The following is a 110,826-nucleotide window of genomic DNA, read 5'->3' as shown; positions in this document are numbered from 1 at the left end:
GTCGGCGGCTTTCTCGGCATTGGCGCCAAGCCGGTGGCCGTTCCCGCAAGCCAGTTGGAATTCATGCGCGATGAAGACGGCGACGTTCACGCGGTGACGAACTGGACCAAGGATCAGCTCAAGAGCATGCCCGAGCATCACGATGCATGATTTCAAGGACTTCACCTTGAACGGGAGCGGCCACTCGGCCGCTCTCTCTTAGGCGCAACAGGGTGGACAGACGATGCGGCGCGAAACCGGAGCCTGCTTCTGCGGAGGGATCGCCGCAGCCCTGGACGGAGAGCCTTTCTGGATATGCTACGATCACGACGACGATTGCCGCCGGGCCATCGGAAGTCCGCTGACGATCTGGGTTGGTTACCGGCCGAAGCAATTTCAGCTCCTTAGAGGGACGCCGAAGGCCTTTTCCCAAACGCCAGGCGTCACCCGCACGTTCTGCCCAGACTGTGGAAGCTCGATAGGCTATAGCGACGAAGGCCTGCCGGACGAGTTCTATGTGACGATCGGCTTCTTTGACAACCCTGAAGGGTTTCGGCCGCAAGCCCATGCCTATTGGGACCTGAGGCTGCCGTGGATCGAGTTTGATGACAGCCTGCCACGCATCGACCGATATTCAAGGAAGCGCGACCCGAAGTTCGGCAACCCGCGCGACCGGTAGTCGCGGTGCGTGACGCCAGGATATCGGCGGAACCTGACGATCGCTAACGGGTTATTCGGGCAGACCTGTCGGGTGCGACCATGCCATCGACCGTGATCCGAAATGCGCAATACGATCCCGCCACCAGGATCCTGTCGGTCTGGTTTGTGCCGAGCGGCAGACGCTACGAATATGAGGATGTTGCACCGGCAACTTATGCCGCTTTCACCAAAGCTTCCTCAAAAGGCCGCTTCTTCAATGAGTTCATCCGCGACCGCCATCGGTACCGCCGCGTGGCGTGACAAGTTTGGACATGAGCAGGCGATGCACGGAACCTGACCGGCATCGTCTCGTTGACGTCTCGTCGTCGAAGCAAGCCAGGCAACGACAGTGTTCATCTGGACATGCTCAGGTGTTCGCACCGGCAAAGATCGATCGGAAAAGGCTTCAAGGGAGTTCAAGAGCCATGACGGCCAAGAAGCAGAAGACCGAAAGCAAGGACAAGAAGGCATTGCGCTTGGCAGAGACCACCGACGTCTCACCCAAGCAGGCCAAGGAGCTCATGCAAAAGCATGGCAAGGACAACCCCAAGGTCGAGAAGGAAGCCAGAAACTTCAAGGCGGAAGGATAGGATCCGCATGAGGCGACCTGTATGGCCCCTGCAGGTGATCGGCCAGGCAATTCGGGATTAAGGGGGTGCCCCGGCCTTTTCGGCCGCGAGCGCAAAAGGAAAGCGCAGCACCAGGTTGCGGTTCTCGTCAAAAATCTCGAAGGTCAATCCGGTACGCAGCGGCCTGCCATGCAGCAGCTCTTCGGCAAGGATTTCCTTCGCCGACGCCATCGCGTTTTCCTCAGCGCTCGCGAGATCAGAAAATTCCTGGCCCTCGGGATCCTCCTGCAAGCTTCCGCTCTCATCTCGAAGGTCGAAAAAGTACCTGGACATGCCGACTGAACTCCTGCTCATCGCGACGGTAGCATCGGAAGCGCCAGCCTCAGACTTCAGTGCCTGATGTCCCCGGATTGTCGAAGAGCACAGCGAGGCCATGCTCGATGGCGCAGGCCGCTATCAGATCATCGAAGGCCTTTCCGGAAAGCGGGCAACTTGGCATCACCTCTCGAATTGCGGTCCCGGCCTTGGCGGTAGAGATCACATCGTGGCGTTTCTTGCGTGTCTCGACATATTGCTCGACCAGGATTTTCAGGCGCCTCACCGCAACGTCGTCCGTAAACATGGATTCCTCAGCCAATGCCTGAAGTAAGGCTGTCGGCCTGATCATCGGCCGACGATCTCGGGGTTAGCCGGGATTGCTCGCACAATATTTCTATGGGCAGTTGGTTCCCCCGACCGCTTGCTTGGTAATTTTCGTACAGGGAATACCCTTGCCCGCGCTTTCATCGGGCCGAATCGACAGCCGATTTTCCGATGCCGAGGCGAGCGTTCAGGCTTGCATCACCATGCGGCTGTGACGTGCAACGACACTTTCCTCATCGGTCGCAATCACCCGTACTTCCACCTTGCTCTCGGGACGACTGAGGATCTCGGCGTGGGTGTTGTTGGCGCGATCTTCAAGCACCACGCCAAGCCAGGTCAATTTTTCGCATATGGCCTTGCGGATGGTCGCGGACCGTTCGCCGATGCCGGCGGTGAACACCAGGCATTCAAGGCCACCCATCGTGTTTGCAAGCGCCGCGGCCTCTCTCGCGGCGCGAAAGGCGAAAAGCGCCATCGCCTCTTGCGCGCGAGGATCATTGCTCGCTTCGAGCGTCCTCATGTCGCCGGAAATACCGGATACGCCGAGCAGGCCCGACTTCTCGTAGAGCATCGCCTGCAGTTCTTCCGCCGCGATGCCTCTTTCCAGCAGGAAATACAACAGCACGCCGGGATCGATGGCGCCGCACCGCGTGCCCATGACGAGGCCATCCAGGGCCGAAAAACCCATCGTGGTATCGATGCTTTTGCCCCCGTGCAGGGCGCAAAGACTTGCCCCATTGCCGAGATGGGCGACGATCGTGTGTTTCGCCGCGAAAATTGGCGATATCTCGCTGAGCCGCCCGGCGATGTATTCATAGGAGAGACCGTGGAACCCGTAGCGGCGCAAGCCTTGCTCTTCATACTGGCGCGGAAGGGCAAAGCGCCGCACGAGCGGATCGATCGTCTGGTGGAAAGCGGTGTCGAAACAGCCAACCTGTGGCAGGTCCGGTTGCAAGGCGGCTATTGCACGGACGGGCGCGAGACTGCGAGGCTGATGCAGCGGAGCAAGCGGCGTAAGTTTGTCGATGGCGTCGATGATGTCTGGGGTCAGACGGACAGGTTCGATGAACTCGCTTCCGCCATGCACGATGCGATGGCCGGCGCAGATCAGGTTTCTTTCCCCAATTTCGCCCTGCACCCAATTCAGCATCTCGCCTATGGCCGCGTCACGCCGCTTGTCGGCGGTGAGCGGCCGATCGCACTGCACCGTTCCGTCGGCCGCTTTTGCGCGCAGTGTGGGTTTGTCGCCCAGGTCCAGCGTGCCGCGTGAAACGAGTTGCATATCCCGTGATGAGACAAGATCGTAAAGCGCGAACTTGATGCTGGACGAGCCGGCATTCAGCGCCAGGATCGACCGACGCATCATTGGCGCCCCTTTGTCGCGGCTTTGTCGGGCCAGCTCCATTTCTGGATTTCGGGCATGTCTTCGCCGTGCTCGCGCACATAGGCCTTGTGCTTCGCCAACCTGCCGTGGAGTTCGCCGGCAAGCCCTTCGGCCCTTTCGGCCAGTCCCGGCACGCGTTCGATGGCGGCGAGCGCGAGATGGTAGCGGTCGAGTTCATTGAGCACCACCATGTCGAATGGCGTCGTCGTGGTGCCCTCCTCGCGGAAGCCATGCACATGCATGTTGTCATGGTTGGCGCGGCGGTATGTCAGGCGATGAATGAGATAGGGATAGCCGTGATAGGCGAAGATGACGGGCCGTGTTTTCGTGAACAACGCGTCGAAGTCCCCGTCGGGCAGGCCGTGCGGATGCTCCGTGTTCGACTGCAATGTCATCAGGTCGACAACATTGACGACGCGGATTTTCAGGTCGGGGATCGCGGAGCGCAGAATGTCTGTCGCGGCCAGTGTTTCCAGGGTCGGCACATCCCCGGCGCAGGCCATGACCACATCGGGCTCCTCGTGCTGAGCAACCGTGCCGGCCCATTCCCAGATGCCCGCTCCAGCTTTGCAATGCGCTCCGGCTTCTTCAATGGACAGCCATTGCGGTCCCGGCTGCTTGCCGGCGGTGATGACATTGATGCGGTTATAGGTTCTCAGGCAATGATCGGTGATCCACAACAGGGTGTTGGCGTCCGGCGGGAAATAGAGCCTTACCGTGTCGGCCTTCTTGTTGGCGACCAGATCGGCAAAGCCCGGATCCTGATGGCTGAAACCATTGTGATCCTGCCGCCAGACATGCGAGGTCAAAAGGTAATTGAGCGAGGCGATCGGCTTGCGCCAAGCGAGCTCGCCGGAGGTCTTCAGCCATTTGGCATGCTGGTTGACCATCGAATCGACGATATGAATGAAGGCCTCATAGCATGAAAACAGGCCATGGCGGCCGGTGAGCAGATAGCCTTCAAGCCAGCCCTGGCAGAGATGCTCGCTCAGCACTTCCATGACGCGACCATCACGGGAAAGATGGACGTCATAGGGCTCGATGCGCTCCATCCAGATCCGATCGGTGACCTCGAACACGTCGTCGAGGCGGTTGGAGGATGTCTCGTCCGGCCCCATCAGGCGGAAGTTTCGCGCCTCGGCATTGAGGCGGAACACCTCGCGAAGATAGCTTCCGCAAATCCGCGTCGCCTCGGCAATGACGCCACCTGGACGCGGCACTTCCAGCGCCAGGCTTTTCCAATCTGGAAGCATCAGATCGCGCTTCAGCAGGCCACCATTTGCGTACGGGCTTGCGCCCATGCGCCTTGTCCCTGTCGGGGCAAGTGCCGCAAGCTCCGGCAACAGGTGCCCGCTTTCGTCGAACAGCTCTCCCGGTTCGTAGCTTCGCATCCAGTTTTCGAGGATCTTGCGGTGCTCCTCATTCCCTCGAGCGTTCGATACCGGCACTTGATGCGAGCGCCAGAAACCCTCGACCTTATCGCCATCGACCTCCTTCGGCCCGGTCCATCCCTTGGGGCTGCGCAGCACGATCATCGGCCATTTCGGGCGTTGACCATGCCATCCCGGAGCCCGTGCCTGCTCCTGAATGGAACGGATGCGATCGAGCACCGTGTCGAGCGTCGCGGCCATGGACCGGTGCATGGCAAGCGGCTCGTGGCCTTCGACGAAGAACGGTTCGTAGCCATAGCCGGCGAAAAGGTCTCGCAATTCCTGATCGTCCATGCGGCCGAGGATCGTCGGATTGGCGATCTTGTAGCCGTTTAGATGCAGGATCGGCAGGACGGCGCCATCCGACGCTGGGTTCAGGAACTTGTTGGAATGCCATGCCGCCGCCAGCGGACCGGTCTCGGCTTCGCCGTCACCAACGACGCAGGCAACCACCAGACCCGGATTGTCGAAGGCCGCACCGAAGGCATGAACCAATGCATATCCCAATTCGCCGCCCTCATGGATGGAGCCTGGCGTCTCGGGCGCGGCATGGCTTGGCACGCCACCGGGAAAGGAAAACTGCCGGAACAGTTTCCTGAGGCCGTCTTCGCCCTGCCCGATATCGGGATAGATCTCGCTATAGGTGCCCTCGAGCCATGTGTTGGCGACCATTGCGGGACCGCCATGGCCCGGGCCGCAGATAAACAGAACATCGAGGTCGCGTTCGCGGATAACGCGGTTCAGATGCAGGTAGAGAAAATTCAGGCCCGGCGTCGTGCCCCAATGGCCAAGTAACCGAGGCTTGACGTGCTCGGCCTTCAACGGTTCGCGCAGCAGCGGATTGTCGAGCAGATAGATCTGGCCGACCGAGATGTAATTCGCGGCGCGCCAGTAACGGTCCATGAGGTCGATCCGTTCGTGGCCGATAGCCTGCGGCGTCGTGGCAGCCTTGTCGTTCATCGACATCTCCAGCTTTCGGTTCGCTGGTGATAACTGGGGCATCTTTGCGCTTGAGCAACCCCCGACTGCCGCCGTCCGGGACAGTGTCGCGACCCGAGCGGCCAAGAGACCGGTCGCTATCCCGCTGGAGCGAGCGGCTCTGTCCGCAAATAGGCGGGAACCTTGAAGTCCTCCAGCGGTTAGAAACTGGAATCGCGAAGGCCAGGTTCAAGGCAGCTACCGCGAAGGACAACCTCGAAGCGTTGCACCAAAGGGAGCTAAAAAATGCTCGATCTTCCTCGTGCCCGTGATCGAATGGTCAATATCCACGTCGGCCGGCGTGGCATCCATGACCGTGAAATTCTGCAGGCGATGCGCGAAGTTCCACGCGAGGCCTTCGTAGAACCCGGTTTCGAGGAATTTGCTTATGAAGACACGCCGCTGCCGATCGCCGACGGCCAGACCATATCGCAACCCTACATCGTCGCATTCATGATCGAAATGGCGGACGTCAAACCGGGTGACCACGTGCTCGAAATCGGCACCGGCTCGGGTTACGCCGCCGCGGTGATGAGCCGGATCGTCGAACAGGTCTACACCATAGAGCGTCATCCCGGTTTGGCAGAAACGGCGAAACGGCGGTTTGAAAAACTCGGCTATCGAAACATCGAGGTCCGGACAGGCGATGGCACCAAGGGCTGGCCGCAGGCGGCGCCGTTCGATGCCATCGTGGTGACAGCCAGCGGTCCCGGCGCACCGCTCGCCCTTCAGGAGCAACTCGATGTCGGCGGCAGGCTCGTCATTCCGGTCGGCGACGACCCCGATCTGCAACGCCTGCTCAAAGTCACCCGGACAGGTGCCGCAACCTACAGCGAGGAGGATTTCGGCGGCGTGCGCTTCGTCCCTCTCATCGGCGAGCAGGGTTGGTCGGAAAACGGCACCGTCACCAAGGTCGGTCGTCCACTTCGACATCCGCATCCGATCAGCCTGCCCGATATGATCGCGGCCGCGGCTGAACCGCTGCCCGATTTCGACGATCCGGCCTTCGGCGCATTGTTCGATCGGTTCGCCGACCGGCGCGTCGTTCTGCTTGGCGAGGCAAGCCATGGCACGTCCGAGTTCTACAGGGCGCGCGCGGCGATCACCCGCAGGCTTATCGAACGGCACGGCTTCACCATCGTCGCGGTCGAGGCGGACTGGCCCGATGCGGCGGCGATCGACCGCTACGTTCGCCATCGTCGGCCGCGAACAGGCGCCGGTGCGCCATTCCAGCGGTTTCCGACGTGGATGTGGCGCAACACCGATGTCGCGGCCTTCTCCGACTGGATGCGCCGTCGCAACGAGAAGCTAGAACCTTCGGAGCAAGCAGGGTTCTACGGCCTGGACATCTACAATATGAGCGGGTCCATAGGCGCGGTCCTCGACTATCTCGACCGGGTCGATCCCCAGGCAGCCAAGATCGCACGCGAACGGTATGGTTGCCTGACGCCCTGGCAACACGAACCGTCTACCTACGGCCGTGCGGTGCTCACCGCCGGCTATAAAAAATGCGAGAAAGCCGTGCTGGAACAATGCCGGGACTTGCTCGCCAGACAACTCGATTATGCAAAACAGGACGGAACCGACTTTCTCGACGCCAGTCAGAATGCCCGGCTGATCGCGTCCGCCGAACACTACTACCGGATCATGTACTATGGCGGTGCGGAGTCCTGGAACCTGCGCGACACCCATATGTTCGAGACCTTGGAACATTTGTTGGACGCCGGCGGCCCCAACTCCAAGGCGGTGGTGTGGGCGCACAATTCCCATATCGGCGATGCCCGCTTTACCGAGATGGGTGTCGTCAGGGACGAACTGAACATCGGTCAGCTCTGCCGGCAGCGTTTCGGCGATGAGGCAGCGCTAGTCGGTATGGGCACGCATTCCGGCACTGTAGCGGCCGCAAGCGACTGGGATGGCGAAATGGAGGTGAAGCAGGTTCGCGCGTCGCACGCCGACAGCTACGAACGGCTTTGCCACGATTCTCTCGTGTCGCGGTTCCTGCTCGACCTCGGGCGCGACAAGACGCTGCGTGAGCGGCTGCTGGAACGCAGGCTGGAGCGATTCATCGGGGTAATCTACCGGCCGGAAACCGAGCTGGGCAGCCACTATGCGGACGCTTCCCTGCCCCAGCAGTTCGACGCGTTCCTATGGTTCGACAAAACCGCGGCAGTGACGCCGCTTGGCCCGGAGCATGCAAGAACCGGCGTTCCCGACACCTATCCATTCGGGCTCTAACCGGCGCGCGCGGCGAGCCGATGAAGCAGAGCCCTGGAACCGGAACGGCCCATCTGGCTTGCTTTTTTAAACTGAAATCCCGTCGAAGGAGTTTTCTCATGACCGGAACCAAACATCCGAAATGGAAAAAACCGAGCGATGCCGACTTGGCGAACAATCCTGGTATCGGGACTTCCAAGGGAACGATCAAGGAAGGCGAAGAGTTCGAGCTTGAAGGCGAGAACACGGTCGAAGGTGATGTCGAGAACGACACGACCGCTGCTGGCGGGATCGATCCAAGACAAAAGATGCGGACCAACAAATAGCATGCCGTTGGCATCGCTGCGATCAACTTCCCCGGAAGGAGTGAACCATGCCACTTGCCCTCAGCAGCGCCGCCTTTGCCGAAGGCGGACCAATTCCCGAAAGATATACACGAGACGGCAAAAACGTATCGCCGCCGCTGAAATGGTCTGGAGTACCGGACGACGCCAAAAGCCTCGTTCTCGTCGTTCAGGATCCTGATGCGCCGAGCGGAACGTTTGGTCATTGGGCGGTATTCAACATCTCCGCGGAGACAAGGGAACTTCCCGAGGCGGAAAGCGGCAAGCCAGGTCCCGGTGCCCTTAGGCAAGCAACAAATGATTTTGGCAACGCCTATTACGACGGCCCTGAACCCCCGGTCGGACATGGCGTCCACCATTACCATTTCCGGCTGGCCGCGCTCGACACGCCGAGCCTTGCCATTCCGGCCAGCGCAGGCGTCGAGCGCATCTGGCGGGAGGCGCAGAAACACTCGCTCGAGCAGGCAGAACTCATCGGAACCTACGAACGCAATCCGTAAGTTGATGACCGAGGTGGCATTACCCTGCTGCTGCGCGGAACGGTTCTCCTCCTTGCCGGTTGTCTGGGAAAGGAGATGCCGCCATGTTTGGAGATATCATGTGGTTGGTCGTCGTTGCCGGCGGCCCATTGTTGCTGATCGTGCTGTTGGCCTATGCAGTTATCGCACGCCGCCGGCGTGGGCCCGCCGAACGAAGGGAAAGCGACCGGGCGACCGACCGGCTATACCAGGACAAGCGTTGATCCGCATCGCAAGATATCCGATCGGAAGACATCCAATCGGCAAGACATCCAATCGGCAAGACAGGGGATCGTAAGCCGCAGCGGGCGACGACGATCCCCAACTGGGTCAGCGCATTATCCTTTGCCGCAACCACGCAAAGAACCTGCCGCTGACGGCTGAGCGGACTCGCGTCGCAGCCCAGCGCGCTTTCATGGTTGAGCCGACGTGGCAATCGCAGACGATGTCGTGCAACTGCCAGTCGTTCAGCTCGAAAAAGCGCTTTGCCTCGCCGTAGGTATCGTCTTTCAAACCCGATGCGCGCAGCACTGGATCTTCGAAAGCAACCGAAATTGCGGTTCCCTCGCCCCGCATCATTGCACGTGCTTCGGGGTGCAGATGTTCGGTGCCTGCAAACGCGCCAAGGCATCGCTCGGGATTACGCTCCAGCAGTTCAGCCCAGCGCTCTATGCGCTGATTTCGTGTCATTGCGGAATATGCAGCCGACGATTCAATCTTGGCGACGGCATGCAGTTGGTCGAGTGTTTGATGTTTCATGGCCAGCTCCTGTTGAGGCAGCGAAGCGCCCACGCCTTCAAGGGAATTACCGCGCCGTAATGCTTCGACAAGAGCGCCAGGCTGGAGAATTCGACACAACCGGATTGGGCCGGCGGGATCATAAACACACGTTCTGCGTTCATTGGCGGGGGCTGCTTGTGACAAACCGCTGATCCGCGACGGGATGCATCCATGTTCATCCAGCCAATCGACTATTTCCTTGCCGTCTGGTTCGCTCTTGCCGCCGCCTCGACGCTCTATGTCGGCTTCGATCAATACCGCAACAATCCCGAACCGGTGGTGATGAAATGGGGTTTCATCCTGGTGACCCTCTATATGGGTCCATTGGGGCTGCTGCTTTATGTGCTTGCAGACAAGGAGCCACGACCGGGCGAGCATGAAGACTTCACCAGGCCGCTATGGAAGCAAGGCGTCGGTTCGACCATCCACTGCGTTGCCGGCGATGCAACCGGCATCATTCTCGCGGCGGTCATCACGGCAACGCTTGGCCTGCCGATGTGGCTCGACCTCATCGTCGAATATCTGGCGGGTTTCGCCTTCGGCCTGTTCATCTTCCAGTCGCTGTTCATGAAATCGATGATGGGCGGCACCTACTGGGAGAATGTGCGCAAGAGCTTCCTGCCCGAGTTCATCTCGATGAATTTCATGATGGCCGGCATGGCGCCCGTCATGAGCTTCCTGATGATGGGGCGCGACATGCGCGCGATGGAGCCGACCGAGTTCTTGTTCTGGGGCGTGATGTCGATCGGCGTCATTGCCGGCTTCACGCTTGCCTATCCCGCCAATGTCTGGCTGGTCGCTCGCGGACTGAAGCACGGGTTGATGACGCAGCGCCCGCAGGCGGCCGAAATGAGCAGTCGAGAGCCGACCGCCCAGCAACAGCACGCTACGCATCATGCCCGCGCCGGCGATGATCGACGACAAGGCCACGCCAACACATCCCACAAACCCAAACGCAACGGCCATCAGATGGAGACGGACGCCACGACGCCGCAGATAGCAGCCCTCGGCATGGTCTCGGTGCTGGCGCTGGCGATTGGCATGGCCGCACCGGCGAACTGGCTGAACCTGACGCTTTCGGCACGTGACGTCGGCGGGGCGATCATGCCGCAAGGCATGATCATGGGCCGCGACACGCCGGCGGAAGCCATGCGTGACATGGCTGCAACCGATCCGCATCGCGTCACGGCATCCTATGGCCTTGCCGCCAAAGGCGACCAGGAACTGCCATTCCGCCTGGAGAACGGCGTCAAGGTGTTCGACCTCAGGCCCTCAGTGGTCCGCTGGCAGATCCTGCCCAATGTCGCGGTCGACGCCTATGCCTACAACGGCCAGATCCCCGGTCCGCGCATCCACATTCGCCAGGGCGATAAGGTTCGCATCGACGTCACCAATGACCTGCCTGAGGAGACCACGGTGCATTGGCACGGCATGATCCTGCCGAACCAGATGGATGGGCCCGCCGAGATCACCCAGCCGCCGATCGAGCCTGGGCAATCCTATTCCTACGAATTCACCGCGACCCAGCACGGGACCTATTTCTATCATCCGCATGCCAAGCCGGACCGTACCCAGGCGCTGGGGCTCTATGGGGCGCTGATCATCGACCCTGCCAATCCCGCCGACGAGGTTCAGGCTGACCACGACTATGTGATCGAACTTCAGGAATGGCTGGTGCGCGATGGACTGACCTACCCTTCGATGCCGATGGAAGGCGGTATGCCGAACTTCTTCACCATCAACGGCAAGGCCTATCCCGCAACCGACGCCATCCCCATGAAGGTGGGCGAGACGCTGAAGGTGCGTTTCATCGGCACCAATAATGGCTTCGTCCATCCCATGCATATCCATGGCGGACCCTTCGAGGTCGTCGCTCGTGACGGTGAGACGCTTCCTCCCTCGGCGCGCTTTCTGGCCGATACGATCAATGTCGGGCCAGGACAGCGCTATGACGTCGTCTGGAAGGCACGGCGTCCCGGCAAGTGGCTCATCCATTGCCACATCCCGCATCACACGACGAACAACAATGTCGAGGAAAAGGGCGGCGGCGGGCTGATGGTCGTGATCGACGTCGGTTAGATCTGCCACCCCCCTGTGGATTTACCTGTGTCATCCGGGGGCGCATTGTTGCGCGCTACTTCTTGATAATGGTTCCGTTGCGCAAGTCGAAAGCTTCGGTACCGCGAGCCTGGCGGTAGAAATCATCCTGCAATTCACCCCATTCGCCGAGAAAGGCGCCGCAATTGCTGCAATGAATTGGCGTCGACTCGTTGGCGTCGTCGGGAATGTCCATTTGGATGGTCCCACAAGCCTTGCAATCGAGTTTGTCGTCCAGCCGTCGTCCCATTTCCCAATGATTGCGCATTTTCGACCATGAGCCAATTGTCGATTTCGTACCAAATCGCATCGACCATGGCTCATCGGTCAATCGCGAGAGTCAAAAAGGACGGCCAGACCCAGTTCCCGTGCCAGCTCGATGATCGTCTCCATCAATTCATCATCTGTATCCTGCAAATAAGGCGCGTCCCTGCGAGCGGCCTCTATCGCCGCTTTGACCGAAACGATGTCGCCGTATCGCGCACTTCGAAGCTCTTCTGCCAGAAACGCCTTGGCGGTACCGACAGGTCTTATTGCCCATCTGGCGATGCTCATGCGGCTCCCTCCCATGGTCACCTCAGCTTCATTTTGATCCTGTCCAAGGTGCAGATCAATCGATGGTACGATTCCGTACGGAGCTGCCCGACCGGTTGGAGACAGCCGTGTGACGAACGCCTTGGCCAGGGTTTTCGGCGTCTCTCTGGGGTGAGTTGGGGCGAAATCGCCCGGTGGGACCGGCCTTGCGGAACCATCGCTCAGCATGGGGGTTTCTTCAAAATCTCCCTCGAAGAATGCAAGGAGCGACCATGCGCATGTTGACGATAGCTGTCGCGCTTTCCGGGGCGGTCACCATTCAGCCCGTCTACGCCCAAACTATCGGACCGCAGCTTCCCCAGGTGACGCCACCGCAGGGCGAAGCGCAGCCGGAGCTGGCGCCGCCCGATCCAGGCTCTGCCGGTTTGAATTTCACCGGCGTCGCCATTGTCGCCGTCGAGGATTTGCCGGACGAAATCAAGGCGCAGGCCGATGCCGTGATTAACCAGACCAGCGCCGAAGATTTGCTTCGCCTGCAAAGCTCCGTCGATGCCTCACCTCAGGCGACGTCGGCTTTGAGAGCGAATGGGCTCAATTCCTCGCAGGTTGTCGCTGCAAACATAGATGGCGATGGCACGCTGACGCTGATCATTCAGACGACGACTTGAGGCATCGAACCATACGCATCACTGAATCGACGAAATGCAGTCGCGGAGAGCAGCAATGGTCGAAGCCGCCGTTCGCAACTTCACCATCAATTTCGGGCCACAGCATCCCTCCGCCCATGGTGTTCTTCGGTTGGTGCTCGAACTGGACGGCGAGATCGTCGAGCGTGCCGATCCGCATATTGGCTTGCTCCATCGAGGCACCGAAAAACTCATAGAGCACAAGAACTATTTGCAAGCGCTGCCCTATTTCGATCGGCTCGACTATGTCGCGCCGATGAACCAGGAGCATGCGTTCTGCCTCGCCGCCGAAAAACTGCTCGACATAACAGTTCCAAAGCGTGGGCAGCTTGTCCGTGTTCTTTTTTGCGAAATTGGCCGGCTTCTGTCGCATCTCCTCAATGTCACGACCCAGGCCATGGATATCGGCGCCCTGACGCCGCCGCTTTGGGGATTTGCGGAGCGCGAGAAGCTGATGGTCTTTTACGAGCGCGCCTCCGGCGCTCGCATGCATGCGAATTACTTCAGAATCGGCGGCGTGCACCAGGATTTGCCTGCGAAGCTTCTCGACGACATCTGGGCTTTCTGCGATCCGTTCCTCAAAGTCTGTGACAACCTCGACGATCTGCTCACCGGCAGCCGCATCTTCAAGCAGCGCAATGTCGATGTTGGTGTGATCGGGCTGGATGATGCCTGGCGCTGGGGGTTTTCCGGCGTGATGGTACGCGGATCGGGCGCGGCATGGGATTTGCGCAAGGCACAGCCATACGAATGTTACCCTGACATGGATTTCGACATCCCCGTCGGCAAGAACGGAGACTGCTATGACCGTTATCTCGTCCGTATGGAGGAGATGCGCCAGTCGGTGCGGATCATGAAGCAATGCCTGGAAAAACTGCGGTCACCCGAAGGCCAGGGGCCGGTCGCGATTCCGAACCAGAAGATCACGCCGCCGCGGCGCGCCACGATGAAACGCTCTATGGAAGCGACCATCCAGCATTTCAAACTTTATACCGAGGGGCATCGCGTGCCGGCGGGAGAAGTCTACGCCGCGGTTGAAGCGCCAAAGGGAGAATTCGGCGTTTATCTGGTTTCTGACGGGGGCAACGTCCCTTACCGGTGCAAAATACGTGCGCCATCTTTCGCCCATCTGCAGGCGATGGATTTCCTGTCTCGAGGGCACATGATCGCCGACGTTGCCGCGATCATCGGGTCGCTCGACATCGTGTTTGGCGAGATAGATCGTTAGTCCTCGGGAGGTTGCGCGCTTGCCCCGCGATGCAGAAACTCCCGTCTCATGCGTGGACGGGAGGCTCTTCATTCTCGTCGGGGTTGGGCAGCGGAGTCTCGTCCGGAAGCGTTTCCGGTTCGGGTTCCTCGATCGGCTCCGGCTTCCATGTTGGAGGCGGCACGGGCATATCGCGATTTGGGTCTGGCTGTCTTGGCTGTGGCATCTAACTATCTCCGTTCAGTCGGAACAACTCGTCCGCCGTGGCATGGTTCCTGGCAGAATCCAGCCATCGAGATCGTTGCGCCCTCAAGGCAGGCGCACGTTGGTCCGCCCACGGATGCCGGCGCAAAAGTTGCAGATCGTTCGGAACCGGTCGGATTTTCGAGCCGTTGTCGTCGAAATCGACCAAGGAGAAGCGTGATGAAGGACAAGTCAGGAGATATCGACCATACATTGCCGCAGGTCGCCATCGACGATCAGCAGGTGCGACAGCTGGCCGCCACGACCGATTTGCCGTCAAGGCAGGCACGCGAACTGGTGCGCCGTCACGGCAACGATCCCCGCAAGCTGGAAGAGTTGGCGAGGTCGATCAACGCCACCAACTGAGTCCAGGCCAATGGGCATCGACGGCGCAAGCCGTTGGCATCAGATTTCCAGCAAGGCGTAGGGGCGGCCGCCAGGCTTGGCCACATGCATGGCGACGTTGTAGACCTTGGCTCCGCCAGGCGTTTGGCCTTCGTAAGAACCGCGATGTGCATGACCGTGCACGACAGCACTGACCTGAAATCGATCGATCGTTTCGGCCAGACGTGAAGAGCCCAGAAACGGAAATATTTCCAGCGGTTCTCCCGCGACGGTGTCGGCAATCGGCGCGTAGTGAAGGATCACCAGCGTGCGCTTGGCCCGCACCTGGCGCATCGCATTTTCAAGTCGCATTGCCTCGTTCACGCTTTCCGCGACCATCGTCTTGATCGCCGGTTCCCCGAATGAGCCGAGCATGCGTGACCCGAAGCCGCCTATGAATCCCTTCACGCCGACAAAACCGACCTCCTCGATTTCGACTGTCTGCCCGTCGAGGAGGTGAACATGCGCCTGCCGCAGGATCTTCGTGACGTCTTCCACCGCACCGGACTCGTAGTCATGATTGCCGAGGACTGCCACAACCGGGATCGAGCAGTTGCGCAGATCCTCGGCCAGCATCTCCGCTTCACGAGGCTTGCCGAGATTGGTCAGATCTCCCGTGAGAACGAGAATGTCCGCTTCGCTCGATATCTCGCCGAAGAGGTCTCGATACGAGTTTTGCGCATCTTCCCGCACATGGAGATCCCCGACCGCGGCAACTTTGAGCGCGCGTGCGCCGTCCTTGGGCGCGCTGCTCTTGACGGGATCAGCCATCACGGAATTCTCCCACACCACCGACACCGGCGAAGCCCCATTCCTTGACGTCGATCTCGTAGTCGGTTTGCGAAAGCAGCCGCCCACGGCAGATCTTCATCCTTGGAGACGGCAATTGCCGTTGCTTGGCGAGGCGGTCGAGCAATTCATCGAGCAACCACGCCGGGATATGATCGCGCTCGCTCGGATAGATCCATCTGAAATTGATAAGCTGCATCAACAGAACCTCCCAATGAACCTCCAGATAAGAAAGCAGCCGGTGCCAATCGATCTGATCGCCCGCCTTGAGAATCGTATGAGCGATATCGGCGCCGTCGTGTCGCCCTCTGTCCTGGATAAAGCATTTGGACCAGATGAGTTCGGTCGGGCCGATGATCCGCACCCTGCTGCCCAACAGCTCGGTTTGGCGGGCGTGTTCCAGCCACAGGTCGCCAACAGGCACCGTGCCGTTGGCCGAGCCGAATATGACGTCGAAGAAATGCGTGCCCTTGAACACCTTGCCGAGCCACCGGTCGTCCTCGATTTCGACGGCATATCCAAGCTGCTTGAAATGGGCGAGGATCCGCGCGTAGTCGCCTGCCTTGCAGAAGATATCGAGGTCCTTGGTCTGGCGGGTGACACCCGTATAGGCGCTTACCGCGTAGGTCCCGGCGACCAGAAAGGGAATGTCGGTGGCGGTAAGCTCGCGGATTGCTTCGGTATAAAATACCTCCGCCTCGGCATTTTTGAGCGTCGGCGCCGCCTTTGCGTCAATCATGGGAAGCGAGACCAGAACGTTTTCAGGCAATGGGCCATTGGTCATGAAACGATGACTCCGAATCCGGCAACCGGCAGTCGCCCGCTGTGGTAACAACGTGAACCCCGCCTGGTTCCGCTACCGGGCGGCCAGCCAAAGGTTCATTCTCGTCACGTACTGGAAATTTCGGGATCGCGCCTGCCGATCCAAGCCCGGCCCAACGTCATCGCCGGCGCAAGTCTCTATGTCGCCTCGAAATCGGCCCATGCCGCCGCCAATGTCCCATTGGCCCAAATTTGAAACACCCCGTGGGTGCTCGATCTCGATCGTTTTGGGGTTTATTGGGCTTACCCAATCGGGCACACAAAGCTGAAGCCGAGGCGCTTGATCTAACCGCAGCCGATCGGCGTGCGCCAAGCCACTATCAGGACCATAAAGGCATGACCCCCTCGCCTCCCTTTCTCGGCTTTCCCGACCGTCTTGCAGATAGCCACGTCCCTCGTGCGGTAATCTTCGGGGCCGGTCACGGCAGCACCTATCCCGGCAGGGACAGCAGCGGCTATGCCTTGGCCGCCAACGCCATCCGTGCTGCCAGCCAGGACGATGCCGCATTCGTCGAGCACTGGGATTTCGATCTTGGCGGCCCGCTGTTCGACGGCAAGCCGGCCTCTTGCATCGACGCCGGCGATATCTTGACCACCATGCATGACAATGCCGGCAACCGGGCCAGGATCGAGGCAAAAACGCGCGAGATCCTGACGTTGCCGGCTGTGCCGATCCTGATCGGCGGCGACTGTTCCATGACCATTCCCTTCCTCGCCGGCTTTGCAGAGCACGGGCCGGTCTGGGTCCTGCAGGTCGACGCCCATATAGACTGGCGCGACGAGGTTCATGGCGAACGCCACGGCTATTCGAGCCCGATGCGCAGGGCAAGCGAGATGCCGCATGTCGCCGGCATGGTGCAGGTCGGTCTGCGCAGCGTCGGCAGCGCGCGCATCGCCGAAATCGAAGCAGCCCGGCGCTATGGCAGCCGCTTCGTGACCGCCCGCGAGGTTCATGCCCAGGGCGTCGAGGCCGCGCTACGGCATATTCCGGAAGCCGCGCGGGTCGTCGTCACCCTCGACTGCGACAGCCTTGATCCAAGCATCATGCCGGGCGTGGCGGCGCGTACACCGGGCGGCCTCACCTACACGCAGGTAATCGACCTGATCGCCGGCCTCGGCAGGCGGGCCAGGATCGCAGGGTTCGACCTTGTCGAGTTCTATCCTCCGGCCGATATCGACGGCCTGTCAGCGCTGACCGCCGCGCGCCTTCTCGTCAATGTGGTCGGCACCGTCGTCCGGCAGGTTTGATGTCAAAATCCCGCTCTTCGCCGCAGAGCGGCCCAAAGGCGCGTGAGCGAGCTTGCGGTTGAAATGCCCTTTTTGACACCTGGGTATTCGATCCTGCCTCGTCCGACCGGCTCGTCGCTCCAGACCAGGTTGAAAGCAATGCCCTTGAGCCCAAGCTCCCCGATCCGGCGTACGATCGTCTCCTGCAGATAAATATCGGATGTTCGCACCCCGTCGGCACGCTCGGGCAGCTTGAATATCTCGGTACCGCCGATTGCGTCCGCTCGAAGGACGAGGCTTTCGATCACCATGACGCCGCCATCGTCAAAGCGAACGATCTTTGAACGTTCCTCGTCCAGCGCATCGATCACGGTGGTGACATTGAAGAGCGATATTGGCTCGTCAGCAGGAAGCGGCAGGAATTCACCGTACGGTTGGAGGGTTGGCCGAAGCAACTTCGACGCCCTCGCTCGCAGGATGAGCACATGCTCGCCAAGCCATGGAAAATCTGAATATTGCCGGAGCGTACCGTCGTCGTGTTCGCGCAGGATCTCCATCCTGGGCGGATGCCATTGTGTCTGCTTCCGGCCGCAGAGCGTCGAAAACAGCTGGTAGTCGTCCGCCTGCCGAGGAAGGACCCATTCCTGTCCTTCGATCACGCTCAGGACATAGATGTTCATCCGGTCCCCCGCACATCATCGCCTTGGTAGGTTCGGCCTGCTGCGCTGCTCTTCGCGCGCGTTCTCACCGCTGGTCCGCGACGGCCATTTGCGGCACCGGCGGCAATTCGGGTGCATCCATCCCTTTGAAAGGGTCACGCCAGGCGTCGATGTCTTCAAGTCGACGGTACCAGCGGCTGACAGAGGGATAATCGTCGAGCGGCAGTCTGGCGGCGTCGTTGAACGGTAGGAAGGTCGCCATTCGAAAATCGGCATAGGAAACCGAATTGCCGACCAGCCACTGCCGCTCGGCAAGCACGGCGTCGAGCATTGCCGCAGCCGTATGGAATTGGTTCAGGCCCTCCTCCACCCGCTTCTGATCGATCGGGCCGATGCCGTACCGCTGTTTCGTCCCACGTTCGAAATGCACCGTGTCGCAAGCGAGTGCGAAGTGCTCTTTGCCCCAGCTGAGCCACCGGATCATCTCGGGTTCGTCATCGCCGGTACGCCAGAAATCCGAATGCGCGTGGCGCGACAGCCTGCAGGCTATGGCGTCTGCCTCCCAGAGGCTCTTTCCCTCATCATCCACAAGGATGGGCAGTGAGAGGTTGGGATTTAACCGGCGAAATTTCTCCATTTGCCCGGCAGCGAATGGCGAGGCGAATTCGAAGTCCAGTTTCGTTTCGAGATAGCGTGCGATCGCGACCGCCAATCGAGGATTGGGATTGCGGCTGAAGTACAGCTTCATTGGGCACCGACGATCTGGGCGACCACGCAATAGTCGATCATGAGCAGCCTCTATGCAGCTTCGAAGTCAGCCCAAGCGCCCATGTATCCCAATGGATTGGGCTCGCCTTTCATCATCGTTTTTCGCCAAGCTTCCTGCTCGGCATTCATCAGAGCCAATTCCCAAACACAGGCAATAACAGGTCTCTTAACCGTGTCCATCGGTTCGGTTGCGGAATACAGCTTCCGATAGATGTGCTGACAAAGCACCGAACCCTGTATCCACCAGTGAGCTAAGATGGACACACCGAGCTCACCAGGATGAATGATCACAAAGCCCATGCCATTCTCGTCACCCTCGTCCGCCACACGCGGCAGAACCTCCTGTCGCACGAATGACTGCGCCAGAGTCGCCATGGGTTCGTCGATCTTTCTGTTGTCTGCGACGAGACCATAGACTTTGAGCTTGAGACCACCAATGTCCCATTGGCCCAAATTTGAAACACCACGTGGATGGTAGATCTCGATCGTTTCAGAATTCACTGAGCGCACTCCAATTGGCTATTGGCAGCAGACGTACCTGATAGCTCATCACGCGACTTGCACCCGGCGCGATCAGCATCAGGCCTGGTTTGTCGACAAAATCACCATCGAAATCCACCGGGCTTGCAAGGCCGTGCCAGGGTTCGATGCACAGGAACGGCGCGCCGCCCGGCTTTGACCAGACGCCCAACTCCCGAACCCCTTGCCAGGACATCTCGATCGCCGGGCCACGCTCGGCGGCATAACGCACGCTGGAGCTGGCGGGCTGGTCCATGATCACCGCGTCCTCGTCGAACAACCGCTCGGAGAGCGGGAGTATGTTGCCTTCGACAGGCGTCGGCTGCGGCGTTTTCAGCAGCAGTCCGTCCTTAAGGCGGCGGATCGGCGCCGGTTCATCGTGGGCAAAGATCAGCCGGTAATCCGTCTTGGCCAGATCCGGCTGCAAGGGCCAATTGAATGCCGGGTGCGCCCCGATCGATGCCGGCAGCGGCTCATCGCCGGTGTTGGTGATGTCGAAAGTCACATCAAGCTGCTGGCGGACCAGCGTGTAGGTCACTTCAAGCCGAAAGGCGAACGGATAGCGCGCCCGGGTGTCGGCGTCGTCGGCAAGCACCAGCGTGCAGGATCGCGGTCCCTTCCGCGCCCAGGCAAACGGCTTGTCGCGCGCGAACCCGTGCTGCGTCATTGGATAGGTCCGGCCGCGATGGCGCAGATGATCGCCCGCCAGCCGCCCTACGATCGGGAACAGCACCGGCGAGTGACGCCGCCATTCCGGCCCCGCCTGCCACAGGAATTCGAATCCGCGCACATCTTGCAGCGAAATCAGTTCGGCGCCCTGCGCAACGATGGTCGCCGAGATACCGTCGCCATGAAGCGTTTGGCTGTCCTGTGCCACATTTCCTCGCGGGTCGTTGTTGAAGGCCGGCGCGGTGGGCAGACTAGCAAAAGCGCTTCGGGACTCAAGGTGCAGCCTGGTTCTGCAGGAACGAATTGTGGCCGGAGGATCTCCCTCCGGCCACCTCTCCGCATCAAGAGCAATAACCCTCGCTCTTGCCCACAGCGGATAGTCGTTATTCGCGTTCGCCGGTGAAATTCAGCAGCAGCTGGAAGATGTTGATGAAGTTCAGATAGAGCGAGAAGGCGCCGAAGACGGCAAGTTTCTGGCGCGATTCCGCGTCGAAATTCTCGGCATACTGTTCCTTGATCGTCTGCGTGTCCCAGGCGGTCAGGCCGATGAACACGGCGATGCCGATCACCGAGATGGCGAACTGCAGCGCGGTCGAGCCGAGGAAGATGTTGACGATGCTGGCGATCACCACGCCGATCAGGCCCATGATCAGGAACGACGAGAACTGGGTCAGGTCGCGCTTTGTCGTGTAGCCGTACAGGCTGGTGGCGCCGAACATGGTGGCTGCGATGAAGAAGGTGCGCGCGATGCTGGTTCCGGTGAACACCAGAAACACGGAGGCGAGCGAGAGGCCCATGACCGCGCAGAAGGCCCAGAACATCGCCTGGGCATTCGCCGCGGACATGGTCTGCATCTTGAACGAGAACAGCATGACGAAGGCGAGCGGTGCCAGCATCACCACCCATTTCAGCGGGCTGGAGAAGATCGGCACGTAGAGCGCCGGCGTCGATGAGATCATGAAGGCGACGAGGCCGGTGACCACCAGGCCGACACCCATGTAGTTGTAGACGCGCAGCATATGCTGGCGCAGGCCCTCGTCGAAGACGGCTCCGGTTTGGGCGCCGGCGGCGACGCGATATCCCAGATTGGGGGTGTTCATTTGCGTTCTCCTTTGTGGATCGATCAGTAGAGCGTCTTGGCGAGCGTCTCTGCGGCGCGGTCGAGGTCGTGGACCTCGCTTCGTCCGACCACCGCATAAGCCACATCGCCGATCTGGAAATAGGCCGATGAGATGTCGCCCGAGGGCGCGATCGTCGGCTTGACGACGTCGAAGGTTCCAGGCCGGATCGCAAACAGCGACACCAGCCCCATGTCTTTCGTCTCGACCGCCATCTCGACGCTCGGACCAAAGCGGGACGGATAGATCTGCACGTCGCGGACCTTCCAATCCTTGGGCAGCGACGGCATGACGATGGCGGTCGCGGCGCGAATCTCGCCGGCGTTGTAGTTGGGCGCCTCGGGCTGCGACGGCATGCTCTCGCGCACCAGCGTGGTCCTGTGGGCCCGCACTGCGTCGTCGACATAGGCGGGCGGCTGCGGCGAGGCGACGACCTTGGTCACCGACATCGGCCCGATGATACCGTTCGCCAGCCACCCGGCGGCGACGAAGACAGCAACCACCGCGGCGCGCTGCAGCACACCGAAGATGCGGCCGCGGGCAAGCCCCCTCTCCAGCCGCCGCGCGGCATCGGCGGTCGCGGGCCGTGCCATACCTTTGGAGCCGGCAAGCGCCACGCGCAGTTCATCGCGGGTCCTGAGATCCGACATCACGCGCGCCGCCGCCTCCGGGCGAGCGGACAAGAATGCCTCCACCTCGATGCGGCGGGTGACGTCGATCTGGTCGTCGACATAGGCGTCGAGGTCGATATCCGTCACGGGATCGACAGTTGCGGTCATGAAGGGCCTCCAACGATCCTGAGGTGGTTTTTTGCCTTCGCCGGCTCCTCCATCTCGCGCAGCGCGGCGCGCGCCCTGCCGATGCGCGACATCAGCGTGCCGAGCGGCACGCCGCTGGCATCGGCGGCCTGCTGATAGGAGAGGCCTTCGATAGCGACGAGGTGCAGCGCTGAACGCTGTTCTTCCGGCAGGCTGAAAAAAGCCTGGCGCACCTGCGCCAGGCGCACCGAATGTTCCTGTGGTGCCGGCGTGCTGCCGTCGGCCAGGTATCCAGCCTGTTCGACGCGCGACGCCTCGGACTTGCGGGCCCGCATCCTGTCGATGAAGGTGTTGTGGACGATCGACAGCAGCCACGCGCGCAGGTTTCCGCCGGAGCGGAAGGTGCTGCGCCGCTCATAAGCGCGCACCAGCGCGTCATGGACAAGGTCCTCGGCGTCGGTGCTGTCGCGCGTCAGCGAGCGCGCATAGCGGCGCAGCGAACCGAGCTGTCCTATGATGTCAAAGCGTGGCATCGGCGGTTTCATGTCCTGTTTACGGAACATGTGGGGATTTTAATCCCTGCCCTGCCAATTTTTTCCTTTGGAGGACATCGTTCGAATGCAACGATTGATGCCGGCATCAATCTTATCATCGGCATCGCCACGATGTGCCATGCCCGGTGGATCGTGCCTACTTCACACGCCTCTTCTCCAGCTTCCGCGCCAGCGTCCGGCGGTGCATGCCCAGCCGTCGTGCCGTCTCGGAAATGTTGAAGTCGGCCTCCACCAGCGTCTCGTGGATGCGCTCCCATTCGAGGTTCTTTATCGAGGTTGGCCGCTCGGCGAGCGGCACCGAAGCATTGCCCTCGACCTGGCCGAAAGCCGCTTCTATGTCGTCTGTATTGGCGGGCTTGGCGAGATACTGGCAGGCGCCGAGCTTGATCGCCTCGACAGCGGTGGCGATGCTGGCAAAGCCGGTCAACACGACGATCCGCATTTCAGGATCGTGTTCGTGCAGCGCCCTGACGCACTCAAGGCCCGAGCCGCTGGCAAGCTTGAGATCGACGACGGCATATTGGAAGGCAACGGTGCCGATCAGCGCCTGCACGCCGTCGACGCTCCGGCAGCTATGCGTTTCGTAATCACGCCGTTCGAAAGACCGGCGCAGTGCGTTGGCAAAGGCGATGTCGTCCTCGACGATCAGCAGCGTGCGTTCAGTCGGCATTGTGCCCTCGCGGAGACAGAGCAGCCAGCGGCAGATGCAACGTAACCGAAGCTCCCCCCTCGGTTCTGTTTCTTACGGTGACGCTGCCCCCCAGCTTGCGGATGACATTGACGACCAGAAACAGGCCGAGCCCGCTACCTGGCCGGTTCTTGGTCGACGTGTAGGGCTTGCCGAATTCAGCAAGCATGGCTTCTTCAAATCCCGGTCCCGCGTCGACAACTTCGATGATGAGATCGTCCGCGTGGCGGCTGACGATCAAACCGACCCATAGAGGCGACGCTTCAAGTGCGTTGTCCAGTACATTGAACATCACCTGTTTGAGCGCGGGATCGGAGACGATCTCCTGGTTGGCGCCGAAACGCCTGGTGTATTCGAAACCTTGCGGCAGCCGTGTCGACTTCCATTCGGCCACCAGCTCCGCCAGAAAGGCATCGACGGAGGTGCGAACCGTGCCTTCGCCGCGCAATTCGCCCGACGACATCAGGATTCCCGAAACGATCTTCTTGCAACGGTCCAACTGGCCCTGCATCTCCCGGATTTCCTGCGCCAGATCCGGATCGGCCTCGAGAACCGGCATGCGCTGCCAGTCGTTGAGGATGACGGAAAGCGTAGCCAGCGGCGTGCCGAGCTCATGCGCGGCGCCAGAGGCGAGCAGGCCCATCCTGACGATGTGAGCCTCCTCCGCCGATTGCTGGCGCAAATCCGCAAGATGAGCGTCGCGGGTGCGAATGTTGTTCTGGACCCTGGTGATGAACAGCACCAGAAGCGTTGCCGCCAGGACGAAACAGATGAACATGCCCTGAATGTGCAGGCTGAACAGCCCGGCACCGTGTGCGGCGGGCAGGCTGATCTCACGGTAGAAGGTGGTCAGCGCGATGAAGCACGTGCTTGCAATGAGGACAAGCGCCCAGACCGACCATGTCTCCAGCAGTACCGCGCCCAGGATGACCTGGAGCAGGTAAAGCGAAATGAAGGGATTGGACGCGCCGCCGCTCAGGTAAAGCTGGACCGTCAACGCGGTGACGTCGAGCAGCAGTCCAAGAAACAGCTCGGTGTTGGTGATCGCGTCCTGGCTGCTGTGCCGGCGCAGGCTGGCGACGTTGAGAGCGATCAGCAGCAGGATCACCACTGCCATCGGCACCAGCGGCAGCCCGATGCCAAGCGCGTAGCGGACGAACAGGATCGTCACGATCTGACCGCCGACCGCGATCCAGCGCAGTTGGATCAGAAGCAGAAAATTCTGCTTGTTGGTCTTGTCGTGCAGCGTCATTGGGCCGGGAGGTCCCCAGCCCTGGCCAAGCAGGTCACTCAAGCGGGAGTCCGATCCAGGCGCTGGTTGAGCCGCAGCGCCAGCAGCGTGCATAGCGCTCCCGACAGCAGATAGGCGCCTGACGAGATCAGCCCGAAATGGGCGGACAGGAACAGGGCGACAATGGGGGCGAAGCCGGCGCCGAACAGCCAGGCGAGATCCGAGGTCAGCGCAGCACCTGTATAGCGGTAGTTCTTTGAAAAATTCGAGGCGAGTGCTCCCGAAGACTGGCCGAACGACAGGCCGAGCAGGACGAAGCCCAACACCATGAAGACGGACTCTCCGACGAAGCCGCCATCGAGCAGCTGTGGCGCGAAACCGCTGAACACGGCAATGGCCACCGCCGAGCCTCCAAGCAAGGGCCAGCGCCCGACCCGGTCGGCAACGACGCCCGAGATCGCGATTGCCGCCAGGCCGAAGAAGGCTCCGATCGTCTCGATGACCAGGAACCGTGCCGGTCCCTCGCGCGTGAACAGGAAGATCCAGGACAGAGGAAACACCGTCACCATGTGGAACAGGGCGAAGCTCGCCAGCGGCGCGAAAGCGCCGAGCACGACAGTGCGCCCTTCGGCGCGCAACGTCTCGCGGACGGAAGTCGGCTCCAGTTCCTGGCCTTCGAACAGTTTGGTGTATTCCGGCGTCACCACGATGCGCAGCCGCGCGAACAGGGCGACGACGTTGATGGCGAAGGCGACGAAGAACGGGTAGCGCCAACCCCAGCTGAAGAAGTCTTCAGCCGACAGGTTGCCGACGAAATATGCAAACAGGGCACTGGCGACGATGAGCCCGAGTGGCGCGCCCAGCTGCGGGATCATAGCATACCAGCCGCGACGCTTTTCGGGGGCATTCAACGCCAGCAGCGAGGCAAGTCCGTCCCATGTCCCGCCCAGCGCCAGTCCCTGACCGATCCGGAACATGGCCAGCAGCCAGGCCGAAGCCGGGCCGATCTGGTCGTAACCGGGCACGAAGGCGATCGACACGGTCGAGGTCCCCAGCAGGAACAGCGCGATGGTGAGCTTGGCGCTGCGTCCGTAGGCGCGGTCGAGCGCGGTGAAGATCGCCGTCCCGATCGGCCGCGCGATGAAGGCAAGCACGAAGATGGCGAAGGAGTAGAGCGTGCCGGTCAACGGGTCGGCATAAGGAAATACGAGCTTGGGGAAAACGATGACGGAAGCGATCGCGTAGACGAAGAAGTCGAAGAATTCCGACGTCCTGCCGATGATGACGCCAACGGCGATTTCGCCGGGCTTCACCTCATGATGCCGCGCGTTGATCCGTCTTGCGTCGGCTTCGATCTTCGAAGTTGGGCTCACAGCATTCTCCGTCGCCCCGCCGCGGTCTCATACGATCGCTTGCCATGTGCGCGGGCCAGATGCTTTGATGACGCCTGCCGCGTCATTGCGGCATTGGACAAATTGTCCAATGCCTTCATCGCCGCGGTACGGTTAGCACTGGGGGGAACAACCGACAGGTCATACATTGAGCCGTCTCCGTACCCTTTTCCTGCTGCCCCTGCTGGCATCGCTCGGCTCCTGCAGCATGGTCGTCCTGAACCCTGCCGGCGACGTCGCCGAGCAGCAGCGTGACCTGCTGATGGTGTCCACGGCACTGATGCTGATCGTCATCATACCGGTGATGGCTCTCACCATATTCTTTGCCTGGCGATACCGCCAGTCCAACCGCGAGGCGCGCTACGAGCCGGATTGGGACCACTCGACCCATCTCGAACTCGTCATTTGGGCTGTGCCGCTTCTGATCATCATCTGCCTGGGCGCGGTGACCTGGATGGGCACCCATCTGCTCGACCCCTATCGTCCGATCGGACGTGTAGCGGCCGGCAAGCCGCTGCCGCCGGACGTGCGCCCGCTTGAGGTCGAAGTCGTCGCGCTCGACTGGAAATGGCTGTTCATCTATCCGGAATACGGCGTCGCCGTGGTCAACGAACTGGCTGCGCCGGTCGACCGGCCGATCAGCTTTCGCATTACCTCCGCATCGGTGATGAACTCCTTCTACATTCCAGCACTGGCCGGCCAGATCTATGCGATGCCGGGTATGGAAACCAGGCTGCACGCTGTCATCAACAAGTCCGGCGACTATGAAGGGTTCTCTGCCAATTACAGCGGCGCCGGCTTCTCGGGAATGCGCTTCGCGTTCCACGGCCTCGAGGATGCCGGTTTTCAGGCATGGATCGCGAAGGCAAAGGACAGCGGCGGCAAGCTCGACCGAAACGGCTATCTGGAGCTCGAACAGCCCAGTGAGAACCAACCCGTGCGCCACTATGCGGCGGTGGATAGCGATCTCTACAAGGCGATCCTCAACATGTGCGTCGAGCCCGGCAAGATGTGCATGAGCGAGATGTCGCAGATCGATGCCAAGGGCGGTCTGGGAATGGCCGGCATCCGCAACACCCTTCCGCTGCTGTATGACAAGTTCGCCCGGCGCGGCACGATATTCGGCCCCGCCCCATCCTATGTCGCCAGCATATGCACGACCGAAGAAGCACTGGCCGCTTCGAAGGCTGATCAATCCGCCACGCCGATGACCTCGACGCCGATAGTCGGCGCTGGTCTGCAACGGCCACTGCCCCTGTCGATCCGACTGCCGTCACCTTCCGCAACCGGCACGCTTCGGTCGCCCTTCAACTCCTGAGGCGCCACGCAAGACATGTTCGACAATCCTGCTCTTCTCAAGGCGATCTTCGGCCGGCTTACGCTCGAGTCGCTGCCGCTGCACGAGCCCATCGTGGTCGCGACCTTCATAGTCGTCGCGCTGGGCGGCATCGCCCTCGTCGGCGCGCTGACCTATTTCAAGCTCTGGGGCTATCTGTGGCGCGAATGGTTCACCAGCGTCGACCACAAGCGCATCGGTGTGATGTACATGGTGCTCGGCATCGTCATGCTGCTGCGCGGCTTCAGCGACGCCATCATGATGCGGCTCCAGCAGGCGATGGCCTTCGGCGGTTCGGAAGGCTATCTCAATTCGCATCATTATGACCAGATCTTCACCGCGCACGGCGTCATCATGATCTTCTTCGTGGCGATGCCGCTGGTGACGGGCCTGATGAATTTCGTCGTCCCGCTGCAGATCGGTGCGCGCGACGTGTCGTTTCCGTTCCTCAACAACTTCAGCTTCTGGATGACGGTCGGCGGCGCGGTCATCGTCATGATGTCGCTGTTCGTCGGCGAATTCGCGCGCACCGGCTGGCTCGCCTACCCGCCGCTGTCGGGTATCGGCTACAGTCCCGATGTCGGTGTCGATTATTATATCTGGGCGCTGCAAGTGGCGGGCGTAGGCACGCTGTTGTCGGGCGTGAACCTGGTCTGCACCATCGTCAAGATGCGCGCGCCTGGCATGACCATGATGAGAATGCCGATCTTCACCTGGACCGCGCTCTGCACAAATGTGCTCATCGTCGCCGCCTTCCCGGTGCTGACGGCGGTGCTGGCCCTGCTGGCTCTCGACCGCTATGTCGGCACCAACTTCTTCACGAACGACTTCGGCGGCAATCCGATGATGTACGTGAACCTGATCTGGATCTGGGGCCACCCCGAGGTCTACATCCTGATCCTGCCGGCCTTCGGCATATTTTCCGAAGTGACCTCGGCCTTCTGCGGCAAGCGGCTCTTTGGCTACACCTCGATGGTCTACGCAACCATCGTCATCACCATCCTGTCCTATCTCGTCTGGCTGCATCACTTTTTCACCATGGGGTCGGGAGCGAGCGTCAACTCGTTCTTCGGCATCACCACGATGATCATTTCGATCCCGACAGGCGCCAAGATATTCAACTGGCTGTTCACCATGTACCGCGGCCGCATCCGCTTCGAACTGCCGATGATGTGGACAGTCGCCTTCATGCTGACCTTCACCGTCGGCGGCATGACCGGCGTGCTGCTCGCGGTTCCGCCGGCCGACTTCGTGCTCCACAACAGCCTGTTCCTGGTCGCGCATTTCCACAACGTCATCATCGGCGGCGTGCTGTTCGGCCTGTTTGCCGGTATCAGCTACTGGTTCCCCAAGGCATTCGGCTTCCGGCTCGATCCGTTCTGGGGAAAGATGTCCTTCTGGTTCTGGGTGGTCGGCTTCTGGTTCGCCTTCATGCCGCTGTACATCCTCGGCCTGATGGGCGTAACGCGCCGGCTACGCACCTTCGAGGATCCCTCGCTGCAGATCTGGTTCATCATCGCCGCTTTTGGCGCCTTCCTGATCCTGCTTGGTATCCTGTCCTTCCTCATCCAGATCTTCGTCAGCGTGCGCCGGCGCGAGCAGCTTCGCGACGACACCGGTGATCCGTGGGACGGGCGTACACTCGAATGGGCAACCTCGTCGCCGCCCCCGGCCTACAATTTCGCCTTTACGCCGGTCATCCACGATCTCGACACCTGGGCGGACATGAAGAATCGCGGTTACCAGCGTCCGTTGACGGGCTTCCACGACATCCACATGCCGCGCAACACCGGAGCCGGCGTCATTCTGGCTGGGTTGAGCGTGGTGCTTGCCGTGGCGCTCATCTGGTACATCTGGTGGCTGGCGATCGTGAGCTTCGTTGCTCTGATCGGCTACGCCATCGCGCATACCTTCAATTACGACCGGGACTTCCACATTCCGTCCAGCGACGTCACCCGCGTCGAGGACGAGCGGACACGCCTGCTCGCAGCCACCAGCCAGGCGGGATGAGCACCATGGCACACGCCGACACCGTGATCGACGACACGATCTTCCACCTGGAAGACGACCACGGCCATGCCGAGAGCGGCAGCAGCACCATGCTCGGCTTCTGGATCTACCTGATGAGCGACTGCCTCATCTTTGCGATGCTGTTTGCAGTCTACGGCGTGCTCGGTGGCAACTACGCCGCCGGGCCCGCGCCGAAGGACCTGTTCGATCTTCCGCTGGTCGCGCTCAACACCACCATGCTGCTCCTGTCCTCCATCACCTACGGCTTCGCGATGCTGGAGATGGCGAAAGGGCGAGTGAGGCCGATGCAGGTGTGGCTGGTGATCACCGGCCTGTTCGGCCTCGCCTTTCTCGGCATCGAACTCTACGAATTCGCCCATTTCATCCACGAGGGGGCGACGCCGCAGCGCAGCGGCTTTCTTTCGTCGTTCTTCACGCTGGTCGGAACACATGGCCTGCACGTCACCTTCGGCCTGGTCTGGCTGGTGGTGCTGATGGTGCAGGTCTCCAGGCATGGGCTGATCGCCGCGAACCAGCGGCGCCTGATGTGCCTGAGCATGTTCTGGCACTTCCTCGACGTCATCTGGATCGGCGTCTTCACCTTCGTTTATCTGATGGGAATGTTGCGATGAGCGCCGGGCACCAAACAGACACCAGCAACCACAGCCACGCGCATCACGGCGTCAATCACGGCTCGCTGGCCGGCTATCTGACAGGCTTCGGCCTGTCCGTCGTGCTGACCGCCGTTCCCTTCTGGCTGGTCATGACCAACGCGCTCGGCAATCAGATGGCGTCGGCGATTGCCATCATGGCCTTCGCCGTCGTGCAAATCATCGTCCACATGGTGTTCTTCCTGCATATGAACACCAGGTCGGAGAGCGGCTGGACCATGATGGCGCTGATCTTCACCCTCATCCTGGTGATGATCGCGCTGACGGGCTCGCTCTGGGTCATGTACCATCTGAACGTCAACATGATGCCCGGCCATGACATGAGTCAGATACCCTGAGAGCGGGACCTGGCTTTGGACGAACAGGCGCGGACGACACCGCATCCGACTACAGGCGACGGCCAAAGGGTTACGCGTTCGAGATGGACGCTATTGATGCTTTGCCTTTGCGGAGCCATCGGCATCGCAGGGTTCTCGGCGCTCGGTATCTGGCAGCTGGAGCGCCGCGTCTGGAAGCTCGACCTGATCGAGCGTGTCGACCAGCGTCTCAAGGCAGTACCCGTGGCCGCCCCGGCGCCTTCGGCCTGGCCAGCGATCAACGCCAGGGATGACGAGTATCGCCGCCTCGTCGTCACGGGCCGGTTTCTCGGTGATCGCGAGACCCTGGTCCAGGCGGTCACCGATCTCGGCGGTGGCTTCTGGGTAATGGCGCCGTTCCGAGCGGATGATGGCTTCACGATTCTGGTGAACAGGGGCTTCGTGCCGACGGACAAGCGCGATCCGGCAACCCGCCTCGCAGGCAAGCCCTCGGACGATCATACCGGAATTCACGGCCTGTTGCGCATCAGCGAACCGAAAGGCGGCTTCCTGCGCACCAACGATCCGGCTGCCAACCGCTGGTATTCGCGCGATGTACAGGCGATCGCCGCCAAGCAAGGCGTCGGGCAGGTCGCTCCTTATTTCATCGATGCCGATGCCACGCCCAATCCGGGAGGGTGGCCGGTCGGCGGCCTGACGGTCGTTTCGTTCCACAACAACCATCTGGTCTATGCCCTGACATGGTTCGGGCTGGCCTTGATGGTGCTGGGCGCGGTCGCCTGTCTGTTGCGGCAGGCTGTGAAAGACAGGCCCGGCGGGGGCTGACCGCTGACCGCTGGCCGAGGCAAAGCCGAAATTACGCACGGAAGCGCTCATGCCGGCGCAGAGGATGGCGTTATCGCTCTGCTCGTGCCGGCTGGTCATTTCCGACGCGCATCAATAGGTTCCCTTCAAACCCTCATCCATGAGCGCGCAGGGCAGGCTTCCCAGCCGTCTCGGGCTGGAGCACCTAGCTAAAACCGCTGGCGAAACGCGACCGATTTGCGTATCACTCCGCCGCCATTGGAGCCCTATCGATGTTTGAGACCCTGCAGCCCGCCCCCGCCGACAAGATCCTGGCCCTGATCGGCCTTTATCGCGCCGACCCGCGCCCCGACAAAGTCGATCTCGGCGTCGGCGTCTACAAGGATCGCGACGGCAAGACGCCGGTTATGCGCGCCGTGCGCGAGGCGGAAAAGCGCCTGCTGCAGGCCCAGGACACCAAGACCTATCTCGGCCTTGCCGGCGATACCGGCTTCAACACGGTGATGGCCAAGCTCGCCTTCGGTCCGGGCGCCGACATGACGCGCATCCGCGCCGCACAGGCGCCTGGCGGCTCCGGCGCGCTGCGGCTGGTGGCGGAATTGCTGAAGCGGACGCGTTCGGACGCAACCATCTGGCTGTCGGACCCGACCTGGCCGAACCACATGCCGGTGATGCGCGCCGCCGGCCTGCAGATCCGTGAATACCCGTATTTCGACGCCGCGTCGGGTGCTGTTCGCTTCGACGACATGCTGGCGGCCCTGCGGACCGCAAAGAGCGGCGACGTCGTGCTGCTGCATGGCTGCTGCCACAACCCAACCGGCGCCAATCTGGATGCGGCACAGTGGGCAGCCGTTACCGATCTGGTCGTCGAGCGCGCGCTGCTGCCGTTCGTCGACATCGCTTATCAGGGCTTTGGCGATGGCCTTGAGGCCGACGCCCTCGGCTTGCGCCTGCTGGCGGCGAAAGTTCCGGAAATGGTCGTCGCGTCGAGCTGCTCGAAGAATTTCGCCGTCTACCGCGACCGCGTCGGCGCAGCAATGATCCTGGCCAAGGACGGCGCACAGGCAGATGTGGCGATGAGCCAGATGCTGTCGGCGGCGCGCGCCATGTATTCGATGCCGCCGGACCACGGGGCAGCAGCCGTACGCATCGTGCTGGAGGACGCCGCCTTGCGTGCAGACTGGGAAGCCGAGCTTGAAGAGATGCGGCTGCGCATGCTGAGACTCCGTGTCCAGTTCGCCGAAGCCCTGCGCCGGCAATCCAATTCCGACCGCTTCGATTTCGTCGCCAGCCATCGCGGCATGTTCTCCCGCCTTGGCCTCACCGAAGCGCAAGTCGAACGGCTGCGCGCCGAGCACGGCGTCTACATGGTCGGCGACAGCCGCATCAATGTCGCCGGCCTGCCCGAGGACGGCATGGACGACCTCGCCAAAGCGATCATCTCGGTGCTCGACTGACGTGGCTCGCCTGTGGACAAGGCACTCTCGCCGGCTGACAGCGTTGGCCGCGCGGCCGGCCGCGCGATAGCATCAGCCCTATGACGCCATCGAAAGACATTTCGCGCCTGATCGAGATCATGGCGGCGCTGCGGGCGCCGAAGACCGGCTGTCCCTGGGATATCGAACAGGATTTCTCGACCATCGCGCCCTACACGATCGAAGAGGCCTATGAGGTCGCGGATGCCATCGCGCGCGGCGACCTCGACGATCTGCGCGACGAACTCGGCGATCTGCTGCTGCAGGTCGTCTACCACGCGCAAATGGCCGAGGAGGCCGGCGAGTTTGCCTTCCCCGATGTGGTGCAAGCCATCACGACGAAAATGATCCGACGCCATCCGCATGTCTTCGGCGACGAAAAGGCCCGCAGCGCCGGCATGGCCAAGGGCATGTGGGAAAAGATCAAGGCAGAAGAGAAGGCAGAGAAACGAAGCGCCCGCCTCGCGCGCGGTCTCGATCCCGAAGACAATGGCAAGGGGTTTCTGGACAGCGTGCCGGTCGCCCTGCCCGCGCTGACCCGGGCGCTGAAACTTCAGGAGAAGGCCGCCCGCGTCGGCTTCGACTGGAGCGAGGCAGCACCCATCCTCGACAAGATCGAGGAAGAGATCGGCGAATTGCGCGAGGCGCTGGCCAAGGGCGACACCGCCTCGATCAAGGACGAGTTCGGCGACATGCTGTTTGCCGTCGTCAATCTCGGTCGCCACCTCAAGCTCGATTCGGAAGCAGCGCTGAGCGGCACCAACGAGAAATTCCGCTCACGTTTCCATTATGTCGAGCAGGCTTTGGAGAAAGCCGGCAACACGCTGGACAAGGCTGATCTGGCCGAGATGGAAGCGCTCTGGCAGGAAGCAAAGACCGCGAAGTAGTCTCTCTTTTCGGGCAACTCCCGACGGAAACCGCTATACACTTTTCCTGGAACTGCTCCGGATTATCCGTTGTTTTTACGACGCAATCTGTTTTCGATCTCTTCGCGCGCGCTTTGCGTGGCCTTCAGCGAGATGGTGGCGCTGCCGTCGTCATTGTCGCTTCGCGAAACCACATCGCCATTGCGGTAAAGCCAGTCGACAAGGCCGAACTGTGCCGGCTCGATCGTCACGGTGAGGTCTTCGAGTTCGCCCGCCATCCGCGTTTCGATGATCGCCTTCAGCGCATCGATGCCCTCGCCGGTCACCGCCGACACCGCAATCGGCGGCGCCTTGTTGGCATCGGCGCCGTCTGCAAGCAGCCGGGTCCGGTTGCCTTCGTCGAGCCGGTCGATCTTGTTCCACACTTCGATCACCCGCTTGGCATCACCAGCGTCAACGCCAAGATCTGCAAGGATACGCTCGACATCCTCGGCCTGGGCGGCCGTGTCCGGATCGGAAATGTCGCGCAGATGAAGCACGAGGTCGGCCTCGACCACCTCTTCCAGGGTGGCGCGGAAAGCCGCGATCAGATGTGTCGGCAGGTCCGAAATGAAGCCGACCGTGTCGGAGAGGATGATCGGCGTGCCATGTGGCAGGCGCACGCGGCGCAGCGTCGGGTCGAGCGTGGCGAACAGCATGTCCTGTGCCAGCACATCCGCCCCGGTCAGCCGGTTGAACAGCGTCGACTTCCCGGCATTGGTGTAGCCGACGATCGCCACCACCGGGAACGGCACCTTCCTGCGCTTGGCGCGGTGCAGGTCGCGCGTGCGCCGCACCGTTTCCAGCTCTTGCTTCAGCTTGATGATCTTTTCCTGCAACTGCCGCCGGTCGGATTCGATCTGTGTTTCGCCGGGGCCCCCAAGGAATCCGGCGCCGCCGCGCTGACGCTCCAAATGGGTCCAGCTACGCACGAGGCGGCCCTTCTGGTAGTTGAGATGGGCGAGCTCGACCTGCAGCGTGCCTTCCTTGGTGCGCGCGCGCTCGCCAAAGATTTCGAGGATCAGCCCGGTGCGGTCCAGCACCTTGGCGTTCAGCTCTTTCTCGAGATTGCGCTGCTGCACCGGGGTCAGCGGATGGTCGACGACGACCACTTCCGCATGTCCCTCTTTGACGATTTCCGCGAACTCGGCGACCTTGCCGCTGCCGAGCAGCGTCGCCGGGCGCGGATCGTTGACGGTCACCACCGCGGTGTGAATCAGATCAAGGTTGATGGCGCGGGCAAGGCCAACGGCCTCGTCGTGACGCGCATCAGCCGAACGCATCAGCCGCGGGCGGTTGGTCTCGTCGTCGTTGCGCTGGTGGCGGGTAAGGACGGGCACAATGACCACGGCCCGGGTCGGGCCCTTGGCCTCAGTCCCGGGGTGATGCGCTGGTTTCCCGCGAACGGTGGCGTCCGCGTCTTTCTCACGTGCCAATCAGGCGCCCTGGCTTTCCTCGCCATCGAACATCTGAACCGGCTGGCTCGGCATGATCGTGGAAATGGCGTGCTTGTAGACGAGCTGGGAGTGACCATCGCGGCGCAGCAGGACACAGAAATTGTCGAACGAAGTGACCACGCCGGTCAGCTTCACGCCGTTGATGAGGAAGATGGTGAGCGGGTTCTTGCTCTTGCGAACTGAATTCAGGAACAGGTCCTGAAGGTTTTGCGATCGTTCCGCCATTGTTCTTGTCTTTCGCCGATCCCCTTCGGTTTGCAAGCCAATGCGCCAAATTAACGGGCGCATGTCAAGCTCGCAAACACCGTCTTGTCGTCAGTAACGACAAGCAGAACGAGATATATTGATGTTCATTCCACCTGTGCGGTTATCAGGCTGGACTTTTTTCCGCAATGTCAAAAAAGGCTTGCCGCAACGAAAGTGTTATTGAGCCGGGGTGCCCATTGGCGACCGTGTCGCCATCGATGGTCACCACCGGCATGGCGATCGTCGTTGCGGAACTGATGAACGCCTCGCGTGCCGTCTTGGCCTCGGCGACGGAAAAGCCGCGCTCCTCGATCTTCAGGCCAAGCTTGGCCGCCACTTCGAACATAGTCGTGCGGGTGATGCCGCGCAGGATGCCATGCTCGGCCGGCCTGGTGACCAGGACGCCGTCCCGGGTGACGATCCAGGCATTGGACGAGCCGCCTTCTTTTACGTTGCCTTCATCGTCGACGAACCAGGCTTCCTGCGCACCGGCTTCCTTGGCCTTCTGCTTGGCCAATACATTGGGCAGCAGCCCGACGGTCTTGATGTCGACGCGATCCCAGCGGTTCTCCGGCACGGTGATGACGGCGATGCCGGTCTCGGCTCGCTTCGCTCCAGCGGCAGGGTCAGCCTTCCTGGCGGTTACCACCAGCGAAGGCTTGGTGTCGGCGGAAGGGAAGACGAAGTCGCGGCTGGCCACGCCGCGCGTCACCTGCACGTAGACCAGGCCATTGGCGACGTGGTTGCGATTGACCACCTCACGCAGAATGAGCGGCAGCACGTGAGAGGTGACCGGCCAGGCGATCGACAATTCGGTCAGCGAACGGTTCAGCCGGGCCAGGTGGCGCGGCATGTCGACGATGAAGCCACGCGCCACTTCGCAGACCTCATAGACACCGTCGGCGAACTGATAGCCGCGATCCTCGATATGCACGGCAGCGTCGGCGTGCGTGACATAGCGCCCGTTGACATAGGCAATGCGCGGCATTGGCGACCCCTCAGAAATTCTCGGGCTTTCTTATGCGATTCCACCGCGGGCGTAACCGGCAAATGGTTGGACCACGGCGGCGGCTGGACGCGCTCAGACGCCCAGGGACTTCAGCTTGCGATGCAGAGCGGAGCGCTCCATGCCGATGAACTCGGCGGTCTTCGAGATGTTGCCGCCGAACCGGTTGATCTGGGCGATCAGGTAATCCTTCTCGAACTGCTCACGCGCTTCGCGGAGCGGCAGCGCCATGATGTGTTGGTCGGATTGATTCGGGGTGCGCGGCATGACATCGCCGATCTCGGCCGGCAACAGATCAGCGGTGATCGGCGCATCGACGTCGTCGCCGCGCGCCAGGATCATCAGGCGCTCGACATTGTTGCGCAGCTGGCGAACGTTGCCTGGCCAGTTGTGAGCCTGCAGAACGGCCAGCGCGTCGTCGCCGATACGGCGCGGCTTGATGCCGGCCTGGCGGGCGATCTGCTTCATGAAGTTGTCGACGAGGTAGGGAATATCCTCTCGCCGCTCGGCCAGTCCCGGGACGATGACCGGAACCACCGCCAGGCGATGGTAAAGATCCTCGCGGAAACGACCGTCGGCAATCATCGCTTCGAGGTTCTGCGAGGTCGAGGAGATGATGCGGACATCGACCTTGACCCGCTTGGTTCCCCCTACCCGCTCGAACTGTTGTTCGACCAGCACGCGCAGGATCTTGTTCTGCGTCTCGCGCGGCATGTCGGCCACCTCGTCGATGTAGAGGATGCCGCGATGGGCCTCCTCGAGCGCGCCGACCTTGCGCTCGACGCCATTCGATTCGGTGCCGAACAGTTCGATCTCCATACGCTCGGGCGTGATGTTGGCGGCGCTCAGCGTCACGAAAGGCGCGCCCTTGCGCGCCGACAGCGTGTGGATGGCGCGCGCGGCCAGTTCCTTGCCCGAGCCAGACGGGCCGATGATCATCACGCGGCTGTTGGTCGGCGCGACGCGTTCGATGGTCTGACGCAACTGGCTCATCGCCGACGACATGCCGATCAGATCGAAGGTTTCACCGCTGCGCAGCTTGAGGTCGGAAACCTCGCGCCGCAATTTCGAGGTCTCGAGCGCACGTTCGGCAATAAGGATCAGCCTGTCGGCCTTGAACGGTTTTTCGATGAAGTCATAGGCGCCGCGACGGATGGCGGAGACCGCCGTTTCGATGTTACCGTGGCCGGAAATCATCACCACCGGCAAGGTCGGATGCATCGTCTTGATCTCGTCGAGCAGCGCCAGCCCGTCGAGACGCGAGCCCTGCAGCCAGATGTCGAGGAAAATCAGCCGCGGCGCGCGATCAGCTATAGCAGCGAGCGCACTGTCGGCATCGAATGCGGTGCGGGTTTCGTGACCTTCGTCGCTCAGTATGCCCGCGACGAGTTCACGGATGTCTTCCTCGTCATCGACGATGAGAATATCAGACGCCATTACCGACCTTTTCAGTTTCTCTTTCGTTTTCCGCCCTGCTTTCGCCGCGCGGAGCCGTTGCGGCCGCAGGCGGCAGGATGATGCTGATCATCGCGCCGCGCCCATCGTGGAAGTCCGCAGGAGCATCGTGTAGTTCCAGCCTGCCACCATGGTCCTCCACGATCTTCTTGACGATAGCGAGGCCAAGTCCGGTGCCCTTCTCGCGTGTGGTCATGTAGGGCTCGAGCAGCCGTTGGCGATTCTCGCGCGGCAGGCCTTTGCCATTGTCGATGACGTCGATTCGAATCACACCATTCTGGCGCCCGGCCTGAATCCGGATTATGCCGTGCGAACCATCCTTCTGTTCCAATCCGTCGATTGCCTCGGCGGCGTTCTTGATCACATTGCCGAAAGCCTGCGCCATCAGCCGGCTGTCGAACGTGCCCTTCAGCGGCTCGCTGCCGAAGATCCGCTCGAAAGTGATGTCGGCGCGGCTGACCTCGACCAGGAACGAGGCCTCGCGCAGCGATTCGCGCAGATCTATGGCCTTCATCTCGGGCTTCGGCATGCGCGCGAACGCCGAGAATTCGTCGACCATACGGCCGATATCCTCGACCTGCCGGATGATGGTGTCGGTGCACTGGTCGAAAACCTCGCGGTCCTCGGTAATCACCTTGCCATAGCGGCGCTTGATGCGTTCGGCCGAGAGCTGGATCGGCGTCAGCGGGTTCTTGATCTCGTGGGCGATACGCCGCGCCACATCCGCCCAGGCCGACGAGCGCTGCGCCTGGACCAGGTCGGTGATGTCGTCAACCGTCACGACATAGGACTTTTCCTCCGAGCCGTCATCGCCGGCCTCGATGGTGATCTGAACGTTGAAGGTCCGCTCGGCGCCGGCGCGGTAGAAGGTCACCTGCTCGCGATAGACGGGTTTGCCGGACTTGCGGCCGATTTCGAAGACGCGGCCGACATGCGGCAGCACGGCGGAAAGGTTCTGCCCAAGGGCTGCGCTGGCGGATATGGCCAGCATCGCCTCGGCCGAACGATTGACGATGGTGACGATGCCGTAGGGATCGACGCCGATGACGCCGGCGGTAACGCCGGCAAGCACGGCTTCGGAGAAGCGTCGCCTCTCGTCGATCAGGTCCTTGGCCGACAGGATCTCGTTGCGCTGCGATTTCAGTTCGAGAAGCATTTTGTTGAACGTATCGCCGAGCGAGGCGACATCGCCGTCCGAGGGCCTGACCGGAACCGCGACGTCGAGATTGCCGGTCGCCACTTCGTCGGCGGCGCCGATGAGCTGGCGAATGGGCCGCACCAGACGGTCGGCGACCGCAATGCCGGTCCAGATCGCGGACAGGATGATGATGAGCGTCAGCGAAAGATAGGGCAGCGCGAACGCCACCTGCGAGGTGCGGCGGTTGTCTTCCAGCCCCCGATATTCGTCGGTGTTGGACCTGACGATCTGCCGCGCCTTGATGACCTCGGGATCGACGAGGCGAATGGTATAGAGATATAGCCCTTCGATCTCGCGCAGCTTGACGATGGCGCCCATGATGTTGCGCGTTTTCGGCTCGATCAGCACCGGCTTGCCGTCGGCAGCGCTGGCCACGGCGCCTTCCGGCGGCTCAGGCATGGCAAAATCCGTGTCGGTCTTGGCGCTCATGACGAAAGAGCCGTCAGGTTTGATCAGCGCCGCATGAGCCAGCGAACGGCCCACGGCTTCCTTGTTCATCAGGTCGAGAAAGCCGGTACGATCAAGACCGTAGAGTGTGCGTGACGCATCGAGATCATAGGCCATGGACAGTGTCGTACCCTGCAGGTTGCGGGCATTTTCCTGAACATAGGCGTCGGCGATCGACAGCGACGAATTGACGATCGTCTTGGTGCGGATCTCGAACCAGCGGTCGAGGCCGATGTCGAGCGTGATCGACGCGATGATGGCCACCATGATGGCCGGAATGGCGGCAACCAGGGCGAACATGGCGACAATGCGCACATGCAGCCGCGAAGCGGCCTTGCCATGCCGGCGCGCCATCAGGATGCGGTGCACCTCACGCCCGACCAGCGCGATAAGAATCAGGACGAAAGCCGCGTTGAGGGCAATCAACGCCAGCGTCGTCGACTCGTTCGGTGTGATCGGCGTGGCGCCAACGAGGATGGTGAACGAGATCGCCGCCGTCATCAGCGCGCCGACGACCGCGATCACGCCTGGCAGCGCAAGCAGCCGGCGCCCGTCACGAGCGCCGGGTTCGCTGAAAAGCGGTTGGTTTGTGGTCGGTGCCTGCGGGGCCATGTCGCCGTCTAGTGCCATGATTGCGTCGGATGTATGCAACGCATTGTGGCGATTATGCAACAAGTGTGACCGAGACGGAAATCTTTCGCGAGCCGATCCCCTGAAAAGAGCGCGGGCTCAGATCAGGGCTCAGCCCTGCCGCGACGATTTGTAGACGTTGACGCCGAGTTCGCGAATCTTCTTGCGCAGCGTGTTGCGGTTCAAGCCAAGCAGTTCCGCGGCCTTGATCTGGTTGCCGCGGGTTGCCGTCATCGAGGCCAGGACGAGTGGAAACTCGACCTCGGACAGGATGCGTTGATAAAGCCCGGCAGGTGGCAAATCGCCGGCAAACGAGGCGAAATAGCGTTGCAGGAAGTGCTCGACCGCCTGACCGATCGACAAATCGTCGGGAATGAGGTTGCCGCCACCCGGCACCACGGGACGTTCGCCGGTCTTGAGCTCGGCCTCAATGACCTCGGCGGAAATCTCGTCCTGCGAATAGAGCGCGGCGAGCCTGCGAACCAGGTTTTCCAGTTCGCGTACATTGCCCGGCCAGGGATAGCGCTTCATCAACTCGATGCCGCCGGAAGAAATGCGCTTGGTCTGCAGGCCTTCCATTTCGCCGAGCTTGAAGAAGTGGCGGACAAGGTCGGGCACATCCTCGGAGCGCTCACGCAGCGCGGGCAGCCGGAGCGGCACCACGTTGAGGCGATAGAACAGATCCTCGCGAAAAAGCCCCTGGTTGATCAGGGTGCGCAGATCCTTGTTGGTGGCGGCGACGATGCGCACGTCGGTCTTGATCGGCGTGCGTCCGCCAACCGTCGTGTATTCGCCCTGTTGGAGCACGCGCAGCAGGCGGGTCTGCGCCTCCATCGGCATGTCGCCGATTTCATCGAGGAACAGCGTGCCGCCTTCAGCCTGCTCGAAGCGTCCGGTCGAGCGATTCTGCGCGCCGGTGAAGGCGCCCTTCTCGTGACCGAACAGTTCCGATTCGATCAGGTCGCGCGGGATCGCCGCCATGTTGATGGCGACAAACGGGCCGCCACGGCGGCGGCCATATTCATGCAGCGCGCGCGCCACCAGTTCCTTGCCGGTGCCGGATTCGCCCGAGATCATCACCGTCAGGTCGGTCTGCATCATGCGCGCCAGCATACGGTAGATGTCCTGCATGGCGGCCGAACGGCCGACCAGCGGCATTGCATCGGGCTGCTCTTCCGGCCGCGCATCGATCTTCGGCCGTCGCGGCTCGGAAAGCGCCCGGTTGACGATGTTGAGCAGTTCGGTCAGGTCGAACGGCTTGGGCAGATACTCATAGGCGCCGGTTTCAGACGCGCGGATCGCCGTCATGAAGGTGTTCTGGGCGCTCATGACGATGACCGGCAGTTCCGGCCTCGCCTTCTTGATGCGCGGCAGCATGTCGAAGGCGTTCTCGTCCGGCATCACCACATCGGTGATGACCAGATCGCCCTCGCCCGCCGCCACCCAGCGCCACAAAGTCGAAGCATTGGAGGTGACGCGCACCTCGTGGCCGACGCGCGAAAGCGCCTGGTTGAGGACAGTGCGGATCGCCGCATCGTCGTCGGCGACGAGAATATTGCCGCGAACGGTCATTTGCGGTCTCCTTCACCGTCTTCATCGGCGCCGTATGGCGCTTCTTTCCAGGCCGGCATCAGGATGCGGAATGTGGTCCCGCGCGGCGTCGATTCGCATTCGATGATGCCGCCATGTTCGCCGACGATTTTGGCGACCAGCGCCAGCCCCAGCCCCGAGCCGTTCGGCTTGGTGGTGATGAACGGGTCGAACAGGATCGGCAGGATATCTTCCGAGACGCCGGAGCCATTGTCGCGCACGCAGAACTCCAGCGGCAGCGACACGCGGTCCTGCGTGCCCGGAACGGAAACACGGATGCCTGGCCGGAAGGCGGTCGACAGCACGATCTCGCCCTGCGGGTCACTGCCGATCGCCTCGGCGGCGTTCTTGACCAGGTTGAGGAACACCTGGATCAACTGGTCGCGGTTGGCAAACACCGGAGGCAACGAAGGATCATAGTCCTCCAATATCTTGATTCTCTTGGCAAAACCGTTCTTGGCAATGGCCTTCACATGGTCGAGCACGACATGGATGTTGACGGGGTAGCGGTCGATCGGCCGCTCGTCGGAAAACACCTCCATGCGATCGACCAGCGACACGATGCGGTCGGTCTCGTCGGTGATCAGCCGCGTCAGCGCACGGTCTTCGTCGGAAGCCGACAGTTCCAGCAACTGGGCAGCGCCGCGGATGCCGGAGAGCGGGTTCTTGATCTCATGGGCAAGCATCGCGGCCAGGCCGGTGACCGAGCGCGCTGCGCCCCGATGCGTCATCTGCCGGTCGATCTTGTCGGCCATCGACCGTTCCTGGAACATAACCACCACCGAGCCCGGAAATTCCGGTACCGGCGCGACATAGAGATCGACGACCTTCTCGATGCCGAGACGCGGCGACGACACGTCGACGCGATACTCGTTGACCGGTGCCAGGCGCTCGCGCACCTGGTCGACCAGCGTCAGCAGCGGGCTGCCGAAGGGAATGAGTTTTGACAACGTGTTGCGGGCGAGCATGGTCGCGCTTGAACGAAAGAAGTCCTCCGCGTCGGCGTTGGCAAAGGTGATGAAGCCTTCCTCGCTGATCATGATCACCGGGCGGCGGATGGTGTTGAGCACGATCTGGGCGGCATCCGCCATTTCAGCGCCTTGGCCGGCGGCGGCGTTCATGCGGCACTCCGCAGGGTCAAAGGTTGCGGATCGCGCGAAAACACATCGCGCAGCAAGGCAATGACGCGCGCGGGCTCGAATGCGGTCAGTATGGCCTTTCGGCTGTCGTCGGCGACGCCGCCGGCATGCCGATCAAGATACCAGCCAAGATGCTTGCGCGCCTGGCGCAGGCCGCTTTCGGCGCCGTAGAGCGCCAGCATATCCTCATAGTGGGCCACGATGTAGTCGGCGAGCGCCGTCGGGTTCTGTGGAATATTTGGCGTCGCTTCGCCTGTCGCTGCGGCCGCAATGCCACCTGCGATCCAAGGCGCGCCATAATGGGCACGGCCAATCATCACGGCGTCGGCACCCGATTGATCGAGAATGTCGGCCGCTTCCGCCGGCGAAGAGACGTCACCATTGGCGACGACCGGGATGGACACGGTTTCCTTGACGCGGGCGATGGCACGCCAGTCGGCCTTGCCCTGATAGAACTGGCAGCGCGTTCGGCCGTGCACGGTCACCATACTGACACCGGCCTGCTCGGCGCGGCGCGCCAGCATCGGCGCGTTGAGCGCGCCTTCGTCCCAGCCAAGCCGCATCTTGACCGTCACTGGCACCTCGACCGCGCCGACGACGGCGTCGATCAGCGACAGTGCGTGGTCGAGATCCAGCATCAATGCCGAACCAGCGTAGCCGCCAGTGACCTTCTTGGCCGGGCATCCCATGTTGATGTCGATAATGTCGGCGCCCTCGCCGGCGGCGATTCTGGCACCTTCGGCCATGTGCACCGCCTCGCGGCCTGCAAGCTGAACCATATGGACGGGCAGGCCGGAGTGGCGTATGCGCAGGTTGAAACCGGCCCTGCCCTTGGCGAGCTCGCCGCTGGCAACCATTTCGGACACGACCAGGCCCGCGCCATGCGCGTGGGCACGCTGCCGGAACGGCTCGTCCGTAATGCCCGACATCGGCGCGAGGAACACGCGATTGCGGAGTTTCACGCCGCCGACGTTAAGCGGCGCGGCCAATTTGGTCAAATTAACCATGCACAAAAACCAAGCATCTTCATTCGTTGCACATTCTCTAGCCATATCGGCCGCAATGTGCAACGCGGAATGACGCCACATTAAGGCGCAATTGGGAAAATGCTGGCCTTCGGGATTGGGTGTGGCCAAAGCGCCGCGCGCCCCGTGGGACGCGCAAAGGACGCTTTGGGATTCATATTTGACGCACGATCTTTGCCGAAAACCGATTACACTTTTCGGGATCGTGCGCTAAGCCAATCTGCAATGACTGACGCAAGTGAAAATCACGTTTCGAGTGCGGATGGCAAGGTCGCGGTGGTAATCGTCGCGGCCGGCCGTGGTGCGCGCGCCGGACAGGCCAACGGACCGAAGCAATATCAACACATTGGCGGCTTTGCCGTTATCGCACACACGCTTGACATTTTTCTGGCCCACCCGCGGACCAGCGAGATCGTCGTCGCCATTCATGCCGACGACCATGAACTGTTCCGGCAGGCGGCGGGCACCAACGCCGAGCGCGTTAGCGCCGTTATCGGCGGGGCGACCAGGCAGGAATCCGTCCGGCTCGGCCTGCTTGCCCTTAGAGACCACGCGCCGGGGCAGGTTCTGATCCACGATGCCGTGCGTCCGTTTGTCGATGCGGACCTGATAGATCGCACCATCGCCGCCATCGGCGAGCGCGAGGGCGCATTGCCCGCTTTGCCCGTCGCCGACACGCTGAAGCGCGAGTCGGCCTCCGGCGTGGTTGGCGAAACCGTTTCGCGCAGCGGTCTTCACGCGGCGCAAACGCCGCAGGGCTTTCCGTTCTGGCCCATCCTTGCCGCGCACGAGAAAGCCCATCATCTGGGAAAAATGGATTTTACCGACGATGCCGCGATCGCCGAATGGGCGCATATTCCGGTCAAGATCGTTCCGGGCTCGCCGGATAATGTCAAACTCACCTGGGCCCGGGATATTGCCATGGCGGACCAGCGGCTTTCCGGCGAACGTGTGCGCTTTCCCGACATCCGGACCGGCAATGGCTACGACGTCCATGCTTTCGAGCCCGGCGACCATGTTACACTGTGTGGAGTCGCCATTGCACACGACAAGAAACTGTCCGGCCATTCCGACGCCGATGTCGGTCTGCATGCTCTGACCGATGCGTTGCTGGCGACCTGCGGCGCCGGCGACATCGGTACGCATTTTCCGCCGTCCGACCCGCAGTGGAAAGGCGCTGCGTCGCGGATCTTCGTCGAGCATGCGGCAGGGCTGGTGCGCGAGCGCGGCGGCCGCATCGCCAATGCCGATATCACGTTGATCTGCGAAGCGCCGCGCGTCGGCCCGCACCGCGAGGCGATGACGGCAGCCCTGTCGCAGATGCTGGCAATTTCCGCGGATCGCATCTCGATCAAGGCGACAACCAACGAGAAGCTCGGCTTCGTCGGGCGCGAGGAAGGCATTGCGGCGATCGCCACTGCCAGCGTGGTGTTTCCCGGCGAGGTGCCGGAATGACCAACAGCGACCTGGCAAATGCCTTGCTGCAAGCCAGCCAGAAACGCGGCATCATGCTGGCAACGGCGGAAAGCTGCACCGGCGGCATGATCATCGCGGCACTCACCGACATCGCCGGCTCGTCCGCCGTGGTCGATCGCGGCTTCATCACCTATTCCAACGAAGCCAAGATGGACATGCTCGGCGTTTCCGCCGCCACGCTCGATGCGCATGGCGCGGTTTCGCGCGAGACCGCGATCGAAATGGCGACAGGCGCGCTTACCCGTTCGCGCGCCGGGCTGACCCTGGCGGTTACCGGGATCGCCGGGCCTGGCGGCGGTTCCGCGGAAAAACCGGTCGGCCTGGTCTGGTTCGGGGTTGCGCTGGACGGCCGACCGATTGTCGCCGAGCACCAACTCTTTGCAGACAAAGGCCGCGATTTCATCCGTCGCGAAACGGTCCGGCAAGCGCTGGAACTGGGCCTGCAAGCACTCGGATAGGATTATAAAACGTTGGGCGGGCGGACCCGAAAACCGGATTTGCGGCTACGTTTTCGATTCCGGGCTGCTTTGCCCCAAGTGTGGCTCCGTCCCAGCCAGCAGCCGCTGAATGTTGGCACGATGGCGCATAACCACGTAGATGCTGCCCGCAATCACCAGCAACCGATAGGCCAACGGTTGCTCCAGGCCACAGATGAGGGCGATCGCGGTCAACGCCGCTACCATCGAACTCAGGGAAACTATCCGAGACGTAGCCAGCACAGCACCAAAAGCCGCCGCAGCCCCCACACCTACCGGCCAAGACAGAGCCAGCAACACGCCAAGCCCCGTCGCAGCGGATTTGCCACCTGTGAAATTCAACCAGATCGAACGGCCATGTCCCAACAACACGGCAATTCCGGCCAGGCAAACAGCCCAAGGCACCCAGGCTTGCAGGTCAAGCGGGGTCGATGGCGTAACCAACGGCAACGTGATGAACCAGGGATAGAACCAGCGGGCAAAGACGATCGCCGCAGCACCTTTCAGCACATCCACCAGCAACACCACCAACGCCGGCCATTTTCCCAAGACCCGCAAAACGTTCGTTGCCCCGGTGGATTTGGAGCCATGCTCCCGGATATCGATGCCCTTGAGCAGCTTCCCCGCCAGATAACCCGTGGGCATGGAACCGAAGAGATAGGCGATCGCCAGTCCAACGGTGCTCGCTATCCAGAAAAGCATGCGCAAGCCTCAAGACGGTTTTGTACCGTAGATGACGTCGGCGCGCTTCTCAAAGGCTTCGGCGAACATGCGGAAGGCACGATCGAACATGGTTCCCATGACCGCGCCCAGAATGCGGCTCTTGAACTCGTAGTCGATGAAGAAGCGGACGGCGCAACCGGCGCCGTCGGGTTCGAAACGCCAGACATTGCTCAAATATTTGAACGGCCCGTCGATGTACTTCACGTCGATGGTGTTCTCGTCGGGCTTCAGCAGTACCTGCGTCGTGAAGGTTTCGCGGATCGCCTTGTAGCCGATGCTCATGTCGGCAAGGAGAACGGTACGCCCGTCACGCTCCTTGCGCGAGCGAACCGTCAGCGCTTCGCAAAGCGGCAGGAATTGCGGATAGGATTCAACATCGGCGACCAAAGCGAACATCTGCTCGGGTGTATGGGATACGCGTCGGGTGGCTTCGAATTTTGGCATGAAACCGGCTGATTAAGCTGATTTCTTGAGAATCGCTTCCCGTGCCGCACGCAGCTTGGCGAAATCGTCGCCGGCGTGATGCGATGAACGCGTCAGCGGGCTGGACGCCACCAGCAGGAAACCCTTGGTCCGGCCGATCGTCTCAAAGGATTTGAACTCCTCCGGCGTAACAAAGCGGATCACCGGGTGGTGCTTCTTCGACGGCTGCAGATACTGGCCTATGGTCATGAAGTCGACATTGGCCGAACGCAGATCGTCCATCAACTGCAGGATTTCATTCCGTTCTTCGCCCAGCCCCACCATGATGCCGGACTTGGTGAAGATCGACGGATCAAGCTCCTTGACCCGCTGCAACAGCCGGATCGAATGGAAATAGCGGGCGCCCGGACGAACCGTCAGATAGTTCGACGGAACGGTTTCGAGATTGTGGTTGAAGACGTCGGGTTTGGCCGCCACGACGATCTCCAGCGCGCCGTCCTTGCGCAGGAAGTCGGGCGTCAGGATTTCGATCGTCGTCAGCGGCGTCGCCGCCCGGATGGCGCGGATGACCTCGGCGAAATGCTGCGCACCGCCATCGGCGAGGTCGTCGCGGTCGACCGAGGTGATGACGACATGGGTAAGGCCCATCTGCTTGACCGCATGCGCGACGCGGGCCGGTTCATCCGGGTCAAGAGCAGTTGGAATGCCCGTGGCGACGTTGCAGAAAGCGCAGGCGCGGGTGCAGATCTCGCCCATGATCATGAAGGTGGCGTGCTTCTTTTCCCAGCACTCGCCGATGTTGGGGCAGCCGGCCTCTTCGCAGACCGTCACCAGCTTGTGCGACTTCACGATTTCGCGCGTTTCGGCATAGCCCTTCGACGTCGGCGCCTTGACGCGTATCCAGTCGGGCTTGCGCAGGACATCCTGATCAGGCTTGTGCGCCTTTTCCGGATGCCGCAGGCGCGGTGCGTTGGCGATCGTATCGAGGACAGTGACCATCGGGAAACCTGGTTCATTGGCGAGCGCCAGTCAGGCGTTCGTTGTCATAACGTCATCTAGGACTTTTCGGCGCAAAGAAAAAGGCCGCTGCGGCGCATGCCGCAACAGCCTTTTTCGCATGGCAGCTCTTCAGGGATGTCAGCGGCGCACCAGGCGTCCCGCCCAGATCAGCAGGCAGGCACCGATAAAGCCGGTGATCAGATAGGCAATCCAGCCGACGCCGAACGGGCCAAAATTGAGAGCCTGCAGAATGGCGTTCAGTACGATCGCGCCGACGATGCCCATAACGATGTTCATGAAGATGCCGGTGTTGCTCTTCATGAACATTTCGGCGAACCAGCCTGCCAGGCCGCCGATGATGATGGCTGCTATCCAGCCGACGCCATTCAGGTGCATATGCCTTCTCCTTGTGTGATGGATGAAAGTGCATCCGCAAACGATGTACCTTGCCGCCGGGTTCCATCTGTAGCAGCGCTTTCAATCTATCACGCGTTGAGCGCGCGGCCATAGGCGTCGAGCACGCTTTCCTTCATCATCTCCGACAGCGTCGGGTGCGGGAAGATGGTGTGCATCAGCTCTTCCTCGGTCGTCTCCAGGTTCATCGCCACGACGAAGCCCTGGATCAGTTCGGTCACTTCGGCGCCGACCATGTGGGCGCCGAGCAATTGACCGGTCTTCTTGTCGAAGATGGTCTTGATGAAGCCCTGATCCTCACCGAGCGCGATCGCCTTGCCATTGGCGGCGAACTGGAAGCGCCCGACCCGGATATCCCAGCCCTCGGCCTTGGCCTTGGCTTCGGTCAGGCCAACCGAGGCGACCTGCGGATTGCAGTAGGTGCAGCCCGGAATCTTCAGCTTGTCGGTGGCATGTACGCCAGGAAAATCAGCGATCTTCTCGATGCACACGACACCCTCATGTTCGGCCTTGTGGGCGAGCATCGGCGGGCCGGCGACATCGCCGATGGCGTAGATGCCCGGCACATTGGTTTTGCCGTAACCATCGATGACGACGCAGCCGCGTTCGGTCTTCACGCCAAGCGCCTCGAGTCCGAGGCCTTCGATATTGCCCTGCACGCCGACGGCCGAGATCATCCGGTCGGCGGTGATCTTCTCGACCTTGCCATCCTTCATCTCGACATGCGCGGTGACCGAGTTCGTGCCCTTCTCGACCTTGGTCACCTTGGCTTCGAGGATGATCTTCATGCCTTGCTTCTCGAACTGCTTCTGCGCGAACTTCGAGACTTCGGCGTCCTCGACCGGCATCACCGCCGGCAGCAATTCGACCACCGTCACCTCGGCGCCCATTGTGCGGTAGAAGGAGGCGAATTCGATGCCGATGGCGCCCGACCCCATGACGAGCAACGACTTCGGCATCTCCTTCGGCACCATGGCCTCGAAATAGGTCCAGATCAGCTTTCCGTCCGGCTCGATGCCGGGCAGCGCGCGTGGCCGGGCGCCGGTCGCCAGGATGATGTGCTTGGCGGTATAGGTGCCCTCGCCCTTGACGCCTTTCGGCACCGGCGGCTGTGGCTCCATCGGCTTCTTGGCCGTCTTGGACACGACGATCTCGCCCGCCTTCGAAAGCTTGGCCTCGCCCCAGATGACGTCGACCTTGTTCTTCTTCATCAGGAAGGCAACGCCGCCATTGAGCCGCAGCGACACCTTGCGCGAGCGGTCAACGACGGCCGATGTGTCCACGCTGACCTTGCCGTCGAGCTTCAGCCCGTAATCCTTCAGGTGATCCGAATAGTGCATGATCTCGGCCGAGCGCAGCAGCGCCTTGGTCGGGATGCAGCCCCAGTTAAGGCAAATGCCGCCGAGATGCTCGCGCTCGACGATCGCCGTCTTGAAGCCGAGCTGCGCGGAACGCACCGCGGTGACATAGCCGCCGGGACCGGAGCCGATGATGATGACGTCATAGTTCTCAGCCACGGGTTTTCTCCTTCACAATTCCAGCATGACGCGCACGACTGGTGTCAGCGCCTCGCCGATGTTTCGCGTATTTTCGGCGTCAAGATGAACACCGTCGAGAGGTGTGGTTTGCGCCACGCTGCCGGCGTCGAAGAAGCCGCAGCCGGCCTCATCGGCGAGCGCGGCATATTGCGGTGCCAAAAACTTCGAGGCGTCGTCGCCGCCGGCAAACATTTCCTTGAATTCGGCATTTTCGGTGCGACTGACGACAGGCGGCGAAACGATGAGGATCTGCGGCGCCGGCCAGTCGAACGGATAGTCGTGACCGCGCACGATGTCGATCAGCCGCTGGATACCCTGCTTGGCCGCGACGGGATTGCCGTGGATCCACGGCTTCATGTCGTTGGCGCCGAGCATGATGACAATCAGGTCGATCGGCGCATGCGTCGTCAGCACCGTTGGCAGCAGCCTGGCGCCGTTGCGATCAGCACCGGCCAGGTGGTCGTCGAAGGCGGTGGTACGGCCATTGAGGCCTTCGGCGATAACTTCGACGCCACTGCCAAGGCCGGCCTGCAGCACGCTTGGCCAGCGGTCTTCCAGCGCATGGCGGCCACCTTCGGCATTGTAGCCCCAGGTCAGCGAGTCGCCGTAACAAAGAACCGTCTTCATGCACCCACCTGCGCGTCGATCAACCCATGCTTCACCCGCCATCCATGGGTTGTGACCGCCCGTTTCCGAGCAGCCAGTCCGGTGGCGAATCCGGAAATGATGAAAGCGAAGAGGCTGGTGAAGACTATCCGCACCGCCCTCTCGCTTCCCTAAACCAGCATGCCCATCGGGTTCTCGATCAGGCGCTTGAAGGCGACCAGCAGTTCGGCACCCAGCGCACCGTCCACGGCGCGGTGGTCGGTCGACAGCGTCACCGACATCACGGTGGCGATCTTGATTTCGCCATTCTTGACCACTGCCCGCTCCTCGCCGGCGCCGACCGCCAGGATGGTCGCGTGCGGCGGGTTGATGACCGCGGCAAAATCCTTGATGCCGAACATGCCGAGATTGGACACCGCCGTGGTGCCACCCTGATACTCTTCCGGCTTCAGCTTGCGGCTGCGCGCGCGACTGGCCAGATCCTTCATCTCGTTGGAGATGGTGGACAGCGTCTTTTCGTCGGCTTTGCGGATGATCGGTGTGATCAGCCCGCCGGGGATCGACACGGCAACGCCGACATCGGCGTGCTTGTGCTTGACCATGGCGCTTTCAGTCCACGAGGCATTGGCATCGGGCACTGCCTTCAGCGCCATCGCCATCGCCTTGATGACCATATCGTTGACCGACAGCTTGTAGGCCGGAGCATCACCCTTGTCGGTCTTCTTCACCGGGGCTGCCGCATTGATCTGCGTGCGCAGCGCCAGCAGCGCATCGAGCTCGCAGTCGAGCGTCAGGTAGAAATGCGGAATGGTGGTCTTGGCCTCGACCAGGCGGCGCGCAATGGTCTTGCGCATATTGTCATGCGGGACGAGGTCATAGGAGCCCTGTTCGAACAGTTTCAGCACCTGATCGTCCGACATCGCCTTTACCGGCGCGGCAGGAGCAGCAGCCGGCACGCCAGCCGGAGCCTTGGCGGCAGGCGCCGCCTGGGCGCCGCCACCGGCAATCGCCGCGTCGACATCCGCCTTCACCACCCGGCCATGCGGACCGGTGCCGGTCACGGCAGACACATCGACACCGGCTTCCTTGGCTATGCGACGTGCGAGCGGCGACGCGAAGGTGCGTCCTTCCGGCGACTGGCTGATCTCCCCCCTTGTGGGAGAGATGGCCGGCAGGCCAGAGGGGGGCGTCTCGCGCTGAGAGGACGGCGGGACAGCGCCCCCCTCTGTCGACTTCGTCGACATCTCCCCCACGGGTGGGGGGACTGGCGCCTTGTCCTGCTTGGCCTCGGCTTTCGCTGGAGCAGCATCGCCCCCGCTTTTCGCGGCAGCGCCTGCATCCTCACCTTCGGCAGCGAGCACGGCGATCAGAGCGTTGACCTTGACGCCTTCGGTGCCGGCGGGAACGACGAGCTTTGCTACCGTGCCCTCATCGACAGCCTCGACTTCCATCGTCGCCTTGTCGGTCTCGATCTCGGCAATGACATCGCCCGGCGAAACCTTGTCGCCTTCCTTGACGAGCCACTTGGACAGATTGCCCTCTTCCATCGTGGGCGACAGGGCCGGCATGGTGATGTTGATTGGCATTTTGTCCTCCCGCCCGGTTCAGCGATATGTGACGGCTTTGACCGCCTCGATGACTTCGCCGACGTTCGGCAAAGCCAGTTTCTCGAGGTTGGCGGCATAGGGCATCGGCACATCCTTGCCGGCGATGGTGATGACCGGCGCGTCGAGGAAATCGAAGGCGCGCTGCGACACCTGGTTGGCGATATGGTCGCCGACCGAGTTCTGCGGATATCCCTCTTCGACAACGATCAGCCGGTTGGTCTTCTTGACCGAGGCGATGATGGTGTCGAGATCGAGCGGCCGGATCGTGCGCAAGTCGATGATCTCGGCATCGATGCCCAAGCCGCGCAGCTCGGCTTCCGCCTTGACCGCATAGGTCATGCCGATGCCGAAAGAGACGATGGTGACGTCCTTGCCGGTCTTGTGGATGCGCGCCTTGCCGATCGGCAGCACGAAATCATCCAGCTTCGGCACGTCGAAGGACTGGCCATAGAGGATCTCATTCTCGAGGAAGATGATCGGATTGGGATCGCGGATCGCCGCCTTCAGCAAGCCCTTGGCATCGGCGGCGGTGTAGGGCATCACCACTTTCAGGCCCGGAATGTGGCTATACCAGGCGGCATAGCACTGTGAGTGCTGTGCGGCGACGCGTGCGGCGGCGCCGTTCGGTCCACGGAAAACGATCGGCGCACCCATCTGGCCGCCAGACATGTAGAGCGTCTTGGCGGCGGAGTTGATGATCTGGTCGATCGCCTGCATGGCGAAGTTGAAGGTCATGAACTCGACGATCGGCTTCAGGCCGGCCATCGCCGCGCCGACGCCGACGCCGGCAAAGCCATGCTCGGTGATCGGCGTGTCGACGACGCGCCGCGGCCCGAATTCCTGCAGCAGCCCTTGCGTGATCTTGTAGGCGCCCTGGTATTCGGCGACCTCCTCGCCCATGACGAAGACATCGCCGTCGCGGCGCATTTCCTCGGCCATCGCATCGCGCAGCGCTTCGCGCACCGTGGTCGAGACCATCTCCGTGCCGGCCGGAATGTCCGGATCGGCGGCGATTTCCGTCTTCGGTGCAGCAGCCACCGGCGCGGCAGCCGGTTTTGCGGCCTCCGCCTTGTCCTCCGCCGCGGCTGGAGCCTCTGCCTTTGCCGGTGCTTCCGCCTTGGCGGGAGCCGAGGACTTGCCGATATCGCCGGCACTTTCGCCGTCCTGCAGCAAAACGGCAATCGGTGTGTTGACCTTGACGCCTTCGGTGCCGGCGGCGATCAGGATCTTGCCAAGCGTGCCTTCGTCGACGGCCTCGACTTCCATCGTCGCCTTGTCGGTTTCGATCTCGGCGATGACGTCGCCGGCGACGACCTTGTCGCCCTCATTCTTCAACCACTTGGAAAGATTGCCCTCTTCCATGGTCGGCGAGAGAGCGGGCATGAGAATTTCGATCGGCATGTCCTTGCCCTCCCGTTACAATACGATATCGGTCCAGAGCTCGGACGGATCCGGCTCTGCATCGTTCTGGGCAAATTCGGCGGCGTCAGCGACGATGTCGCGGACCTCCTTGTCGATGGTCTTAAGCTCGTCCTCGGTTGCCCACTTCTTCTCGATGAGCCGCGCCTTGACCTGTTCGATCGGGTCATGGTCGGAGCGCATCTTCTGCACTTCTTCCTTCGAGCGGTATTTCGCCGGATCGGACATCGAGTGCCCCCGGTAGCGGTAGGTCTGCATTTCGAGAATGATCGGCCCGTTGCCGGCGCGGCACCATTCGGTCGCCTGGTCGCCGGCGGCCTTGACAGCGCGCACGTCCATGCCGTCGACCTGGATGCCGGGAATCTTGAACGAAGCGCCACGGTGCGAAAAATTGGTTTCCGCCGAAGAGCGCGACACCGAGGTGCCCATGGCATACCGGTTGTTCTCGATGATGTAGATCACCGGCAGCTTCCACAGCGAGGCCATGTTGAAGCTTTCATAGACCTGGCCCTGGTTGGCCGCACCGTCGCCGAAATAGGTCAGCGAGACATTGTTGTTGTCGCGGTAGCGGTTGGCGAAGGCCAAGCCCGTGCCGAGCGACACCTGCGCGCCGACGATGCCGTGGCCGCCATAAAAGTGCTTTTCCTTGGAGAACATGTGCATGGAGCCACCCTTGCCCCGTGACAGGCCGCCGCGACGCCCGGTCAGCTCGGCCATGACGCCGCGCGGCGACAGCTCCATCGCCAGCATGTGGCCGTGGTCGCGATAGGCGGTGATCATCTGATCGCCGTCGATCAGCGCCATCTTCATGCCGGTGACGACCGCTTCCTGGCCGATATAGAGGTGGCAGAAGCCGCCGATGAAACCCATGCCGTAGAGCTGGCCGGCCTTTTCCTCGAAACGACGGATGAGCAGCATGTGCCGGTAAGCGGCAAGCTCTTCGTCCTTGGTGAATTCGACAGGTTTGGGGGCCGAAAGCCCCGATTTGCCGTCGGATTTGGATTTGGCAGGCGCTTTTCTGGCGGCGGTGGCCATGCATCACTCCCTGTTGGCGTCTCTTCGTGGACATTAGAGCAGGATGAAATCTGCTCTGGGGAGATCAGCTCCTCCCCACCGATTTTAGGGAGGCTAACACGCGTCAAAGCGTTGCGCCATGCCGAATTTGCATAGCTGGCATGCGCCTAAGCGATTAAAATCATTGAAAATATTGGTGATTAACTTGAAATCAGTTATTTCGCCGAGGCCGGCAACATAATGGTGATTTCGTCAGCTTGGGACAGATTGAGCGCCTTGCGCGCCTGCTCATCGAGCATGTCCTTCTCGAGCGTGCCTTCATGCATCAGCCGAACGCGGCGCTCGAGCTCCATGCGGCGCGCCTTGATCGCATCGAGCTGGCCCTGCAGCGCAACCGTCTGGGCTTCCAGCTGATATTTCGAGTAGATACCGAATTCGCCGTGATAGGCATGAAAGCCGAAATAGGCCAGGAACGCCACGCAAAGCGAGGGAATGATCAGCCGGCCGGTGTTTCTCTGCTTGTGCTGACGCGTCCACATCGCCCGATTCCTCTAGAGCATGATGCCGAAAAGTGTGAAGCGGTTTTCGGACGACATCATGCTCTATCTCTTTGATTTAGAGTCGGATTCAGATTTCAGGTCGAACAGACCTGAGATCATCCGGCTCCAGCCCGCGAACTCAGGCGGCTCACGATCTTTCTCGCCCGATTGTGCTTAACGGACGGTTACGGGTGACCTGTTTGGCGGCGCCGAAACGAAAAAGGGCGGGAATGCTCCCGCCCTTTTGTCCGGTATCGATGAGCCGGTGTTTCCGGATCAGCCCTTGACCACCGACTTGCCGGCGTAGCTTGCCTGCTTGCCGAGCTCTTCCTCGATGCGGATCAGCTGATTGTACTTGGCCATGCGGTCCGAGCGCGACAGCGAGCCGGTCTTGATCTGTCCGCAATTGGTGGCGACGGCGAGATCGGCAATGGTCGAATCCTCGGTTTCGCCCGAGCGGTGCGACATCACGGCGGTGTAGCCGGCCTTGTGCGCGGTCTCGACGGCGTCGAGCGTTTCCGTAAGCGAGCCGATCTGGTTGACCTTGACCAGGATCGAGTTGGCAACCCCCATGCGGATGCCGTCGCGCAGCCGCGCCGTGTTGGTGACGAACAAATCGTCGCCAACCAGCTGCGTCTTCTTGCCGATCAGGTCGGTCAGGTACTTCCAGCCTTCCCAATCGTCCTCGGCAAGACCGTCCTCGATCGAGATGATCGGATAGTCGGCGGCAAGCTTGGCCAGGTATTTGGCCTGGGCCTTGGGATCGCGCGTCTTTTTCTCGCCTTCATAGACGTAGTTGCCGTCCTTGAAGAACTCGGTCGCGGCGCAATCGAGGCCGAGCGCGATCTCGTCGCCCGGCTTGAAGCCGGCCTGCTCGATCGATTCCATGATGAAATCGAGCGCCACCGGAGCGCTTTTCAGGTTCGGGGCAAAGCCGCCCTCGTCGCCGACATTGGTGTTGTGGCCGGCATCCTTTAGTTTCTTGCGCAGCGTATGGAAGATTTCCGAACCCCAGCGGACACCTTCGCGCAGCGTCGGCGCGCCGATCGGCAGGATCATGAATTCCTGGAAATCGATCGGGTTGTCGGCATGCGCGCCGCCATTGATGATGTTCATCATCGGCACCGGCAGGAGATGCGCCTTGGTGCCTCCGACATAACGGTAGAGCGGTAGGCCGGCGGCATCAGCGGCCGCCTTGGCCACCGCCAGCGAAACGCCGAGAATGGCGTTGGCGCCAAGCCGGCTCTTGTTGGGCGTGCCGTCGAGCTCGATCATGGTCTGGTCGATATGGATCTGGTTTTCGGCTTCCATGCCGCCGATGGCCTCGAACAGCTCGCCGTTAACCGCCTCGACGGCTTTGAGCACGCCTTTGCCGAGATAGCGGGCGCCGCCGTCGCGCAGTTCGACGGCCTCATGGGCACCGGTCGAAGCACCCGACGGCACCGCCGCGCGGCCCATCGAGCCGTCTTCGAGAATGACATCGACCTCGACGGTCGGATTTCCACGGCTGTCCAGGATTTCACGCCCGACAATGTCGACGATGGCGGTCATTTGCGATGTCCTCGATTGATCTGAAGAATGCCGCACGTCTTAGCCAAAGTGCTGCAAAAGGCAATCGGCCCGCTGGCAATTATTGCCGCGGCATCGGCCTCCGAACGATTCACGAAGCGCAAATCGCCGTCATCATAAGTCATGTACGGTCGGCTGACTTCCGGTTAAGGTGCAGCGCGCGGGGCGAAACAGGAGGAGTTTCGCCATGTCTCAGTTGAGCGGTATCGTGAGTCTGTTTCTAATCGCGGCGGCATTCCTGACGTCATGCGACAATCAGCAGTCGCCGCCGAAGGCGATGGCCCCCTTACACGTCAGCGAATAAGCCGGAATCCAAAGCGGCCCCGTCTCTCTCGACGGGGCCGCTTTGTCGTTGTTGTTAATGCCAGTAAGGCGTGACCTTGTAATAATTGTAGGATTCGTCGCGCGCCGCCTCGCCATCGGCACCGGTCAGTTCGTTGATCGAATAGGCCGGTGCCGCCATGAGTTGTTCATTGGAAAACGGTACGACATAACCGCCCTTGTCCTCATCATAGTCGAGGCTTGCCCACGGAATGGCGTGATATTTCTCGCCGATGCCAAGGAAGCCGCCAAAACCGATGACCGCGAACATGATCCCGTTCGTCATCTTGTCGAGCATCACATCCTCGATGCTGCCGATGCTTGTGCCTTCGGTGTTGTAGACCGATGTGCCGATGACCCGCGAAGCGGCGATGGCTTGGGTGTGGCCAGTCTGGGTTGCCATGATTGTGCTCCTCATTGTGGTTTCGAACCATACTTGGACAATGAGGGGCGCGGGCGAAGGTTCCCGACTTTTTCGGCGTCGACCGATCACTCCGCGAGGATGAAGGTAACCTTCATGTTGACGCGATAAGCAACGATCTTGCCGTCCTGGACGACGATCTTCTGGTCCTGGATCCAGGCGCCCTCGACGTTCTTCAGCGTTTTGGATGCGCGCGCAATTCCCTGTTCGATGGCGTCCTGAAAGCTCTTCTTCGACGACGATGTGATTTCGGTGACGCGGGCGACAGACACGGCTTCCTCCTGCCAAAACGCTCATTTGCCGGTCGAGCGTACAGGCGGCTTGCGCCGTCCACAAGCATCGGCGGTCGACAGAGGATATCTCCGGCCTAGAGACCCTTGGCGATGCGGTCGAATGCCATCAGCCGCTCGAGTAAAGCGGGCATGTCCTTCAACGGCAGCATGTTGGGGCCGTCGGAAGAGGTCGAGTTGTCAGGATCCTGATGGGTCTCGATGAAGACGCCGGCAACGCCGACAGCGACGGCCGCGCGCGCCAGCGTCTCGACAAAACGACGTTCACCGCCCGAGGAACCGCCCTGCCCGCCCGGCTGCTGCACCGAATGGGTCGCATCGAAGATCACCGGCGCGCCGATCTCTGCCATGACAGGCAAAGCGCGCATGTCGGAGACCAGCGTGTTGTAGCCGAAAGAAGCACCGCGCTCGGTGGTCAGCACATTGGCATTGCCGGATCCGGTGATCTTGGCGACGACGTTCTTCATGTCCCAGGGGGCAAGGAACTGTCCCTTCTTCACGTTGATGACCTTGCCGGTTTTCGCCGCGGCGACCAGCATGTCGGTCTGGCGCGACAGGAAAGCCGGAATCTGCAGGACATCGACATGCGGCGCCACGATGGCGCACTGCTCCTCGGTGTGGACATCGGTCAGCACCGGGAGCGAAAATTCCTTGCGCAGTTCGTCGAAGACGGGAAGTGCCGCGTCCATGCCGGCGCCGCGCGTCGCCGACAGCGAGGTGCGGTTGGCCTTGTCGTAGCTGGTCTTGTAGACGAGGCCTATTCCGAGCCTGCCGGTCAGTTCCTTCAGCGCGCCGGCCATGTCGAAAGCGTGCTGACGCGACTCGAACTGGCACGGGCCGGCGATCAGCGACAGAGCCGCCTTGTTGTCGAAGACGACATTGCCGACAATTACCGCTGAATTGGGCGCGACGGGCTTGTTCATTTGGTCTCCCGGAAGATGAAAGCCGCGCCCTGTCCGGGTGCAGGCTGCACGACAATATCATTGCCCGCTATATCGTGTTGGATGGAATTGGCCGCAAGCAGCCTCGATGTCACATCGGCGTTCCGAACCGAAAAGACCACCGCTGCGAAGCGTAGATCTGTCGGCGCGCCGGCCGGCAGGCCAAAGCGCGCGGTGAAAGCCGCGCGGTCAAGCACGCTCAAATATGTATTCGGCAGGGAAAACATGCCGCCCTGCCTTTCGGCGGCCGGATTGTCCACCGTGACAGAAATCAACTCATGCTGCTTTCCAGGCGCATCGCTGACCGCCAAGATCTCGACAATTCCGGTCGCGCCGTTGGCGTGGGCTTGCAAAGCCGCGCGGTCGACATCAGGCGCGTTGACCCGCTCGCAGGCAAACAGGAAGGCGTCCGTGGCTTCGGCTCCGGCCGCGAAAGCGAGCTTGAACGATGCGATGTCGCTCTTGCCGGCCGGGTCGGTGAAAGCGCGCGAAAAACCCAGCATGTCTCCAGCCGAGATGCCGGCATCGACATAGCGTGCATGGTCGGCATCGGCATTGCCCGTACCTAGAACAATGGCGGAAAACCCCTCGTCGCCGTTGCTGTCGCGATAGGCGCGATCACGCGTGACGAAGACATTGCCGTCCGCGATAGCCTTTGCCGCCACCTGCTCGTCGCCGACCGCCAGCGGTTCGAGATACGTGCCGTCGGCCAGGAAAACACAGCAGTTTTCCGTTCCGAAGGGATGGATGCCGGTCGGGGCCACGACGAAGCCAAGCGCGGCGAGCCGGGCTCGCGCCACCTCAAGGCTCTGCGTTGGCAGCACCAGGTGATCGAGCGGATGAGTGCCAGTGATGGTTCGGGTCATGCAGCCGCGATGTGCATCATTCCGCAAATCGGTTCAAGACTTGATCGCAATCCCGGCCATTTCGCCCCCGCCAGTTCACCGGACGTCGAAAAAGGCACCAGTTGGGACAAAGCCTCGATCAGCTTCCGGCAACGACATCGGCGGAATAGCGCAGTTCGCGCATCGGTTTGACCTTGCTGGTGGTCTGCGCATAGAGCGGGTGCGCCTTGTAGGCGGCCAGCGCGGCGTCATCGGCGAACTCCGCATAGACGACCACGTCGACCTCGTCCGACAGCGGATCCACCTTGGTGTTGAGCGTGACCTCGAACAGGCTGGAGTGAGGAATGTTGCCGAGCGCCAGCAAGCCGGTGCGCACAGCCTCGACATCCTCTTTTCGCCGCGCGCTGAAGAAAACGATATGCCGGATCAACCCCGCCTCCTCGATCAAAATGCTGGGGTCTTTTGTGACGGCAGGACGTTGGCGTCAATCGACTAGGATGTCGCGGCTGCCGCCACTGGAGTTAAGCTCTGCCGGTAACATATCGCACAACATGGCTAAGCTCTCTCACTGTTGTGTCGAGATAGCGGCCCTGATTGTACATGCCATCCCAGATCAGGAAAAACGCGATGGCGGCAATGACGATTACATAACGCATGGCTAGATCTATCGCACGAGCAATTCTGCGACCATAGGCGTTTTTTGCGCGCTCGGCCTTTGCTGTGCAAAAAAGCGGATTCTCGCTGGCGCAAGCATTCCGCGTGGCACAGCCCCGCTTGCGGCCTGCCTCTTGAAGTTTCGCCGCATGACGTGGAAGATCGCCGCAGGGATTCACTGGGAAGCGCTAAAGCTCTGGTAAAAGAGCGCGTGTTTCATTCGAGCCCGCCCGTCACTGAGCCGGTCAGCGCCCGGGACCGGCAACGGCGTTCGAAGCTGGCGAATGATCCAAGAGAACCGTGGCTCGGCAATCTGCCCCGACACCGCGGAAATCCAGGGGGCACGAGATGGCACAAAAGGAACTTTTTGGCGCAGCATTGAGCGACGCGGTCAGGCTCGATGAGTTCAATTTCGCCGAGATCGTCAAAGGTCTGCCGGCGAAAGCGCGCATGGTGCTGTCGGCGGCGATGAACCTGCCGCGCGGTTCGCTCAAGGTGAGGCTGCCGGACGGCCGCGCCGTCCTCGTCGGCGGCAAGGGACCTGGCCCAGATGCCGAACTGGTGCTGAAGAATTGGCGCTTGCCCGGCCGCGCCTTTTCCGGCGGCACGATCGGCGTAGCCGAATCCTACATGGACGGCGATTGGGAAAGCCCTGATGTGACCAGCTTCCTGGAGCTATTCGTGGTCAATTCGGTCATTGGCGAGCGTATCGCGGGCGGCACCAGTTGGCTGATCAACACCGTCCAGCGCATCCGCCACTGGTTCAACCAGAACACCCGCACCGGTTCGAAGCGCAATATCTCGGCGCATTACGACCTCGGCAACGCCTTTTACAAGCAATGGCTCGATCCGAGCATGACCTATTCCTCGGCGCTCTACACGACCGGCGCCAACGACCTGGAAAGCGCCCAGGCCGCCAAATATCGCGCGCTGGCGAAAGACACAGGGATCGGCCCGAAGGACCATGTGCTGGAAATCGGCTGTGGCTGGGGTGGCTTCGCCGAATTCGCCGCGCGCGAGATCGGCTGCCGCGTCACCGGGTTGACGATCAGCCGCGAGCAGCACGATTTTGCAACGGCTCGCATCGCCAAGGCTGGCCTTGCCGACAAGGTCGACATCAAGCTGCAGGACTATCGCGACGAAACCGGCACCTATGACCGCATCGCCTCGATCGAGATGTTCGAGGCGGTCGGCGAGAAATACTGGCCGGTGTTTTTCGGCAAGATGAAGGCTTGCCTGAGACCCGGCGGCACCGCCGGCCTGCAGATCATCACCATCAACGAAGCCGCCTACGACACCTATCGCGCAAGGCCGGATTTCATCCAGCGCTATGTTTTCCCGGGTGGCATGCTGCCGACACCGTCGATCCTGAAGACACTGGGCAAGGATCATGGCCTTGCCCATCTGCGCGAGCGCGTGTTTCCGGATGACTATGCGCGCACGCTTGCCGAATGGCGCCACCGGTTCTGGGCGTCATGGGAGAAGATCGTCCCGCTCGGCTTCGACGACCGCTTCAAGAAGCTCTGGGAGTTCTACCTGCACTATTGCGAGGCCGGATTCCGCGCCAGCTACATCGACGTGCGCCAGGTGGTCTACAAGGCGTAAGTCGACACGTTCTTCGATTTCATTGCCGCCGACCAGGCGATATCGAGGATGATCTCGATATCGCCGCCCGGTCGCCGTCAAAAAGTCCGATCGCAAAGCAGGATGCCGCGCAGGACGGACGAATCGGAAATCACTTGATGCGCAAACGGACGATCTTCTTCGGCATCATTGTTGTCGCCGCGGCGGGCATCTGGCTCAACAACACCTCGCTGTTGTCGAGCCGCCCCGCCGGCAAGCCGGAAGTGCTTGCCCATCGCGGCCTTGCCCAGGACTACGCACGGGAAGGCATGACGGGTGAGACGTGCACGGCCAGTCGTATGTTGCCGCCGCGCCATGCCTACCTCGAAAACACGATCCCCTCGATGGAAGCCGCCTTCGCGCTGGGCGCTGACGCGCTCGAACTGGATGTTCACCCGACGACAGACGGCAATTTCGCCGTCTTCCACGACTGGACGCTGGATTGCCGCACGGAAGGCAAGGGAGAAACACGCAACCATTCCATGGCCGAGTTGAAGACCCTCGATGTCGGCTATGGCTATACGGCGGATGGCGGCAAGACCTTTCCGTTTCGCGGCAAGGGTCTCGGCATGATGCCGTCGCTGGATGAGGTTCTGGCGCACTTCCCGGCCCGCCGCTTCAACATCAACGTCAAGAGCAACGATCCGGGCGAAGGCGAAAAGCTGGCCGCACGGCTTGCCATGCTATCGCCGAACGAGCGCTTCTATCTCTCGGTCTATGGCGGCGACAAGCCGATTGCCGCAGTCAAGGCAGCACTGCCGGACATGCATACGCTGAGCCGCGCGTCGCTGACGCAATGCATTCTGCGCTATGCCGCGCTTGGCTGGAGCGGCTATGTTCCAGATGCCTGCCGAAAAGGTACCTTGCTCATTCCCGTCAACATCGCGAAATGGATGTGGGGTTGGCCGAACCGGTTTCTCGATCGCATGCAAGGCGTCGACAGCCGCGTCTATCTGCTCGGCCCGTACACCGGCGGCGACTTTTCGCAAGGGCTGGACGATCCCGAACTGATCAAGCAGCTGCCGAACGGTTATTCCGGCGGCATTTCCACCGATGCGCTGGATCTCGTCATGCCTGACATCAAGGAACGTTTCACCCAGCCGGCTCAATCCACGCCATAAGGCCGGGACTCGAGCCGACCCGAACCACCTTCAAAGCAGGATGCGGTATTTCGCGAAACCTGCCTCGCCCTCGCCTGCCGGCTCGATCTTCAGCGATTTCAGCTGCGCAATGAAATCCTTCGCCTTGGCGCCGGTTTCGAACGCGGCGCTGGTTCCAGGCAGCGGCGCGAACGACCAGTTGTCGTCCGCGGACGGGTTGATTGTACCCTCGCTGACGATGTAGCGGACGATGACGTCGCGATTGGTGTCCGGCGCTTCATAGATGATCTTCGAGGCATTGATGTCAGGGAAATTGCCGCCGCCACCGGCCCGGTAGTTGTTGGTCGCGACGACGAATTTCTGTTTGGGGTCAATTGGTTTTCCATCGAAACTCAGGTCGACGATGCGATTGACGCCGGCGTTAGCCAGCCCGCCCTTGGCATCGTATTTCGGCGGCTGCGACAGGTCTATTTTATAGGTGACGCCGTCGATGACGTCGAAATTGTAGGATGGGAAGTCGGTGTTGATGAGGGCCTGGTCGGCCTTCCCTGGCTCGATCCGGTTGAAGATCCCGGCCGACATTTCCAGCCATTCCTTGACCTGCGCACCGGTGATTTCGACCGCACGCACGGTGTTGGGATAGAGATAGAGGTCGGCGACGTTCTTGATGGCGATATCGCCGGCGGGCACGTCGGTATAGTAGTCGGCGCCGTTGCGCCCGCCGGCCTTGAACGGAGCGGCCGCCGACAGCAGCGGCACATCCTTCCATTGCGTGTTCTTCAGAATATCCCTGAGGTACCAGGTCTGCGCCTGGCTGACGACCTGCACCGACGGATCGTCGGCGACCAGCGCGAAATAGGAATAGAGCGGCGCGGAGGTCTTGCCAACGGGGCGGCGCACATAGGCCAGTGTTGCCTGGTGGTCCTGCTCAAGGGCCGCGATGATGCGCTTGTCGTCCGGGACAGTCGGTTTGTTCTTGTTGTCGACGCGTTCGAAGATCGGCCGCGCCTCGGAGGTGGCGGAAACGACCTTCCATCTCGACCCGTCGCGTTCCAGCATCAGGTCGATCAGCCCCATATGCGAGCCCCAGAAACCGCCCATGACGGCGGGTTTGCCCTGCAGCGTGCCCTTTTGCGTGTCGACACCATCGAGCGACTGGAAATCCTTCTTGCCGGGGAACACCAGATGCTGGTGCCCGGTGAACACCGCGTCGATGCCGTCGACGCCGGCGACGAAGAACGAGGCGTTCTCCATCATGTCGCCCTGCTTCACGTCGATGCCGGAATGCGACAGCGCAATGACGATGTCGGCGCCCGCCTCCTTCATCTGCGGCACCCAGGCCTTGGCCGCCTCGACGATGTCGCGCGTCTTGACGTTGCCTTCGAGGTTCTTGAGATCCCAGACCATGATCTGCGGCGGCACGAAGCCGATGATGCCGATCCTGATCGGCTGCTCGGCGCCCGAACCGTCCTTGATCTTCTTGTCGAGGATGACATAGGGCTTGAGATAGAGCTTGTCGTCGCGCGGGTTCGCGGCAAGCTCCGTGCCGCGGATCAGGTTGGCGCAGACGAAGGGAAAATTGGCGCCGGCCAGCACCTTGTCCAGGAACGACAGGCCATAGTTGAACTCGTGGTTGCCCAGCGTCGAGCACTCGTAGCCGAGCAGGTTCATACCCTTCATGATCGGATGCAGGTCGCCGTCCTTCAGGCCCTTCTCATAGGCGATGTAGTCGCCCATCGGATTGCCCTGCAGCAGGTCGCCATTGTCGATCAGCATCGAATTCACCGCTTCCTTGCGCACGGCGTCGATCAGGGAGGCCGTGCGCGACAAGCCCAGCGTGTCGTTCGCTTTGTCGGCGTAATAATCGTAAGGCAGCACGTTCACATGGATGTCGGTGGTCTCCATGATCCGGAGATGCGCCTGGTTGGCCTGTGCGCGAGCGGAGAAGGGATGAAGCACGATCAGCGCCCCTGTAGCTGCGGTGCCAGCGAGGAAATCGCGGCGGGAGACGGGATGGAGCAGTTGCGACATGTTTTCTCCTCATCGACAACGTGACACGCCCTGCCCCGAAGCGAACTTCGCGCCGAAATCGGCTCAAGTCCATTCAAGAAGTTGCGTGCATCGGAAGGTCAGTCGACCAGCAACAGATGACGTGCGGATGAACGGTGCCGGTGAAGAAATCAGCCCTTGTCGTCGTCGCCCTGGGTGATCAGCCGCGCGCTGCGTTGCCCCGTCGCGTAGATCCATAGCCAGCTCAGCGAAACAGCAAGCCGGTTGCGAAAGCCGATCAGGAAATAGATGTGGGCCACTCCCCACAGCCACCAGGCGAGCCAGCCGGTGAGCTTGATCCAGCCGAAATCGATGGCGGCGGCGCGTTTGCCGATCGTCGCCAGATCACCGGCATGCCTGTAGTGGAAAGGACGCGCGGTCGTGTCGCCGCCGAGCCTGGCCTTGATGGTAGCCGCAACATGTCGGCCCTCCTGCTTGGCGGAAGGCGCCACGCCGGGAACCGGCCGCCCGTCTGGCCGCAGCACATGAGCGGCGTCGCCGATGACGAAGATCTCCGGGCTGCCAGGCACACTTAGATCGGGCTCGACCAGCACCCTGCCCGCGCGGTCCGCCTTCGCTCCCAGCCATTCAGCGGCTGGCGAAGCGGCAACGCCGGCTGCCCACAGGATCGTTCGGGCGGCCAGTTGCTTATCGCCAAACACGACACCTTCTGCGTCGCAGCGCGTGACGGCCCGCCCGAGCTCGACCGTCACGCCGAGCCGCTCGAGCGCTTTGTTGGCGTAGTCGGAAAGTTTCGGTGCGAAATTGGCCAGAATGCGGTCGCCGGCCTCGATCAGCACCACGCGCGTCTGCCGCGTGTCGATGTTGCGGAACTCGCCGCGCAGCGTGTCATGCGCCAGCTCGACGATGGTGCCGGCAAGCTCGACGCCGGTCGGCCCGCCACCGACGATCGCAATGGTCAGCAGCGCCTGGCGCTTGGCGGGATCAGCCTCCCGCTCGGCCTGTTCGAAGGCCAGGAGAATTCGCCGCCGAATGGTGGTGGCGTCCTCCAGCGTCTTCAGGCCAGGCGCGAACGGCTCCCATTCGTCATGGCCGAAATAGGCGTGGCGGGCACCGGTGGCGAGCAGCAGCGTGTCGTAGGCGACCGCGCTGCCGTCGTCGAGCAGCACGCGCTTGCCGGCGCGGTCGACACCGGTGACATTGGCGAGCAGCGTCGTCACATCCTTGCGCTTGCGCAGGAGGTGGCGGATCGGCCAGGCAACCTCGGAGGTGGCCAGCGCCGTCGTCGCCACCTGGTAGAGCAGCGGCTGGAAGAGGTGATGGTTGCGCTTGTCGATCATGGTGATGCGCACGGGAGCGCCGGCAAGCGCACGGGTGAACTCGAGGCCGCCGAAACCCGCGCCGACAACGACGACATGATGCCTGGCTTCGTTCATTTCGTTCACCTTGATAGCAAGATTGCCTGTCCTGCATGTAGGTATTTTTGTGCAATGCAACAACAGATGGCCAGTGCCCGAGACTCGTCGTTGCATGTCGTGAATGCACATGTTGTATCGTATCGCGAGGTATAGCGTCATCGAATACGCGATGAGGTGAGGCATGGCCAACGATCGTGACGACGATGCTCCGGCGCAGTATTCTTCGCCGCCCTGTTTCATGCACGAACTCGATCCGGAATTCCGTGCGCCTTCGAGCGACTGGACCGATGTGAGACGCTGGCGCAAGGCTGAGCGCGAACGCCTGATCGCCGCGCGTCTTGCTGTTTCGGCCGACGCGCGAACGGTAATGTCGCAACGCATCGCCGATGGCCTCGACGCGGTAATCGGCGAGATCGCCGGCCGCATGGTCAGTCTCTACTGGCCGTTTCGCGGCGAGCCGGATTTGCGGCCTTGGATGGCGTCCATAAACGAACGCGGCGGCCGCACCGCCCTGCCCATCGTCATCGAGAAGGGGCAGCCGCTGATCTTCCGCGCCTACAAAGCAGGCGACCGGCTGGAGAAAGGTGTCTGGAACATCCCGATCCCGGCCGAGGGCGATCCGGTGCTGCCGGACATCGTCATCTCGCCGATCGTCGGCATCGATCCCCTGAACTACCGCCTGGGTTATGGCGGCGGTTTCTTCGACCGTACGCTGGCAGCGATGCCGTTCAAGCCACTGGTCATCGGCGTCGGCTACGAGCTGCAGCGCATCGCGACCATCTACCCGCAGCCGCACGACATTCCGATGGATCGGGTGGTAACGGAGGCCTAGGCCATTTCCGGCTTCATGCCCATGGCGGTCCTGTCGACGATTTCGCGTAGCGCAAAGGACGAATTGATCTTGGTCACATGCGGCATCGCCGACAGCCATTCCTTGTGGATGCGCTCATAGTCGACGAGATCCTTCGCCGCGATCCGCAGGATGTAGTCGTATTCGCCCGACATCAGGTGACAGGACAGCACGTTCGGGCAGCGCTTGATCGCCGCCTCGAAATCCGACAGCGTCTTCTCGAACTGCCCCGACAGCGATATGTGCACGATCGCCGTCATCTGGTGGCCAAGTGCCGCATTGGAAAGCCGGGCGTGGTAGCCGCGAATGGTTCCGGATTTCTCCAGATTGTCGAGCCGGCGCGAACAGGCCGACTGCGACAGGCCGACCTTCTCGGCCAGCGCCGCATTGGGTATCCTGCCATCCTTCTGCAAAGCCTCGAGAATGGCGATATCGATCCTGTCGAGCGGCATTATTCGTGAATCCTGCGAATATCTTGCTGTTTCGCGCAACGATTATCGAAACCGGCCGGTGGGCGCAAGCGCATTCGCAAACACCTGCGCAACGATTCGTGGTTCACTCCAGCCATACAGGGAACGAGCCCAAAAGGGCCGGATCAGGAGAAGAAAATGCGCGTCGGCTGCCCCAAGGAAATCAAGAACCACGAATACCGCGTCGGCCTCACCCCCGGCTCGGTCCGCGAATATGTCGCCCATGGCCACGAAGTGCTGGTCGAGACCGGGGCCGGTGCCGGCATCGGCGCCGATGACAACGCCTATCGCGCCGCCGGCGCCACGATTGCCAAGACGGCCGCCGAGGTGTTCGCCAAGTCGGACATGATCGTCAAGGTCAAGGAGCCGCAGCCCAGCGAATGGGCGCAGCTTCGCGAAGGCCAGATCCTGTATACCTACCTCCACCTTGCTCCGGATCCGGAGCAGACCAAGGGCCTGCTTGCGTCCGGCGTGACGGCAATCGCCTACGAGACCGTGACCGACGACCGTGGCGGCCTGCCGCTGCTGGCGCCGATGTCGGAAGTTGCCGGACGCCTGTCGATCCAGGCCGGCGCCACGGCGCTGCAGAAGGCCAATGGCGGCCGCGGCGTGCTGCTGGGCGGCGTGCCCGGCGTGCTGCCCGGCAAGGTCACCGTGCTCGGCGGTGGCGTCGTCGGCCTGCACGCGGCCAGGATGGCGGCCGGCCTTGGCGCCGACGTCACCATCATCGACCGCTCGATCCCGAGATTGCGCCAGCTCGACGATCTCTTCGCCGGCCGCGTCCACACCCGTTACTCGACTGTCGAGGCGCTGGAAGAAGAGTGTTTTTCAGCCGACATCGTCGTCGGCGCGGTGCTGATCCCGGGTGCCGCGGCGCCAAAACTGGTTTCGCGCGAAATGCTGTCGGGCATGAAGAAAGGCTCGGTGCTGGTCGATGTCGCCATCGACCAGGGCGGCTGCTTCGAGACCTCGCACGCCACCACCCATGCCGACCCGACCTATGAGGTCGACGGCGTCATCCACTATTGCGTCGCCAACATGCCGGGTGCCGTGCCCGTCACGTCGGCCCACGCGCTCAACAACGCGACGCTTCACTACGGCCTGCAGCTCGCCGACAAGGGCCTGAAGGCGCTGGTCGACGATCACCACCTGCGCAACGGCCTCAATGTCCACAAGGGCAAGATCACCAACCGCGCAGTCGCCGAGGCGCTCGGCTACGAACTGGTCGAGCCGAAAGCGGTACTCGCCGCCTGATTTTCGCGAAAAACAGCTCCTTTCAATCCAGCCCGCCGGTTCCATGCCGGCGGGTTTTTTCTTGCGAGCCTGTTTTTCAGGCAAAGCATGGCGCCGAAAGATGTGACGCGACGGCACTTTGCTCATCATTGTTGCATATTTGTCATTCCCGTGCCGGCCGGTTCCCTGCTAGAGACATTCTGGGTTTACTCATGGGGTACGGGCATATGTTCATTCGCACATCCGCGAAATCTTTTCTTCTTGGTGCTGTTTCTGCTGTGGCTTTGATATCTGCTGCTCACGCAGCAGACGTCGTGCAGCCGGTAGAAGAAGCTGCCGGCTTTAACTGGAGCGGTGCTTATGTCGGCATCGGCGGCGGCTTTGGCGCCAGCGTACACAAATTCAGCGTACCTGGCCTAGACTTCAATGGCCTTGGTGGAAATGGCGTCTTTGGTGAATTGACGGCAGGCTACGATTACATGGTTTCGGAGCGTTTCCTGCTCGGTGGTTTCATTGACGCAAATCTGAGCAACATTGGTCCCTCATTGAGCATTGCAGGCGGCGATGTCGATCTGACAAACTCTTATGGCTTCGATGTTGGCCTGCGTGCCGGTTACCTGCTCAATCCGAATACGTTGGGCTATGTACTCGGCGGGTACACCTGGCAGCATTTCAAACTTGACGGATCGGGCGCCGCGGACGGCTTGGAATTTTCGCAGAACCGCAGCGGCTATGTGCTCGGCGTTGGCATGGAAACCGTGCTGCGTGGCAACTGGACATTGAAGACCGAATATCGCTACGCGGACTACGGTGACAAGTCGGTACTCGATCTTGGCGATGCCTCTCTCGATATCGAGCCTTCCACCCACACCTTCCATATCGCGGCAAACTATCGCTTCGGCGCGCAAAATGGTGGCGGCACGTCCTTTGCCGCCCCGACTTACGATTGGACCGGCTTCTATGCCGGTGGTGCGCTCGGTGCCGGCACGATGGTGCATGATCTAAACCTCAATCTTGGGTTGGGTGCTAGCGGCGAGCTCAACGGCATTGGCGGCGAAGGCGTGTTCGGCGAGGCGAGCGTCGGCTATGATCATGATTTCGGCAGCTGGGTCGCTGGCGTTCAGTTGGATGCCCGTTATTCCGGCATCCAGACCAAGCTCGATCTCGGCCCCGTTTCCATCAAGGGCGATGCCGACTACGGCTTCGATGCTCTCGCTCGAATCGGTGCCAAGGTCAACGAATCAACGCTGGCCTATGTGCTCGGCGGTTACAGCTGGCAGCACTTCGATCTGCATGCGGAAGCGCCCGGTGGTGGTAGCGCTGACATCTATGATTGGGGCTCAAGCGGCTTCTCGATCGGTGGCGGCCTGGAAACTGCCGTTTCCAGCAATATGACCGTCGGTTTGGAATACCGTTATTCGCAGTATCAGAAGGAAGACTTCGGCTCGGGCGGCATTCTCGAGGACACCCCGTCTTTCCAGACCGTGCGCCTCGGCGCGAAGTACAAGTTCAACTAAAAGGCCCTCCAGCCAAACAGTTGCAGCCCGTCGGCCATGCCGGCGGGCTTTTTTCTTGCGTGGAATACGTCTGCTCCAAACGCAGGCAACAAAAAAGCGGAGCCAAAGCCCCGCTTCCTCGATGACGAGATTTGCCGCCGGTTCATCCGCGGTCGGCAAATCGATCGACAATGGCTTTCTATCGCGACTATGCGACGGGAGTACGACAGCTGTTTCCAGCGGCTAATCTCAGCCTCAAGCGCGCTCGATGCGGCACTGGTAGCAATTGTTGCGCGCCGAGCGGACATGGACGTAGGCGATCTCGTCGCGTTCCAACAAGGTCTTGGCCCGCCCGGTGATGTCTCCGGTCGGGACCACGCCGCCGCTGCCATAGACGATACGGTCATCCCTGCCATAGCCGCGCACGATGTAGTCGGGGCTGTCGAGAATCTCGGGCAGCGCCTCGCCCTCGGCAGCGCCGTCGCATTCCTCGGCATGCAGGAAGATCGGCCCGGTTTCGGCATAGGGCTGAAGCTGCGGGAATGGCCTGTATGCCAGAACAAGATAGGCATCGCCGGCTCCTATGTTCTTCAAACAATGCCGGCAAGGCATGCCGTCACCATCTGAGACCTTTCGCTCGGGCGTTTGGCCATAAGCATCGACGCCACCACGCTGCAGCGTCCTGACAGCTTCGGTCGGCAAAGCTTTGAACTGGATGGTCATGGAAAAATCTCCGGTGTCGTGATTGGAAATTATGTCCTTGAACCCTCGCCGCCCACCCGATTCCTGCCAAATGTCGAAAAGCCGATCGCCCCTCGGCGATCGGCTCTCATCAGATTCCTGTCAAAGGCGCCGGCTAATTAAAATTCGGAGCTGCGACTCAACGGATGAAATCGTCGAAGCGGCGCAGCGTCACCCGGCGATTCTGCCAGTTTTCGTTCTGCGTCTGCACCAGCAAAAACTCCTCACCGTAACCAACGGTTTCCAGTGCATGGCCGGGCACCCTAAATTCGCGCACCAATGTGCGCTTGAGCGAAGCGGCGCGTTGTTCGGACAGGGCCTGGTTCGACTGGAAGGAGCCGACGGCGTCGGTATGGCCCTCGATCAGCACGCGGGCGCCGGGATCGCGGCGCAGGATTCGCCGCAGCGCGTCGGCAATAGTCTCGATCTTGTCGTATTGCGAGTTGGCAATAGCCGCCGAACCGAAGGCGAAGTTGATCGACTGGATATCGATCGAGCGGGCCATGCGGCGCAAATCCGGGCGCCGCTTGAATTCCCGGATGGTGACGCGCTCGTTCGGCCGCAATTTGACACGCGGTGCCGCCTCGAGCTTCCGCTCGATCGTCGCGGCCGAAGGCGTTGTCGCCTGGGCTGCGGCCAGGCTTGGCATGGCAATCGCCGCGATCAGCGCGGCGGCAAGTGTACGGCGGGTCAGCATGTCTTCGTCTCCTTCGGCCTTTGCCGCATTGATGGTGCGGGCAACATGCCAAAAGCAGCCCGAAGGGCCGATGAACGACAGGTTCAGATTCGAGCTGGTGTCAGCTTCCGGCTAGGGCCGCATGACGCTGGCCGCGCGCTCGGCGAAAGGCAGCGGATGCACGATTTCCTTCTTTTGCGCCACCGGTGCAAAGCCGAGCTTCTGGTAGAGCGGCAGAGCCGCCGGATGATCGAGCGTGCAGGTCTGCACCGTCACCCGCTTCGGCCCATGCGACCATGCGGCAGCGATCGCGGAGCCCAGGAACCAGCGGCCGATGCCTTGTCCCGTCGCATGTTCCATCATGCCGAAATAGGCGAGCTCGACTTCTTCCGGCAGATGCGGCTTGAGATCGAAGAAGCCGGCGGGTGCGCCGTCGAGATAAAGGACCCTGATGTCGCGATCCTCGCGATGAATGCCGGCGGCAAGCTCGTCGTCATCCAGCCTCAGCACATTGACCCAGTGCCATTTGCGCCCCACCCGGTCCATCAGATAGCGGTAGAAATGCAGCGGAATGTCCTTGGTCTTCAGCAGCGCGATCTGACGGTTGTAGGGCACCGGCGGCGAATAGGCCGGCGGCACATGCATCTCGAGAAACGTCACCGTGACGTCAATATCTTCCAGCGCGCCGTTTTCCATCGTCTTCATTCCTTGCCGATCACAACGGGGCCGGTCACGACAGGCGTGTCGGAAAGCCCGCCCCACTCCGTCCATGAGCCGTCGTAAAGCCTGTTGTTGGCATGGCCAAGCGTTTCCAGCGCCAGCGTCACCACCGCTGCGGTAATACCGGAGCCGCATGAGGTGACGACAGGTTTCGACAAATCGATGCCGGCCTCCTCGATCGCCTTGCGCAGGCGGTCCTTCGACAGCAACTCGCCATTTTCCGACAGCGCCGAATAGGGCAGATTGCGCGCGCCAGGCATATGGCCGGAGCGGATACCCGCGCGCGGCTCAGGTTCAGTGCCGGTGAAGCGGCCCGGCCCACGGGCGTCGGCGATCTGGCTTGCCCTGGTGTCGACGATCCGGCGCATGTCGGCGAGGCTGGCGACGCGCCCGGAGTCGAAATCGGCATGAAACACGCTTGGCGCGATCTTCGTCGGCTCAGCCGTCACCGGTCTGCCGGCGGCTTTCCAGCCATCGAAGCCGCCATCCAGAATATAGGTCTGGAAGACGCCCATGACCCTGAACATCCACCACGCCCGGGGCGCCGAGAAGAAACCCGGACCATCGTAGACGACGATGGTGTCATCGGCCGAAACGCCCATGGCGCCGACATACTGGGCAAAATGCTGCGGTGACGGCAGCGTATGCGGCAAGGGCGAATCCGGATCCGAAACCGCATCCTGATCCAGAAATCGTGCGCCCGGGATGTGGGCCGAATCGTACTCGCCGCGCGCATCGCGCTTCTGCGCCGGGAGATACCAGGATGCGTCGATGATCGTCAGGCCCGGCTCGCCGAGACGTTGCTGCAGCCAGTCTGCGTCGACGGTGAAGGGGCTGTCCTCGGCCATTTTGTGCTCCTGCTCGCCTTTTGGCGATCACTGTCTGTTCAGTTTGCCGGCATCGGCCCAAAGCGGATGCGGAAGCGCCGGTTTTCACGGCCCTTCTTCTCGATCTTGCCGATGTGGATTTCGCCGACTTCGCCAGTGCTCTTCACATGGGTGCCGCCGCAGGGCTGGCTGTCCACCGAGGCGTTGTCGCCGATACAGACCAGGCGGATCTTGCCGGTGCCGGCCGGCGGCCGAACGTTCTTGGATTTCACCAGGCCGGGATTGGCGGCCAGTTCCTCGTCACTGATCAGCCTGACAAAGATCGGATGATCGGCCCGCACCAGCTCCATCAGCCCGGCGGTGATGTCCTCCTTGGTGAAGCCGGCATCCGGAGCGTCGAAGTCGACACGGCTGTCGTCCTCGGAAACGGCGGCACCGGTGATTGGAAACGGGCAGACGACGGTGAGCAAATGGCAAGCCGCATGCATGCGCATCAGGAGATGCCGGCGTTCCCAGTCGATGGCCAGCCTCACCGTCTCGCCGACCTGTGGCACTGCTTGCTCCGGCGCCGGCACATGAATGATCTCGTCCTTGGTCTCGCCGGTGAGGGTAGCGGCAATGGCGATGCGGCTGCCGTCCGCGCGTTCGAGACACCCGGTATCGCCCGGTTGGCCGCCCGAAGTGGCGTAGAAGATCGTCCGGTCGAGGATGATGCCGCCGCGGTCGTTGACGGCAACGATCGTCGCATCCGCCGTGCGCAGATAGGCGTCGTCACGAAACAGGGCATCCGTCCTGTTTGCCATCACGCGACCTTTTCGAACGGCACCGAAATTGTGCTCTTCAGCTCCATCCAGCCTGGCACCGGCAGTTGCTTCTCGCGCAGGAATTCCGGGTTGAACAGTTTTGACTGATAGCGCGTGCCGTAGTCACAAAGAATGGTCACGATGGTGTGGCCGGGACCCAATTCCCTGGCCAGGCGGATCGCGCCGGCAATGTTGATGCCGGTCGAGCCACCGACGCAAAGGCCCTCTTCCTGAATCAGGTCGAAGACGATCGGCAGCGCATCCTCATCGGGGATCTGGAAGGAAAAATCCGGCGTAAACCCTTCGAGATTGGCGGTGATGCGCCCCTGCCCGATGCCTTCGGTGATCGAGCTGCCTTCGGACTTCAGCTCGCCGCTGGTGTAGAAGGAGTAGAGCGCAGCCCCCAGAGGGTCGGCCAGCGCGATCTTCACATCCTTGCTTTTCGCCTTCAGCCCAAAGGCGACGCCGGCCAGCGTGCCGCCGGAACCGACCGCCGAGACAAAGCCATCGACCTTGCCGCCGGTCTGGCTCCAGATTTCCTCCGCTGTGGTGCGGATATGGCCGTCACGGTTGGCAACATTGTCGAACTGGTTGGCCCAGATGGCGCCGTTCGGCTCGGTCCGCGCCAGTTGCTCGGCCAGCCGCCCCGACAGTTTCACATAATTGTTAGGGTTCTTATAGGGCACGGCAGGCACTTCGATCAGTTCGGCACCGAGCAGCTTGATCGTGTCCTTCTTCTCCTGGCTCTGTGTGTCGGGAATGACGATGACGGTGCGATAGCCGAGCGCCTTGGCGACCAGCGTCAGCCCGATGCCGGTATTGCCCGCCGTTCCCTCGACGACGACACCGCCGGGTCTCAGCAGCCCACGCTGCTCGGCATCGCGGATGATGAACAGGCCGGCGCGATCCTTGACCGACTGGCCCGGATTCATGAATTCGGCCTTGCCCAGGATCTCGCAACCGGTTTGTTCCGAAGCTTTGTTGAGGCGGATCAAAGGCGTTTTGCCGATCGCGTCGATCACAGAACGGGGCATTCAGGATTCCTTGTGTAGGTGCGCCGAAACCCTAGAAACCCGAAGCTGCAGTTTCAAGGCAAGAATTTGTCTGGTCCAGTCGCATTTGCGGTACTGTAGTTGCGTCAACGCTTCCCGAAACCGACCTCTTGCGCCACAGCTCATTTTCCGGCTGACGTTGAAAAGCAGCTTTTCATTCGATTTCTTCATCGCTAGAGCAAAGCACCAACAAGTCGACAGGGCGCAGCATGACACTCTACCGGGCCAACCCGAAGCACGGCGTCGCCTGGATCACGGGCGGATCGAGCGGCATCGGCCGTGCCCTGGCCAGGGATCTTGCTTCCCAGGGCTATGCCGTCGCGGTGACGGCGCTCGACGACGATCCGATCGACACGCTTGTCGTCGAGACCGCGCAGATGCCGGGCAGCGTCACGGCCTTTCCCTGCGACGTCACCGACGAGCCGCGCATGGCAAGGACCGTCGGTGCGATCGAGAAGGAGCTCGGTCCCATCGTGCTCGCCATCTTCAATGCTGGGAATTACATTTCGACGCCGGGGGAGAATCTTGTCGTCAACGACTTTCGCCGGTCCTTCGAGGTCAATTATTTCGGCATCATCAACGGCCTCGTGCCTGCGGTCGAACGCATGCGTGTGCGGGCGCGCGGCCATGTCGTGCTGGTCGGCTCCGTGACGTCCTATTTCGGCTGGCCGACAACGGCCGCCTATGGCGGCACCAAGGCGGCCATCAACATCCTGGCCGAGTCGCTGAAGTATGATTTCGACAAGATGAACGTGCGTATCCAGGTGTTCAACCCAGGCTTCATCGACACCCCGCTGACCGAGAAGAACATGCTGCCGATGCCGGGACTGATGCCGGTCAGCCGGGCATCGCGCCGCATGGCGCGAGGCATCAAGTCGGGCGGTTTCGAAGTCCATTTCCCGCGCCGGACAAGCTGGCCGCTGAAACTGCTCGCCCTGCTGCCGAGGCCGCTGTGCAGAGGGTTTATCAGCCTGATGACCAGTTGGAAGGCGCGGCCTCTGCATTACGACCGCAAGCCGCCGATCGAATAGGACGCCTGAGAAATTGGCGGGCTCCCCGTTTTCGGGCCGCCGTCGCCATGGTTGAGACAAGTGCTGCGTGGAGTCTGCGATGGGGCGACGGATCGTGCTTGCTGTGCTGGGCCTTATTGCCGTTCTCGCACTGGCCTTCGTGTTCGGCCCGCGCGTTCGCGTCGACACCACGATCCGTTTCGATCCCTCGCTCATCGGCGACGATCCGCAGGCCTATGTGGCAAAGGCGGAAGCCGCCATCCCCGGAATCCGAGACGGGCTGGAGAAGGAGATCGTCTGGGCCGATCCGTTGGTGCATGCCAGGACCCCGCTATCGATCGTCTACATCCACGGCTTTTCCGCATCGAAGGGCGAGGTCCGCCCGCTGCCTGACGAAGTGGCGGAACAGCTTGACGCCAATCTCTTCTACACACGGCTTACCGGTCATGGGCAGGATGGCGCGGCGATGACGCAAGGCAGCATCAATGCCTGGATCAACGACTATGAGGAGGCGCTCGCCATCGGCCGGGCGATCGGCGACAAGGTGATCGTCATCTCGACTTCGACCGGCGGCTCGCTGGCGGTCTGGGCGGCAACGCAGCCCGGTGCGTCGGACGGGGTGGCGGCGATTGCGTTCATCTCCCCGAACTTCGGCGTCAAGGCTTCGGGCGCCGGGATCCTGACCATGCCGTGGGGCAAACAAATCGCCAGGCTGGTCGCCGGCAAGGAACATAGCTTCGTGCCGCGCAACGCGCTGAATGAAAAATTCTGGACCACCCGCTATCCGATCGAAGCAACCTTGCCGATGCAGGCGCTGACCGAGCTTGCCTATGGCGCGCCGGTGGAGAAGGCGACCGTCCCTGCTTTGTTCATCTTTTCTGATTCGGACAAAGTGGTGCGGGCCGACCGCAGCCGCGAGATTGCCGGGCGCTGGGGCGCGCCGCATGAACTGGTTCCGGTCGACGACACTGGCGACCCGGACAATCACGTCATTGCCGGCGACGCGCTGTCGCCATCGACCACGGCGTTTCTGGCGCAAAGGATCGCCGTCTGGATCGAAGCGGTGGTGAAGTAGGCGACGAAAAAGGGCGACCGAAGCATCGCTTCGGCCGCCCTTTTCTTGTTTCGTCTCGGCAATCAGCCAGCCGAAGCTTGACTGACTGCAGCGCGGTCTGGCTTACGCGGCCCGCGCAGCCGGACGCTTACCGCCGAAGCGGCGCTTGTTGTTGCCCTTGAAGGCCGGCTTGGCGCCGTCCGGCTTGCGCTCGCCGGCGAAGGCCGGCTTGTCGCCGAAGCGCTTCTTGCCAAAGCCGTTGCCCTTGTTCTCGCCACCGGGCCGCCTGCCGTCGCGACGGCCATTGCGGTCGTTGCGGTCATTGGCCGGCTCGAAACGCTCGTTCTTTTCAGCCGGATTGCGCAGCGGATCGGGGCTGCCGAGATGGTCGGCAACGATCGGCAGCTTGGTGCGGATGATGCGCTCGACCTGGCGCAGCTTGCTGTTCTCGGAAGGATCGCAAAGCGTGATCGCGATGCCGTCCATGCCGTTGCGGCCGGTACGGCCGATGCGGTGGACGTAGCTCTCGGCTTCATCAGGCAGATCGAAATTCACGACATGGCTGATGCCGGGTACGTCGATGCCGCGCGCCGCGATGTCGGTCGCCACCAGAATGCGCACCGAGCCGTCGCGGAAATCGTTCAGCGCTTTCTGGCGGGCGTTCTGCGACTTGTTGCCGTGAATGACGGCGGCCTTGAAGCCATCGCGCTCGAGGTCCTTGGTCACCCTGTCGGCGCCATGCTTGGTGCGCGAGAAGATGATGACGGACTTCATCGTCTCATCGGCGAGCATCGTCGACAGCACCTGGCGCTTCTGCTTGGTGCGGGCAAAGACGACGCCTTGCACGATCTCGGCCGCTGCCGTGCTTTGCGGCGCGACTTCGACGCGGATCGGGTTCTTCAGCAGGCCCTTGGCCAGTTCGGCGATTTCATTGGGCATGGTCGCCGAGAACAGCACCGTCTGACGATCGGGCGCGGTCGCCTTGGCGATGCGCTTGACGTCGTTGATGAAGCCCATGTCGAGCATGCGGTCGCCCTCGTCGAGCACCAGCCATTTGGTGTCGGCAAGCATGAGGTCGCCCTCACGCACCAGGTCGGTCAACCGGCCGGGCGTTGCGATCAGGATATCGACGCCGGGCGCAACCTTCTTCACCTGGCTGAAGCGCGAGACGCCGCCAAGCACGAGCGCGGTCGAGACATGCGCGCCCTTGGCGAGGATCTTGATCGTGTCCTCGATCTGCACGGCGAGTTCGCGCGTCGGCGCCAGGATAAGCGCACGCGCCGTCTTCGGCCGGCGCTTGGTGCCGAGTGCGATGATCTTCGACAGGATCGGCAGAGCGAAGGCCGCGGTCTTGCCAGAGCCGGTCTGGGCGATGCCGAAAATGTCACGGCCTTCCATCTGCGGCGGGATCGCCTGCGCCTGGATAGGCTTCGGCTCGGTGAAGCCGGCGTTGTGGGTGGCCTTGAGCAGCGCGCCCGTAATACCCAGTGCCGCGAAACCGGTGAGTTCCGCAGTGTTGCTACCGGGCAAAGTGTTTTCGTTGGTCAAAATAATCTTCTTTCACGCGGCTTCTGGCCGCAAACATCGATGGCGGCAGGGCGCAACCTGCCGTCGAACAAATTTTCATGAAACGACAAGGCGGGCGGACGGGTTCGTCCACTCGGCTGCGCTGTCGTGCCCGCAGGCATCATGCCACGGGGCTTTTTCGCCGCTTTGTGATTTACCGGAAAAAGGGCCGATATACCGGAAAGAGGGAAAACAGACGCAACCAGTCTCATTCGTCGAGAAGGCCGGATAAGTCCCGGCCCAAGCGCCTATGCCGCCGCATATGGCCCAGTTCGCCACCAAATGCAAGGGGGCTCATGTTGCAGCGCAGCAAAATCGACGGAGCAAGCGGCGCTTGCGCTCGCTTGCCGGCACGATTACCACGAAATGCCGCTGGCTTGGGAGGTAATCGATGAAGGACGTGCTGAAGGAACTCGAGCGCCGCCGCGAGATCGCCCGCATGGGCGGCGGCCAAGCGCGCATCGACGCCCAGCACAAGAAGGGCAAGCTCACCGCGCGCGAACGCATCGAGGTGTTTCTCGACGAGGGCTCGTTCGAGGAGTTCGACATGTATGTCGAACACCGCTCGACCGACTTCGGCATGGAGAAGACCAAGATCGCCGGCGACGGCGTCGTCACCGGCTGGGGCACGGTCAACGGCCGCCCGGTCTATCTCTTCGCCAAGGATTTCACCGTGTTCGGCGGCTCGCTGTCGGAAGCGCATGCCGAGAAGGTCATCAAGGTACAGGAGATGGCGCTGCGCAACCGGGCGCCGATCATCGGCCTCTACGATGCCGGCGGCGCGCGCATCCAGGAAGGCGTCGCGGCACTCGGCGGCTACGCCGAGATCTTTCAACGCAACGTGCTGGCCTCAGGCGTCATCCCGCAGATTTCCGTCATCATGGGTCCATGCGCCGGCGGCGACGTCTATTCGCCTGCCATGACCGATTTCATCTTCATGGTGCGCGACACCTCCTACATGTTCGTCACCGGGCCGGATGTGGTGAAGACCGTGACCAACGAAACGGTGACCGCCGAGAGTCTCGGCGGCGCCTCCGTCCACACGACGAAATCCTCGATCGCCGACGGCGCCTATGACAATGACGTCGAGGCGCTGCTGCAGATGCGCCGGCTGGTCGACCTGCTGCCGGCTTCCAACACATCGGAGCTTCCCGAGATCGAATGCTACCAGTCGGTCACCGACCATGATTTGTCGCTCGACCGGCTGATTCCCGACAACGCCAACAAGCCCTACGACATCAAGGAGCTGATCCTGAAGGTCGCCGACGAAGGCGACTTCTTCGAGATCCAGCAGAATTTCGCCAAGAACATCGTCACCGGCTTCGGGCGCGTCGAGGGCCGCACGGTCGGCTTCGTCGCCAACCAGCCAATGGTGCTGGCCGGCGTGCTCGATTCGGACGCCAGCCGCAAGGCGGCGCGCTTCGTGCGCTTCTGCGACTGTTTTTCGATCCCGATCGTCACCTTCGTCGATGTCCCCGGCTTCCTGCCGGGCACGGCGCAGGAGTATGGCGGCTTGATCAAGCATGGTGCGAAACTGCTGTTCGCCTATGCCGAGGCCACCGTGCCGAAGATCACAGTCATCACCAGAAAAGCCTATGGCGGCGCCTATGACGTGATGGCCTCAAAACATCTGCGCGGCGACATGAACTATGCCTGGCCAACGGCACAGATCGCGGTGATGGGTGCGAGGGGCGCGGTCGAGATCATTTACCGCAAGGACATCGGTGATGCCGAAAAGATCGCAGCCCATACAAAGGCATACGAGGATCGCTTCCTGTCGCCCTTCGTCGCCGCCGAACGCGGTTATGTCGACGAGGTGATCATGCCGCACTCGACCCGCCGCCGCATCGCGCGGGCGCTCCGCATGCTGCGCAACAAGGATATGCAGAACCCCTGGAAGAAGCACGACAACATCCCGCTGTGAGGCGCCGGCAACTCACTCCTCTTCCGCCGCCCCGAACCCCGCCCCCATGGTGGCGCGGACAGGGCTGCCCCACGGTGTCGCGTGATTGTCGATGCGCATCTGGAAGATGAAATAGGTCGGCGAGCAGAAGCCGATGCCTTTCACTTTGCCGATGCCGGGCGTGTCAGGCGGCAGCGACTGGCACATATAGTCCTCGCGGCAGAAATGATCGGCCGAACAGGCCGGCCGGTTGCCGCGATTGACGGCGCCGCCAAGGCATTGGTCGAAATTGTTGGTGGCCACGCAGATGTCGAATTTCTTGCCGCCGACCAGCCCGCAAATCTCGTTCGGCATCGGCTTGCCGGCTTTGAATGCCGCGAAGGAGCGGTCCTTGTCGTCGCAGCCGCGATAGGCGATGCCGCCAGGCACGCCGATCTTCGGCGGTCGGCAGGTGTAGGCGGTACGGGAAATGTCCGAGGCGAAGGCCGCGAACTGGCCCGATTTGCTGTAGCGGTCGTTGAAAGGCTGCGCCGCATTGCTGGCGATCGAGCCGGTCAGGCAGGGATGACCGGAAAACAGTTTTTCGCTGTCTTTCGGCAGCAGGCATTGCGCCAGTTTCGTGTGCACGCCCGAAGCGGTGGCCAGCGGCGTGCAGACGGTGCCGCCGCCGCATTTCCAGGTCGCACCGAAGCGGTCCGCATCTTCCGGCATCAGGCACGGCATGGCCATCTCGGCCGGTGCGTAGTCGACCGCGGCGTCCGTCCAGGCTGCCGGCGGCGCAAAGGAGAGCGGACGAAAGCGGTTTGGCTCCCTGCCCTCAGCTGTAGCGCGCAGCCAGGCCTGGCGGCGCGGGATCTCGGCATGAAGATGCGGCGAGATGCCGACCTCGATGCGGTTGAGCGGCGATGTCGTCTTGTCGTCAAGGCCGATGAAATGGAAGCCGGCAGTGGAACCGGCCTGATGGCAACCCTGGCAGGCGCCATTGTCCAGCCGCTCGACCAGCGCTTCCGGCGTGCGCACCAGTTTCAGCGTGGAATAATCGAGCGATGCGAATTCCTTGGGCTGGAACAATTGCGTAAACGGATGATTGGCCTGCCGCGCGCTGCCGAAGGTCGACCATGAGATGATCTTTTTGGCCAGGAACTCGTCGGGAATTTCATAGACGCCTTCGTCAACCGCCGGCAAATTGGCGCCGACATAGACGGCGAGCCGTGCCTTCAGCGCCGCATCCTGCGAAAGCCGTGCGGTGTCGGGCGTGTTCTCCAGCGGTTTTTCGCTGATATCGGCGCCATCGATGTCGAATATCCGCATGAGATAGGCCGCTTGGCCACCGAACTCGGTTTCCTGGCCGGAGGGGAAGCGCACCACCTGTGCGTTGAGCTCCAGCTGCTTGAAGGTGAGCCCAGCTCTCTCCAGCGGCCCGCCGGTCAGCCAGCCGGCATCGACGCTCTCGTCAAGCTGGGGCGTCCAGCGCCCGGCAACACCGACGCAGCCGCCATCGGCGTCGGGGGCGGCGCTGTAGACGGCATTGAAATTGAATGGCAGGCGCGACGCCAGCAGCTTGCCGTTTTTGCGAAAGCTGTAGGCCAGGCGGTAGATGAAGCGCACCTCGCCGCAGCTCCTGTCGCCTTGCAGCACCGCGAAGTCGCGACGATCGAGCCGGTTGATGACGCCGACCAGCCGGAAGCGCGCGGCGTCGGTCTTCAGCCAGCGCATGTCCATGATGCGGCCGACATTGCCGTCGGTGACTTCGTAGAGCGTCCGGCCGCCGGCTTTCATATCGGCACGAAGTGCTGCAACATCGGAGGCAACCGTTTCGACGATGGCGTGAAAGGCCGGCGCCTCGTCGTAGAGCGTCTTCAGACCGCCCTCGCCGTCGACCCCCAAAACATCGGCGAAACCGAAACCCGTGGCATCGAGTGCGGCGAGCACCGCCGGATCGTCGACGATCGTCACAGGACCTTCGGCGCGCGCCGTCGGCGCCATGAAGACAGCGATGAGGGTGGCAAGCAACAGAACGAGCGCGCGGCTCATTGGGCAGCCGTGCGCGCGTCGAAGAGGTCGCGCAACACCGGCACCAGTGCCAACGGCAGGTCCTCGGCGATCAGACCGGGTCCGAACCGGCTGCCGGCTTCGGCATGCAACCACACCGCCGCGCAGGTGCCCTCGAAGGGCAGCATGCCTTGCGCCAGCAAACCGGCAATGATGCCCGACAGCACGTCGCCTGACCCGGCTGTGGCCAGCCACGGTGCACCGTTGGAGTTGATCGCCGCTTTGCCATCGGGCGCTGCTATGACCGTGTCGGCGCCCTTGTAGACGATGACGGCGTTGGCCCGCGCGGCGGCCGTTCGCGCCTTGTCCAATTTCGACATGGTTTTGTCCCCGGCGATATCAGGGAACAGGCGGCCGAATTCGCCCTCATGCGGCGTGACTATCAAGGCAGGCGCATTCGGCTGACGGGCGGCTTCGAACAGTGCCGAGGGCTGGTGAGCCAGAGAGGTGATGGCGTCGGCATCAAGAACCATCGCACTGGCGTGGTTCGCGGTCGCCTCGTCGCGTGCTTCCTCCTCCAAAGCCTTGATCAGTTGCAGGGCGAAATCGCCGACCTTGGGCTTTGGCCCGAGCCCCGGTCCGAACACCAGCGCTCCGGGATGGCGCACCGTTAGAAATTCCTGCACCTCCTCGAGCGAGCCCGCCTCGCGCAGCATGATCGAGGTCAGGTGAATCGCGTTCACCTGCATGGCATTGCCAGGCGACAGCACGGTGACCGCCCCTGCCCCGCTTCTGGCGGCGGCCAGCGCCGACAGCCGCGCCGCGCCCGTAGCACTGGGACCGCCGGAAAAGACGCCGACATGGCCGCGCTTGTATTTGTGCGCGTCCACCGCCGGCACCGGAAAATCCTGCAACCACAGGTCCGGCACATTCTCGAAGGTCGAAACGGCGAGTTGGGCGATGACGCCGTCGCCGATGCCGATATCGGCGAGCACGATCTCACCGCATTGCCCGCGCCCCGGCAGCAGCAGGTGGCCAGGCTTTTTCCGCGCGAAGGTGATGGTGACCTCGGCACGAAACGCCCTGCCCAATATGTCACCGCTCCTTCCAGAGACGCCGGACGGCAGGTCGACCGCGACCACGGGCAGGCTCAGGGCTGTCACTGTATCGATGGCTTTCGCGGCGTCGCCGGACAGCGGCTTCGACAGCCCCGCCCCATAGAGCGCGTCGATCACGATCGAGCCAGGCTTGGCGTCAAAGTCAGACAGCGGCCGGGGCTTGATCGGGCATTCCGCGGCGGCGAGCGCCGCATCGCTTTTCGGCCTCGGCGCGCCGGATGCCCAGACCGATGTGCCGACGCCGCTGCCGGCCAGGATGCGGGCAACGACATAGCCATCGCCGCCATTGTTGCCGGGCCCGCACAGCACATGGATGTGCTTTGCCGAGGGGTAGCGCTTGAGAACCTCGGCCGCGACCGCTCCACCAGCGCGCCGCATCAGGCCGATGCCGTCGGCTGGGCCGGCGGCAATCGTCAGCCGATCGGCCTCGCTCATTTCGGCCGGGGAAAGAAGTTCGTTGCTCATGGATTGCCGATCCGCATGCGATCAAGCATTGTCCGATTTCGATCCTAAGCAAACAAGGGGGAGTTGCCGAGATCTGCAGCCATAACGTTGGCACGAAAGCATCGCGGGCAGAAAATTGCCTGGGGGATAGGCAATATGCCCGATTTTTGTGCGGACGTGGGTGCTGGCGCTGTGTAGGCTCTGGCAGTCCATGCCGCTTCCGGTGCAGCGAATGACGCGAATTTGCATCCCGGTGCGGCGCGGCTTTGAAATCTTATGAGACCGCTTAGAATCCGCTGAATTGGCACAGTTCGTGCTTGATGGAGGCGCAAGCGGGGGGTCACAACCCGTTTTTTTGGCAGTGGAGGCCACTTTTTACATGAAAAAGATCGAAGCGATCATCAAGCCATTCAAGCTCGACGAAGTGAAGGAAGCGCTTCAGGAGGCCGGACTGCAAGGCATCACCGTCACCGAAGCAAAAGGCTTCGGTCGTCAGAAGGGTCACACCGAACTCTACCGCGGCGCCGAATATGTCGTCGATTTCCTGCCCAAGGTGAAGATCGAGGTCGTGCTTGGCGACGACGCGGTCGAAGGTGCGATCGAGGCCATCCGCAAGGCGGCCCAGACCGGTCGTATCGGCGACGGCAAGATCTTCGTTTCCAATATCGAGGAAGTCGTGCGTATACGCACCGGCGAAACGGGCATGGACGCGGTCTGACCGACCGCGCCATCCTCCCGAAAAACGTCATCATCAAAAAAAGTCATCACACAGGGATACATGACATGACGACAGCCAAAGACATCATGAAGCAGATCAAGGACAACGACGTGAAATTCGTCGACCTGCGCTTCACGGACCCGAAGGGCAAGCTGCAGCACGTGACGATGGATGTCATCGAGGTCGAGGAAGACATGTTCGCCGATGGCGTGATGTTCGACGGCTCGTCGATTGCCGGCTGGAAGGCCATCAACGAGTCCGACATGGTGCTGATGCCCGATCCGGAAACGGTCCACATGGACCCGTTTTTCGCGCAGTCGACCATGGTCATCCTGTGCGACATCCTCGATCCGGTTTCGGGTGAATCCTACAACCGCGATCCGCGCGGTACGGCCAAGAAGGCCGAGGCCTACATGAAGGCCGAAGGCATCGGCGACACCATCTTTGTCGGCCCGGAAGCCGAATTCTTCGTGTTCGACGATGTGAAGTACAAGGCGGATCCCTACAACACCGGATTCAAGCTCGACTCCACGGAATTGCCGTCGAACGACGACACCGATTATGAGACCGGCAATCTCGGCCACCGTCCGCGCATCAAGGGCGGCTACTTCCCGGTGCCGCCGATCGACAGCGCGCAGGACATGCGCTCGGAAATGCTGACCGTGCTCGCCGAGATGGGCGTGCGCGTCGAAAAGCATCACCATGAGGTGGCGGCGGCTCAGCACGAACTCGGCATCAAGTTCGACGCGCTGGTGCGCAACGCCGACAAGATGCTGATCTACAAGTATGTCGTCCACCAGGTCGCCAACGCCTATGGCAAGACGGCCACCTTCATGCCGAAGCCGATCTTCGGCGACAACGGCTCGGGCATGCACGTCCACATGTCGATCTGGAAGAACGGCAAGCCGACCTTCGCCGGCAATGAATACGCCGGTCTGTCGGAAAGCTGCCTGTTCTTCATCGGCGGCGTCATCAAGCATGCCAAGGCGATCAACGCCTTCACCAACCCGCTGACCAATTCCTACAAGCGCCTGGTGCCGGGTTATGAAGCGCCGGTTCTGCTCGCCTATTCGGCGCGCAACCGCTCGGCGTCCTGCCGTATCCCGTTCGGCTCGTCGCCGAAGGCCAAGCGCGTCGAGGTCCGCTTCCCAGATCCGGGCGCGAACCCCTACCTCGCCTTCTCAGCGCTGCTGATGGCCGGCCTCGACGGCATCAAGAACAAGATCCATCCCGGCCAGCCGATGGACAAGGATCTCTACGACCTGCCGCCGAAGGAGCTGAAGAAGATCCCGACCGTCTGCGGCTCGCTGCGTGAAGCCCTGCAGAGCCTCGACAAGGACCGCGGCTTCCTGAAAGCCGGCGGCGTCTTCGACGACGACCAGATCGACAGCTACATCGAGCTGAAGATGGCCGAAGTGATGCGCTTCGAAATGACCCCGCATCCGGTCGAGTACGACATGTACTACTCCGTCTGAGATTCAATCTCGGTCCAAGATTAGCTATAATGCTCAAGCCCTTGAAAGACGTCCCTCTTTCAAGGGCTTTTTGCTGCGCTCCAATAGGATTGCCAGCCGACCGGCATGCCTCGCCTGCACGGCAGCCGCGCATGGACAGCCGTATCCGCCTTTCGTCTTCGACGATCATAGGATGCCCGGATTCTTGGACCTACGGTCCATCGGAGCGGCCGGCTTTTGAGCGCGTCGCTTCAATCACAACTCGGCGGTGTTCAGTAAATGATCAAGGGAGGCGGTTCGGCCGCCAACGTCGGAGCCAGGAGCGAGCGGAGCACTGTCTCAGGCTACAGTGACCGCTCGTCCGGCGCCCACGCCAATGCCGCCGTTCAAGAAAACCCCGCCCGTCCGAACAGCATTGCGTGACGTAACCCCAAGGCCCGCGAATACGCATGCCGTAGCGTGATCTGTCAACGCCGCCAGCCGGGTGGCGAATGACCGATTCCGTTGCATGAACAGATGCTTATGGAAGATCCATCGCCCCGGACAAGGGCTGGAAAAGGCGGTTTTCCGGGCTTTCTGGCGAGTGACCGCCGCAGACCCGCACGGCTGCGGCCGGAACTCACGGGCGATTAGCGACCGCCGGAACTGCCTGACTTTTTCTGGGTATGTTTTACCGGGAATGCAGTCAGCCGGGTAACGGCCAAAAAAGAACCCCGGCGCGAAACGCCGGGGTCCTCTTGTCATACAGTCCGAAACACTTACGCGGCGGCTGAAACCTGAGCGCTTGCCGGAACCGAGGCGATCGTCTTCAGGATTTGCGAGGCGATCTGGTAGGGGTCGCCCTGCGAGTTCGGACGGCGGTCTTCCAGATAACCCTTATAGTCGCTTTTGATGAAGGAATGCGGCACGCGGATCGAGGCGCCACGGTCGGCAATGCCATAGCTGAACCGGTTCCACGGCGCGGTCTCGTGCTTGCCGGTCAAACGCTTGTCGTTGTCCGGGCCGTAGACGGCGATGTGATCCATCAGGTTCTTGTCGAAAGCCGCCATCAGCGCTTCGAAATAGGCTTTGCCGCCGACTTCGCGCATATAGGCGGTCGAGAAGTTGGCGTGCATGCCAGAGCCGTTCCAGTCGGTGTCTCCGAGCGGCTTGCAGTGGTATTCGATGTCGATGCCGTATTTCTCGGTCAGGCGCTGCAGGAGGTAGCGGGCCATCCACATCTGGTCGGCGGCCTTCTTGGAGCCCTTGCCGAAAATCTGGAATTCCCATTGGCCTTTGGCCACTTCGGCGTTGATGCCTTCGTGGTTGATGCCGGCGGCGAGGCAGAGGTCGAGATGCTCCTCGACGATCTGACGCGCGACGGAGCCGACATTGGAATAGCCGACGCCGGTGTAGTACGGGCCCTGGGGTGCGGGATAGCCGCTCTCGGGGAAGCCGAGCGGGCGACCGTCCTTGTAGAAGAAATATTCCTGCTCGAAGCCGAACCAGGCGCCCTCGTCATCGAGGATGGTGGCGCGCTTGTTTGAGGCATGCGGCGTGACACCATCGGGCATCATGACTTCGCACATGACCAGCACGCCGTTGGTGCGGGCGGGATCCGGATAGACCGCAACCGGCTTCAGCACGCAATCGGAGCTGTGCCCTTCGGCCTGCTGGGTCGAGGAACCATCGAAGCCCCACAGCGGCAGCTGCTCTAGTTCAGGGAATTCGGCGAATTCCTTGATCTGCGTCTTGCCGCGAAGGTTGGGGACCGGGGTATATCCATCGAGCCAGATATACTCGAGCTTGTATTTCGTCATTCTAGCCTCTCGTTGCTTGATCACCGAACACTGAACGGCGTCGACATGCGTCTGCCGTCAGCAGCCGGCCTGCCGCACACTTAAAATGCAATTCGTGTGCCATTCTTGGTCCGGAGGGTGCGACAAAATTGACGCGGCATCCACCGGAAGTCGGTGAGCCGCCTAAGCAATGCGCCCGGATTCCATCACGGTCCTTATTTGCACAAATAATGTGCAAATGCTGATCTTTTCATAGGCATATTGCCTAACTTGATTGCAGACCTTATCTTCGGGCCAAGTTGAATCGAAAAGGTTCGGCGGAAGAAAGGAACCCGGCAATGGAAGTCATTTCCACACGACCGTCGGCCAAAATTTTGATGTTCCCGGCGGCAGCACGCCTCTCTGCCTCAAATTTGAGCGGAAAGGCTAAGTTTGCGGCAGAGCTTGCCTCGCTGCGTGGTGCCCGCGCGGATTTCGGCGACGGCTGGTACCATGAGGCAGCCATCGAGGAAGAGACCCGGGGCCGCAAGAGCTGACACAAAGGGCAGCAGCCCTCGCCAACGAATTGGCCTGAAAAGAAAAAGCCCGGCGCGATCGTTCGCGCCGGGCTTTCTTTTGAACGCTGGGGCTGCCTACTCCTTGGCGTGCAGGTCGGTGCCGAGCGTATCCTTGACGAAGATCATGCCGATGACCAGCGTTATAGCCGCGATCACCACCGGGTACCAAAGGCCATAGTAGATGTCGCCTTTGTAGGCGCTGAGCGCGAACACGGTTGCCGGCAGCAGGCCGCCGAACCAGCCATTGCCGATGTGATAGGGCAGCGACATGCCGGTGTAGCGAATGCGGGTCGGGAACATCTCGACCAGGATCGCCGCGATCGGCCCGTAGACCATGGTCACGAACAGCACCAGGATGAACAGGATGCCGATCGTCATTGGCCAGTTCACTGCTGCAGGATCGGCGAACATGGCGAACGCGCCGCCGCCTGGAATGTTGTAGACGGTGACTTCGGGTGCGCCCGCTGCCTCATCGGTGGTCAGCAGCTTGTCCTTGACCGCCTGGTCGATCGGCACCGTCGCCTTTTCACCGGCACGGATGGCAGCGGCGTCCAGCTTCAGTTCCGGGTTGGCGGCAACAAACGCATCGAGCTTCTGGTCCGCAACCTTGGCTGCCGCGCGCTTCAGCGGATAGCCGCCGTCCTGCAGCGACATATTGACGGCCTTGATGAAGGCCGCTTCCTTGGCCTTGGCCTGATCACCGGCGGCGATGGCGTCATAGGACTCGACCGTCTCGTTGCCGATTTTGACAGATGCGGGTGTGCCGGCGGCAGCCGTCGACACCACGTCATAGGGAACCGAGTTCTTGGTCAAGAACGAAGTCGCGATATCGCAGGATGTCGTGAACTTCGCCGTGCCAACCGGATTGAACTGGAACTTGCAGTCGCCCGGCGCCGCGGTCACCGTCGCCCTGGTGTTCTGCTGCGCCGTGGCGAGTGCCGGATTGGCAGCCCATGTCAGTGCCTTGAACAGCGGGAAGGTGCAGACAATCGCCAGCGCAAGGCCCGCCATGATGATCGGCTTGCGGCCGATCTTGTCGGAGAGCCAGCCGAAGACGACGAAGAAGATCGAACCGACCGCCAGGGCGACCGCGATCATGATGTTGACCGACTGCGCGTCGACCTTGAGCACGTTGGTCAAGAAGAACAGCGCGTAGAACTGGCCATTGTACCAGACCACGGCCTGACCGGCGGTGAGGCCGAGCAGCGCCAGCAGTGCAATCTTGGCGTTCTTCCATTGGCCGAAGGCTTCCGTCAGCGGCGCCTTGGAGCCCTTTCCCTCATCCTTCATGCGCTGGAAGGTCGGGGATTCGGAAAGCGAAAGCCGAATCCAGATCGAGATGCCGAGCAACAGGAAAGACACGATGAACGGGATACGCCAGCCCCAGGCAGCATAGTTTTCCTTGCTCAATGAAGCCTGTACGATCAGGATCACAACCAGCGATAGGAACAGGCCGAGCGTCGCCGTGGTCTGGATCCACGAGGTGTAGTAGCCGCGCCGGTTGTCCGGCGCATGTTCGGCGACGTAAGTGGCCGCGCCGCCATATTCGCCACCCAGAGCCAGGCCCTGCAGCATGCGCAGGATGATCAGGATCACGGGAGCGGCGATGCCCAAAGTGGCATAGCCGGGCAGCAAGCCGACCAGAAAGGTCGACAGGCCCATGATCGTCATGGTGACAAGAAAAGTATATTTACGGCCGACAAGGTCACCGATGCGGCCGAACAGCAGTGCGCCGAACGGGCGCACAAGGAAGCCTGCGGCGAAAGCCAACAGCGCGAAAATGTTGCGGGTCGCTTCCGGAATGGCTGGGCTGAAAAAGGTCGAACCGATGAACACCGCCAGCGAGCCATAGAGATAGAAATCATACCATTCGAAAACGGTGCCGAGCGAGGAAGCGAAGATGACTTTCTTCTCTTCCCGCGTCATGCCGCGGCTTGTTCCGCCGGCGGTCGATGCTATTGCCATTGCGTTATCCTCCCGTGAGACCCGTTCTCAATGCTGCGCGACACTGTCCGCGTTCTCCTCCGAGCACGGACTCAACGACAGCCATCGGGGAAAAATGACAGAAAGCGCCCGCCAAAGGCAGCGCGTCTTTGGGATTATGACTTTGGTATTAGGTGCGCTGCGGGATGAAACCGGGCGAGTTGGGAAACCCCTAGCCCTTGAGCGCTTGCAGCAGGCCGGCGGCAGCCATCATGTCGCGCTTGCGAGCCGCGCGGCGGGCAACGGCCTCCGCATCCTGCCCCCAATGCTCGATCTGCCAGTCCTCGTCGACATGAGCAGCGGCCCAGGCAGCCTCAGCGTCGATCTCGCCGAAATCGACAGCCAGCGCCAGCAGCGCCGAACCGGTCAGCGACGTCATCACATGAATGGCGGCGAGCCGCAGCGGCTCGGCGCGCTGGGCAAGATGGCTGCCCAGCACGGCGATGGTCTCGCGCGGCTGCTCGACATGGATGATGCCCTCGGCCAGATTGAAGCGGGCTCCGAGTGTCCTCGCCCAGTCGATCACCGGATCCCAATGCTGGTTCTGCCGCTCCACCAGCCCTTGCGGCGCGTCGGCGCGATAGCAGGTGAGATCGGATGAGGCAAAGCGCAGGATATCCTCCAGCACCGCCTGCGGGTCGCTGGCAACGCCATCGATGGCCGTGTTGACGAGGCGCATCACGGGCATCTTCACCGGATCGATGGTCTCGCTTTGGGCGGCGAACTCGTCGGCGACGAGCGCGGCTGCTGCCTCGGTCGGCAGCACCAGCAGCGCCTTGCCCGGCGTCCGCACCGGCTTGCCGTCGAGATGCACGGCAAAGCCATTGTCGACAGGTGTCACAGAGGCGGCCTTGTAGAAGCGTTTGGGCAGAGGCGTCTTCATCTGGATCTGGGCGCGGCGCACAGGATCCGGGTCGGAGAGATACTTGCCCGCTTCGAGGTCGTTGAGGATGTCACGCATGAAGGTCTCTCTTACACCGGCGTCAGCTTGCGCGCCGGCCGGTTGACGATGATCAGGCCGGCGGCAATCAGGCCAAGTGCCAGGAAAATGCGCATGGTCAGCGGCTCATTCAAGAACATGGCTCCGCACAGCACGCCGAAAACCGGCGACAGGAAGGTGAAACTGGACAGGCCTGACGCCGGATAGCGCCGCAGCAGCCAGAACCACAGCACATAGGTGAAGGCGACGATGTAGACCGCCTGGAAAAGCAGCGCCAAGGTCGGCAGCACGGTCGGGTCGCGAACGGGCGGGCCGGCGAGAGGCAGCACCAATACGCCCACGATCGCTGCCCCGGCGAGCTGGTAAAGCAGAAGCTTCTCGGCGCTCGCCTCGACCAGCTTCGACCGCTTGATGAGGATGTTGGTCAAAGCCCAGAAGAATCCGGAGCCAAGGCTCAGCAGATCGCCGAACAGCATGTCTCCGCCGCCGCCAAACTTGTCGGAAAACACCGCGGCAAGGCCGGCAAAGGCCAGCAGCAGGCCAAGGAATTTTCTCAACGTGATCTGCTCGCCGAGCAGGAAATGGCCGCCGAGCAGCATCCAGAACGGCATGGTGTTGACCAGCAGCGTGTTGCGGGCAACGGTCGTATGCTCCAGGCCGACATAGAGGCAAAGGAACTCGATGCCGAAAAGCGCGCCAACCAAGATGCCGGCGAGCAAGGTCCCGTCGCGCGTGAAAAGCGCGATGCCGCGCCACCGGCACCAGGCAAAGACACACATGCCGCCGATGATCGAGCGCGCGATCGACAGGAAAACCGGATCATAGCCAGCATAGGAGATCTTGGCGGCGACGTAATTCAGCCCCCAGGAAAAGGTCAGCCCGACCATGATCGCGGCGGCGGCCAGGTCGACCGTGTCGCGCCGGTCGAGCGCGTCGGTGGCGCCGCTCACGATCAGTCCTCCGCGCTGGCGTCGTCGAAGCCGATCAGGTTCCAGCTCTGGCGCATATGCGGTGGCATTGGCGCCGTGACATCGATGACGCCCTTGTCCGGATGCGGAATGATGATGCGGCGGGCGTGCAGATGCAGGCGGTTTTGAATGCCCCCGGGAAAGTCCCAGTTGGTGTCGGCCTCGAAATATTTCGGATCGCCCAGGATCGGGCAGCCGATGTAGGCGGCATGAACGCGAAGCTGGTGGGTGCGGCCGGTATAAGGCTCCATCTCCAGCCAGGTCATCGTCTGCGCCGCCTGCTCGATGACGCGGTAGTAGGACACAGCGTGATCGGCGCCCTTTTCGCCATGCGCGGCGACCCGCACGCGGTCACCGTCCGGCGTCGGCTCCTTGATCAGCCAGGTCGAGATCTTGTCCTCGCGCTTGGGCGGCACGCCCTTGACCAGCGCCCAATAGGTCTTCTTGGTCTCGCGGGCGCGAAACGCTTCCGAGAGCTTCATGGCGGCCAGTCGGGTGCGGGCGACGACCAGCACGCCCGAAGTGTCGCGGTCGAGCCTGTGAACCAGTCTGGGCTTCTCGCCCTTCGGGCTGCGCCAGGCCTCCAGCATGTCGTCGACATTGCGGGTGACGCCCGAGCCGCCCTGCACCGCAAGGCCCGCCGGCTTGTTGAAGACGAAAACCTTAGGGTCTTCATGGATCAGCATTTTCGACAGGACATCGGCATCGCCCTGGTTGCGGATCGAGTGGCCGGTCAGCGCACTCTCGCCCTTCTTGTCAACCTCGAGCGGTGGGACGCGAACCATCTGGCCGGGCTCGACACGGGTGTCGGCCTTGACCCGGCCGCCGTCGACACGGATCTGGCCGGAGCGCAGAAGCTTCTGCAAATGGCCGAAACCAAGGCCCGGGAAATGGGTCTTGAACCAGCGGTCGAGCCGCATGCCCGCCTCGCCGGCTTCCACCGTGATCTGTTCAACGCCTGCCATGTTTTTTGTCGCTTATCCGTTTCCCGAGCAAAGCTCGGCCTGTTCTTGGCGCGGCAATAGCACTAAGGCAGGCTTCTTGCGAGCCAAAGTCCCAGAAACAGGGCGATAATGGCGCCAATGACGCTGGCAAGGGCATAACCCAGCGCAGGCAGCGTGGCTCCCCGCTCCCACAGCGTCGCAAAATCGAGCGAAAAGGCTGAGAAGGTGGTGAAGCCGCCAAGAATGCCGGTGGCAACGAACAGCCTGACCTCGTTCGATCCGCCACGGCGCATCATGGAGGCGATGAACAGCCCCATGGCGAAGGAGCCGATGACGTTGATGGCCATCGTGCCCCAGGGATAGTCGGGGCCGACAAAACGCAGCGCGCCGATGTTGGTAAGGTGACGAATTCCGGCACCGATGCCGCCACCGACGACGACGAGAAACAGATTGAACATGACCGTTTACTGCCCCCGCGGGGCTGCCCGGTCAATCCCTCGTTGTGGGCGCAACCGCACGGATCAGCCGAGCTCGTCACCACTCAGGCGTTGCCCATCCCGGATATTTTTTCCTGAACTCGTTATAGAGGTCATCGATCTCCGTTTTGCCGATAGGGCGCACCTGTTCGTAGAGGTAGCCCTTGACGTCGCCGGACAGTTGGTACGCCGCGATGCGCCTGTATGCAGCGCCGATGCCTTTGCCCTCGACAATGTATTGGTCCGGTATCGAGACACAGAGCTGCGCACCCGGCTGCAGATGGGTAACGGGCGGATCGGTCACGACAACGTATTTGGACTTCAACGCCGCCGGTCTGAACCGATCGCGACTATCGACCTGACAAGCCCACTCGATGCGGGGGTAAAGGTCCTTGTCCATTTCATAGAGCAATGAGTCGCTCATGATCCCGCTGGACGCAAATACCGACAACCGGTCCCCAGGTCCCATCTTTCCAAGAAGGTCATCGATAAGGCGCCTGTATTCTGGAAGATTGTCGAGTTGCAGCGGGAGCGTGGCTTCCCTGGCAAAGACGTAGCTGACCGGTGACAGCACCTGGCGGCCAATCGGGAAAAAAGTACCGAAAAACGCCAGCACGGCGGCAACGGCTATCGCGGCGGTCGACCATCGCGATCTCAGCGCCGGCATCGAAACGATCGCAACGATTGCCTGGGCGTAGGCAGGAAAAAGCCAAAGAAACATTGGCACCGAATGGTGGCGATCCGGGTCCTGCATGCGGGTGAAGAGGAAGAAGGTAAGTACCGAAGCAACGGCACAGAACAGGGAAAATCTGTTTTGGCGTATGATGGAGATGTAAGCGCCAAATACGATCAACAGCCAGTTCACATAGCTGAGCCGCGATCCTACCTGGTCAACCTGTGAAACGAAGCTTGTCTTGTATCCGCTGTAAAGGTCGCCATAGCTGGTTCCCAGTATCTTGAGGACCAGGGGTTGCTGGAAGGTCAGCGCGGCTCCGACAACCACGAGGATCACACACAGGCCCCCGACGGCGGCATTGCGGAGTGCCGGGACGTCGCGGTCTTTCGCGACCTGCAGAAAACAGAAGAAGGCCGCGGAAGTTCCGACCCCGATGACGGGATAAGCATACCAGCGGCGCAGCACGAATGCCAACCACAGGCATACGCCGACACGCATGCCGCTGATCACCGGTTCATGGGTCAGGAACCTCGATTTCCAGAGAAAATAGGTTGCCGCGCAAAGCGCGAGACAGCCGGCAATGTCCGGCAACCCACGAAGCGTCGCCGCCCAGAAGGGCGTGTAGAGAAAGGCCGCAATCCATACGGTGAGCCAGCTTCGGCATGAAAGCGTCCCGGTCGCCGCCTCCAGATAGCTTGTTCTGCCGATGAGAAGAGCGGTCGGAACCAGGTAAACAGCGACTATTCCGGCGATGTAGGAAAACCTCGAATCGCCAAAAATGATGTGAAACGGCATCAGCGGCACCAGGATCGCCGCACTGTAGTCGTCGGTGGCGATCGAGGTCCTCAAATGGCTGAGCCACTCGAGAGGGCTCTGAACCAAGAGCGTGCCCTGCCGGCTAAACGTGTCGAAATAGGCAGCGAAGTCCCAGTAATAGACAGGCTGTTCAAGCCCTACATAGATGAGAGCAAGAGCAACTCCCAGCAGAGCGGTACACACATATGTCGTTGCCCAAAATCCGAGAGATTTGTTCTTCGTCACTTGCGGCCGCCAGAAGGAGAAGAGGCAGAACTATCAAAGCCAGCCCGGACTACCGTTTATGCAGCCAGGATCCGTTCCGGCGCATGAGCGGCCGACAAGGATTGGCCAAGTCTCACATGCAGAGCACCCAGACGCTGCCGGCAGGGCCGGCAGCACCGATTTTCCAAAGCTTAGGTCGTCCCGGCATTCTTCGGCTTGGTCGAACCGATCATTTTCCAGTTCTTGTAGAACATGGAATTGATGCGCTCGACGCTCACCGAGACGATGGCCAGCATACCCGCGATGAGGCGGGGAACCGGCGATGGCCTGATAATGTCCATGAACACGCAGTAGCGGCGGCCGTCATACTCGTTGACCGAGCGATGCAGCAGCGTGTCGTCGAAGATGAACAGCGGATTTTCGTACCAGTAATTCTTGACGTTGCCGCACTCGACGAAAATCTCCGACTTCACCGGGATCAGATTGTAGAGAATGCGCAAGCTGAGCCGCAGCGGGCCGAAATGCCAGGACGTCGATTCGCGCTTGCTGAAGACGGAAACGGCGATGGTCTTGATGTATTTGAAATCCTTGTTGAACTCGGCGACGTTGTCGATCCTGTGCTTGCCGTACCACTGGTAGACATACATGCCGCGCCGGCCGGCGCCGAAATTGGCATCGATATCGGCGATGATCTCATCCTTGCGCGCCTTGAAGATATCCAGGACCTCGTTGACCTCGCGCTGATAGTCGGCGGGAAACTGCTCCAGCTTCCACACGCCAGGATTTCTGTAGCACAAGAGGTCGACCAGCAGGTTGAACGGCGAAAGCAGCCAGGTGAACAGGCCGTTGCCGAGAAAATAGCCTGAGAACAGCGACAGATCCTTGCGGTCGTTGCGCAGCACGTCGATCAGGCCGCAGACGATGAAGATCGTCGTCAGGATGGGGATGAAATAGAAGCCAAGGGCGAGAAGCGGGATGGCAATGGCGAATTTGCGAAGGGATTTGCGAAGATTTTTTGTCATTTTTCCACGCGCCAAGCGCGATCCTGTTGCGAATGAGGTGCCCAAATCAAGGCAATGGCCACCGCCCGGTCGTGCGCCTTGATAAGGTTTTTTGGGTTACCACACAACGGCCCTGCTACCGCGGCCGGCTGGCTGCCTTCTGGATCTGGTCAATAGCCTCACGCAAGCCGGCTATTCCCGCTCTTTGCGCAGCTTTGCCCAATAATCGAGCCGCTTCCTGATATCGCGCTCGAAGCCGCGCTCGGGCGGATCATAGAAGGTCTGGCGACCCATCTTCTCCGGAAAATAATCCTGCCCCGAAAAGGCATCCGGCTCGTCATGGTCGTAGCGGTAGCCCGCGCCGTAATCCTCCTCTTTCATCAGCTTGGTCGGCGCGTTGAGGATGTGCTTGGGCGGCAGCAGCGAGCCGTGTTCCTTGGCGGCCCGCGTGGCGGCCTTGAAAGCGTTGTAGACGGCGTTGGATTTGGGCGCGGTGGCAAGATAGACGGTGGCCTCGGCAAAGGCGAGTTCGCCTTCGGGCGAGCCGAGATAGTCGTAGGCATCCTTGGCGGCATTGGCGACGACAAGCGCCTGCGGGTCGGCAAGGCCGATGTCTTCCATGGCCATGCGCACCAGCCGGCGGCCTAGATAGAGCGGATCCTCGCCGGCATCGAACATGCGTGCGAGATAGTAGAGAGCCGCGTCAGGATCTGAACCGCGTACCGATTTGTGCAGCGCCGAGATCAGATTGTAATGGCCGTCCTGGCCCTTGTCGTAGATTGGCGCGCGGCGCTGGACGATGCGCTGCAGACCCTCGGGATCGAAGACCTCGCCGGGCTTGGCTGCTCGCCAGACTTCCTCCGCCAGGGTAAGAGAGGCGCGGCCGTCGCCATCGCTCATGCGGATGAGCATGGCCCGCGCCTCGTCGTCGAGCGGCAGCGCCCTGCCCTCGGTCTCCTCCGCCCGCGCCATCAGCTTGGAGATGCTCTCCTCGCCAAGCGAATGGAAGACCAGAACGCGCGCGCGTGACAACAAAGCGGCATTCAGTTCGAAGGACGGGTTTTCGGTCGTAGCGCCAACCAGCACGACTGTCCCGTCCTCCATGACCGGGAGGAAACTGTCCTGCTGCGCACGGTTGAAGCGATGGATCTCGTCGACGAACAACAAGGTCTGGCGGCCATTGGCACGGCGCAATTTGGCTGATTCGAACACCTTTTTCAGGTCGGCGACGCCGGAAAAGACAGCCGATATCTGCTCGAAGGCGAGACTCGTTTCACCGGCGAGCAACCGCGCCACGGTGGTCTTGCCGGTGCCGGGCGGCCCCCAGAAAATCATCGAGCCGAGCGAGCCGGAACCGATCAACCGGGTCAGCGCGCCGTCAGGCCCGGTCAGATGCTCCTGGCCGACGACCTCGCCAAGGTTCCTCGGCCGCAACCTGTCGGCCAGCGGCCGCCCAGGCGGCTTCTTTTCCGGTTCATCGACGCTGAACAGATCGGCCATGCACTTCTTTTTCGTTGGAGCATGAGCCCGAATGCACGGAACCCAGCCCTAATAACGCAACACCTGACGCAGTATCTGCCCGCCGCGCTCGACCGTAAAGCGCCACCAGCGCGTATCCGTCTTGGCCGCCAGCTCCAGGGTCGCTGCGGTATCGATGGTGGTGCCGTTCACCTCGCGCACGATGTCGCCCGGCTGGAAGCCGAAATCGGCGGCCGGTGAATCGCGGTTGATGTCGACCACGGTGACGCCCTTGATGTCCGTGCGCAGGCCAAGCCGCTGCGCGAGCCGGGGCGACAGCTCCGCGACCTTGGCGCCCGAAAAGGGGCTGCGGCCATGCAGCGTCACCTCGGCAGCCTTCATGCCTTCCGGAGCACGCTCCAGCGCGATATCCATCGCCGCCTGCTGGCCCTTGGTCAGAACCGCGAAATTGGCGGTGGTGCCGATCGACAGCGTCGCCATCCGGTAGTCCAGCGCTTCGATGCTCTCGACCGGCTTGCCGTTGAGCTGCAGCACCACGTCGCCAGGCTTGAGCCCTGCCTTGGCGGCCGGTCCGGTCGCCTCGACCGACGAGACCAGCGCACCGGTCGGCTTCTCCATGCCGAGCGATTCTGCGATCTGCGGCGTCACCGCTTCGAACTCGGCGCCGATATAGGGCCGTTCGAAGAAGTCGAGCCCGGCCTTGGCCGCGTCGGCAAAGGCGCGAACCATGTTCGAGGGAATGGCGAAGCCGATGCCGATCGAACCACCGCTGCGGCTGTAGATGGCCGTGTTGATGCCGACCAGCTGGCCGCCCATGTTGATCAGCGCGCCGCCGGAATTGCCGGGATTGATGGCGGCGTCGGTCTGGATGAAGAAGCTGGAATCGGAGACGCCGATATGGCTGCGGGCCAGTGCCGAGACGATACCGCTGGTGGTGGTCTGGCCGACGCCGAAGGGGTTGCCTATGGCCAGCAGCAGGTCGCCGACCTCGAGCGCGTCGGAATCGCCGATGGCAATGACCGGAAACGGCTTGTCCGAGGTGATCTTGAGCACGGCAAGGTCGAGAGTCTCGTCCTTGAGCAGCACCTTGCTGTCGAACTCACGCCCATCAGCGGTCGCCACCTTGACCCGGTCGGCATCCTTGATGACGTGGTAATTGGTGACCACGACGCCAGTCGGATCGACCAGCACGCCGGAGCCCAGCGAAGACTGCGCACGCGGCTGCGAGCGGCCGAAGAATTCCTCGAAGAACGGATCGCCGTCGAAAGGCGATGTCACCTTGGCGGTCTGCGAGGCATAGACATTGACCACCGCCGGCGCCGTCTGCTTGACCAGCGGCGCAAACGACAGCTGCACCTCCTCGCGACCGAACGGCACGCGCTTGTCGGGACCGGACGTCGCGTTCTCGCCCTCGACGCCATGCAGCAGGTCGGTCAGCACATCTGACAGGCCGGGATCGGTCTTGGTCTCCTCGGCCAATGCCTGCCTGACCACCGGTGCGGCCGCAAACGCCATGATGGCGAAAAGCAGAACAAAGGGCAGTCTTCTGGCGCGCATTCGCGAATCCTCCAAGGCAAGTTCGGGGGCATTGTCCCGACGATTGTGCAAAATGAAAGGCTAAGCCGCTGAAATCCGACTATTTTGGGCCAAAACCCCAGGGGCATGCCCGGAAATCGGATTCCGGCGCGGTTTGCTGCTTTCAGAAAACAAAAAGGGGCCCGCAGGCCCCTTTGAACTCATTTGGGAAAACCGAGCCTTATGCGGCTGCGGCGTCCGCGTCAGCGCTTTCGGCCTCGATGCGAGCGCGGTCGCCGGCGCCCTTGGCCGAGACGTCGCGATCGACGAACTCGATGACAGCCATGGCGGCGTTGTCACCGTGACGGAAGCCCGCCTTCATGATGCGCAGATAGCCGCCATTGCGGTTGGCGTAGCGCGGCGCGATGGTGTCGAACAGACGCTTGACGACGCCTTCATTGCCGATCTGGGCAATGACCTGGCGGCGGGCGTGCAGGTCGCCACGCTTGCCGAGCGTCACCAGCTTCTCGACGATCGGACGCAGGTCCTTCGCCTTCGGCAAGGTTGTGACGATCTGCTCGTGCTCGAGCAGCGACACGGCGAGGTTGGCGAACATCGACTTGCGATGGCTAATGCTTCGGGCGAAGCGGCGGCCTTTGAAACCGTGGCGCATGGCTCTTTTCCTTCTTCAGTTGTTCAAGAGGCCGCGGCCTCTGATGGTTTTCCGCATGACCGTCGGATCGAGCGGCCCACGCCGCCGATCCTTGGAATTCATGCTCAATATTGGTCTTCGTAACGCTTAGCGAGGTCTTCGATGTTTTCCGGCGGCCAGTCCGGCACTTCCATGCCGAGGTGCAGGCCCATCGCCGCCAGGACTTCCTTGATCTCGTTCAGCGACTTGCGGCCGAAGTTCGGGGTGCGCAGCATCTCGGCCTCGGTCTTCTGGATCAGGTCGCCGATATAGACGATGTTGTCGTTCTTCAGGCAGTTGGCCGAACGCACCGAAAGCTCGAGTTCGTCGACCTTCTTGAGCAGCGCCGGGTTGAAGGCGAGCTCGGTGACGGCCTCGGCGGCGACTTCCTTCTGCGGCTCGTCGAAGTTGACGAACAGGCCGAGCTGGTCCTGCAGGATGCGGGCGGCGAAAGCCACTGCGTCCTCGCCGGTGATCGAACCGTCGGTCTCGATCGTCATGGTCAGCTTGTCATAGTCGAGAACCTGGCCCTCGCGGGTGTTCTCGACCTTGTAGGAGACCTTCTTGACCGGCGAATAAAGGCTGTCGACCGGGATGAGGCCGATCGGCGCGTCTTCGGCGCGGTTGCGGTCGGCCGGCACGTAACCCTTGCCGGTGTCGACGGTGAATTCCATGCGGATTTCAGCGCCTTCGTCCAGCGTGCAGATGACGTGGTCGGGGTTGAGGATCTCGACGTCGCCAACCGTCTGGATGTCGCCGGCAAGAACCGCACCCGGTCCCTGCTTGCGAACGACCATGCGCTTGGGACCATCGCCTTCCATGCGGATGGCGATTTCCTTGATATTCAAGACGATGTCGGTCACGTCCTCGCGCACACCGGCGATGGACGAGAATTCATGTAGAACGCCGTCGATCTGCACGGCGGTAACAGCCGCACCGCGCAGCGAAGACAGAAGCACGCGGCGCAGCGCGTTGCCCAGCGTCAGGCCAAAGCCACGCTCGAGAGGCTCGGCGACCAGCGTGGTCAGCGTCTTCTTCTTCGACGAGAACTCGATCTTGTTCGGCTTGATCAGTTCCTGCCAATTTTTCTGGATCATGATGCTTTCCTTCCGTTGACCCGCCACCATCCAATCGTGGCGGGCGACCTGGAATGCCACGGAGGAGCGCCCAAGGGCGCTCGCGCGGCGTTCGGTAAATGCTTAGACGCGACGCTTCTTGCGCGGGCGGCAGCCATTGTGCGGGATCGGCGTCACATCACGGATCGAGGTGATGGTGAAGCCGGCCGCCTGCAGGGCGCGCAGTGCCGATTCACGACCGGAGCCGGGTCCGCAGACCTCGACTTCGAGCATGCGCATGCCGTGTTCCTGGGCCTTCTTGGCAACATCCTCGGCAGCCATCTGGGCAGCGAACGGGGTCGACTTGCGCGAACCCTTGAAGCCCTGGGCACCGGCCGACGACCAGGCAATCGAATTGCCCTGTGCATCGGTGATGGTGATCATCGTGTTGTTGAAGGTCGAATTGACGTGGGCAACGCCCGACGAGATATTCTTGCGTTCGCGACGGCGAACACGAGCGGCTTCCTTGGCCATGATAGTCCTTTCAGTTGATCTCTACACCGCCGTAATGCCAGCGGCTCCACCTTCGTAAGGGAGTAGGGGAATAGGGCAGTAAGGGAGTAGGGAAAAATGCGACCCGACTGGCGGGCATTCCCTACTGCCTTACTCCCCTACTCCCTTATTCCCCTAAAAAAATTACTTCTTCTTGCCGGCGATCGACTTGGCCGGGCCCTTGCGGGTGCGCGCATTGGTATGCGTGCGCTGGCCGCGGACCGGCAGCGAGCGGCGGTGACGCAGGCCGCGGTAGCAGCCGAGGTCCATGAGCCGCTTGATGTTCATCGAGACTTCGCGGCGCAGGTCGCCTTCAACCTGGTAATCGCGGTCGATGGTCTCGCGGATCTGCAGCACTTCCGCGTCGGTCAGCTGGTTGACGCGGCGCTCGGCCGGGATGCCGACCTTGTCGACGATCTCCTGGGCGAACCGCTTGCCAATGCCGTGAATGTACTGAAGCGCAATGACAACGCGCTTGTTGGTCGGAATGTTGACGCCGGCTATACGAGCCATGTTCTTCCCTTCTCCATGTGGGCCGGCCAATCCTCAAAAACAAGGTAGGCTCGGCGCTGTCTTAAGTTGCCCCGCGTCCGGTGGAGGCCGGCCCATGCGGGAGTTTCCAGTTCAATGCGGCTGCCTTGCCCTTGCGGACAAGCAAAGCTCATGCCTGATAGGAAGACGGGCCGCCATACCGCAGCGAACCGCCTCCGTCAAGTGCAATCGTTAATTTCCCCGCACCGCGTCCTTGAGCACCGCTTCGATCTGTTCCGTCACGGCGTCGATATCGGCCATGCCGTCGACACTGCGGAGCTTGCCCTTGGCATAGTAGTAGCCAATCAGCGGCGACGTCTTCTTGTAGTATTCCCTCAAGCGCTCTTCGAACACGGTCGGATTGTCGTCCTTGCGAACGGGAAGGCCGGCGGCCTGCGCCTCGTCGGCGCGTTTGACGATCCGGCCAACCAGGGCCTTGTCGTCGACCACGAGTTCAATGACGGCGTCGAGCCCCTGGGAGCGATCCGACAGCATCTGCTCGACCGCATCCGCCTGCACCAGGGTCCGCGGATAGCCGTCGAGGATGAACCCCTTGGCGCAGTCGGGCTGATCGATACGCTCAGCGACGATCGCGTTGACGATCGCGTCGGACACCAGTTCACCGGCATCCATCACCGCCTTGGCGCGCTTGCCAACCTCGGTGCCTGCCTGGACGGCAGCACGCAGCATGTCGCCCGTCGAGAGCTGGGGTATGCCGTGTTTTTCTACCAGTCTTTGTGCTTGCGTCCCCTTGCCCGCTCCTGGCGGCCCAAGCAATATCAACCTCATCTGGCTTTCTTCCCCCCGCGCAGCTTCGACTTCTTGATCAGGCCTTCATACTGGTGCGCGATCAGGTGACCCTGAATCTGCGCAACCGTATCGAGCGTGACACTGACCACGATCAGAAGCGATGTGCCACCAAGGTAGAATGGTACGCCAGTCGCCGAGATCAGGAACTCCGGCAGCAGGCACACCAGCACCAGATAGATGGCGCCGACGACGGTGATGCGGGTGAGAACGTAATCGATATAATCGGCGGTGCGCTCGCCCGGACGATAGCCCGGGATGAAGCCCGAATGCTTCTTGAGCTGGTCGGCGGTGTCCTTCGGGTTGAAGACAATCGCGGTGTAGAAGAAGGCGAAGAACACGATCATCGCCGCATAAAACAGCATGTAGAGCGGCTGGCCGTGGCCGAGCGAGGCGAGCACGGTGCTTGCCCACGCCGGCAGGTTCGTCGTCTGCGAGAAGCCGGCGACGGTGGCCGGCAGCAAAAGCAGCGACGAGGCAAAGATCGGCGGAATGACGCCCGACGTGTTGAGCTTCAGCGGCAGGTGCGAGGTATCGCCCTGGAACATCCGGTTGCCGACCTGGCGCTTCGGATACTGGATCAGCAAACGGCGCTGGGCGCGCTCGAAGAACACGATGAGCGCAATGACGACGATAGCCAGCACGATGATCGCCAGGATCAGGCCGGTCGACAGCGCGCCGGTGCGGCCAAGCTCCAGCGTGCCGGAGATGGCGTGCGGCAGGCCGGCGACGATGCCGGAGAAGATGATCAGCGAAATACCGTTGCCGATGCCGCGGGCGGTGATCTGCTCGCCCAGCCACATCAGGAACATGGTGCCGCCGACCAGCGTGACGACGGTCGAGATGCGGAAGAACATGCCGGGGTCACTGACGATGCCGTTGCCGCCTTCCAGCCCGACAGAAATGCCATAGGCCTGGACCAGCGCAAGCAGCACGGTGCCGTAGCGCGTGTACTGGTTGATGACCTTGCGGCCCTGTTCGCCTTCCTTCTTCAGCGCTTCCAATGACGGGATGACCGAGGTCATCAGCTGCATGATGATGGAGGCGGAGATGTAAGGCATGATGCCGAGCGCAAAGATCGCCATGCGCTGCACGGCGCCGCCGGCGAACATGTTGAACATGCCGAGCACGCCCTTGCTCTGCGAAGAGAAGGCCTGGGCGAAGGCGTCGGGATTGATACCGGGAAGCGGGATGTAGGTGCCGAGGCGATAAACCAGCAGCGCGCCGATCGTGAACCAGATGCGCTTCTTCAAATCCTCCGCCTTGGCGAAGGCCGAGAAATTCAGATTCGAGGCTAATTGTTCAGCAGCCGAAGCCATGCCTGATTCTCCGCTTGGTAACGCTTGATGGCCCTGAGGTCAGGCGGCGCGTTTCACCGAAGCTCACGAGATAAGCTCCGGGCTCTAAACATGCAAGCGGCCGCGTTGACGCGGCCGCCTCGTTGAGCAGATCAAAGCGAAATCGTGAGCAAAAACGGATCCCACTCCTGCCGATCGCGCTTCAAATTGCCGTTACTCGGCAGCTGCCTTTTCCTGCGGCAGCTTGACCGAACCGCCGGCCTTTTCGATCTTCTCGATCGCGGCCTTGGAGGCGCCGGCGACGTCAAAGGCGAGCTTCGCCTTGATCTCGCCATCCGAGAGGATGCGCACACCGTCCTTGACGCGGCGGATGACGCCGGCGGCAACCAGCGATTCAGCCGTCACGGTTGCCTTGGCGTCGAGCTTCTTGGCGTCGATGGCCACCTGGATGCGGGCCAGCGACACGACGGTGAAGCTCTTGGCGAAGATGTTGTTGAAGCCACGCTTCGGCAGGCGCCGGTAGAGCGGCATCTGGCCACCCTCGAAGCCGTTGATGGCGACGCCGGAGCGCGCCTTCTGGCCCTTGACGCCGCGACCGCCGGTCTTGCCGGAGCCGGAGCCGATACCACGGCCGAGACGCTTCTTGGAGTGCGTCGCGCCGTCCTTGTCACGCAGATCGTTGAGTTTCATCTGACTTCTCCTGCGCTCTGGCTCAGCCCTCGTCCACGACGCGGACGAGATGCTGGACGGCAGCGATCATGCCGCGCACGGAGGGCGTATCTTCCAGCGTGCGCTGCTTGTGCATCTTGTTGAGGCCGAGGCCGACCAGCGTCGCGCGCTGTTCCTTCGGACGGCGGATCGGCGAACCGATCTGCTCAACGGTGATGGTCTTGGTTGCTTTCTTGGCCATGGTCAAAATCCCTGGTCAGATCGACTATTCTTCAGCCGCAACGGCGGTGCCGCGGCGGGCCTGAAGGGTCGAATACTTGATGCCGCGAGCAGCAGCCACATCCTTGGGATGCATCTGGCTCTTCAGCGCGTCGAAGGTGGCGCGAACCATGTTGTAGGGGTTCGACGAACCCATCGACTTGGCGACCACGTCATGCATGCCGAGCGTCTCGAAGACAGCGCGCATCGGGCCACCGGCGATGATGCCGGTACCTTGCTTGGCGGCGCGCAGCAGCACGCGTCCAGCACCCCAGCGTCCTTCGACGTCGTGATGCAGCGTACGGCCCGAGCGCAGCGGCACGAAAATCATGTCGCGCTTAGCCGATTCAGTTGCCTTGCGGATAGCTTCCGGCACTTCGCGCGCCTTGCCGTGACCAAAGCCGACGCGGCCCTTCTGGTCGCCGACGACGACGAGTGCGGCAAAACCGAAGCGACGGCCGCCCTTGACGACCTTGGCGACGCGGTTGATGTGGACGAGCTTGTCCACCATGCCGTCATCGCGTTCTTCACGATCGCGGCCGCGGCCGCCATCCCTACGTTCCTGTGCCATATCCTGTTCCTTGTTTTTTTCCGGAAGCACGGTTGCTGATAAGATCCGGTGCCTCGCCCCGAATAAATCGGGAAACGGTCACCGGGGGCGAAATCATTTCCTTCGCATAATCTTTATCCGAAAAGTCTGCAACTTTTCGGGACTATGCTTAGAAGCTCAAGCCACCTTCGCGGGCAGCCTCGGCGAGCGCCTTGACGCGGCCGTGATAGATGTAGGCGCCGCGGTCGAAGACGACTTCCTTGACGCCGGCCTTGGTGGCGCGCTCGGCGATCAGCTTGCCGATCGCGGTGGCGGCAGCGGTGTCGGCGCCGGTCTTGAGCGAACCCTTGAAGTCCTTCTCGAGCGTCGAAGCGGCGGCGATGGTGTGGCCCTTGGCGTCGTCGATGACCTGCACATAGATGTTCTTCGACGTGCGGTGGACCGACAGACGCGGACGCTCGCCGGCGACCTTCTTGATCTGACGACGGACGCGCTGCGCGCGGCGCTGCGTGGATTCCTTGGTACCCATGATGGTCTTCCTTGCCTTCAAAAAACGGGGGCCGCCATATGCGGTAGGCGAAAGCGCCTCCCGCGACCGCTCCCCGCGGCGTTACACTCCTGGCTTGGCCCTTTCCGAAAAGTCTTCAACTTCTCGAGGCCAGGCCTACTACTTCTTCTTGCCTTCCTTGCGGACGATCTTCTCGCCGGCGTAGCGGACGCCCTTGCCCTTGTAAGGCTCGGGACCACGATACTCGCGGATCTCGGCCGCAACCTGGCCGACCTGCTGCTTGTCGATGCCGGCCACAGTGATTTCAGTCGGCTTCGGCACGGTGATGGTGATGCCCTGCGGCGTCTCATAGACGACGTCATGGCTGAAGCCAAGCGCCAGCTGCAGGTTCTTGCCCTGAAGTGCCGCGCGATAGCCGACGCCGGTGATCTCGAGCTTCTTCTCGAAACCGTCCTTGACACCCTGCAGGATGTTGACGATCTGCGTGCGCGACATGCCCCACTTGGAGCGGGCGGTCTTGGTCTGGTCGCGCGGCTGGACAGCGATCTCGCTGCCTTCCATCTTGACCAGCACTTCGTCGTTCACCACGAACTTCAACTCACCCTTGGGGCCCTTCGCCGTCACGGTCTGGCCGTTGACGGTCGCGGTCACGCCCTGCGGCAGCGAAACGGGTTTCTTTCCAATACGAGACATTTTGTTGTCCTCGTCACTTCTCTTGTTTCAGGTCTCTGTCTTCGGGAACGATCCGAAGACCGGATTCCACTTTGCGGTCAACTGCCAGATCAGAAGATCTGGCAGAGGATCTCACCGCCGACGTTCTGTTCACGTGCTTCATGGTCGGCCATCACGCCCTTCGGTGTCGAAAGGATGGCGATGCCGAGGCCGTTTGCGACCTGCGGGATCGACTTGGCCGAAACATAGACGCGGCGGCCTGGCTTCGAAACGCGGGCGATTTCGCGCACGACCGGCGCGCCGTCGAAATACTTCAGCTCGATCTCGATTTCGGACTTGCCGTTGTCGAAGTCGGTCTGGCTGTAATCGCGGATATAGCCTTCAGCCTTCAGCACGTCGAGGACGCGGGTGCGCAGACGCGAAGCCGGCGTCGAAACGCTCGACTTCTTGCGGCCATACGCGTTGCGGATGCGGGTCAGCATATCGCCGAGAGGATCGCTCAATGACATGTTATGTCCTCCTTACCAGCTCGACTTGACCAGGCCCGGGATCTGGCCGTTATTGCCGAGATCACGAAGCGCGATGCGCGATATTTTGAGCTTGCGATAGTAGGCGCGCGGACGGCCGGTGACTTCGCAGCGGTTGCGGATGCGGATCTTGGCCGAGTTGCGCGGCATGGCGGCAAGCTTGAGCTGAGCGCGGAAACGCTCTTCCATCGGCTTGGACTGATCCATGATGATCGCCTTGAGCGCAGCCCGCTTGGGACCGTACTGGTCGGCAAGCTTGCGGCGCCTGTTGTTCTTCTCGACTGAGCTGGTCTTTGCCATTTCAGATTTTCCTTTTCTCGCTGCCGTTACTGGCGGAAGGGGAAGTTGAAGGCCTTGAGCAATGCCCTGGCTTCGTCGTCCGTCTTCGCAGTCGTACAAACGATGACGTCCATGCCCCAGATCTGATCAACCTTGTCGTAGTTGATCTCCGGGAACACGATGTGTTCCTTGATGCCCATGGCGTAGTTGCCACGGCCATCGAAGCTCTTCGGATTCAGTCCGCGAAAGTCGCGGACGCGCGGCAGTGCGATGTTCACGAGGCGGTCGAGGAACTCATACATGCGTTCCTTGCGCAACGTGACCTTGGCGCCGATCGGCATCTTCTCGCGGACCTTGAAGCCGGCGATCGAGTTGCGGGCGCGGGTGACGACGGCCTTCTGGCCGGCAATCATCGCCAGGTCTTCGGCCGCGATCGAAGGCTTCTTCGAATCGGCGGTCGCTTCGCCGACGCCCATGTTCAGCACGATCTTGTCGATGCGCGGAACCTGCATCTCGTTGTCGTAGCCGAACTGTTCCTGCAGCGCCTTGCGGATGGTCTCGTTGTAGACCTGCTTGAGGCGCGGCGTGTTCTGAGCCTTGGACTGTTTGCTTTCAGCCTTGGGCTTCGTGGTTTGAGCCTTAGCCATTGATGACTTCTCCCGAGCGCTTGGCGACGCGCACCTTCTTGCCGTCCTTCTGGAAGATGAAGCCGACGCGGGTCGGCTTGCCATCCTTGGGGTCGGCCAGCGCGATGTTCGACAGCTGGATCGGCGCTTCCTTGGTGATGATCCCGCCCTCTTGGGACTGGGACTGCTTCTGGTGACGGCGGATCATGTTGACGCCGCGCACCAGCGCGGTGTCTTCCTTCGGCTGTACCGAGAGGACTTCGCCCGAACGGCCCTTGTCCTTGCCGGCCAGCACGACGACCTTGTCGCCTTTTCTAATCTTTTGCATTGGTCCGGCTCCTTACAGCACTTCAGGCGCGAGCGAGATGATCTTCATGTGGTTCTTGGCGCGGAGTTCGCGCGGAACCGGTCCGAAGATACGCGTGCCGATCGGCTCTTTCTTGTTGTCGACGAGAACGGCCGCGTTCTTGTCGAAACGGATCACGCTGCCGTCCGGGCGGCGGATGTCCTTGGCCGTGCGAACCACGACCGCCTTCATCACATCGCCCTTCTTCACGCGGCCGCGCGGAATGGCTTCCTTGATCGACACCACGATGATGTCGCCCACGGAAGCGTATTTCCGCTTCGAGCCGCCCAGCACCTTGATGCACATGACACGACGGGCGCCGGAATTATCCGCGACGTCGAGGTTTGTTTGCATCTGAATCATGACTGGCCGCCTTCTTCTCTTCTAACGGGATGGGCTCAAAGCCCCTCCCCGGTCTGTCCAAAATTCGTTGTTTACGCCCGAGGTCAGGCTTGGTCCGAAGACACGACGATCCAGCGCTTGTCCTTGGAAATCGGCTTCGATTCCTGGATGAACACCTGATCGCCAACCTTGTGGGCGTTGTTCTCGTCGTGCGCCTTGTACTTCTTGGTCATGCGCACGGTCTTCTTCATCACGGGATGCGTGAAGCGCCGTTCGACCTTGACGACAACCGTCTTCTCGTTCTTGTCGCTGACGACGGTGCCCTGCAGAATGCGCTTTGGCATGGTTTTCGTCCTTAAGCCTTCTTAGCCGCGGACTTTTCCGCAGCGATGGTCTTGATACGCGCAATGTCCTTACGAACCTGTCTCACGCGCGCGGTCTTCTCGAGCTGGCCGGTGGCCTTCTGGAAGCGCAGGTTGAACTGCTCCTTCTTCAGGCTGGCCAGGTCGTCGGTCAGCTGGTCCTGGGTCTTGGTCCGGATGTCTTCGGCTTTCATGATCAGCCCGTCCTTATTCTGCGATGCGCTGCACGAAGCGCGTCTTGACCGAGAGCTTGGCCGCGCCGAGACGCAGTGCCTCACGGGCGGTTTCTTCATTGACGCCGTCGATCTCGAACATGATGCGGCCTGGCTTGACGCGCGCCGCCCAGTAATCGACCGCGCCCTTGCCCTTACCCATGCGGACTTCGGTCGGCTTCGAAGTGACCGGCACGTCCGGGAAAATACGGATCCAGACGCGACCAGCGCGCTTCATTTCACGGGTGATCGCGCGGCGGGCCGCCTCGATCTCACGTGCGGTGACGCGGTTCGGCTCAAGCGCCTTCAGCCCGAAACCACCGAAATCCAGGTTGGTGCCGCCCTTTGCGGTACCATGGATACGGCCCTTGAACTGCTTGCGGAACTTTGTGCGCTTTGGCTGCAGCATCGTTCTAACTCCAAATTCCTAAATGTCTCAGGCGTTTTCGCGACGACGACCGCGTTCGCGATCACCACCACCGCCATGCGCTGCATCGCTTTCGCTGGCCCGACGCTCCGAAGCCATCGGGTCATGCTCAAGGATCTCGCCCTTGAACACCCAGACCTTGACGCCGCAGATGCCATAAGCCGTGTGCGCTTCGGCCGTACCGTAGTCGACGTCCGCACGCAGCGTATGCAGCGGCACGCGGCCTTCGCGATACCATTCCATGCGCGCGATCTCGGCGCCGCCGAGGCGGCCGGCGCAGTTGATACGGATGCCTTCGGCACCGAGGCGCATCGCCGACTGAACGGCACGCTTCATGGCGCGGCGGAACGCGATACGACGCTCGAGCTGCTGGGCGATCGACTGGGCGACCAGGGTCGCGTCGATCTCCGGCTTGCGCACTTCAACGATGTTGAGGTGCGTCTCGGACTTCGTCATCTCCATCAGCTTCTTGCGAAGCTTCTCGATGTCGGCGCCCTTCTTGCCGATGATCAGACCCGGGCGCGCGGCATGGATGGTGACGCGGCACTTCTTGTGCGGACGCTCGATCACGACCTTCGAGATGGCAGCCTGCTTGAGCTCCTTCTCGAGATACTTGCGGATCTTGATGT

The 110,826-nt window shown here is 61.7% G+C and carries 118 protein-coding genes (2 of these 118 only partly in view); 33 read left to right on the top strand and 85 right to left on the bottom strand.

What is annotated here, in order from left to right:
- From MESCI_RS18885 to MESCI_RS32280, 4 genes are all read left to right on the top strand, one after another.
- A protein-coding gene (locus MESCI_RS18885; RefSeq protein ID WP_013531539.1) for a PRC-barrel domain-containing protein crosses the window boundary here: on the top strand, positions 1–150 show its final stretch. It extends 150 nt beyond the left edge of the window; the window shows 150 of its 300 coding nt (coding positions 151–300); the start codon falls outside the window, past its left edge; the stop codon is at positions 148–150.
- Positions 151–223: 73 nt separating this feature from the next.
- A complete protein-coding gene (locus MESCI_RS18880; RefSeq protein WP_013531538.1) occupies positions 224–658 on the top strand; it encodes a GFA family protein in 435 nt (144 codons plus the stop codon).
- Between the two features lie 80 nt (positions 659–738).
- Complete coding sequence (locus MESCI_RS18875) at positions 739–939, top strand: KTSC domain-containing protein (protein ID WP_013531537.1); 201 nt, start codon at positions 739–741, stop codon at positions 937–939.
- A 164-nt stretch (positions 940–1,103) separates the two neighbouring features.
- A complete protein-coding gene (locus MESCI_RS32280) occupies positions 1,104–1,268 on the top strand; it encodes a hypothetical protein (protein WP_013531536.1) in 165 nt (54 codons plus the stop codon).
- 57 nt (positions 1,269–1,325) lie between these two features.
- Here the strand turns inward: MESCI_RS32280 and MESCI_RS18870 are convergent, their stop codons facing one another.
- The 4 genes from MESCI_RS18870 to MESCI_RS18855 all read right to left on the bottom strand — a co-directional run bounded on the left by MESCI_RS18870 (position 1,326) and on the right by MESCI_RS18855 (position 5,663).
- A complete protein-coding gene (locus tag MESCI_RS18870) occupies positions 1,326–1,580 on the bottom strand; it encodes a DUF6894 family protein (protein WP_013531535.1) in 255 nt (84 codons plus the stop codon).
- Between the two features lie 49 nt (positions 1,581–1,629).
- A complete protein-coding gene (locus tag MESCI_RS18865) occupies positions 1,630–1,869 on the bottom strand; it encodes a hypothetical protein (RefSeq protein WP_013531534.1) in 240 nt (79 codons plus the stop codon).
- A gap of 207 nt (positions 1,870–2,076) precedes the next feature.
- On the bottom strand, positions 2,077–3,255 hold the full coding sequence (locus MESCI_RS18860; protein ID WP_013531533.1) for an acetate/propionate family kinase: 1,179 nt from the start codon (positions 3,253–3,255) through the stop codon (positions 2,077–2,079).
- The gene (locus tag MESCI_RS18855) at positions 3,252–5,663 is read right to left on the bottom strand and encodes a phosphoketolase family protein (RefSeq protein WP_013531532.1); all 2,412 of its coding nucleotides are present in this window, start codon (positions 5,661–5,663) and stop codon (positions 3,252–3,254) included. The genes MESCI_RS18860 and MESCI_RS18855 overlap by 4 nt, the downstream gene beginning before the upstream one ends.
- Before the next feature lie 264 nt (positions 5,664–5,927).
- On the opposite strand from MESCI_RS18855, the gene MESCI_RS18850 reads away from it, so the two are divergent.
- The 4 genes from MESCI_RS18850 (at position 5,928) to MESCI_RS32275 (ending at position 8,984) form a co-directional block, all read left to right on the top strand.
- The gene (locus MESCI_RS18850; RefSeq protein ID WP_013531531.1) at positions 5,928–7,919 is read left to right on the top strand and encodes a protein-L-isoaspartate(D-aspartate) O-methyltransferase; all 1,992 of its coding nucleotides are present in this window, start codon (positions 5,928–5,930) and stop codon (positions 7,917–7,919) included.
- Between the two features lie 98 nt (positions 7,920–8,017).
- Complete coding sequence (locus MESCI_RS18845) at positions 8,018–8,224, top strand: hypothetical protein (protein WP_013531530.1); 207 nt, start codon at positions 8,018–8,020, stop codon at positions 8,222–8,224.
- 47 nt (positions 8,225–8,271) lie between these two features.
- Positions 8,272–8,742 carry a YbhB/YbcL family Raf kinase inhibitor-like protein gene (locus MESCI_RS18840; RefSeq protein WP_013531529.1) on the top strand — a complete coding sequence of 157 codons (471 nt, stop codon included), beginning with the start codon at positions 8,272–8,274 and terminating at the stop codon, positions 8,740–8,742.
- Between the two features lie 83 nt (positions 8,743–8,825).
- The gene (locus tag MESCI_RS32275) at positions 8,826–8,984 is read left to right on the top strand and encodes a hypothetical protein (protein WP_013531528.1); all 159 of its coding nucleotides are present in this window, start codon (positions 8,826–8,828) and stop codon (positions 8,982–8,984) included.
- A 106-nt stretch (positions 8,985–9,090) separates the two neighbouring features.
- Here MESCI_RS32275 and MESCI_RS18835 read toward each other — a convergent pair whose 3' ends face one another.
- Positions 9,091–9,519: a hypothetical protein gene (locus tag MESCI_RS18835; RefSeq protein WP_013531527.1), complete on the bottom strand. Its 429-nt coding sequence runs from the start codon at positions 9,517–9,519 to the stop codon at positions 9,091–9,093.
- 192 nt (positions 9,520–9,711) lie between these two features.
- Between MESCI_RS18835 and MESCI_RS18830 the strand changes: the two genes are divergently transcribed.
- On the top strand, positions 9,712–11,619 hold the full coding sequence (locus tag MESCI_RS18830; protein ID WP_013531526.1) for a multicopper oxidase domain-containing protein: 1,908 nt from the start codon (positions 9,712–9,714) through the stop codon (positions 11,617–11,619).
- 55 nt (positions 11,620–11,674) lie between these two features.
- On the opposite strand, the gene MESCI_RS32490 is transcribed toward MESCI_RS18830, so the two are convergent.
- A complete protein-coding gene (locus MESCI_RS32490) occupies positions 11,675–11,833 on the bottom strand; it encodes a hypothetical protein (protein WP_013531525.1) in 159 nt (52 codons plus the stop codon).
- 131 nt (positions 11,834–11,964) lie between these two features.
- Positions 11,965–12,192, bottom strand: a complete 228-nt coding sequence (locus MESCI_RS18820) for a hypothetical protein (protein ID WP_013531524.1) — start codon at positions 12,190–12,192, stop codon at positions 11,965–11,967.
- 251 nt (positions 12,193–12,443) lie between these two features.
- On the opposite strand from MESCI_RS18820, the gene MESCI_RS18815 reads away from it, so the two are divergent.
- From MESCI_RS18815 to MESCI_RS18805, 3 genes are all read left to right on the top strand, one after another.
- Positions 12,444–12,839, top strand: coding sequence for a hypothetical protein (locus MESCI_RS18815; protein WP_013531523.1), 396 nt, complete (start codon positions 12,444–12,446; stop codon positions 12,837–12,839).
- A gap of 55 nt (positions 12,840–12,894) precedes the next feature.
- A complete protein-coding gene (locus MESCI_RS18810) occupies positions 12,895–14,085 on the top strand; it encodes an NADH-quinone oxidoreductase subunit D (protein ID WP_013531522.1) in 1,191 nt (396 codons plus the stop codon).
- A 402-nt stretch (positions 14,086–14,487) separates the two neighbouring features.
- A complete protein-coding gene (locus MESCI_RS18805; RefSeq protein ID WP_013531520.1) occupies positions 14,488–14,673 on the top strand; it encodes a hypothetical protein in 186 nt (61 codons plus the stop codon).
- 39 nt (positions 14,674–14,712) lie between these two features.
- Here MESCI_RS18805 and MESCI_RS18800 read toward each other — a convergent pair whose 3' ends face one another.
- Both MESCI_RS18800 and MESCI_RS18795 read right to left on the bottom strand, forming a co-directional pair.
- Positions 14,713–15,462 carry a metallophosphoesterase family protein gene (locus MESCI_RS18800; protein WP_013531519.1) on the bottom strand — a complete coding sequence of 250 codons (750 nt, stop codon included), beginning with the start codon at positions 15,460–15,462 and terminating at the stop codon, positions 14,713–14,715.
- On the bottom strand, positions 15,455–16,264 hold the full coding sequence (locus tag MESCI_RS18795; protein ID WP_013531518.1) for a nucleotidyltransferase family protein: 810 nt from the start codon (positions 16,262–16,264) through the stop codon (positions 15,455–15,457). Before MESCI_RS18795 ends, MESCI_RS18800 begins: the two co-directional genes overlap by 8 nt.
- A gap of 374 nt (positions 16,265–16,638) precedes the next feature.
- Here MESCI_RS18795 and MESCI_RS18790 point away from each other — a divergent pair, with 374 nt between their 5' ends.
- A complete protein-coding gene (locus MESCI_RS18790; RefSeq protein ID WP_013531517.1) occupies positions 16,639–17,550 on the top strand; it encodes an agmatinase in 912 nt (303 codons plus the stop codon).
- Positions 17,551–17,552: 2 nt separating this feature from the next.
- On the opposite strand, the gene MESCI_RS18785 is transcribed toward MESCI_RS18790, so the two are convergent.
- From MESCI_RS18785 to MESCI_RS18740, 10 genes are all read right to left on the bottom strand, one after another.
- A complete protein-coding gene (locus MESCI_RS18785) occupies positions 17,553–18,209 on the bottom strand; it encodes an imm11 family protein (protein ID WP_013531516.1) in 657 nt (218 codons plus the stop codon).
- Between the two features lie 64 nt (positions 18,210–18,273).
- Entirely contained in the window at positions 18,274–18,936 is a 663-nt protein-coding gene (locus tag MESCI_RS18780) for a glutathione S-transferase family protein (RefSeq protein WP_013531515.1), read from the bottom strand.
- Positions 18,937–18,986: 50 nt separating this feature from the next.
- Positions 18,987–19,457 (bottom strand): hypothetical protein, encoded by a 471-nt coding sequence (locus MESCI_RS32670; protein ID WP_013531514.1) that lies wholly within the window; start codon positions 19,455–19,457, stop codon positions 18,987–18,989.
- Complete coding sequence (locus MESCI_RS18770; protein ID WP_013531513.1) at positions 19,447–20,352, bottom strand: aldose 1-epimerase family protein; 906 nt, start codon at positions 20,350–20,352, stop codon at positions 19,447–19,449. The genes MESCI_RS32670 and MESCI_RS18770 overlap by 11 nt, the downstream gene beginning before the upstream one ends.
- A gap of 175 nt (positions 20,353–20,527) precedes the next feature.
- A complete protein-coding gene (locus MESCI_RS18765; RefSeq protein WP_013531512.1) occupies positions 20,528–21,244 on the bottom strand; it encodes a Bax inhibitor-1/YccA family protein in 717 nt (238 codons plus the stop codon).
- A gap of 23 nt (positions 21,245–21,267) precedes the next feature.
- Complete coding sequence (locus MESCI_RS18760) at positions 21,268–22,041, bottom strand: anti-sigma factor family protein (RefSeq protein WP_013531511.1); 774 nt, start codon at positions 22,039–22,041, stop codon at positions 21,268–21,270.
- Entirely contained in the window at positions 22,038–22,553 is a 516-nt protein-coding gene (locus MESCI_RS18755) for a sigma-70 family RNA polymerase sigma factor (RefSeq protein ID WP_174299063.1), read from the bottom strand. Before MESCI_RS18755 ends, MESCI_RS18760 begins: the two co-directional genes overlap by 4 nt.
- 157 nt (positions 22,554–22,710) lie before the next feature.
- The gene (locus tag MESCI_RS18750; protein WP_013531509.1) at positions 22,711–23,244 is read right to left on the bottom strand and encodes a response regulator transcription factor; all 534 of its coding nucleotides are present in this window, start codon (positions 23,242–23,244) and stop codon (positions 22,711–22,713) included.
- Positions 23,234–24,514 (bottom strand): ATP-binding protein, encoded by a 1,281-nt coding sequence (locus MESCI_RS18745; protein ID WP_063168039.1) that lies wholly within the window; start codon positions 24,512–24,514, stop codon positions 23,234–23,236. The genes MESCI_RS18750 and MESCI_RS18745 overlap by 11 nt, the downstream gene beginning before the upstream one ends.
- Before the next feature lie 38 nt (positions 24,515–24,552).
- Positions 24,553–25,866, bottom strand: a complete 1,314-nt coding sequence (locus MESCI_RS18740; protein ID WP_013531507.1) for an MFS transporter — start codon at positions 25,864–25,866, stop codon at positions 24,553–24,555.
- A gap of 166 nt (positions 25,867–26,032) precedes the next feature.
- Here MESCI_RS18740 and cyoA point away from each other — a divergent pair, with 166 nt between their 5' ends.
- From cyoA to mazG, 7 genes are all read left to right on the top strand, one after another.
- The gene (gene cyoA / locus MESCI_RS18735; RefSeq protein ID WP_013531506.1) at positions 26,033–27,202 is read left to right on the top strand and encodes a ubiquinol oxidase subunit II; all 1,170 of its coding nucleotides are present in this window, start codon (positions 26,033–26,035) and stop codon (positions 27,200–27,202) included.
- Positions 27,203–27,217: 15 nt separating this feature from the next.
- Positions 27,218–29,230 carry a cytochrome o ubiquinol oxidase subunit I gene (gene cyoB, locus MESCI_RS18730; protein WP_013531505.1) on the top strand — a complete coding sequence of 671 codons (2,013 nt, stop codon included), beginning with the start codon at positions 27,218–27,220 and terminating at the stop codon, positions 29,228–29,230.
- Between the two features lie 5 nt (positions 29,231–29,235).
- A complete protein-coding gene (cyoC, locus tag MESCI_RS18725; RefSeq protein WP_013531504.1) occupies positions 29,236–29,862 on the top strand; it encodes a cytochrome o ubiquinol oxidase subunit III in 627 nt (208 codons plus the stop codon).
- Positions 29,859–30,239 carry a cytochrome o ubiquinol oxidase subunit IV gene (gene cyoD / locus MESCI_RS18720; RefSeq protein ID WP_013531503.1) on the top strand — a complete coding sequence of 127 codons (381 nt, stop codon included), beginning with the start codon at positions 29,859–29,861 and terminating at the stop codon, positions 30,237–30,239. The genes cyoC and cyoD overlap by 4 nt, the downstream gene beginning before the upstream one ends.
- A gap of 96 nt (positions 30,240–30,335) precedes the next feature.
- Positions 30,336–31,043 carry an SURF1 family protein gene (locus MESCI_RS18715; RefSeq protein ID WP_013531502.1) on the top strand — a complete coding sequence of 236 codons (708 nt, stop codon included), beginning with the start codon at positions 30,336–30,338 and terminating at the stop codon, positions 31,041–31,043.
- A gap of 251 nt (positions 31,044–31,294) precedes the next feature.
- On the top strand, positions 31,295–32,479 hold the full coding sequence (locus MESCI_RS18710; protein WP_013531501.1) for an amino acid aminotransferase: 1,185 nt from the start codon (positions 31,295–31,297) through the stop codon (positions 32,477–32,479).
- A gap of 80 nt (positions 32,480–32,559) precedes the next feature.
- The gene (mazG, locus tag MESCI_RS18705) at positions 32,560–33,384 is read left to right on the top strand and encodes a nucleoside triphosphate pyrophosphohydrolase (protein WP_013531500.1); all 825 of its coding nucleotides are present in this window, start codon (positions 32,560–32,562) and stop codon (positions 33,382–33,384) included.
- A gap of 62 nt (positions 33,385–33,446) precedes the next feature.
- Here mazG and hflX read toward each other — a convergent pair whose 3' ends face one another.
- The 8 genes from hflX to dusB all read right to left on the bottom strand — a co-directional run bounded on the left by hflX (position 33,447) and on the right by dusB (position 43,577).
- Positions 33,447–34,838 carry a GTPase HflX gene (gene hflX / locus MESCI_RS18700; RefSeq protein ID WP_013531499.1) on the bottom strand — a complete coding sequence of 464 codons (1,392 nt, stop codon included), beginning with the start codon at positions 34,836–34,838 and terminating at the stop codon, positions 33,447–33,449.
- Positions 34,839–35,084, bottom strand: coding sequence for an RNA chaperone Hfq (gene hfq / locus MESCI_RS18695; RefSeq protein WP_006202172.1), 246 nt, complete (start codon positions 35,082–35,084; stop codon positions 34,839–34,841).
- A gap of 145 nt (positions 35,085–35,229) precedes the next feature.
- Entirely contained in the window at positions 35,230–36,093 is an 864-nt protein-coding gene (locus tag MESCI_RS18690) for a D-amino-acid transaminase (protein ID WP_013531497.1), read from the bottom strand.
- A gap of 93 nt (positions 36,094–36,186) precedes the next feature.
- Positions 36,187–37,548, bottom strand: a complete 1,362-nt coding sequence (gene ntrX, locus MESCI_RS18685) for a nitrogen assimilation response regulator NtrX (protein WP_013531496.1) — start codon at positions 37,546–37,548, stop codon at positions 36,187–36,189.
- Complete coding sequence (locus tag MESCI_RS18680; protein WP_024505196.1) at positions 37,538–39,823, bottom strand: sensor histidine kinase NtrY-like; 2,286 nt, start codon at positions 39,821–39,823, stop codon at positions 37,538–37,540. The genes ntrX and MESCI_RS18680 overlap by 11 nt, the downstream gene beginning before the upstream one ends.
- A gap of 129 nt (positions 39,824–39,952) precedes the next feature.
- Entirely contained in the window at positions 39,953–41,413 is a 1,461-nt protein-coding gene (gene ntrC / locus MESCI_RS18675; protein ID WP_013531494.1) for a nitrogen regulation protein NR(I), read from the bottom strand.
- A complete protein-coding gene (locus MESCI_RS18670; RefSeq protein WP_013531493.1) occupies positions 41,410–42,552 on the bottom strand; it encodes a two-component system sensor histidine kinase NtrB in 1,143 nt (380 codons plus the stop codon). The genes ntrC and MESCI_RS18670 overlap by 4 nt, the downstream gene beginning before the upstream one ends.
- Entirely contained in the window at positions 42,549–43,577 is a 1,029-nt protein-coding gene (gene dusB / locus MESCI_RS18665) for a tRNA dihydrouridine synthase DusB (RefSeq protein WP_013531492.1), read from the bottom strand. Before dusB ends, MESCI_RS18670 begins: the two co-directional genes overlap by 4 nt.
- 243 nt (positions 43,578–43,820) lie before the next feature.
- Between dusB and MESCI_RS18660 the strand changes: the two genes are divergently transcribed.
- A complete protein-coding gene (locus MESCI_RS18660; protein WP_013531491.1) occupies positions 43,821–45,050 on the top strand; it encodes a bifunctional 2-C-methyl-D-erythritol 4-phosphate cytidylyltransferase/2-C-methyl-D-erythritol 2,4-cyclodiphosphate synthase in 1,230 nt (409 codons plus the stop codon).
- Positions 45,047–45,529: a CinA family protein gene (locus MESCI_RS18655; protein WP_013531490.1), complete on the top strand. Its 483-nt coding sequence runs from the start codon at positions 45,047–45,049 to the stop codon at positions 45,527–45,529. Before MESCI_RS18660 ends, MESCI_RS18655 begins: the two co-directional genes overlap by 4 nt.
- A 45-nt stretch (positions 45,530–45,574) precedes the next feature.
- Here the strand turns inward: MESCI_RS18655 and plsY are convergent, their stop codons facing one another.
- From plsY to MESCI_RS18575, 16 genes are all read right to left on the bottom strand, one after another.
- Complete coding sequence (gene plsY, locus MESCI_RS18650) at positions 45,575–46,249, bottom strand: glycerol-3-phosphate 1-O-acyltransferase PlsY (protein ID WP_013531489.1); 675 nt, start codon at positions 46,247–46,249, stop codon at positions 45,575–45,577.
- Positions 46,250–46,258: 9 nt separating this feature from the next.
- Positions 46,259–46,714, bottom strand: coding sequence for a type II toxin-antitoxin system RatA family toxin (locus MESCI_RS18645; RefSeq protein WP_013531488.1), 456 nt, complete (start codon positions 46,712–46,714; stop codon positions 46,259–46,261).
- Positions 46,715–46,726: 12 nt separating this feature from the next.
- On the bottom strand, positions 46,727–47,692 hold the full coding sequence (lipA, locus tag MESCI_RS18640; protein WP_013531487.1) for a lipoyl synthase: 966 nt from the start codon (positions 47,690–47,692) through the stop codon (positions 46,727–46,729).
- Positions 47,693–47,830: 138 nt separating this feature from the next.
- A complete protein-coding gene (locus tag MESCI_RS18635) occupies positions 47,831–48,088 on the bottom strand; it encodes a GlsB/YeaQ/YmgE family stress response membrane protein (RefSeq protein WP_013531486.1) in 258 nt (85 codons plus the stop codon).
- An 89-nt stretch (positions 48,089–48,177) separates the two neighbouring features.
- The gene (gene lpdA / locus MESCI_RS18630; RefSeq protein WP_013531485.1) at positions 48,178–49,623 is read right to left on the bottom strand and encodes a dihydrolipoyl dehydrogenase; all 1,446 of its coding nucleotides are present in this window, start codon (positions 49,621–49,623) and stop codon (positions 48,178–48,180) included.
- A 12-nt stretch (positions 49,624–49,635) separates the two neighbouring features.
- Positions 49,636–50,271, bottom strand: a complete 636-nt coding sequence (locus MESCI_RS18625; RefSeq protein ID WP_013531484.1) for an SGNH/GDSL hydrolase family protein — start codon at positions 50,269–50,271, stop codon at positions 49,636–49,638.
- Between the two features lie 149 nt (positions 50,272–50,420).
- The gene (locus MESCI_RS18620) at positions 50,421–51,836 is read right to left on the bottom strand and encodes a pyruvate dehydrogenase complex dihydrolipoamide acetyltransferase (protein ID WP_013531483.1); all 1,416 of its coding nucleotides are present in this window, start codon (positions 51,834–51,836) and stop codon (positions 50,421–50,423) included.
- An 18-nt stretch (positions 51,837–51,854) separates the two neighbouring features.
- On the bottom strand, positions 51,855–53,258 hold the full coding sequence (locus MESCI_RS18615; RefSeq protein ID WP_013531482.1) for a pyruvate dehydrogenase complex E1 component subunit beta: 1,404 nt from the start codon (positions 53,256–53,258) through the stop codon (positions 51,855–51,857).
- A 15-nt stretch (positions 53,259–53,273) separates the two neighbouring features.
- Complete coding sequence (gene pdhA, locus MESCI_RS18610) at positions 53,274–54,311, bottom strand: pyruvate dehydrogenase (acetyl-transferring) E1 component subunit alpha (protein WP_013531481.1); 1,038 nt, start codon at positions 54,309–54,311, stop codon at positions 53,274–53,276.
- Between the two features lie 194 nt (positions 54,312–54,505).
- Positions 54,506–54,829, bottom strand: a complete 324-nt coding sequence (locus tag MESCI_RS18605; protein WP_013531480.1) for an FtsB family cell division protein — start codon at positions 54,827–54,829, stop codon at positions 54,506–54,508.
- Between the two features lie 276 nt (positions 54,830–55,105).
- Complete coding sequence (eno, locus tag MESCI_RS18600) at positions 55,106–56,380, bottom strand: phosphopyruvate hydratase (protein ID WP_013531479.1); 1,275 nt, start codon at positions 56,378–56,380, stop codon at positions 55,106–55,108.
- A 376-nt stretch (positions 56,381–56,756) separates the two neighbouring features.
- On the bottom strand, positions 56,757–57,122 hold the full coding sequence (locus tag MESCI_RS18595; RefSeq protein WP_013531477.1) for a PRC-barrel domain-containing protein: 366 nt from the start codon (positions 57,120–57,122) through the stop codon (positions 56,757–56,759).
- Positions 57,123–57,208: 86 nt separating this feature from the next.
- A complete protein-coding gene (locus tag MESCI_RS18590) occupies positions 57,209–57,412 on the bottom strand; it encodes a dodecin family protein (RefSeq protein ID WP_013531476.1) in 204 nt (67 codons plus the stop codon).
- A 95-nt stretch (positions 57,413–57,507) separates the two neighbouring features.
- The gene (kdsA, locus tag MESCI_RS18585) at positions 57,508–58,353 is read right to left on the bottom strand and encodes a 3-deoxy-8-phosphooctulonate synthase (RefSeq protein WP_013531475.1); all 846 of its coding nucleotides are present in this window, start codon (positions 58,351–58,353) and stop codon (positions 57,508–57,510) included.
- Positions 58,350–59,237 carry a VOC family protein gene (locus MESCI_RS18580; protein ID WP_013531474.1) on the bottom strand — a complete coding sequence of 296 codons (888 nt, stop codon included), beginning with the start codon at positions 59,235–59,237 and terminating at the stop codon, positions 58,350–58,352. The genes kdsA and MESCI_RS18580 overlap by 4 nt, the downstream gene beginning before the upstream one ends.
- 118 nt (positions 59,238–59,355) lie before the next feature.
- Entirely contained in the window at positions 59,356–59,646 is a 291-nt protein-coding gene (locus MESCI_RS18575) for a Dabb family protein (RefSeq protein ID WP_013531473.1), read from the bottom strand.
- 572 nt (positions 59,647–60,218) lie between these two features.
- Between MESCI_RS18575 and MESCI_RS18570 the strand changes: the two genes are divergently transcribed.
- The gene (locus MESCI_RS18570) at positions 60,219–61,475 is read left to right on the top strand and encodes an SAM-dependent methyltransferase (RefSeq protein ID WP_013531472.1); all 1,257 of its coding nucleotides are present in this window, start codon (positions 60,219–60,221) and stop codon (positions 61,473–61,475) included.
- A gap of 137 nt (positions 61,476–61,612) precedes the next feature.
- A complete protein-coding gene (locus MESCI_RS18565) occupies positions 61,613–62,614 on the top strand; it encodes a glycerophosphodiester phosphodiesterase family protein (protein ID WP_013531471.1) in 1,002 nt (333 codons plus the stop codon).
- A gap of 30 nt (positions 62,615–62,644) precedes the next feature.
- Here the strand turns inward: MESCI_RS18565 and MESCI_RS18560 are convergent, their stop codons facing one another.
- The gene (locus MESCI_RS18560) at positions 62,645–64,624 is read right to left on the bottom strand and encodes a bifunctional 2',3'-cyclic-nucleotide 2'-phosphodiesterase/3'-nucleotidase (RefSeq protein ID WP_013531470.1); all 1,980 of its coding nucleotides are present in this window, start codon (positions 64,622–64,624) and stop codon (positions 62,645–62,647) included.
- Between the two features lie 149 nt (positions 64,625–64,773).
- Positions 64,774–66,039 carry an NAD(P)/FAD-dependent oxidoreductase gene (locus MESCI_RS18555; protein ID WP_013531469.1) on the bottom strand — a complete coding sequence of 422 codons (1,266 nt, stop codon included), beginning with the start codon at positions 66,037–66,039 and terminating at the stop codon, positions 64,774–64,776.
- Positions 66,040–66,202: 163 nt separating this feature from the next.
- Here MESCI_RS18555 and MESCI_RS18550 point away from each other — a divergent pair, with 163 nt between their 5' ends.
- Positions 66,203–66,853, top strand: a complete 651-nt coding sequence (locus MESCI_RS18550; protein WP_013531468.1) for a 5-formyltetrahydrofolate cyclo-ligase — start codon at positions 66,203–66,205, stop codon at positions 66,851–66,853.
- On the opposite strand, the gene MESCI_RS18545 is transcribed toward MESCI_RS18550, so the two are convergent.
- Positions 66,850–67,323 carry an Lrp/AsnC family transcriptional regulator gene (locus MESCI_RS18545; RefSeq protein WP_013531467.1) on the bottom strand — a complete coding sequence of 158 codons (474 nt, stop codon included), beginning with the start codon at positions 67,321–67,323 and terminating at the stop codon, positions 66,850–66,852. The genes MESCI_RS18550 and MESCI_RS18545 overlap by 4 nt on opposite strands.
- Before the next feature lie 156 nt (positions 67,324–67,479).
- Here MESCI_RS18545 and ald point away from each other — a divergent pair, with 156 nt between their 5' ends.
- Together ald and MESCI_RS18535 are read left to right on the top strand one after the other, a co-directional pair.
- Complete coding sequence (ald, locus tag MESCI_RS18540) at positions 67,480–68,595, top strand: alanine dehydrogenase (RefSeq protein ID WP_013531466.1); 1,116 nt, start codon at positions 67,480–67,482, stop codon at positions 68,593–68,595.
- Positions 68,596–68,801: 206 nt separating this feature from the next.
- A complete protein-coding gene (locus MESCI_RS18535) occupies positions 68,802–70,091 on the top strand; it encodes an outer membrane protein (protein ID WP_164919928.1) in 1,290 nt (429 codons plus the stop codon).
- A 234-nt stretch (positions 70,092–70,325) separates the two neighbouring features.
- Here the strand turns inward: MESCI_RS18535 and MESCI_RS18530 are convergent, their stop codons facing one another.
- The 6 genes from MESCI_RS18530 to MESCI_RS18505 all read right to left on the bottom strand — a co-directional run bounded on the left by MESCI_RS18530 (position 70,326) and on the right by MESCI_RS18505 (position 74,871).
- Complete coding sequence (locus MESCI_RS18530) at positions 70,326–70,793, bottom strand: DUF1203 domain-containing protein (protein ID WP_013531464.1); 468 nt, start codon at positions 70,791–70,793, stop codon at positions 70,326–70,328.
- 157 nt (positions 70,794–70,950) lie between these two features.
- The gene (locus MESCI_RS18525) at positions 70,951–71,508 is read right to left on the bottom strand and encodes an OmpA family protein (protein ID WP_013531463.1); all 558 of its coding nucleotides are present in this window, start codon (positions 71,506–71,508) and stop codon (positions 70,951–70,953) included.
- Positions 71,509–71,619: 111 nt separating this feature from the next.
- Positions 71,620–72,183 (bottom strand): GNAT family N-acetyltransferase, encoded by a 564-nt coding sequence (locus tag MESCI_RS18520; protein ID WP_013531462.1) that lies wholly within the window; start codon positions 72,181–72,183, stop codon positions 71,620–71,622.
- Between the two features lie 5 nt (positions 72,184–72,188).
- Positions 72,189–73,055, bottom strand: coding sequence for a 3-mercaptopyruvate sulfurtransferase (gene sseA, locus MESCI_RS18515; RefSeq protein ID WP_013531461.1), 867 nt, complete (start codon positions 73,053–73,055; stop codon positions 72,189–72,191).
- A gap of 38 nt (positions 73,056–73,093) precedes the next feature.
- Positions 73,094–73,837: an alanyl-tRNA editing protein gene (locus MESCI_RS18510; protein ID WP_013531460.1), complete on the bottom strand. Its 744-nt coding sequence runs from the start codon at positions 73,835–73,837 to the stop codon at positions 73,094–73,096.
- Complete coding sequence (locus tag MESCI_RS18505) at positions 73,837–74,871, bottom strand: cysteine synthase A (RefSeq protein ID WP_013531459.1); 1,035 nt, start codon at positions 74,869–74,871, stop codon at positions 73,837–73,839. Before MESCI_RS18505 ends, MESCI_RS18510 begins: the two co-directional genes overlap by 1 nt.
- 227 nt (positions 74,872–75,098) lie before the next feature.
- Here MESCI_RS18505 and MESCI_RS18500 point away from each other — a divergent pair, with 227 nt between their 5' ends.
- Positions 75,099–75,920 carry an SDR family oxidoreductase gene (locus MESCI_RS18500; protein WP_013531458.1) on the top strand — a complete coding sequence of 274 codons (822 nt, stop codon included), beginning with the start codon at positions 75,099–75,101 and terminating at the stop codon, positions 75,918–75,920.
- Between the two features lie 79 nt (positions 75,921–75,999).
- A complete protein-coding gene (locus MESCI_RS18495; RefSeq protein ID WP_013531457.1) occupies positions 76,000–76,974 on the top strand; it encodes an alpha/beta hydrolase in 975 nt (324 codons plus the stop codon).
- Positions 76,975–77,076: 102 nt separating this feature from the next.
- Here MESCI_RS18495 and MESCI_RS18490 read toward each other — a convergent pair whose 3' ends face one another.
- Positions 77,077–78,501: a DEAD/DEAH box helicase gene (locus tag MESCI_RS18490; RefSeq protein ID WP_013531456.1), complete on the bottom strand. Its 1,425-nt coding sequence runs from the start codon at positions 78,499–78,501 to the stop codon at positions 77,077–77,079.
- 409 nt (positions 78,502–78,910) lie between these two features.
- On the opposite strand from MESCI_RS18490, the gene MESCI_RS18485 reads away from it, so the two are divergent.
- Positions 78,911–80,443, top strand: a complete 1,533-nt coding sequence (locus MESCI_RS18485) for an acyl-CoA carboxylase subunit beta (protein WP_013531455.1) — start codon at positions 78,911–78,913, stop codon at positions 80,441–80,443.
- A 12-nt stretch (positions 80,444–80,455) separates the two neighbouring features.
- Here the strand turns inward: MESCI_RS18485 and MESCI_RS18480 are convergent, their stop codons facing one another.
- Both MESCI_RS18480 and MESCI_RS18475 read right to left on the bottom strand, forming a co-directional pair.
- Positions 80,456–82,456, bottom strand: a complete 2,001-nt coding sequence (locus MESCI_RS18480; protein ID WP_013531454.1) for a hypothetical protein — start codon at positions 82,454–82,456, stop codon at positions 80,456–80,458.
- Positions 82,453–83,997 (bottom strand): NAD(P)H-hydrate dehydratase, encoded by a 1,545-nt coding sequence (locus tag MESCI_RS18475; protein ID WP_013531453.1) that lies wholly within the window; start codon positions 83,995–83,997, stop codon positions 82,453–82,455. Before MESCI_RS18475 ends, MESCI_RS18480 begins: the two co-directional genes overlap by 4 nt.
- Positions 83,998–84,355: 358 nt before the next feature.
- Between MESCI_RS18475 and MESCI_RS18470 the strand changes: the two genes are divergently transcribed.
- Both MESCI_RS18470 and glnA read left to right on the top strand, forming a co-directional pair.
- Complete coding sequence (locus MESCI_RS18470) at positions 84,356–84,694, top strand: P-II family nitrogen regulator (protein ID WP_006205430.1); 339 nt, start codon at positions 84,356–84,358, stop codon at positions 84,692–84,694.
- A gap of 65 nt (positions 84,695–84,759) precedes the next feature.
- Complete coding sequence (glnA, locus tag MESCI_RS18465) at positions 84,760–86,169, top strand: type I glutamate--ammonia ligase (RefSeq protein ID WP_013531452.1); 1,410 nt, start codon at positions 84,760–84,762, stop codon at positions 86,167–86,169.
- A 737-nt stretch (positions 86,170–86,906) separates the two neighbouring features.
- On the opposite strand, the gene MESCI_RS18460 is transcribed toward glnA, so the two are convergent.
- On the bottom strand, positions 86,907–87,947 hold the full coding sequence (locus MESCI_RS18460) for a glutamine synthetase beta-grasp domain-containing protein (protein WP_013531450.1): 1,041 nt from the start codon (positions 87,945–87,947) through the stop codon (positions 86,907–86,909).
- A gap of 317 nt (positions 87,948–88,264) precedes the next feature.
- Here MESCI_RS18460 and MESCI_RS18455 point away from each other — a divergent pair, with 317 nt between their 5' ends.
- Complete coding sequence (locus MESCI_RS18455) at positions 88,265–88,462, top strand: DUF2735 domain-containing protein (RefSeq protein ID WP_013531449.1); 198 nt, start codon at positions 88,265–88,267, stop codon at positions 88,460–88,462.
- Positions 88,463–88,558: 96 nt separating this feature from the next.
- Here MESCI_RS18455 and MESCI_RS18450 read toward each other — a convergent pair whose 3' ends face one another.
- The 29 genes from MESCI_RS18450 to rpsC all read right to left on the bottom strand — a co-directional run.
- Complete coding sequence (locus MESCI_RS18450) at positions 88,559–90,448, bottom strand: MFS transporter (protein WP_013531448.1); 1,890 nt, start codon at positions 90,446–90,448, stop codon at positions 88,559–88,561.
- 190 nt (positions 90,449–90,638) lie between these two features.
- A complete protein-coding gene (locus tag MESCI_RS18445) occupies positions 90,639–91,427 on the bottom strand; it encodes an ATP12 family chaperone protein (protein ID WP_013531447.1) in 789 nt (262 codons plus the stop codon).
- Positions 91,428–91,438: 11 nt separating this feature from the next.
- The gene (locus MESCI_RS18440; RefSeq protein WP_013531446.1) at positions 91,439–92,356 is read right to left on the bottom strand and encodes a DMT family transporter; all 918 of its coding nucleotides are present in this window, start codon (positions 92,354–92,356) and stop codon (positions 91,439–91,441) included.
- 2 nt (positions 92,357–92,358) lie between these two features.
- Entirely contained in the window at positions 92,359–93,339 is a 981-nt protein-coding gene (locus MESCI_RS18435; RefSeq protein WP_013531445.1) for an RluA family pseudouridine synthase, read from the bottom strand.
- A 62-nt stretch (positions 93,340–93,401) separates the two neighbouring features.
- The gene (gene crcB / locus MESCI_RS18430) at positions 93,402–93,776 is read right to left on the bottom strand and encodes a fluoride efflux transporter CrcB (protein WP_013531444.1); all 375 of its coding nucleotides are present in this window, start codon (positions 93,774–93,776) and stop codon (positions 93,402–93,404) included.
- 76 nt (positions 93,777–93,852) lie between these two features.
- A complete protein-coding gene (locus MESCI_RS18425; RefSeq protein WP_013531443.1) occupies positions 93,853–95,511 on the bottom strand; it encodes a hypothetical protein in 1,659 nt (552 codons plus the stop codon).
- 170 nt (positions 95,512–95,681) lie between these two features.
- Positions 95,682–96,512: an aspartyl/asparaginyl beta-hydroxylase domain-containing protein gene (locus MESCI_RS18420; protein ID WP_164919926.1), complete on the bottom strand. Its 831-nt coding sequence runs from the start codon at positions 96,510–96,512 to the stop codon at positions 95,682–95,684.
- A 171-nt stretch (positions 96,513–96,683) separates the two neighbouring features.
- Complete coding sequence (locus MESCI_RS18415) at positions 96,684–97,991, bottom strand: replication-associated recombination protein A (RefSeq protein WP_013531441.1); 1,308 nt, start codon at positions 97,989–97,991, stop codon at positions 96,684–96,686.
- A gap of 48 nt (positions 97,992–98,039) precedes the next feature.
- The gene (locus MESCI_RS18410) at positions 98,040–99,527 is read right to left on the bottom strand and encodes a DegQ family serine endoprotease (protein ID WP_013531440.1); all 1,488 of its coding nucleotides are present in this window, start codon (positions 99,525–99,527) and stop codon (positions 98,040–98,042) included.
- Between the two features lie 199 nt (positions 99,528–99,726).
- Positions 99,727–100,158: a 50S ribosomal protein L17 gene (gene rplQ, locus MESCI_RS18405; RefSeq protein ID WP_013531439.1), complete on the bottom strand. Its 432-nt coding sequence runs from the start codon at positions 100,156–100,158 to the stop codon at positions 99,727–99,729.
- Positions 100,159–100,262: 104 nt separating this feature from the next.
- A complete protein-coding gene (locus MESCI_RS18400; RefSeq protein ID WP_013531438.1) occupies positions 100,263–101,273 on the bottom strand; it encodes a DNA-directed RNA polymerase subunit alpha in 1,011 nt (336 codons plus the stop codon).
- Between the two features lie 102 nt (positions 101,274–101,375).
- Positions 101,376–101,765 (bottom strand): 30S ribosomal protein S11, encoded by a 390-nt coding sequence (gene rpsK / locus MESCI_RS18395; RefSeq protein ID WP_006205444.1) that lies wholly within the window; start codon positions 101,763–101,765, stop codon positions 101,376–101,378.
- 162 nt (positions 101,766–101,927) lie between these two features.
- Positions 101,928–102,296, bottom strand: a complete 369-nt coding sequence (gene rpsM, locus MESCI_RS18390) for a 30S ribosomal protein S13 (RefSeq protein WP_013531437.1) — start codon at positions 102,294–102,296, stop codon at positions 101,928–101,930.
- Between the two features lie 210 nt (positions 102,297–102,506).
- Positions 102,507–103,103, bottom strand: a complete 597-nt coding sequence (locus MESCI_RS18385) for an adenylate kinase (RefSeq protein ID WP_013531436.1) — start codon at positions 103,101–103,103, stop codon at positions 102,507–102,509.
- Positions 103,100–104,440 (bottom strand): preprotein translocase subunit SecY, encoded by a 1,341-nt coding sequence (secY, locus tag MESCI_RS18380; RefSeq protein WP_013531435.1) that lies wholly within the window; start codon positions 104,438–104,440, stop codon positions 103,100–103,102. The genes MESCI_RS18385 and secY overlap by 4 nt, the downstream gene beginning before the upstream one ends.
- A 192-nt stretch (positions 104,441–104,632) precedes the next feature.
- Positions 104,633–105,109 (bottom strand): 50S ribosomal protein L15, encoded by a 477-nt coding sequence (gene rplO / locus MESCI_RS18375; protein ID WP_013531434.1) that lies wholly within the window; start codon positions 105,107–105,109, stop codon positions 104,633–104,635.
- 22 nt (positions 105,110–105,131) lie between these two features.
- Positions 105,132–105,329, bottom strand: a complete 198-nt coding sequence (gene rpmD, locus MESCI_RS18370) for a 50S ribosomal protein L30 (RefSeq protein WP_006205449.1) — start codon at positions 105,327–105,329, stop codon at positions 105,132–105,134.
- A gap of 24 nt (positions 105,330–105,353) precedes the next feature.
- Complete coding sequence (gene rpsE / locus MESCI_RS18365; RefSeq protein WP_006333394.1) at positions 105,354–105,917, bottom strand: 30S ribosomal protein S5; 564 nt, start codon at positions 105,915–105,917, stop codon at positions 105,354–105,356.
- A gap of 148 nt (positions 105,918–106,065) precedes the next feature.
- On the bottom strand, positions 106,066–106,425 hold the full coding sequence (rplR, locus tag MESCI_RS18360) for a 50S ribosomal protein L18 (protein WP_013531433.1): 360 nt from the start codon (positions 106,423–106,425) through the stop codon (positions 106,066–106,068).
- A gap of 138 nt (positions 106,426–106,563) precedes the next feature.
- On the bottom strand, positions 106,564–107,097 hold the full coding sequence (gene rplF / locus MESCI_RS18355; RefSeq protein ID WP_013531432.1) for a 50S ribosomal protein L6: 534 nt from the start codon (positions 107,095–107,097) through the stop codon (positions 106,564–106,566).
- An 89-nt stretch (positions 107,098–107,186) separates the two neighbouring features.
- The gene (rpsH, locus tag MESCI_RS18350) at positions 107,187–107,585 is read right to left on the bottom strand and encodes a 30S ribosomal protein S8 (protein ID WP_013531431.1); all 399 of its coding nucleotides are present in this window, start codon (positions 107,583–107,585) and stop codon (positions 107,187–107,189) included.
- A 12-nt stretch (positions 107,586–107,597) separates the two neighbouring features.
- Positions 107,598–107,903 (bottom strand): 30S ribosomal protein S14, encoded by a 306-nt coding sequence (gene rpsN / locus MESCI_RS18345; protein ID WP_013531430.1) that lies wholly within the window; start codon positions 107,901–107,903, stop codon positions 107,598–107,600.
- A gap of 26 nt (positions 107,904–107,929) precedes the next feature.
- Positions 107,930–108,529, bottom strand: a complete 600-nt coding sequence (gene rplE, locus MESCI_RS18340) for a 50S ribosomal protein L5 (RefSeq protein ID WP_013531429.1) — start codon at positions 108,527–108,529, stop codon at positions 107,930–107,932.
- Positions 108,522–108,836, bottom strand: a complete 315-nt coding sequence (rplX, locus tag MESCI_RS18335; RefSeq protein WP_013531428.1) for a 50S ribosomal protein L24 — start codon at positions 108,834–108,836, stop codon at positions 108,522–108,524. The genes rplE and rplX overlap by 8 nt, the downstream gene beginning before the upstream one ends.
- Before the next feature lie 12 nt (positions 108,837–108,848).
- Positions 108,849–109,217, bottom strand: coding sequence for a 50S ribosomal protein L14 (rplN, locus tag MESCI_RS18330; RefSeq protein WP_006205457.1), 369 nt, complete (start codon positions 109,215–109,217; stop codon positions 108,849–108,851).
- A gap of 83 nt (positions 109,218–109,300) precedes the next feature.
- A complete protein-coding gene (gene rpsQ / locus MESCI_RS18325; RefSeq protein ID WP_010909280.1) occupies positions 109,301–109,540 on the bottom strand; it encodes a 30S ribosomal protein S17 in 240 nt (79 codons plus the stop codon).
- Positions 109,541–109,551: 11 nt separating this feature from the next.
- Positions 109,552–109,752 carry a 50S ribosomal protein L29 gene (gene rpmC, locus MESCI_RS18320; RefSeq protein ID WP_006205459.1) on the bottom strand — a complete coding sequence of 67 codons (201 nt, stop codon included), beginning with the start codon at positions 109,750–109,752 and terminating at the stop codon, positions 109,552–109,554.
- A gap of 13 nt (positions 109,753–109,765) precedes the next feature.
- A complete protein-coding gene (gene rplP, locus MESCI_RS18315) occupies positions 109,766–110,179 on the bottom strand; it encodes a 50S ribosomal protein L16 (RefSeq protein ID WP_013531427.1) in 414 nt (137 codons plus the stop codon).
- A 27-nt stretch (positions 110,180–110,206) separates the two neighbouring features.
- Positions 110,207–110,826 carry the 3' portion of a 30S ribosomal protein S3 gene (rpsC, locus tag MESCI_RS18310; RefSeq protein ID WP_013531426.1) on the bottom strand. It continues 106 nt past the right edge of the window, so only the last 620 of its 726 coding nucleotides appear in the window; its start codon lies beyond the right edge, outside the window; it ends in the stop codon at positions 110,207–110,209.

The organism is Mesorhizobium ciceri biovar biserrulae WSM1271 (genome assembly GCF_000185905.1).
GTDB classification, from domain to species: domain Bacteria; phylum Pseudomonadota; class Alphaproteobacteria; order Rhizobiales; family Rhizobiaceae; genus Mesorhizobium; species Mesorhizobium ciceri.
Note: the sequence above shows the minus strand (reverse complement) of the source record. Positions and strands in the feature narration are given on the sequence as shown.

What these genes read in the sequence shown, in the direction of transcription:
- MESCI_RS18485 (WP_013531455.1), top strand. Translation starts at nt 78,911, where the DNA reads ATGAAGGACGTGCTGAAGGAACTCGAGCGCCGCCGCGAGATCGCCCGC.
- MESCI_RS18505 (WP_013531459.1), bottom strand. Translation starts at nt 74,871, where the DNA reads ATGCCCCGTTCTGTGATCGACGCGATCGGCAAAACGCCTTTGATCCGC.
- dusB (WP_013531492.1), bottom strand. Translation starts at nt 43,577, where the DNA reads ATGGTTAATTTGACCAAATTGGCCGCGCCGCTTAACGTCGGCGGCGTG.
- MESCI_RS18780 (WP_013531515.1), bottom strand. Translation starts at nt 18,936, where the DNA reads ATGAAGCTGTACTTCAGCCGCAATCCCAATCCTCGATTGGCGGTCGCG.
- secY (WP_013531435.1), bottom strand. Translation starts at nt 104,440, where the DNA reads ATGGCTTCGGCTGCTGAACAATTAGCCTCGAATCTGAATTTCTCGGCC.
- MESCI_RS18560 (WP_013531470.1), bottom strand. Translation starts at nt 64,624, where the DNA reads ATGTCGCAACTGCTCCATCCCGTCTCCCGCCGCGATTTCCTCGCTGGC.
- MESCI_RS18625 (WP_013531484.1), bottom strand. Translation starts at nt 50,271, where the DNA reads ATGAAGACGGTTCTTTGTTACGGCGACTCGCTGACCTGGGGCTACAAT.
- MESCI_RS18795 (WP_013531518.1), bottom strand. Translation starts at nt 16,264, where the DNA reads ATGACCAATGGCCCATTGCCTGAAAACGTTCTGGTCTCGCTTCCCATG.
- kdsA (WP_013531475.1), bottom strand. Translation starts at nt 58,353, where the DNA reads ATGAACAAGCCCGTCGCGCCCAATTCAGCGGTAATTGTCGGCAATGTC.
- ald (WP_013531466.1), top strand. Translation starts at nt 67,480, where the DNA reads ATGCGCGTCGGCTGCCCCAAGGAAATCAAGAACCACGAATACCGCGTC.
- MESCI_RS18645 (WP_013531488.1), bottom strand. Translation starts at nt 46,714, where the DNA reads ATGCCAAAATTCGAAGCCACCCGACGCGTATCCCATACACCCGAGCAG.
- MESCI_RS32490 (WP_013531525.1), bottom strand. Translation starts at nt 11,833, where the DNA reads ATGGACATTCCCGACGACGCCAACGAGTCGACGCCAATTCATTGCAGC.
- rplX (WP_013531428.1), bottom strand. Translation starts at nt 108,836, where the DNA reads ATGCAAAAGATTAGAAAAGGCGACAAGGTCGTCGTGCTGGCCGGCAAG.
- MESCI_RS18545 (WP_013531467.1), bottom strand. Translation starts at nt 67,323, where the DNA reads ATGCCGCTCGACAGGATCGATATCGCCATTCTCGAGGCTTTGCAGAAG.
- MESCI_RS18830 (WP_013531526.1), top strand. Translation starts at nt 9,712, where the DNA reads ATGTTCATCCAGCCAATCGACTATTTCCTTGCCGTCTGGTTCGCTCTT.
- rpsN (WP_013531430.1), bottom strand. Translation starts at nt 107,903, where the DNA reads ATGGCAAAGACCAGCTCAGTCGAGAAGAACAACAGGCGCCGCAAGCTT.
- MESCI_RS18605 (WP_013531480.1), bottom strand. Translation starts at nt 54,829, where the DNA reads ATGTGGACGCGTCAGCACAAGCAGAGAAACACCGGCCGGCTGATCATT.
- MESCI_RS18385 (WP_013531436.1), bottom strand. Translation starts at nt 103,103, where the DNA reads ATGAGGTTGATATTGCTTGGGCCGCCAGGAGCGGGCAAGGGGACGCAA.
- MESCI_RS18840 (WP_013531529.1), top strand. Translation starts at nt 8,272, where the DNA reads ATGCCACTTGCCCTCAGCAGCGCCGCCTTTGCCGAAGGCGGACCAATT.
- MESCI_RS18670 (WP_013531493.1), bottom strand. Translation starts at nt 42,552, where the DNA reads ATGAACGCCGCCGCCGGCCAAGGCGCTGAAATGGCGGATGCCGCCCAG.
- MESCI_RS18435 (WP_013531445.1), bottom strand. Translation starts at nt 93,339, where the DNA reads ATGGCAGGCGTTGAACAGATCACGGTGGAAGCCGGCGAGGCGGGCATG.
- MESCI_RS18410 (WP_013531440.1), bottom strand. Translation starts at nt 99,527, where the DNA reads ATGCGCGCCAGAAGACTGCCCTTTGTTCTGCTTTTCGCCATCATGGCG.
- MESCI_RS18460 (WP_013531450.1), bottom strand. Translation starts at nt 87,947, where the DNA reads ATGACGAAATACAAGCTCGAGTATATCTGGCTCGATGGATATACCCCG.
- rpsQ (WP_010909280.1), bottom strand. Translation starts at nt 109,540, where the DNA reads ATGCCAAAGCGCATTCTGCAGGGCACCGTCGTCAGCGACAAGAACGAG.
- MESCI_RS32275 (WP_013531528.1), top strand. Translation starts at nt 8,826, where the DNA reads ATGTTTGGAGATATCATGTGGTTGGTCGTCGTTGCCGGCGGCCCATTG.
- MESCI_RS18450 (WP_013531448.1), bottom strand. Translation starts at nt 90,448, where the DNA reads ATGGCAATAGCATCGACCGCCGGCGGAACAAGCCGCGGCATGACGCGG.
- MESCI_RS18790 (WP_013531517.1), top strand. Translation starts at nt 16,639, where the DNA reads ATGACCCCCTCGCCTCCCTTTCTCGGCTTTCCCGACCGTCTTGCAGAT.
- rpmC (WP_006205459.1), bottom strand. Translation starts at nt 109,752, where the DNA reads ATGAAAGCCGAAGACATCCGGACCAAGACCCAGGACCAGCTGACCGAC.
- MESCI_RS18875 (WP_013531537.1), top strand. Translation starts at nt 739, where the DNA reads ATGCCATCGACCGTGATCCGAAATGCGCAATACGATCCCGCCACCAGG.
- MESCI_RS18850 (WP_013531531.1), top strand. Translation starts at nt 5,928, where the DNA reads ATGCTCGATCTTCCTCGTGCCCGTGATCGAATGGTCAATATCCACGTC.
- rplQ (WP_013531439.1), bottom strand. Translation starts at nt 100,158, where the DNA reads ATGCGCCACGGTTTCAAAGGCCGCCGCTTCGCCCGAAGCATTAGCCAT.
- MESCI_RS18500 (WP_013531458.1), top strand. Translation starts at nt 75,099, where the DNA reads ATGACACTCTACCGGGCCAACCCGAAGCACGGCGTCGCCTGGATCACG.
- MESCI_RS18550 (WP_013531468.1), top strand. Translation starts at nt 66,203, where the DNA reads ATGGCCAACGATCGTGACGACGATGCTCCGGCGCAGTATTCTTCGCCG.
- plsY (WP_013531489.1), bottom strand. Translation starts at nt 46,249, where the DNA reads ATGCTTTTCTGGATAGCGAGCACCGTTGGACTGGCGATCGCCTATCTC.
- MESCI_RS18570 (WP_013531472.1), top strand. Translation starts at nt 60,219, where the DNA reads ATGGCACAAAAGGAACTTTTTGGCGCAGCATTGAGCGACGCGGTCAGG.
- MESCI_RS18715 (WP_013531502.1), top strand. Translation starts at nt 30,336, where the DNA reads ATGCTTTGCCTTTGCGGAGCCATCGGCATCGCAGGGTTCTCGGCGCTC.
- eno (WP_013531479.1), bottom strand. Translation starts at nt 56,380, where the DNA reads ATGACCGCCATCGTCGACATTGTCGGGCGTGAAATCCTGGACAGCCGT.
- MESCI_RS18510 (WP_013531460.1), bottom strand. Translation starts at nt 73,837, where the DNA reads ATGGCAAACAGGACGGATGCCCTGTTTCGTGACGACGCCTATCTGCGC.
- MESCI_RS18750 (WP_013531509.1), bottom strand. Translation starts at nt 23,244, where the DNA reads ATGCCGACTGAACGCACGCTGCTGATCGTCGAGGACGACATCGCCTTT.
- MESCI_RS18820 (WP_013531524.1), bottom strand. Translation starts at nt 12,192, where the DNA reads ATGAGCATCGCCAGATGGGCAATAAGACCTGTCGGTACCGCCAAGGCG.
- MESCI_RS18415 (WP_013531441.1), bottom strand. Translation starts at nt 97,991, where the DNA reads ATGGCCGATCTGTTCAGCGTCGATGAACCGGAAAAGAAGCCGCCTGGG.
- MESCI_RS18530 (WP_013531464.1), bottom strand. Translation starts at nt 70,793, where the DNA reads ATGACCATCCAGTTCAAAGCTTTGCCGACCGAAGCTGTCAGGACGCTG.
- MESCI_RS18865 (WP_013531534.1), bottom strand. Translation starts at nt 1,869, where the DNA reads ATGTTTACGGACGACGTTGCGGTGAGGCGCCTGAAAATCCTGGTCGAG.
- MESCI_RS18860 (WP_013531533.1), bottom strand. Translation starts at nt 3,255, where the DNA reads ATGATGCGTCGGTCGATCCTGGCGCTGAATGCCGGCTCGTCCAGCATC.
- MESCI_RS18805 (WP_013531520.1), top strand. Translation starts at nt 14,488, where the DNA reads ATGAAGGACAAGTCAGGAGATATCGACCATACATTGCCGCAGGTCGCC.
- MESCI_RS18755 (WP_174299063.1), bottom strand. Translation starts at nt 22,553, where the DNA reads ATGCCACGCTTTGACATCATAGGACAGCTCGGTTCGCTGCGCCGCTAT.
- ntrX (WP_013531496.1), bottom strand. Translation starts at nt 37,548, where the DNA reads ATGGCGTCTGATATTCTCATCGTCGATGACGAGGAAGACATCCGTGAA.
- MESCI_RS18475 (WP_013531453.1), bottom strand. Translation starts at nt 83,997, where the DNA reads ATGAGCAACGAACTTCTTTCCCCGGCCGAAATGAGCGAGGCCGATCGG.
- MESCI_RS18760 (WP_013531511.1), bottom strand. Translation starts at nt 22,041, where the DNA reads ATGACCGCAACTGTCGATCCCGTGACGGATATCGACCTCGACGCCTAT.
- cyoB (WP_013531505.1), top strand. Translation starts at nt 27,218, where the DNA reads ATGTTCGACAATCCTGCTCTTCTCAAGGCGATCTTCGGCCGGCTTACG.
- rplO (WP_013531434.1), bottom strand. Translation starts at nt 105,109, where the DNA reads ATGAAACTCAACGATCTGCGTGACAAGGACGGCGCGACGCACTCCAAG.
- MESCI_RS18785 (WP_013531516.1), bottom strand. Translation starts at nt 18,209, where the DNA reads ATGAACATCTATGTCCTGAGCGTGATCGAAGGACAGGAATGGGTCCTT.
- rplR (WP_013531433.1), bottom strand. Translation starts at nt 106,425, where the DNA reads ATGGGTACCAAGGAATCCACGCAGCGCCGCGCGCAGCGCGTCCGTCGT.
- MESCI_RS18855 (WP_013531532.1), bottom strand. Translation starts at nt 5,663, where the DNA reads ATGAACGACAAGGCTGCCACGACGCCGCAGGCTATCGGCCACGAACGG.
- MESCI_RS32280 (WP_013531536.1), top strand. Translation starts at nt 1,104, where the DNA reads ATGACGGCCAAGAAGCAGAAGACCGAAAGCAAGGACAAGAAGGCATTG.
- cyoD (WP_013531503.1), top strand. Translation starts at nt 29,859, where the DNA reads ATGAGCGCCGGGCACCAAACAGACACCAGCAACCACAGCCACGCGCAT.
- MESCI_RS18580 (WP_013531474.1), bottom strand. Translation starts at nt 59,237, where the DNA reads ATGACCCGAACCATCACTGGCACTCATCCGCTCGATCACCTGGTGCTG.
- MESCI_RS18615 (WP_013531482.1), bottom strand. Translation starts at nt 53,258, where the DNA reads ATGCCGATCGAAATTCTCATGCCCGCTCTCTCGCCGACCATGGAAGAG.
- glnA (WP_013531452.1), top strand. Translation starts at nt 84,760, where the DNA reads ATGACGACAGCCAAAGACATCATGAAGCAGATCAAGGACAACGACGTG.
- MESCI_RS18535 (WP_164919928.1), top strand. Translation starts at nt 68,802, where the DNA reads ATGTTCATTCGCACATCCGCGAAATCTTTTCTTCTTGGTGCTGTTTCT.
- MESCI_RS18565 (WP_013531471.1), top strand. Translation starts at nt 61,613, where the DNA reads ATGCGCAAACGGACGATCTTCTTCGGCATCATTGTTGTCGCCGCGGCG.
- rplF (WP_013531432.1), bottom strand. Translation starts at nt 107,097, where the DNA reads ATGTCTCGTATTGGAAAGAAACCCGTTTCGCTGCCGCAGGGCGTGACC.
- MESCI_RS18845 (WP_013531530.1), top strand. Translation starts at nt 8,018, where the DNA reads ATGACCGGAACCAAACATCCGAAATGGAAAAAACCGAGCGATGCCGAC.
- sseA (WP_013531461.1), bottom strand. Translation starts at nt 73,055, where the DNA reads ATGGCCGAGGACAGCCCCTTCACCGTCGACGCAGACTGGCTGCAGCAA.
- MESCI_RS18455 (WP_013531449.1), top strand. Translation starts at nt 88,265, where the DNA reads ATGGAAGTCATTTCCACACGACCGTCGGCCAAAATTTTGATGTTCCCG.
- MESCI_RS18680 (WP_024505196.1), bottom strand. Translation starts at nt 39,823, where the DNA reads ATGGCCCCGCAGGCACCGACCACAAACCAACCGCTTTTCAGCGAACCC.
- MESCI_RS18555 (WP_013531469.1), bottom strand. Translation starts at nt 66,039, where the DNA reads ATGAACGAAGCCAGGCATCATGTCGTCGTTGTCGGCGCGGGTTTCGGC.
- MESCI_RS18635 (WP_013531486.1), bottom strand. Translation starts at nt 48,088, where the DNA reads ATGCACCTGAATGGCGTCGGCTGGATAGCAGCCATCATCATCGGCGGC.
- MESCI_RS18620 (WP_013531483.1), bottom strand. Translation starts at nt 51,836, where the DNA reads ATGCCAATCAACATCACCATGCCGGCCCTGTCGCCCACGATGGAAGAG.
- MESCI_RS18445 (WP_013531447.1), bottom strand. Translation starts at nt 91,427, where the DNA reads ATGCGTGACATCCTCAACGACCTCGAAGCGGGCAAGTATCTCTCCGAC.
- MESCI_RS18660 (WP_013531491.1), top strand. Translation starts at nt 43,821, where the DNA reads ATGACTGACGCAAGTGAAAATCACGTTTCGAGTGCGGATGGCAAGGTC.
- MESCI_RS18400 (WP_013531438.1), bottom strand. Translation starts at nt 101,273, where the DNA reads ATGATCCAGAAAAATTGGCAGGAACTGATCAAGCCGAACAAGATCGAG.
- MESCI_RS18835 (WP_013531527.1), bottom strand. Translation starts at nt 9,519, where the DNA reads ATGAAACATCAAACACTCGACCAACTGCATGCCGTCGCCAAGATTGAA.
- MESCI_RS18495 (WP_013531457.1), top strand. Translation starts at nt 76,000, where the DNA reads ATGGGGCGACGGATCGTGCTTGCTGTGCTGGGCCTTATTGCCGTTCTC.
- mazG (WP_013531500.1), top strand. Translation starts at nt 32,560, where the DNA reads ATGACGCCATCGAAAGACATTTCGCGCCTGATCGAGATCATGGCGGCG.
- MESCI_RS18470 (WP_006205430.1), top strand. Translation starts at nt 84,356, where the DNA reads ATGAAAAAGATCGAAGCGATCATCAAGCCATTCAAGCTCGACGAAGTG.
- MESCI_RS18710 (WP_013531501.1), top strand. Translation starts at nt 31,295, where the DNA reads ATGTTTGAGACCCTGCAGCCCGCCCCCGCCGACAAGATCCTGGCCCTG.
- MESCI_RS18800 (WP_013531519.1), bottom strand. Translation starts at nt 15,462, where the DNA reads ATGGCTGATCCCGTCAAGAGCAGCGCGCCCAAGGACGGCGCACGCGCG.
- MESCI_RS18595 (WP_013531477.1), bottom strand. Translation starts at nt 57,122, where the DNA reads ATGGCAACCCAGACTGGCCACACCCAAGCCATCGCCGCTTCGCGGGTC.
- rpsH (WP_013531431.1), bottom strand. Translation starts at nt 107,585, where the DNA reads ATGTCATTGAGCGATCCTCTCGGCGATATGCTGACCCGCATCCGCAAC.
- MESCI_RS18520 (WP_013531462.1), bottom strand. Translation starts at nt 72,183, where the DNA reads ATGGAAAACGGCGCGCTGGAAGATATTGACGTCACGGTGACGTTTCTC.
- MESCI_RS18745 (WP_063168039.1), bottom strand. Translation starts at nt 24,514, where the DNA reads ATGACGCTGCACGACAAGACCAACAAGCAGAATTTTCTGCTTCTGATC.
- MESCI_RS18815 (WP_013531523.1), top strand. Translation starts at nt 12,444, where the DNA reads ATGCGCATGTTGACGATAGCTGTCGCGCTTTCCGGGGCGGTCACCATT.
- rplE (WP_013531429.1), bottom strand. Translation starts at nt 108,529, where the DNA reads ATGGCTAAGGCTCAAACCACGAAGCCCAAGGCTGAAAGCAAACAGTCC.
- rpsM (WP_013531437.1), bottom strand. Translation starts at nt 102,296, where the DNA reads ATGGCTCGTATAGCCGGCGTCAACATTCCGACCAACAAGCGCGTTGTC.
- ntrC (WP_013531494.1), bottom strand. Translation starts at nt 41,413, where the DNA reads ATGACCGTTCGCGGCAATATTCTCGTCGCCGACGACGATGCGGCGATC.
- pdhA (WP_013531481.1), bottom strand. Translation starts at nt 54,311, where the DNA reads ATGGCCACCGCCGCCAGAAAAGCGCCTGCCAAATCCAAATCCGACGGC.
- rpsE (WP_006333394.1), bottom strand. Translation starts at nt 105,917, where the DNA reads ATGGCACAGGAACGTAGGGATGGCGGCCGCGGCCGCGATCGTGAAGAA.
- MESCI_RS18525 (WP_013531463.1), bottom strand. Translation starts at nt 71,508, where the DNA reads ATGCTGACCCGCCGTACACTTGCCGCCGCGCTGATCGCGGCGATTGCC.
- crcB (WP_013531444.1), bottom strand. Translation starts at nt 93,776, where the DNA reads ATGTTCAATCTGTTTCTCGTCGTCGTCGGTGGCGGCATCGGTGCCGGA.
- rpmD (WP_006205449.1), bottom strand. Translation starts at nt 105,329, where the DNA reads ATGGCCAAGAAAGCAACCAAGACCATCACCGTTGAGCAGATCGGTTCG.
- MESCI_RS18420 (WP_164919926.1), bottom strand. Translation starts at nt 96,512, where the DNA reads ATGACAAAAAATCTTCGCAAATCCCTTCGCAAATTCGCCATTGCCATC.
- cyoC (WP_013531504.1), top strand. Translation starts at nt 29,236, where the DNA reads ATGGCACACGCCGACACCGTGATCGACGACACGATCTTCCACCTGGAA.
- MESCI_RS18480 (WP_013531454.1), bottom strand. Translation starts at nt 82,456, where the DNA reads ATGAGCCGCGCGCTCGTTCTGTTGCTTGCCACCCTCATCGCTGTCTTC.
- MESCI_RS18690 (WP_013531497.1), bottom strand. Translation starts at nt 36,093, where the DNA reads ATGCCGCGCATTGCCTATGTCAACGGGCGCTATGTCACGCACGCCGAC.
- rplP (WP_013531427.1), bottom strand. Translation starts at nt 110,179, where the DNA reads ATGCTGCAGCCAAAGCGCACAAAGTTCCGCAAGCAGTTCAAGGGCCGT.
- rpsK (WP_006205444.1), bottom strand. Translation starts at nt 101,765, where the DNA reads ATGGCCAAGGAAGCCGCTCGTGTTCGCCGTCGCGAACGCAAGAATATC.
- lipA (WP_013531487.1), bottom strand. Translation starts at nt 47,692, where the DNA reads ATGGTCACTGTCCTCGATACGATCGCCAACGCACCGCGCCTGCGGCAT.
- MESCI_RS18810 (WP_013531522.1), top strand. Translation starts at nt 12,895, where the DNA reads ATGGTCGAAGCCGCCGTTCGCAACTTCACCATCAATTTCGGGCCACAG.
- hfq (WP_006202172.1), bottom strand. Translation starts at nt 35,084, where the DNA reads ATGGCGGAACGATCGCAAAACCTTCAGGACCTGTTCCTGAATTCAGTT.
- MESCI_RS18655 (WP_013531490.1), top strand. Translation starts at nt 45,047, where the DNA reads ATGACCAACAGCGACCTGGCAAATGCCTTGCTGCAAGCCAGCCAGAAA.
- MESCI_RS18765 (WP_013531512.1), bottom strand. Translation starts at nt 21,244, where the DNA reads ATGAACACCCCCAATCTGGGATATCGCGTCGCCGCCGGCGCCCAAACC.
- MESCI_RS18870 (WP_013531535.1), bottom strand. Translation starts at nt 1,580, where the DNA reads ATGTCCAGGTACTTTTTCGACCTTCGAGATGAGAGCGGAAGCTTGCAG.
- MESCI_RS18880 (WP_013531538.1), top strand. Translation starts at nt 224, where the DNA reads ATGCGGCGCGAAACCGGAGCCTGCTTCTGCGGAGGGATCGCCGCAGCC.
- rplN (WP_006205457.1), bottom strand. Translation starts at nt 109,217, where the DNA reads ATGATTCAGATGCAAACAAACCTCGACGTCGCGGATAATTCCGGCGCC.